This window comes from Paracoccus sp. KR1-242 (assembly GCF_049446195.1).
Classification (GTDB): domain Bacteria; phylum Pseudomonadota; class Alphaproteobacteria; order Rhodobacterales; family Rhodobacteraceae; genus Paracoccus; species Paracoccus broussonetiae.
This window is the reverse complement of the sequence record NZ_JBMSED010000013.1, coordinates 55,483-167,432: the sequence shown is the minus strand read 5'-3', so window position 1 is coordinate 167,432 and position 111,950 is coordinate 55,483. Positions and strand designations below refer to the sequence as shown.

The 111,950-nt window shown below is 63.8% G+C and carries 104 protein-coding genes, 4 tRNA genes and 1 other RNA gene (2 of these 109 only partly in view); 30 read left to right on the top strand and 79 right to left on the bottom strand.

Annotated features, from left to right (window positions below):
* Both ACO2Q4_RS19475 and ACO2Q4_RS19470 read left to right on the top strand, forming a co-directional pair.
* Positions 1-488 carry the final stretch of an aspartate aminotransferase family protein gene (locus tag ACO2Q4_RS19475; protein WP_423321317.1) on the top strand. The gene continues 883 nt to the left of window position 1, outside the view, so the window shows 488 of its 1,371 coding nt (coding positions 884-1,371); the start codon falls outside the window, past its left edge; it ends in the stop codon at positions 486-488.
* 4 nt (positions 489-492) lie between these two features.
* The gene (locus ACO2Q4_RS19470; protein ID WP_423321265.1) at positions 493-1,626 is read left to right on the top strand and encodes an alcohol dehydrogenase family protein; all 1,134 of its coding nucleotides are present in this window, start codon (positions 493-495) and stop codon (positions 1,624-1,626) included.
* Positions 1,627-1,643: 17 nt separating this feature from the next.
* Here the strand turns inward: ACO2Q4_RS19470 and ACO2Q4_RS19465 are convergent, their stop codons facing one another.
* Positions 1,644-2,771 carry an aminotransferase class V-fold PLP-dependent enzyme gene (locus ACO2Q4_RS19465; RefSeq protein WP_311761583.1) on the bottom strand — a complete coding sequence of 376 codons (1,128 nt, stop codon included), beginning with the start codon at positions 2,769-2,771 and terminating at the stop codon, positions 1,644-1,646.
* Positions 2,772-2,913: 142 nt separating this feature from the next.
* Between ACO2Q4_RS19465 and ACO2Q4_RS19460 the strand changes: the two genes are divergently transcribed.
* From ACO2Q4_RS19460 to ACO2Q4_RS19450, 3 genes are read left to right on the top strand one after another with little or no spacing between them, the layout of a single operon-like run.
* Positions 2,914-3,618: a type 1 glutamine amidotransferase gene (locus tag ACO2Q4_RS19460; RefSeq protein ID WP_423321263.1), complete on the top strand. Its 705-nt coding sequence runs from the start codon at positions 2,914-2,916 to the stop codon at positions 3,616-3,618.
* Complete coding sequence (locus ACO2Q4_RS19455; RefSeq protein ID WP_311761581.1) at positions 3,615-4,973, top strand: glutamine synthetase family protein; 1,359 nt, start codon at positions 3,615-3,617, stop codon at positions 4,971-4,973. The genes ACO2Q4_RS19460 and ACO2Q4_RS19455 overlap by 4 nt, the downstream gene beginning before the upstream one ends.
* Entirely contained in the window at positions 4,970-6,280 is a 1,311-nt protein-coding gene (locus ACO2Q4_RS19450; RefSeq protein ID WP_423321261.1) for an NAD(P)/FAD-dependent oxidoreductase, read from the top strand. Before ACO2Q4_RS19455 ends, ACO2Q4_RS19450 begins: the two co-directional genes overlap by 4 nt.
* 10 nt (positions 6,281-6,290) lie before the next feature.
* On the opposite strand, the gene ACO2Q4_RS19445 is transcribed toward ACO2Q4_RS19450, so the two are convergent.
* The 3 genes from ACO2Q4_RS19445 to folK form a co-directional block, all read right to left on the bottom strand.
* On the bottom strand, positions 6,291-8,408 hold the full coding sequence (locus ACO2Q4_RS19445; RefSeq protein ID WP_395135793.1) for a RelA/SpoT family protein: 2,118 nt from the start codon (positions 8,406-8,408) through the stop codon (positions 6,291-6,293).
* Between the two features lie 31 nt (positions 8,409-8,439).
* Complete coding sequence (gene rpoZ, locus ACO2Q4_RS19440) at positions 8,440-8,796, bottom strand: DNA-directed RNA polymerase subunit omega (RefSeq protein ID WP_311761578.1); 357 nt, start codon at positions 8,794-8,796, stop codon at positions 8,440-8,442.
* A gap of 68 nt (positions 8,797-8,864) precedes the next feature.
* Positions 8,865-9,458 carry a 2-amino-4-hydroxy-6-hydroxymethyldihydropteridine diphosphokinase gene (gene folK, locus ACO2Q4_RS19435; RefSeq protein WP_311761577.1) on the bottom strand — a complete coding sequence of 198 codons (594 nt, stop codon included), beginning with the start codon at positions 9,456-9,458 and terminating at the stop codon, positions 8,865-8,867.
* 12 nt (positions 9,459-9,470) lie between these two features.
* Here folK and ACO2Q4_RS19430 point away from each other — a divergent pair, with 12 nt between their 5' ends.
* Together ACO2Q4_RS19430 and ACO2Q4_RS19425 are read left to right on the top strand one after the other, a co-directional pair.
* Positions 9,471-10,022, top strand: coding sequence for an NYN domain-containing protein (locus tag ACO2Q4_RS19430; protein WP_311761576.1), 552 nt, complete (start codon positions 9,471-9,473; stop codon positions 10,020-10,022).
* Positions 10,023-10,109: 87 nt separating this feature from the next.
* Complete coding sequence (locus ACO2Q4_RS19425; RefSeq protein WP_423321257.1) at positions 10,110-11,081, top strand: glycosyltransferase family 8 protein; 972 nt, start codon at positions 10,110-10,112, stop codon at positions 11,079-11,081.
* Here ACO2Q4_RS19425 and ACO2Q4_RS19420 read toward each other — a convergent pair.
* From ACO2Q4_RS19420 to ACO2Q4_RS19410, 3 genes are all read right to left on the bottom strand, one after another.
* Positions 11,078-12,490: a peptidoglycan -binding protein gene (locus ACO2Q4_RS19420; RefSeq protein WP_423321255.1), complete on the bottom strand. Its 1,413-nt coding sequence runs from the start codon at positions 12,488-12,490 to the stop codon at positions 11,078-11,080. The two genes, ACO2Q4_RS19425 and ACO2Q4_RS19420, sit on opposite strands and share 4 nt — an antisense overlap.
* Entirely contained in the window at positions 12,480-14,141 is a 1,662-nt protein-coding gene (locus ACO2Q4_RS19415; RefSeq protein WP_423321254.1) for a hypothetical protein, read from the bottom strand. The genes ACO2Q4_RS19420 and ACO2Q4_RS19415 overlap by 11 nt, the downstream gene beginning before the upstream one ends.
* An 87-nt stretch (positions 14,142-14,228) precedes the next feature.
* A complete protein-coding gene (locus ACO2Q4_RS19410; protein ID WP_423321252.1) occupies positions 14,229-14,822 on the bottom strand; it encodes a gamma-glutamylcyclotransferase in 594 nt (197 codons plus the stop codon).
* Positions 14,823-14,912: 90 nt separating this feature from the next.
* Here ACO2Q4_RS19410 and ACO2Q4_RS19405 point away from each other — a divergent pair, with 90 nt between their 5' ends.
* Entirely contained in the window at positions 14,913-15,947 is a 1,035-nt protein-coding gene (locus tag ACO2Q4_RS19405) for a DUF2125 domain-containing protein (protein WP_423321250.1), read from the top strand.
* Here ACO2Q4_RS19405 and ACO2Q4_RS19400 read toward each other — a convergent pair.
* The 11 genes from ACO2Q4_RS19400 to yajC all read right to left on the bottom strand — a co-directional run bounded on the left by ACO2Q4_RS19400 (position 15,944) and on the right by yajC (position 24,205).
* Positions 15,944-16,882: a prephenate/arogenate dehydrogenase family protein gene (locus ACO2Q4_RS19400; protein ID WP_423321248.1), complete on the bottom strand. Its 939-nt coding sequence runs from the start codon at positions 16,880-16,882 to the stop codon at positions 15,944-15,946. The genes ACO2Q4_RS19405 and ACO2Q4_RS19400 overlap by 4 nt on opposite strands.
* Complete coding sequence (gene hisC, locus ACO2Q4_RS19395; protein WP_395135782.1) at positions 16,879-17,985, bottom strand: histidinol-phosphate transaminase; 1,107 nt, start codon at positions 17,983-17,985, stop codon at positions 16,879-16,881. Before hisC ends, ACO2Q4_RS19400 begins: the two co-directional genes overlap by 4 nt.
* 119 nt (positions 17,986-18,104) lie before the next feature.
* Positions 18,105-18,623, bottom strand: a complete 519-nt coding sequence (locus ACO2Q4_RS19390) for a DsbE family thiol:disulfide interchange protein (protein WP_423321315.1) — start codon at positions 18,621-18,623, stop codon at positions 18,105-18,107.
* A 13-nt stretch (positions 18,624-18,636) separates the two neighbouring features.
* The gene (gene ccmD, locus ACO2Q4_RS19385; RefSeq protein WP_311761569.1) at positions 18,637-18,780 is read right to left on the bottom strand and encodes a heme exporter protein CcmD; all 144 of its coding nucleotides are present in this window, start codon (positions 18,778-18,780) and stop codon (positions 18,637-18,639) included.
* The gene (locus ACO2Q4_RS19380) at positions 18,777-19,502 is read right to left on the bottom strand and encodes a heme ABC transporter permease (protein ID WP_423321246.1); all 726 of its coding nucleotides are present in this window, start codon (positions 19,500-19,502) and stop codon (positions 18,777-18,779) included. Before ACO2Q4_RS19380 ends, ccmD begins: the two co-directional genes overlap by 4 nt.
* Positions 19,503-19,557: 55 nt before the next feature.
* The gene (ccmB, locus tag ACO2Q4_RS19375; protein ID WP_311761567.1) at positions 19,558-20,214 is read right to left on the bottom strand and encodes a heme exporter protein CcmB; all 657 of its coding nucleotides are present in this window, start codon (positions 20,212-20,214) and stop codon (positions 19,558-19,560) included.
* The gene (ccmA, locus tag ACO2Q4_RS19370) at positions 20,211-20,843 is read right to left on the bottom strand and encodes a heme ABC exporter ATP-binding protein CcmA (RefSeq protein ID WP_423321244.1); all 633 of its coding nucleotides are present in this window, start codon (positions 20,841-20,843) and stop codon (positions 20,211-20,213) included. The genes ccmB and ccmA overlap by 4 nt, the downstream gene beginning before the upstream one ends.
* Complete coding sequence (locus ACO2Q4_RS19365; protein ID WP_311761565.1) at positions 20,840-21,196, bottom strand: Mth938-like domain-containing protein; 357 nt, start codon at positions 21,194-21,196, stop codon at positions 20,840-20,842. The genes ccmA and ACO2Q4_RS19365 overlap by 4 nt, the downstream gene beginning before the upstream one ends.
* Positions 21,196-22,182: a protein translocase subunit SecF gene (gene secF, locus ACO2Q4_RS19360; protein WP_311761564.1), complete on the bottom strand. Its 987-nt coding sequence runs from the start codon at positions 22,180-22,182 to the stop codon at positions 21,196-21,198. Before secF ends, ACO2Q4_RS19365 begins: the two co-directional genes overlap by 1 nt.
* Positions 22,183-22,194: 12 nt before the next feature.
* Positions 22,195-23,859 (bottom strand): protein translocase subunit SecD, encoded by a 1,665-nt coding sequence (secD, locus tag ACO2Q4_RS19355; RefSeq protein ID WP_311761563.1) that lies wholly within the window; start codon positions 23,857-23,859, stop codon positions 22,195-22,197.
* Positions 23,860-23,872: 13 nt separating this feature from the next.
* A complete protein-coding gene (yajC, locus tag ACO2Q4_RS19350; protein WP_423321241.1) occupies positions 23,873-24,205 on the bottom strand; it encodes a preprotein translocase subunit YajC in 333 nt (110 codons plus the stop codon).
* Between the two features lie 201 nt (positions 24,206-24,406).
* On the opposite strand from yajC, the gene mazG reads away from it, so the two are divergent.
* Complete coding sequence (mazG, locus tag ACO2Q4_RS19345; protein WP_395135775.1) at positions 24,407-25,246, top strand: nucleoside triphosphate pyrophosphohydrolase; 840 nt, start codon at positions 24,407-24,409, stop codon at positions 25,244-25,246.
* A gap of 13 nt (positions 25,247-25,259) precedes the next feature.
* Here mazG and dusA read toward each other — a convergent pair whose 3' ends face one another.
* The 5 genes from dusA to ACO2Q4_RS19320 all read right to left on the bottom strand — a co-directional run bounded on the left by dusA (position 25,260) and on the right by ACO2Q4_RS19320 (position 30,521).
* Positions 25,260-26,264: a tRNA dihydrouridine(20/20a) synthase DusA gene (gene dusA, locus ACO2Q4_RS19340; protein WP_423321239.1), complete on the bottom strand. Its 1,005-nt coding sequence runs from the start codon at positions 26,262-26,264 to the stop codon at positions 25,260-25,262.
* Between the two features lie 225 nt (positions 26,265-26,489).
* Positions 26,490-28,307, bottom strand: coding sequence for a glutamine--fructose-6-phosphate transaminase (isomerizing) (gene glmS / locus ACO2Q4_RS19335; protein WP_423317133.1), 1,818 nt, complete (start codon positions 28,305-28,307; stop codon positions 26,490-26,492).
* Between the two features lies 1 nt (position 28,308).
* Positions 28,309-29,121, bottom strand: coding sequence for a hypothetical protein (locus ACO2Q4_RS19330; RefSeq protein ID WP_423321238.1), 813 nt, complete (start codon positions 29,119-29,121; stop codon positions 28,309-28,311).
* Positions 29,122-29,182: 61 nt separating this feature from the next.
* Entirely contained in the window at positions 29,183-30,028 is an 846-nt protein-coding gene (locus ACO2Q4_RS19325; RefSeq protein WP_423321236.1) for a polysaccharide pyruvyl transferase family protein, read from the bottom strand.
* A gap of 187 nt (positions 30,029-30,215) precedes the next feature.
* On the bottom strand, positions 30,216-30,521 hold the full coding sequence (locus ACO2Q4_RS19320) for a hypothetical protein (protein ID WP_423321234.1): 306 nt from the start codon (positions 30,519-30,521) through the stop codon (positions 30,216-30,218).
* A gap of 24 nt (positions 30,522-30,545) precedes the next feature.
* Between ACO2Q4_RS19320 and ACO2Q4_RS19315 the strand changes: the two genes are divergently transcribed.
* Positions 30,546-31,805 carry a glycosyltransferase gene (locus ACO2Q4_RS19315; RefSeq protein ID WP_423321233.1) on the top strand — a complete coding sequence of 420 codons (1,260 nt, stop codon included), beginning with the start codon at positions 30,546-30,548 and terminating at the stop codon, positions 31,803-31,805.
* Between the two features lie 101 nt (positions 31,806-31,906).
* On the opposite strand, the gene ACO2Q4_RS19310 is transcribed toward ACO2Q4_RS19315, so the two are convergent.
* From ACO2Q4_RS19310 to ACO2Q4_RS19270, 9 genes are all read right to left on the bottom strand, one after another.
* Complete coding sequence (locus tag ACO2Q4_RS19310) at positions 31,907-32,287, bottom strand: low affinity iron permease family protein (protein ID WP_423321313.1); 381 nt, start codon at positions 32,285-32,287, stop codon at positions 31,907-31,909.
* A 506-nt stretch (positions 32,288-32,793) separates the two neighbouring features.
* Positions 32,794-32,868 (bottom strand) — tRNA-Val (locus tag ACO2Q4_RS19305).
* Positions 32,869-32,937: 69 nt separating this feature from the next.
* Positions 32,938-33,276: an HU family DNA-binding protein gene (locus ACO2Q4_RS19300; protein ID WP_311760860.1), complete on the bottom strand. Its 339-nt coding sequence runs from the start codon at positions 33,274-33,276 to the stop codon at positions 32,938-32,940.
* Positions 33,277-33,352: 76 nt separating this feature from the next.
* Complete coding sequence (gene lon, locus ACO2Q4_RS19295) at positions 33,353-35,770, bottom strand: endopeptidase La (protein ID WP_423321231.1); 2,418 nt, start codon at positions 35,768-35,770, stop codon at positions 33,353-33,355.
* Between the two features lie 206 nt (positions 35,771-35,976).
* Positions 35,977-36,177, bottom strand: a complete 201-nt coding sequence (locus ACO2Q4_RS19290) for a CsbD family protein (RefSeq protein WP_311760862.1) — start codon at positions 36,175-36,177, stop codon at positions 35,977-35,979.
* A 161-nt stretch (positions 36,178-36,338) separates the two neighbouring features.
* Positions 36,339-36,422, bottom strand: a tRNA-Leu gene (locus tag ACO2Q4_RS19285).
* Between the two features lie 48 nt (positions 36,423-36,470).
* Positions 36,471-37,406 carry a lipoyl synthase gene (gene lipA / locus ACO2Q4_RS19280; RefSeq protein ID WP_311760977.1) on the bottom strand — a complete coding sequence of 312 codons (936 nt, stop codon included), beginning with the start codon at positions 37,404-37,406 and terminating at the stop codon, positions 36,471-36,473.
* A 132-nt stretch (positions 37,407-37,538) separates the two neighbouring features.
* Positions 37,539-38,288 carry a TerC family protein gene (locus ACO2Q4_RS19275; protein WP_311760863.1) on the bottom strand — a complete coding sequence of 250 codons (750 nt, stop codon included), beginning with the start codon at positions 38,286-38,288 and terminating at the stop codon, positions 37,539-37,541.
* 66 nt (positions 38,289-38,354) lie between these two features.
* Entirely contained in the window at positions 38,355-39,548 is a 1,194-nt protein-coding gene (locus tag ACO2Q4_RS19270) for a DUF6456 domain-containing protein (RefSeq protein WP_423321229.1), read from the bottom strand.
* 211 nt (positions 39,549-39,759) lie between these two features.
* Here ACO2Q4_RS19270 and ACO2Q4_RS19265 point away from each other — a divergent pair, with 211 nt between their 5' ends.
* Complete coding sequence (locus ACO2Q4_RS19265) at positions 39,760-40,104, top strand: DUF6477 family protein (protein WP_423321227.1); 345 nt, start codon at positions 39,760-39,762, stop codon at positions 40,102-40,104.
* Here ACO2Q4_RS19265 and ACO2Q4_RS19260 read toward each other — a convergent pair.
* Positions 40,067-41,641, bottom strand: a complete 1,575-nt coding sequence (locus ACO2Q4_RS19260; protein WP_423321226.1) for a helicase HerA-like domain-containing protein — start codon at positions 41,639-41,641, stop codon at positions 40,067-40,069. The two genes, ACO2Q4_RS19265 and ACO2Q4_RS19260, sit on opposite strands and share 38 nt — an antisense overlap.
* A gap of 520 nt (positions 41,642-42,161) precedes the next feature.
* Between ACO2Q4_RS19260 and ACO2Q4_RS19255 the strand changes: the two genes are divergently transcribed.
* A complete protein-coding gene (locus ACO2Q4_RS19255; protein WP_423321224.1) occupies positions 42,162-42,935 on the top strand; it encodes an invasion associated locus B family protein in 774 nt (257 codons plus the stop codon).
* Between the two features lie 81 nt (positions 42,936-43,016).
* Here the strand turns inward: ACO2Q4_RS19255 and ACO2Q4_RS19250 are convergent, their stop codons facing one another.
* From ACO2Q4_RS19250 to ACO2Q4_RS19230, 5 genes are all read right to left on the bottom strand, one after another.
* On the bottom strand, positions 43,017-44,552 hold the full coding sequence (locus ACO2Q4_RS19250) for a DegQ family serine endoprotease (RefSeq protein ID WP_423321222.1): 1,536 nt from the start codon (positions 44,550-44,552) through the stop codon (positions 43,017-43,019).
* 924 nt (positions 44,553-45,476) lie between these two features.
* Positions 45,477-46,028 (bottom strand): 5-formyltetrahydrofolate cyclo-ligase, encoded by a 552-nt coding sequence (locus ACO2Q4_RS19245; protein ID WP_311760868.1) that lies wholly within the window; start codon positions 46,026-46,028, stop codon positions 45,477-45,479.
* Complete coding sequence (gene mgtE / locus ACO2Q4_RS19240; protein ID WP_311760869.1) at positions 46,013-47,398, bottom strand: magnesium transporter; 1,386 nt, start codon at positions 47,396-47,398, stop codon at positions 46,013-46,015. Before mgtE ends, ACO2Q4_RS19245 begins: the two co-directional genes overlap by 16 nt.
* A gap of 76 nt (positions 47,399-47,474) precedes the next feature.
* A complete protein-coding gene (gene hisN, locus ACO2Q4_RS19235; protein WP_423321219.1) occupies positions 47,475-48,311 on the bottom strand; it encodes a histidinol-phosphatase in 837 nt (278 codons plus the stop codon).
* A gap of 76 nt (positions 48,312-48,387) precedes the next feature.
* Positions 48,388-48,747, bottom strand: coding sequence for a helix-turn-helix domain-containing protein (locus tag ACO2Q4_RS19230; RefSeq protein WP_311760871.1), 360 nt, complete (start codon positions 48,745-48,747; stop codon positions 48,388-48,390).
* A 186-nt stretch (positions 48,748-48,933) separates the two neighbouring features.
* Between ACO2Q4_RS19230 and ACO2Q4_RS19225 the strand changes: the two genes are divergently transcribed.
* Positions 48,934-49,881, top strand: coding sequence for an NADPH:quinone oxidoreductase family protein (locus ACO2Q4_RS19225; RefSeq protein WP_423321217.1), 948 nt, complete (start codon positions 48,934-48,936; stop codon positions 49,879-49,881).
* A 122-nt stretch (positions 49,882-50,003) separates the two neighbouring features.
* Positions 50,004-50,774: a Bax inhibitor-1/YccA family protein gene (locus ACO2Q4_RS19220; RefSeq protein ID WP_311760873.1), complete on the top strand. Its 771-nt coding sequence runs from the start codon at positions 50,004-50,006 to the stop codon at positions 50,772-50,774.
* Positions 50,775-50,840: 66 nt separating this feature from the next.
* On the opposite strand, the gene ACO2Q4_RS19215 is transcribed toward ACO2Q4_RS19220, so the two are convergent.
* The 4 genes from ACO2Q4_RS19215 to ACO2Q4_RS19200 form a co-directional block, all read right to left on the bottom strand.
* Positions 50,841-51,527, bottom strand: coding sequence for a 5-formyltetrahydrofolate cyclo-ligase (locus ACO2Q4_RS19215; RefSeq protein ID WP_423321215.1), 687 nt, complete (start codon positions 51,525-51,527; stop codon positions 50,841-50,843).
* On the bottom strand, positions 51,524-52,540 hold the full coding sequence (locus ACO2Q4_RS19210) for an NAD(P)H-dependent flavin oxidoreductase (protein ID WP_423321213.1): 1,017 nt from the start codon (positions 52,538-52,540) through the stop codon (positions 51,524-51,526). The genes ACO2Q4_RS19215 and ACO2Q4_RS19210 overlap by 4 nt, the downstream gene beginning before the upstream one ends.
* A gap of 2 nt (positions 52,541-52,542) precedes the next feature.
* Positions 52,543-52,917, bottom strand: a complete 375-nt coding sequence (locus ACO2Q4_RS19205; RefSeq protein WP_423321211.1) for a DUF488 domain-containing protein — start codon at positions 52,915-52,917, stop codon at positions 52,543-52,545.
* Between the two features lie 85 nt (positions 52,918-53,002).
* On the bottom strand, positions 53,003-54,661 hold the full coding sequence (locus ACO2Q4_RS19200) for a Na/Pi cotransporter family protein (RefSeq protein WP_423321209.1): 1,659 nt from the start codon (positions 54,659-54,661) through the stop codon (positions 53,003-53,005).
* Between the two features lie 211 nt (positions 54,662-54,872).
* On the opposite strand from ACO2Q4_RS19200, the gene ACO2Q4_RS19195 reads away from it, so the two are divergent.
* On the top strand, positions 54,873-55,886 hold the full coding sequence (locus tag ACO2Q4_RS19195) for a substrate-binding domain-containing protein (protein WP_311760878.1): 1,014 nt from the start codon (positions 54,873-54,875) through the stop codon (positions 55,884-55,886).
* Between the two features lie 3 nt (positions 55,887-55,889).
* Here ACO2Q4_RS19195 and ACO2Q4_RS19190 read toward each other — a convergent pair whose 3' ends face one another.
* The 12 genes from ACO2Q4_RS19190 to ACO2Q4_RS19135 form a co-directional block, all read right to left on the bottom strand.
* Complete coding sequence (locus ACO2Q4_RS19190; protein WP_423321207.1) at positions 55,890-57,479, bottom strand: metallophosphoesterase family protein; 1,590 nt, start codon at positions 57,477-57,479, stop codon at positions 55,890-55,892.
* Positions 57,476-58,099 carry a dual specificity protein phosphatase family protein gene (locus ACO2Q4_RS19185; protein WP_423321205.1) on the bottom strand — a complete coding sequence of 208 codons (624 nt, stop codon included), beginning with the start codon at positions 58,097-58,099 and terminating at the stop codon, positions 57,476-57,478. The genes ACO2Q4_RS19190 and ACO2Q4_RS19185 overlap by 4 nt, the downstream gene beginning before the upstream one ends.
* Positions 58,096-58,941 carry an inositol monophosphatase family protein gene (locus ACO2Q4_RS19180; RefSeq protein WP_423321204.1) on the bottom strand — a complete coding sequence of 282 codons (846 nt, stop codon included), beginning with the start codon at positions 58,939-58,941 and terminating at the stop codon, positions 58,096-58,098. The genes ACO2Q4_RS19185 and ACO2Q4_RS19180 overlap by 4 nt, the downstream gene beginning before the upstream one ends.
* An 89-nt stretch (positions 58,942-59,030) precedes the next feature.
* Positions 59,031-59,870: an inositol monophosphatase family protein gene (locus ACO2Q4_RS19175; protein WP_423321202.1), complete on the bottom strand. Its 840-nt coding sequence runs from the start codon at positions 59,868-59,870 to the stop codon at positions 59,031-59,033.
* A 59-nt stretch (positions 59,871-59,929) separates the two neighbouring features.
* On the bottom strand, positions 59,930-61,027 hold the full coding sequence (locus tag ACO2Q4_RS19170; protein ID WP_423321200.1) for an ABC transporter substrate-binding protein: 1,098 nt from the start codon (positions 61,025-61,027) through the stop codon (positions 59,930-59,932).
* 11 nt (positions 61,028-61,038) lie between these two features.
* On the bottom strand, positions 61,039-62,145 hold the full coding sequence (locus ACO2Q4_RS19165) for an ABC transporter substrate-binding protein (RefSeq protein ID WP_423321198.1): 1,107 nt from the start codon (positions 62,143-62,145) through the stop codon (positions 61,039-61,041).
* A gap of 63 nt (positions 62,146-62,208) precedes the next feature.
* Positions 62,209-63,300: an ABC transporter substrate-binding protein gene (locus tag ACO2Q4_RS19160; RefSeq protein WP_423321196.1), complete on the bottom strand. Its 1,092-nt coding sequence runs from the start codon at positions 63,298-63,300 to the stop codon at positions 62,209-62,211.
* 20 nt (positions 63,301-63,320) lie between these two features.
* A complete protein-coding gene (locus ACO2Q4_RS19155; protein ID WP_423321194.1) occupies positions 63,321-64,469 on the bottom strand; it encodes an ABC transporter ATP-binding protein in 1,149 nt (382 codons plus the stop codon).
* The gene (locus tag ACO2Q4_RS19150; RefSeq protein ID WP_423321192.1) at positions 64,469-66,292 is read right to left on the bottom strand and encodes an ABC transporter permease; all 1,824 of its coding nucleotides are present in this window, start codon (positions 66,290-66,292) and stop codon (positions 64,469-64,471) included. The genes ACO2Q4_RS19155 and ACO2Q4_RS19150 overlap by 1 nt, the downstream gene beginning before the upstream one ends.
* Before the next feature lie 585 nt (positions 66,293-66,877).
* Entirely contained in the window at positions 66,878-67,240 is a 363-nt protein-coding gene (locus ACO2Q4_RS19145; RefSeq protein WP_423321190.1) for a hypothetical protein, read from the bottom strand.
* Between the two features lie 189 nt (positions 67,241-67,429).
* Positions 67,430-67,506, bottom strand: a tRNA-Arg gene (locus tag ACO2Q4_RS19140).
* A gap of 44 nt (positions 67,507-67,550) precedes the next feature.
* A complete protein-coding gene (locus tag ACO2Q4_RS19135; protein ID WP_423321188.1) occupies positions 67,551-68,048 on the bottom strand; it encodes a GNAT family N-acetyltransferase in 498 nt (165 codons plus the stop codon).
* A gap of 284 nt (positions 68,049-68,332) precedes the next feature.
* On the opposite strand from ACO2Q4_RS19135, the gene ACO2Q4_RS19130 reads away from it, so the two are divergent.
* The 6 genes from ACO2Q4_RS19130 to ACO2Q4_RS19105 all read left to right on the top strand — a co-directional run bounded on the left by ACO2Q4_RS19130 (position 68,333) and on the right by ACO2Q4_RS19105 (position 73,431).
* Positions 68,333-69,436: a sulfate/molybdate ABC transporter ATP-binding protein gene (locus ACO2Q4_RS19130; protein WP_423321186.1), complete on the top strand. Its 1,104-nt coding sequence runs from the start codon at positions 68,333-68,335 to the stop codon at positions 69,434-69,436.
* Positions 69,433-70,428, top strand: coding sequence for a sulfate ABC transporter substrate-binding protein (locus ACO2Q4_RS19125; protein ID WP_423321184.1), 996 nt, complete (start codon positions 69,433-69,435; stop codon positions 70,426-70,428). Before ACO2Q4_RS19130 ends, ACO2Q4_RS19125 begins: the two co-directional genes overlap by 4 nt.
* Positions 70,425-71,270, top strand: coding sequence for a sulfate ABC transporter permease subunit CysT (gene cysT / locus ACO2Q4_RS19120; RefSeq protein ID WP_311760892.1), 846 nt, complete (start codon positions 70,425-70,427; stop codon positions 71,268-71,270). The genes ACO2Q4_RS19125 and cysT overlap by 4 nt, the downstream gene beginning before the upstream one ends.
* Complete coding sequence (cysW, locus tag ACO2Q4_RS19115) at positions 71,267-72,091, top strand: sulfate ABC transporter permease subunit CysW (RefSeq protein WP_395135210.1); 825 nt, start codon at positions 71,267-71,269, stop codon at positions 72,089-72,091. The genes cysT and cysW overlap by 4 nt, the downstream gene beginning before the upstream one ends.
* A 61-nt stretch (positions 72,092-72,152) precedes the next feature.
* Entirely contained in the window at positions 72,153-72,878 is a 726-nt protein-coding gene (locus tag ACO2Q4_RS19110) for a TerB family tellurite resistance protein (protein WP_311760894.1), read from the top strand.
* A 52-nt stretch (positions 72,879-72,930) separates the two neighbouring features.
* The gene (locus ACO2Q4_RS19105; protein ID WP_311760895.1) at positions 72,931-73,431 is read left to right on the top strand and encodes a hypothetical protein; all 501 of its coding nucleotides are present in this window, start codon (positions 72,931-72,933) and stop codon (positions 73,429-73,431) included.
* On the opposite strand, the gene ACO2Q4_RS19100 is transcribed toward ACO2Q4_RS19105, so the two are convergent.
* The 6 genes from ACO2Q4_RS19100 to ACO2Q4_RS19075 all read right to left on the bottom strand — a co-directional run bounded on the left by ACO2Q4_RS19100 (position 73,428) and on the right by ACO2Q4_RS19075 (position 81,139).
* Positions 73,428-74,645: a glycosyltransferase gene (locus tag ACO2Q4_RS19100; RefSeq protein WP_423321183.1), complete on the bottom strand. Its 1,218-nt coding sequence runs from the start codon at positions 74,643-74,645 to the stop codon at positions 73,428-73,430. The two genes, ACO2Q4_RS19105 and ACO2Q4_RS19100, sit on opposite strands and share 4 nt — an antisense overlap.
* Positions 74,642-76,237 carry an ABC transporter ATP-binding protein gene (locus ACO2Q4_RS19095; RefSeq protein WP_395135214.1) on the bottom strand — a complete coding sequence of 532 codons (1,596 nt, stop codon included), beginning with the start codon at positions 76,235-76,237 and terminating at the stop codon, positions 74,642-74,644. Before ACO2Q4_RS19095 ends, ACO2Q4_RS19100 begins: the two co-directional genes overlap by 4 nt.
* The gene (locus ACO2Q4_RS19090) at positions 76,234-77,340 is read right to left on the bottom strand and encodes an ABC transporter permease (RefSeq protein ID WP_395135215.1); all 1,107 of its coding nucleotides are present in this window, start codon (positions 77,338-77,340) and stop codon (positions 76,234-76,236) included. The genes ACO2Q4_RS19095 and ACO2Q4_RS19090 overlap by 4 nt, the downstream gene beginning before the upstream one ends.
* Positions 77,340-78,485 carry a microcin C ABC transporter permease YejB gene (locus ACO2Q4_RS19085; RefSeq protein ID WP_395135216.1) on the bottom strand — a complete coding sequence of 382 codons (1,146 nt, stop codon included), beginning with the start codon at positions 78,483-78,485 and terminating at the stop codon, positions 77,340-77,342. The genes ACO2Q4_RS19090 and ACO2Q4_RS19085 overlap by 1 nt, the downstream gene beginning before the upstream one ends.
* Positions 78,486-78,520: 35 nt before the next feature.
* Positions 78,521-80,434: an extracellular solute-binding protein gene (locus tag ACO2Q4_RS19080; protein WP_395135217.1), complete on the bottom strand. Its 1,914-nt coding sequence runs from the start codon at positions 80,432-80,434 to the stop codon at positions 78,521-78,523.
* Positions 80,435-80,611: 177 nt separating this feature from the next.
* Positions 80,612-81,139: a c-type cytochrome gene (locus tag ACO2Q4_RS19075; protein ID WP_423321180.1), complete on the bottom strand. Its 528-nt coding sequence runs from the start codon at positions 81,137-81,139 to the stop codon at positions 80,612-80,614.
* Positions 81,140-81,285: 146 nt separating this feature from the next.
* Between ACO2Q4_RS19075 and ACO2Q4_RS19070 the strand changes: the two genes are divergently transcribed.
* Positions 81,286-82,158 carry a prephenate dehydratase gene (locus tag ACO2Q4_RS19070; protein WP_423321178.1) on the top strand — a complete coding sequence of 291 codons (873 nt, stop codon included), beginning with the start codon at positions 81,286-81,288 and terminating at the stop codon, positions 82,156-82,158.
* A gap of 21 nt (positions 82,159-82,179) precedes the next feature.
* On the opposite strand, the gene ACO2Q4_RS19065 is transcribed toward ACO2Q4_RS19070, so the two are convergent.
* Complete coding sequence (locus ACO2Q4_RS19065; protein WP_311760903.1) at positions 82,180-82,638, bottom strand: hypothetical protein; 459 nt, start codon at positions 82,636-82,638, stop codon at positions 82,180-82,182.
* A gap of 143 nt (positions 82,639-82,781) precedes the next feature.
* On the opposite strand from ACO2Q4_RS19065, the gene ACO2Q4_RS19060 reads away from it, so the two are divergent.
* The 4 genes from ACO2Q4_RS19060 to ACO2Q4_RS19045 all read left to right on the top strand — a co-directional run bounded on the left by ACO2Q4_RS19060 (position 82,782) and on the right by ACO2Q4_RS19045 (position 86,670).
* Positions 82,782-84,641 carry a bifunctional 2',3'-cyclic-nucleotide 2'-phosphodiesterase/3'-nucleotidase gene (locus ACO2Q4_RS19060; protein ID WP_423321176.1) on the top strand — a complete coding sequence of 620 codons (1,860 nt, stop codon included), beginning with the start codon at positions 82,782-82,784 and terminating at the stop codon, positions 84,639-84,641.
* A 49-nt stretch (positions 84,642-84,690) separates the two neighbouring features.
* An RNA gene (ffs, locus tag ACO2Q4_RS19055) (signal recognition particle sRNA small type) lies at positions 84,691-84,787 on the top strand.
* A gap of 63 nt (positions 84,788-84,850) precedes the next feature.
* Positions 84,851-85,762 (top strand): PfkB family carbohydrate kinase, encoded by a 912-nt coding sequence (locus tag ACO2Q4_RS19050; protein ID WP_423321174.1) that lies wholly within the window; start codon positions 84,851-84,853, stop codon positions 85,760-85,762.
* Positions 85,759-86,670, top strand: coding sequence for a pseudouridine-5'-phosphate glycosidase (locus tag ACO2Q4_RS19045; protein WP_423321172.1), 912 nt, complete (start codon positions 85,759-85,761; stop codon positions 86,668-86,670). The genes ACO2Q4_RS19050 and ACO2Q4_RS19045 overlap by 4 nt, the downstream gene beginning before the upstream one ends.
* Here ACO2Q4_RS19045 and ACO2Q4_RS19040 read toward each other — a convergent pair.
* Complete coding sequence (locus ACO2Q4_RS19040) at positions 86,667-87,716, bottom strand: patatin-like phospholipase family protein (RefSeq protein ID WP_395135222.1); 1,050 nt, start codon at positions 87,714-87,716, stop codon at positions 86,667-86,669. The genes ACO2Q4_RS19045 and ACO2Q4_RS19040 overlap by 4 nt on opposite strands.
* Before the next feature lie 115 nt (positions 87,717-87,831).
* Between ACO2Q4_RS19040 and ACO2Q4_RS19035 the strand changes: the two genes are divergently transcribed.
* The gene (locus tag ACO2Q4_RS19035; RefSeq protein WP_395135223.1) at positions 87,832-88,464 is read left to right on the top strand and encodes a LysE family translocator; all 633 of its coding nucleotides are present in this window, start codon (positions 87,832-87,834) and stop codon (positions 88,462-88,464) included.
* A gap of 67 nt (positions 88,465-88,531) precedes the next feature.
* On the opposite strand, the gene prfB is transcribed toward ACO2Q4_RS19035, so the two are convergent.
* The 4 genes from prfB to ACO2Q4_RS19015 form a co-directional block, all read right to left on the bottom strand.
* On the bottom strand, positions 88,532-89,659 hold the full coding sequence (gene prfB / locus ACO2Q4_RS19030) for a peptide chain release factor 2 (protein ID WP_311760909.1): 1,128 nt from the start codon (positions 89,657-89,659) through the stop codon (positions 88,532-88,534).
* Between the two features lie 93 nt (positions 89,660-89,752).
* Positions 89,753-92,290: a penicillin-binding protein 1A gene (locus tag ACO2Q4_RS19025; protein WP_423321311.1), complete on the bottom strand. Its 2,538-nt coding sequence runs from the start codon at positions 92,288-92,290 to the stop codon at positions 89,753-89,755.
* A 74-nt stretch (positions 92,291-92,364) separates the two neighbouring features.
* The gene (locus ACO2Q4_RS19020) at positions 92,365-93,594 is read right to left on the bottom strand and encodes an N-acetylmuramoyl-L-alanine amidase (protein ID WP_423321169.1); all 1,230 of its coding nucleotides are present in this window, start codon (positions 93,592-93,594) and stop codon (positions 92,365-92,367) included.
* Entirely contained in the window at positions 93,591-94,727 is a 1,137-nt protein-coding gene (locus ACO2Q4_RS19015) for a pyridoxal phosphate-dependent aminotransferase (protein ID WP_311760911.1), read from the bottom strand. The genes ACO2Q4_RS19020 and ACO2Q4_RS19015 overlap by 4 nt, the downstream gene beginning before the upstream one ends.
* A 181-nt stretch (positions 94,728-94,908) precedes the next feature.
* Here ACO2Q4_RS19015 and ACO2Q4_RS19010 point away from each other — a divergent pair, with 181 nt between their 5' ends.
* Positions 94,909-95,661: a DsbA family protein gene (locus ACO2Q4_RS19010; RefSeq protein ID WP_311760912.1), complete on the top strand. Its 753-nt coding sequence runs from the start codon at positions 94,909-94,911 to the stop codon at positions 95,659-95,661.
* Positions 95,662-95,707: 46 nt separating this feature from the next.
* Here the strand turns inward: ACO2Q4_RS19010 and ispG are convergent, their stop codons facing one another.
* The 3 genes from ispG to hemA form a co-directional block, all read right to left on the bottom strand.
* The gene (gene ispG, locus ACO2Q4_RS19005; RefSeq protein ID WP_311760913.1) at positions 95,708-96,832 is read right to left on the bottom strand and encodes a flavodoxin-dependent (E)-4-hydroxy-3-methylbut-2-enyl-diphosphate synthase; all 1,125 of its coding nucleotides are present in this window, start codon (positions 96,830-96,832) and stop codon (positions 95,708-95,710) included.
* 122 nt (positions 96,833-96,954) lie between these two features.
* Positions 96,955-98,190 carry a helix-turn-helix domain-containing protein gene (locus ACO2Q4_RS19000; RefSeq protein WP_311760914.1) on the bottom strand — a complete coding sequence of 412 codons (1,236 nt, stop codon included), beginning with the start codon at positions 98,188-98,190 and terminating at the stop codon, positions 96,955-96,957.
* A gap of 109 nt (positions 98,191-98,299) precedes the next feature.
* Positions 98,300-99,529, bottom strand: coding sequence for a 5-aminolevulinate synthase (hemA, locus tag ACO2Q4_RS18995; protein WP_311760915.1), 1,230 nt, complete (start codon positions 99,527-99,529; stop codon positions 98,300-98,302).
* Positions 99,530-99,696: 167 nt separating this feature from the next.
* Between hemA and ACO2Q4_RS18990 the strand changes: the two genes are divergently transcribed.
* Entirely contained in the window at positions 99,697-101,082 is a 1,386-nt protein-coding gene (locus ACO2Q4_RS18990; protein ID WP_311760916.1) for a dipeptidase, read from the top strand.
* A 97-nt stretch (positions 101,083-101,179) separates the two neighbouring features.
* On the opposite strand, the gene ACO2Q4_RS18985 is transcribed toward ACO2Q4_RS18990, so the two are convergent.
* The 10 genes from ACO2Q4_RS18985 to coaBC all read right to left on the bottom strand — a co-directional run bounded on the left by ACO2Q4_RS18985 (position 101,180) and on the right by coaBC (position 111,361).
* Complete coding sequence (locus ACO2Q4_RS18985) at positions 101,180-102,616, bottom strand: DUF1254 domain-containing protein (protein WP_423321165.1); 1,437 nt, start codon at positions 102,614-102,616, stop codon at positions 101,180-101,182.
* A gap of 238 nt (positions 102,617-102,854) precedes the next feature.
* Positions 102,855-102,931 (bottom strand) — tRNA-Arg (locus ACO2Q4_RS18980).
* 46 nt (positions 102,932-102,977) lie between these two features.
* Positions 102,978-104,189 (bottom strand): cysteine desulfurase, encoded by a 1,212-nt coding sequence (locus ACO2Q4_RS18975; RefSeq protein WP_423321163.1) that lies wholly within the window; start codon positions 104,187-104,189, stop codon positions 102,978-102,980.
* Positions 104,186-104,773, bottom strand: a complete 588-nt coding sequence (locus ACO2Q4_RS18970; RefSeq protein WP_311760919.1) for a YIP1 family protein — start codon at positions 104,771-104,773, stop codon at positions 104,186-104,188. The genes ACO2Q4_RS18975 and ACO2Q4_RS18970 overlap by 4 nt, the downstream gene beginning before the upstream one ends.
* Positions 104,770-105,258 carry a hypothetical protein gene (locus tag ACO2Q4_RS18965; protein WP_395135233.1) on the bottom strand — a complete coding sequence of 163 codons (489 nt, stop codon included), beginning with the start codon at positions 105,256-105,258 and terminating at the stop codon, positions 104,770-104,772. The genes ACO2Q4_RS18970 and ACO2Q4_RS18965 overlap by 4 nt, the downstream gene beginning before the upstream one ends.
* Before the next feature lie 8 nt (positions 105,259-105,266).
* Positions 105,267-106,601: a SufB/SufD family protein gene (locus ACO2Q4_RS18960; RefSeq protein ID WP_395135234.1), complete on the bottom strand. Its 1,335-nt coding sequence runs from the start codon at positions 106,599-106,601 to the stop codon at positions 105,267-105,269.
* Positions 106,601-107,356 (bottom strand): Fe-S cluster assembly ATPase SufC, encoded by a 756-nt coding sequence (sufC, locus tag ACO2Q4_RS18955; protein ID WP_395135235.1) that lies wholly within the window; start codon positions 107,354-107,356, stop codon positions 106,601-106,603. Before sufC ends, ACO2Q4_RS18960 begins: the two co-directional genes overlap by 1 nt.
* Before the next feature lie 132 nt (positions 107,357-107,488).
* Positions 107,489-109,015: a Fe-S cluster assembly protein SufB gene (sufB, locus tag ACO2Q4_RS18950; RefSeq protein ID WP_311760923.1), complete on the bottom strand. Its 1,527-nt coding sequence runs from the start codon at positions 109,013-109,015 to the stop codon at positions 107,489-107,491.
* A gap of 1 nt (position 109,016) precedes the next feature.
* Entirely contained in the window at positions 109,017-110,087 is a 1,071-nt protein-coding gene (locus tag ACO2Q4_RS18945) for a cysteine desulfurase family protein (protein WP_311760924.1), read from the bottom strand.
* Complete coding sequence (gene coaBC, locus ACO2Q4_RS18940; RefSeq protein ID WP_423321159.1) at positions 110,084-111,361, bottom strand: bifunctional phosphopantothenoylcysteine decarboxylase/phosphopantothenate--cysteine ligase CoaBC; 1,278 nt, start codon at positions 111,359-111,361, stop codon at positions 110,084-110,086. Before coaBC ends, ACO2Q4_RS18945 begins: the two co-directional genes overlap by 4 nt.
* A 133-nt stretch (positions 111,362-111,494) precedes the next feature.
* On the opposite strand from coaBC, the gene ACO2Q4_RS18935 reads away from it, so the two are divergent.
* A protein-coding gene (locus ACO2Q4_RS18935) for a YifB family Mg chelatase-like AAA ATPase (protein WP_423321157.1) crosses the window boundary here: on the top strand, positions 111,495-111,950 show its 5' portion. The gene runs 1,059 nt beyond the window's last position; only the first 456 of its 1,515 coding nucleotides appear in the window; its start codon is at positions 111,495-111,497; the stop codon falls past the right edge of the window.

The following is a 111,950-nucleotide window of genomic DNA, read 5'->3' as shown; positions in this document are numbered from 1 at the left end:
CCCCGCTGTCGGGCAGCATCGTCGGTGAGCGGGTCTGGGACGTGCTGATGCAGGGCAGCGACGAATTCGGCGTCTTCGGCCACGGCTGGACCTATTCCGCCCACCCGATCGGCGCGGCAGCGGGGATCGCGAATCTGAAGCTGATCGATGAACTGGGGCTGGTCGCGAATGCAGGCAGGACCGGGGCCTATCTGAACCAACGGATGCAAGCGGCGCTGGGCGGGCACGCCCATGTGGGCGAGATCCGGGGTGAAGGCATGCTTTGCGCCGTTGAACTGGTCCGCGACCGGGAAACGCGCGCCTTCTTCGACCCGTCCGAGGGCGTTGGCGGCAAGATCGTCGCAGCCATGCTACGGCGGGGCGTCATCGCGCGGGCCATGCCGCAAGGCGACATCATTGGTCTGGCCCCGCCGCTTTGCCTGACCGAGGCCGAGGCCGACGTGATCGTCGGGGCCACGGTGGAATCCGTCAGCGAAGTGTTGGGCTGAGGCGATGACCGACCTGCCGCGCAGCATGTCCGCCATGGTCCTGACGGGTCATGGCGGGTTGGACCGCCTGGAATGGCGCACGGATTGGCCCGTACCCCGCCCCGGTGCTGGCGAGGTTCTGGTCCGCATCACCGCCTGCGCCAAGAACAACACCGACCGCAAGGTTCGCGAAGGGCTGTATTCAACCGCCAATGACGGCGCGGTCACGTCATTCGCGATGGCCGGTCCCAGCCTTGGTTTTCCGCGCATCCAAGGCGCGGACACTGTCGGGCATGTCGTGGCCGTGGGCGCGGGCGTCGCGCCCAACCGGATCGGAGAGCGTGGCCTGCTGGACTTCAACATCTATCCCGACGGGCGCGGCGACCTGAACCTTGCCCCGGATTACTTCGGACATGGGGCCGATGGCGGGTTCGCGGAATATGGCGTCTTCCCCTCGGACCAGTTCCACGCGATCCCGAACCCGGAACTGAGTGATGCCGAACTGGCGACTCTGGGCATGTGTTCATGGCAGACGGGTTTTCACATGCTGACCTCAGCCGGGGTTCGGGCGGGCGAGCATGTGATCGTGACCGGCGCGTCGGGCGGGGTCGGCACCGCCCTGATCCAGCTTTGCCGGGTCATCGGGGCGATCCCCCATGCCATCGCCAGCGCCGGCAAGGCCGAGGCACTGCGGAGACTGGGGGCGGCATCGGTCATCGATCGCAGCGCGGTGTCGGACTGGGGGTCCGCGATCGACGCCGCCACGGGGGGCGTCATCATCGACGCGGTGATGGATCTTGTCGGGGGCGAGATGACCATCCCGCTGATCGAGGTGATGTGCCGGGACCTGCGCGCCCGCCGCACGGCCCCCCGGATCTCGATCGCGGGGGCCAGCGGTGGCAATGTGACCGCCCTGCCCTGGACCCTGATCTATCTGAACCAGGTGCAGATCTTCGGCGTCTCGCATGGCACGCGGGATGAGGCGCGGCAGTTGATCGACTGGATCCGCGAGGGGCGGTTGAAGCCGGTGCTGGCCGGCACCATGCCCCTGTCGCGCCTGCACGAGGCAGAGCGCGTCTTTGCCGAACGCAGCCGCGATTTCATCGGCAAGCTGGTCATCGTCCCGGACAAGGTGCTGGAACCGGCCGTCGCGTCCTGACGGCCGGTTCGCGCGGGTCAAAGCACTGCGTCGAAGGCCGGGACCAGACGCGCCAGCGTGCCGTCAACATCGTTCAGCTTGTCGAGCCCGAAAAGCCCGATGCGGAAGGTGCGGAAGCTTTCCCCCTCGCCCACCTGCAGGGGAACGCCCGCAGCGATCTGAAAGCCTTGCGCCAAGAATTTGCGGCCGGTCTGGATCTCGGCGTCATCGGTGTAGCAGACGACCACGCCGGGGGCGGCGAACCCCTCGGCCGCGACGGAACGCAGGCCACGCTTGGCCAGCTCCGCACGAACGGCATTGCCCAGTTTCCACTGCGCGTCCCGCGCCGTTTCGAACCCAAGCGCGCGCGTTTCTTCCATCGCCTCGCGCAGGCCCAGCAACGCGTCGGTCGGCATGGTGGCGTGATAGGCGTGCCCGCCATCCTCATAGGCCTTCATGATCGCGCGCCACTTCTTCAGGTCCAGCGCGAAGCTGTTCGAGGTCGTCGCTTCAAGCCGCTCGACGCCGCGCGCTGACAGCATGACCATCCCCGCCGAGGGAGAGGCCGACCACCCCTTTTGCGGGGCCGAGATCAGGACGTCGACGCCGGTCGCCTGCATGTCGACCCAGATTGCGCCCGAGGCGATGCAGTCCAGCACCATGATCGCCCCGACCTCATGCGCGGCATCGGCGATGGCACGGATGTAGTCATCGGGCAGGATCATCCCGGCGGCCGTCTCGACATGCGGGGCGAAGACGGCATCGGGCCGCGTCTCGCGGATCTTGGAGACAACCTCCTCGACCGGAGCGGGGGCAAAGGGCGCGCGCGGCTCATTCCCCGCCGGACGCGCCATCATCACCGTCGTTTCGCGGGCAAACCCGCCCATGTCGAATATCTGGCTCCACCGAAAGCTGAAGAAACCATTGCGCACGATCAGCGCGTGGGCGTCGCGGCCGAACTGGCGGGCCACCGCCTCCATCGCGCAGGTCCCGCCACCGGGGACAAGGGCCACGGCCTCGGCGTGATAGACTTCGCGCAGGGTCGCGGAAATATCGCGCATGACGCCCTGGTATTTCTGAGACATGTGGTTCAGCGACCGGTCGGTGAAGACGACCGAGAATTCCTGCAGGCCGTCTGGATCGACATCAGGGCGAAGACCGGGCATTGGATTTCCTTTCCTGCGAACGGGTTGGCCCGACCCTAGCGCGGCCGCCGCGACAGGGCCAGCCCCACCAAGGAGTGAGGGAGGGCCTTGCCGCGTTCCCCTGCGCCGACTACCTTTGCCGGGAACAATCAACAGGCCAATCATGCGCATCGGCATCCTGAAATGCGGCCAGTCGCCCGAACTTCTTCGCGGCGAACTGGGCGACTATGACACCATGTTCGAACAGCTTCTGGACGGACGGGGATTCGAATTCACCAGCTATCACGTCGAGAACATGCAGTTCCCAGCCAGCGTGCACGACGCTGACGGCTGGCTGCTGACCGGCTCGCGCCACGGCGCCTATGAGGATCATCCCTTCATCCGCCCGCTTGAGGCCTTTATCCGCGACGCATATGCGGCGCATGTCCCGATGGTCGGGATCTGCTTTGGCCACCAGATCATCGCTCAGGCACTTGGCGGCAAGGTCGAGAAATTCGGCGGAGGCTGGTCGGTCGGCGCGCAGGATTACGATTTCGGCGGCGAACCGGTGACGCTGAACGCCTGGCACCAGGATCAGGTCGTGACCCGCCCCGAGGGCGCGCAGGTCGCTGCGACCAACGGTTTTTGCGAGAACGCGGCGCTGGTCTATGATGACCGCGCCTTTACGGTCCAGGCCCATCCCGAATTCCCCGACGCCTTCATCCAGGGCCTGATCGAGACAAGGGCAAAGGGCGTCGTCCCCGAACCCCTGCTGGACCGCGCCCGCGCCCGGATGGGGGGGCCGCGCCAGTCCTCGGTCATGGCCGACCGGATCGAGACTTTCTTCAAGGCGCCCCGCGCCACCCAGCGCGAACAGGGTGCCGCATGAAGGCGCGCTGGATCGAAGAGACCCCGCAAGCCGCCCAGGATTTCGTCGCCGGCCGCCGGCTGGACGAGGTCGAATGCATCGTCGCCGACATCGCGGGCGTCGCCCGTGGCAAGGCCATGCCGGCATCGAAATTCGCGCATCAGGAACGGTTCTATTTGCCGAACTCGATCTTCCTGCAGACGATCACGGGGGACTGGGCCGACAACCCCTCGGGCGCGTTCACCGAGCCGGACATGATCCTGACGCCGGATTTCTCGACCGCGACGGCCGCGCCCTGGACGGCGGACGTGACCTTGCAGGTTATCCACGACGTCTCGACCCAGACCGGAGAGCCGGTGCCGACGGCGCCGCGCAACGTGCTGAAGCGCGTCGTCGACCTTTACCGGGAAAAGGGCTGGAAACCGATCGTCGCGCCCGAGATGGAGTTCTTTCTGGTCGCGCGCAACATCGACCCGAACCAGCCGATCATGCCGCCGATGGGCCGCTCTGGCCGCCGCGCCGCGGCCAAGCAGGCCTATTCGATGTCGGCCGTGGACGAATACGGCAAGGTCATCGACGACATCTATGATTTCGCCGAGGCGCAGGGCTTCGAGATCGACGGTATCCTGCAGGAAGGCGGCGCGGGTCAGGTCGAGATCAACCTGAACCACGGCGACCCGGTGCATCTGGCCGACCAGATCTTCTATTTCAAGCGCCTGATCCGCGAGGCGGCGCTGCGCCACGACTGTTTCGCGACCTTCATGGCCAAGCCGATCGAGGGCGAGCCGGGCAGCGCGATGCATATCCACCATTCGGTGGTCGGAATCGAAACGGGGCGGAACATCTTCTCGGACGAGAAGGGCCACGAGACCCCCGCCTTCATGCATTTCATCGCCGGCATGCAGAAGCACCTGCCCGCTGCGGTGGCGCTGTTGGCTCCATACGTCAACAGCTATCGCCGCTATGTCCCTGATTTTGCAGCACCTATCAACCTTGAATGGGGGCGTGACAACCGCACCACTGGGCTGCGTGTGCCGATCTCGGGGCCAGAGGCGCGGCGGATCGAAAACCGTCTGGCCGGAATGGACTGCAACCCCTATCTGGGGCTGGCCGCCAGCCTGGCCTGCGGCTATCTGGGATTGATTGAGCAGGAAAGTCCCCGCGCCGAATGCCTGGGCGACGCCTATATGTCGCAGGATGAACTGCCCTATAACCTGGGCGATGCGCTGGACCTGATGGACGAAAGCGCCCCGATGCGCGAGGTTCTGGGGGCCGAGTTCATTGCCGTCTATCAAGCGGTCAAGCGCAACGAATACAAAGAGTTCCTGCAAGTCATCAGCCCATGGGAGCGGGAGCACCTGCTGCTGAACGTATGAACCTGCTGCATTCGAATGATCGCGACGGGGAATATCCGCCCAGCCTTTACGCCGCGACACGGACGGAACTTCGCGCCTTTCCCCCTTTGCGGGCCAAGGCGCAGGCCGATGTCGTCGTCATCGGCGGCGGCTATACCGGCCTTTCCGCGGCGCTGCATCTGGCCGAGGCCGGGCGACGTGTCATCCTGCTTGAGGCGCATCGCGTGGGTTTCGGCGCGTCGGGGCGCAATGGTGGACAGCTTGGATCGGGGCAGCGGCTTGAGGTCGACGACCTGGAAAAGATGGCCGGTCGCGACGCCGCACGCAGGCTGTGGGATCTGGCCGAGGACGCAAAGCGCCTGACCCGCGACATTGCCGCCCGTGCCGGCGTTCCGGTCGCGGACGGGATCGCCCATGCATTCCGTACGCGAGCCGAATTCGATCACGCGACTGCGCTGATCGAACGACTTGCGCGCGACTATGACTATGACCGGATCGAGGCGCTGGATCGCGACGCCTTTCGCGCGATCCTGCCCTCGGACGCCTATGTCGCGGGAGAATTGGACCACGGCGCCGGACACCTGCACCCGCTGAACCTTGCCCTTGGCATGGCGCGGCTTGCCGATGCCGCGGGCGCGGTCATCCATGAACAATCGGAAGTGACGGGGATCGACCACGCCCGGCAGGCCGGGGGCAAGACCACTGTGACAACGGCAGATGGTCAGATCACTTGCGATCACCTGATCCTGGCCGCGAATGGCTATCTGGGCACACTTGAGCCCAAGGTCGCCGCGCGGGTCATGCCGATCAACAACTTCATCGTCGCGACCGAGACGTTGGGCGCGCGCGCGGCCGAAGTCCTGACTCGCAATATCGGCGTCCATGACACGAAATTCGTCGTCAATTACTGGCGGCTGGATTCCGACAGCCGGCTGATCTTCGGCGGGGGCGAGAATGTCAGTTACCGCTTCCCCGCAGACATAGCCGCCAAGGTTCGAAAACCATTGCTGGAAATCTATCCCGGCCTTGCGGACGTCAGGTTGGCTTATGCTTGGGGCGGGACGCTGGCGATCACCATGACGCGGATGCCCTGTTTCATCCGTCCGGCCCCGAACTGCCTGTCGGCCAGCGGCTATTCCGGTCACGGGCTGGCGCTGGCGACGCTGGCGGGCAAGCTGATGGCGCAGGCGGTTCAAGGCCAGTCGGAAGGTTTTGATACGATGTCGGCGTTGCCGGTCCATCCCTTCCCTGGAGGCACGCTGCTGCGTTGGCCCCTGCTCGTCGCGGGCATGTCCTGGTATTCGCTGCGGGACCGATTGGGCGTCTGACGGCCGGCGTTCAGTCGAGATGCGCCAGCGGGTCGCGGATCCGTGCAATCTGGGCCACGTCGCTTTCCGCCTCAAGTGCGGTCAGCAGGGCATGCAGATGCTCGCTGTCGCGCAACTCCACCTCAACCCGCAGGCGATAGAAATCCGGCTTGCGGTCAAGGAAGACCAGATCCGAGATATTCGCGCCCTGCCCGCCGATCAGCGTGCAGATCCGACCCAGCACCCCCGCGTCGTGGCGGATCGTCAGCGACAGGTTCGCCGAATAGGCGGCAGGATGCTGGCCTTCGCGCCAATGCAGGTCGACCCAGCGGTCGGGACTGTCTTCGAATTCGGCCAGGACGGGGCAGTCGATGGCATGGATCACCACGCCCTTGCCACGATAGGTGATGCCCACGATCCGTTCGCCCGGCAAAGGATTGCAGCACGGGGCGCGGGTGAATTCCTGATCGGCCTCAAGCCCGGCAACCGCGCGCTTCGCGTCAATCTCGCTGCGCTTGGCCGCAAGTTCGGGGTAAAGTGCGGACAAGACTTCATGCGCCGAGATTTCGGCACTGCCGATCCGGGCCAGAAGTTCATCCGTATCCGGCAGGGCCATGGTCCGCGCGGCGGTCCGCAGCGCCTTGTCGGTGACGCGGCGGCCCACATGCTCAAACGCGACGCGGATCAGTTCAGACCCCAGCCGGATGAAGCGCGAGCGGTCCTCTTGCCGCAGGCTTCGGCGGATCGCGGCCTTGGCCCGGCCGGTCACGACAATATCCAGCCATGTCGGCTGCGGCCTTTGCCCGGAGGCCGCGATGATCTCGACCGACTGCCCATTCTTCAACCGCGTCCACAGCGGCACACGAATGCCATCGACCTTGGCGCCGACACAGGAATTTCCCAGCCGGGTGTGGATCGCATAGGCGAAGTCGATCGGCGTCGCGCCCTTGGGCAGCGGGATCACGTCGCCCTTTGGCGAAAAGCAGAACACCTGATCGGAATACATCTCGAGCTTCACATGCTCGAGGAACTCATCGTGATCCTCTTCGCCGAAACGCTCGGTGAGGCTGGCGATCCATTCGCCCGGATCGACGGCAAACGGGTTCTCGGTCCGTGCGCCGTCACGATAGGCCCAATGCGCAGCCACGCCGGATTCCGCGACCTCGTGCATCTGACGGGTGCGGATCTGCACCTCGACCCGCTTGCCATCGCGCCCCGAAACCGTGGTGTGGATCGAGCGGTAGCCGTTGGCCTTGGGCTGGCTGATGTAATCCTTGAACCGACCGGGCACGGCGCGCCAGCGGTGATGGATCACGCCCAGCGTACGATAACAGTCGGCCTCACTGCGGGTGATGATGCGGAAGCCGTAGATGTCGGACAGGCGCGAAAAGGAAAGCTGCTTTTCCTGCATCTTGCGCCAGATGCTGAACGGCTTTTTCGCGCGGCCATAGACGTCGGCCTCGATCCCCTCGCGCTCCAGTTCCGAGCGGATGTCGGCGGTGATCTTGGGGATCACATCGCCGGATTCGCGCTGCAGGCTGACAAAGCGACGGATGATCGAGTTGCGCGCCTCGGGGTTGATGACCTTGAAGGCAAGATCCTCAAGCTCTTCGCGCATCCATTGCATGCCCATGCGCCCGGCGAGCGGCGCATAGATGTCCATGGTTTCGCGCGCCTTCTGGGCCTGCTTGTCGGGACGCATCGACTTGATCGTGCGCATATTGTGCAGGCGGTCGGCCAGCTTCACCAGAATCACGCGAAGATCGCGCGACATCGCCATGAAAAGCTTGCGGAAATTCTCGGCCTGCTTGGAATGTGCACCCGACAGCTGCAGGTTGGTCAGCTTGGTCACGCCATCGACAAGATCCGCGATCTCGCGCCCGAACATCTGCGCGACCTCGGCCCAGGTCGAGCGCGTGTCCTCGATCGTGTCGTGCAGCAATGCGGTGATGATGGTGGCGTCGTCCAGCCGCATCTCGGTCAGGATGGCGGCGACGGCGACCGGATGGGTGAAATAGGGCTCGCCTGAATGGCGGAACTGCCCTTCATGCATGCGACGCCCATATTCATAGGCGTCGCGAATCAGATCGGCATTGGTGCGCGGATTATAGTTTCGAACCAGCGCGATAAGGTCTTCGACGTCGATCATGTTCTGGCGAAGACCCCGTGTCAGCCCTGGCTTAGTTGCGGCCCTGGGCTTCCAGCATCATGCGAAGCATGCGCTCTTCCGATTCCTCGTCGGCGGGTTTCGGACGATCAACTTCGGCACCCAGCAACAGGGCCATCGCGTCCTCTTCCGGCTCGTCGACCTCGATCTGGGTCTGGGTCGCCTCGATCATGCGTTCGCGCAGTTCGTCAACCGGTTGGGTTTCGTCAGCGATTTCACGCAGGGCGACAACCGGGTTCTTGTCGTTGTCGCGGTCGATGGTCAGTTGGCTGCCGGCCGTGATCTCACGGGCGCGATGCGAGGCCAGCATCACGAGATCGAAACGGTTCGGAACCTTGTCGACGCAATCTTCGACTGTCACACGGGCCATCGGTCACCTTTGGCTTGAATACGGGATGCAGGGCGAAGCCGAATATTTGGCGCTTCGCCCGAGGAATGTCAAGTTGTCAGGGCTCGTATATCCGCCCGCGCATCTGCTGGCAAGGCGGCCAACATCTCGGCCACACTTCGCCCCAGGCGCGGGTGGCGCCAACCCGGCGCGACCTCGGCCAGCGGCACCAGGACAAAGCCCCGGTCCTGCATCCGGGCATGGGGCAGGATCAGCGTTTCGGGCGCGGTCTCGGCCTGGCGTTCGGGCGGCAATCCGCGCCAGGCGTCATGGGTCGCAAGATCGGGCAGGACAAGGTCGCCATAGGCGATCAAGTCCAGGTCGATCCCCCGCGCCTGCCAGCGCGCCCCCTCGCGCACCCGCCCCAGATCGTGTTCGATCCGGTGAAGCGCGGAAAGAAGCTCATCCGGAGAATTTACCGTTTGCAAGGAAAGCGCCGCATTCACATAATCAGGGCCAGATCCGGCAGGAAATGCCGGCGTTTTCCAGAACCTGCTTAATGACGACAGAACCACTCCCGGCAACTGTATGATTTGCTCAACCGCTGCGCGAATTGTGGCCTCGGGAGGACCTGCCAAACTAGGCAGGTTCCCGCCAATTGCGACCAGGGCTAGGTTCGCCGAAGGCAATCTATTCTGAGTCATATCGAGGTTATCGTGTTTTACAAAGACGATCGGCTAGCTTTGTTCATTGACGGTTCGAACCTTTACGCAGCGGCAAAGTCGTTGGGATTCGACATCGACTATAAGCTGCTCCGCCAGGAATTCGAACGCAGGGGAAAACTGATCCGCGCCTATTACTATACGGCGCTGCTCGAAAACGAGGATTACTCACCCATCCGGCCCCTGGTCGATTGGTTGCATTACAATGGCTTCTCGATGGTGACGAAGCCGGCACGGGAATACACTGACGCGCTTGGGCGCCGCAAGGTCAAGGGCAATATGGATGTCGAGCTTGTGGTGAACGCGATGGAACTGGCCCCGCGCCTGGACCATGCCGTCCTCTTCTCGGGCGATGGCGACTTTCGTCCGCTGGTCGAGGCGTTGCAACGCCAAGGCGTCCGCGTGTCGGTCGTGTCCACCATGCGCAGCCAGCCCCCGATGATCGCGGACGAACTGCGCCGGCAGGCCGACAACTTCATCGAACTCGACGCGCTTCGCGAGGTGATCGGCCGTCCCCCGCGCGAACCTGCGCCGCAAGAGACCTGATGCCATTGCGAAATCCCGGACGGCAGTCGTAATACTGGACTGAACCGTCTGGATCAAAGGACCAGCCATGACTTCTGCGGACCGCCCATGGCGCTGACGCCGATCTTCAGTCCCGGCTTCCAGCCACGCTCGGACCTTGCGGTCATCGTGGCCTGCGATGCGAATTATCTGCCCTATGCGGCGACACCTGCGTTGGCCCTTGCGGCGGCGGGGAATGCGCATGACGTGCTGATCGGCGGGCCCGAGCCGGTCGAGATGCCGCAGGCACTGATGCAGGCGGGGATCCACCACGTCGCCGCGCGCGACGACGCGCTGCTGGACGCCCTGCCCTTGGACGCGCGCCGCTCGCTTGCAACCTATATGGAGCTGTTTCTGGGCAATGCGCTGCGCGGGCATTACCGGCGCATCCTGGTGATCGACGCGGACATCCTTTACGAACGCGGCGACCCGGCGCAACTTCTTTCGGCCGACATGCTGGGGCGCGCCGTCGCCGCGGTGCGCGACAACCGGCAATGGCGCACGCCCGGCCGCAAGGTGTCCGAATTCAAGAAGCTGGGCGAACCGGCCCATCCCTATTTCAACGCTGGCGTGGTCATGATCGACACCGAGGCATTTGCGACACAGGATCTTCCCAATCGGGCTGCCGACTTCGCGCGCGAACATCTGGCCGGGCTGGGCCGCGACCAGGCGCTGATGAACGGGATCCTGAAAGGGGACTGGGCCGAGATCAGCCCGCTGTGGAACTGGCAGTTCACCTCGGCTTCAGCGCATCTGACCAGCATGGTCGATCCGTGCCTGGTCCATTTCATAGGCACCCGCAAACCGTGGCTCGACAGCTCGCAAGGGATCGTGCCCATGCGGATGCGCGATGCCTTCGGCCGGGTGCTGGCGCGGCACTTCCCGACGGCACCGCAGGTCAGCCGCTCGACTCGGCGGCACTGGCCCGAAGCCGGGGCGCTGCGCACCGCCCTGTTCCGCCAATGGCGGGCGGCAGGACCGATGATCCGCTACCTGAACCGCTTTCCCGACCAGTATACGCTGATCGATCCGCGGGTCTAACGCTCGGTCAGTTTCAGCTCGATCCGGCGGTTCTGGGCGTGCGCCTCGGGGCTGTCGCCGCTGGCGACCGGGCGGGTATCGGCAAAACCCGCGGGCAGCAGTCGGTTCGCGGGAAAACCCAGATCGTCGATCATGTAGCGCACGACTGACAGCGCACGTGCCTGGCTCAACTCCCAGTTGTCGCGATAGCGGCCCTGCCCCGACAGCGGCTGGCTGTCGGTATGGCCGTCGACGCGAATGATCCAGTCGATCTGCGAAGGGATCTCGCCTGAGATCTGCTTCAACTGCTCGGTCACGCGGGCGATCTGGGACATGCCCTCGGTCGAAAGGGTCGCCTCTCCGGTCGGAAACAGCACTTCCGAGGAAAAGACGAAGCGGTCCCCGACCACACGCACGCCTTCGCGCCCTTCAAGGATTTGCGACAGACGGCCGAAGAATTCCGAACGATAGCGGGCGAGGTCCTTGGCCTCGGCCTCGGCCTTGCTGCGCGCGTCTTCCTCAAGCGCGCGGCGCTTGCGCTCTTCATCCGCGGCGCGGATCAGCGCGACGTTCAACTGGCGACCCAGATCCTCGACCTTCAAGTCGGTTTCTTTCTGGTCCTGGTTCGCACCTTCAAGGACCGAGTGCAGATTGCCAAGCTGGTCGTTCAGTTGCGCGACCTGCTGGTTCAGCAGCGCGACGCGGCGCTGATCCTCGGTCGACAGGGCCTGCTGGTCGGCCAGCTTCTGCTGGGCCAGGGCCAGAAGGCCGGCCTGGCGCTCGGCTTCGGTCGCGTTGGTCTGGGCCTTGTCGCCCAATTCCTTCTTGGCGGCATCCGCGGCGGCCAGCAGGGTCAACGTCTCCTCGGCCTTCTTGCGAGCATCGTCCAGAGCAAGCGTGGTCGCCGTCAATTCGGCATCCGACTTGTCCAGCCGCTCTTGCAGGGCCTTGGCAGCGGCGGCGTCGGCGATCCGCGCGGCCTCGGCATCGGAAAGCTGCGCCTGGGTCTGGGTCAGCGAGGTGCCCGCCTGTTCGTTTCGTTGCCGCAAATCGGCGATCAGAGCATCCAGCGCTTCGCGCCGTGCCGCCGCCAGCCTCGCCGCCTCGGTCTGGGCATCGATCTCGGCCCTCGCAGAGGAAACCGCCTGCTCCGAGGCGCGCAACCGCGCCTGCTCCGCTGCAAGATCCCGCCCCAGTGAAACGCCCTGTTCCTGCGACGTCGACAGCGCCTCGCTGAGATTGGCCACACGGTCGCCCAGCTGCTCCAATTCGCTGTCCTGCGAGGTGATGCGTTCACGCAGCACGGATTGCAGCACCATGAAGATCGTCAGCGCAAAGATCAGGACCAACAGCAGCGTCGACATCGCATCGACGAAGCCCGGCCAGATATTGGCCGAGAACCGCTCGCGCCCGTGACGGCTAAGCCCCATCCCGGCCCTCCAGCGCACGGATGGCACGGGTCAGCGCGGCCATATCGTCGCGCAGTTCAGCGATCAGCCCGTCGCGTCCGCTTGCCGCTTCCTCGACCAGCCGCCCCAGTTGGACGTCGATGGACCGCAGGCGCATCCGCGCCTCGGGGTCGTCATGCTGAGCCGGTTTGGTTTCGGCCAGTTCGACCAGCCGCGCCTGCCCGTCCGTCAGCCGCGACAGTGCGCGGGTCAGCGCAGCGAGATGGGCACCGTCAAGGTCGCGATCGCCCGGCGGCTGCTGTTGTGTCATCAGCGAGGCGACCTGCTGCTGTCCCTCAGCCATGCGGGCAACGATATCATAGAATTCATCAGGCAGACGGGCATGGGTGCCGTTCCGCGCCAGCGCCACAAGCTGTTCCTGTCCATCAGCGAGTCGACCGAAGGCCCGGTCCAGCCCCACTGTCAGGTTCTCGACCCGCGTGCTCTCCGAGACAACGGCCGTGGTCGCATCGGTCAGCCGCTCCTGCCCGTCCGCAAGACGCTCAAGGATCTCGCTCAGGCGGCGATGGCTGTCCGCTTGCGCCCGTCGCTCGGCCGCAAGTTCGCTGCCAAGCGCATCGCGGTCCGACTGGATCAGCGCGGTCAGGCGTTCGACCCCTGCCGCCAGCGCCATCGACCGAGTATCGGCATCCGATGCCTCCTGATCGCGCAGAGTATCGCGTTCAAGGTAATATTCCTGCAGGTCGGTCACGCGCAGGCCCATCGCGCCCAGGAACTCTGCCAGCGCGGCTTGGTCCAAACCTTGTTCGCCACCCGCCATTCCGATGCGCGTGAACGAGGAAAGCCATTCCTCAAGTTCACGATAGAAGCGGTTCTGGCCATGGCTGGCAAACAGTTCCAGCAGGCCCACGACCAGGGATCCGGCAAGCCCCAACAGAGAGCTGGAGAACGCGGTCGCCATGCCGCCCAACTGGGTTTCCAGCCCGTGCATCAGCTTGTCGAAGACTTCGACCCCGGATTCGCCCTGTTCCGGGGCGAGGGTGCGGATGGTTTCGACAATGGCGGGCACTGTTGTCGCAAGACCGTAGAAAGTGCCCAGAAGACCTAGGAAAATAAGAAGATTTCCAAGATATCTCGTGATGTCGCGGGCTTCGTCGATACGGGTCGCGACCGAATCCTGGATCGAGCGTGCCGACTCGGTCGAGATCGTGGTCCCGATGGGACCGCGCGATCCCAGCAGCGCCGCCAGCGGGGCCAACAGGCGCGGGGCGGCATAGCCTTGCGTCTGGCCCTGATCCTGCCGGGCATATCCCAGCTTGCCTGCGGCAAAACTCTCGATCCAGCTGACCGAGTTGATCAGCTGGGCCACCTGCCAGAAGCAGGTCAGAACGCCAAGCGCAAAGACGAACAGGATTGCCCCGTTAAGCCACGGATTCGCGGCGAATACCGGCTTGATCTGGGCATAGGCGAACCACGCGCCCACCGTCACCAGCGCCAGCACGATCAGCATCAGCACGACCTGTCGCACGGGCTGCGAGAAATAGGGCTCGGCCGCGTTGCGCCCATCGCCGCGGGCCGCACGCGTGGCCGAAAGCCGGGTCGCGCGGTCCTTGCGCCCACCGCCCGGGGGCTCGGCGGCACTGTTCCTGTCTTCGGTCTCTGCCTGCGACAACGCCGCCCCCTTCTCGCTCATCCGCGGCCAAGTGTAAGGGCGGAGCGGCACGATGCAAGCGGTTCAGAAGCGTTTGCCCGTAAAGACTTAAGCAGGCGGTTCCGCGTCGTTTTCCGCGCCGTCCCCGGCATCTTCCCGCGGCCCGATCAGGCAGCGGACCTGCCGGGACAGCGCATCAAGATCGATATCCTCGACCCCCATCTGCGCCAGATGCAACGTGGTGTTGAACAGGTAATCCGCATTCGGCCCACGGCCGCCTCGCGCAACGGCGATGATGCGGGCCTGTTCCTCAAGCTTCAATGCGCCGGCATACTGGACGTGATCCGGCCGGGTGACATAGGCCACCGCCTCTACCTCGCGCCCATCCTGAAGCGTCACGGCCAGCAGGCGCTCCTCATAGGCGTTGGTCGTCAGCTCGCGGGCGCGCAGCCCCTGCAACGCCTCGGGCCAATCTGGAGCGGCCACGCGCAGCGCCAAGCCCTGACAGCTGGCCGCAATATCGGCGTCCAGCCCCAGCACCAGCCCCGGCGCCTCCTCGGTCCCGCGATAAACGACCGAGCGCAGGCAGAATCGGCGGGCAAAGCCCTCAAGCCGCGCGCCGACCGCCTCGGCGACGGGAAAACCCGGATCCCACATCAGCGACCCATAGGCAAAGACCCAGTATTCCTGCCGTTCCTTCACGCATCCGCCAGCTTGCGCCGCCTCTCTTTCTCTGACCAAGAACTTAGGGCAGGATGCCCGCCGATCCAAGCGGTCCGAATGGAAAGGCAAATGATGCGCAAATCCCTGATCTGGCTGGTCCTTGTCGTCGTGATGCTGGCGGGCGCTGGCGTGGTTGCCGAAAACCTGATCGTGGGCGAGCTGCGCAGGCTGGAGGCACAGGGACAGGCGTTTTCGGCCGAGCGCATCGACACGCTGCCCCAACCGCTGCGGATCGGCGCCCATGTCACCAGCCCCGTCGCCGCTATCTCCAATGGTGCGGTCAGGCTCGATTCGGCGGATTTGTGGATCGAGCCGCTATCCCCCTTTACCGCACGCATCGGTCTGCCCGGAAAGGCGACGATCGAGCAGCCGGATGGCATGCATGAACTGACCTTCGATCCCCCCAGCGTCACGGCCCGGTTCCAGCCGTTGGCGGGGCTGGCCCCCGGCGAGGTGAACGTCGCGACGTCGAACCTGGTGCTGGATGGCGCGCCGTTTGCCCAATCCGCGAATATTGCCGCGAATGCGGTTCCTGTTGACCCCAGCGCACCCGCAAGCAGCCAAGCCGGATATGACGTCAACTGGAAGCTGGAGGGGCTGGATCCAAAGGCGCTGCCCGTGCTGGCCAGCCTGACCGGAGCGCTGGAGCCCGAGGACCGGATCTCGTTCGAGGGGCAAGGCCGGTTCTGGCTGGACAAGGTGCCGACGCCACGTGCCATGGCCGCGCTGCCTTCCCCAATGATGACGGGACTGCGCTTTGACCGGGCCGAGCTGCATGTCGGCGCCCTGTCCGCGCGGGTCTTGGGCAGGTTGGACGCGGACGCTCAGGGCCGTGCCCAAGGGGCACTGGCCATCTATACCAGCGACGCCATCCCGATGCTTGATGCTGCGGCAGAAGCCGGGATGATCCCGAAGCGCGCGGTGCCGCTGGCGCAAGCCATGATGCGCCGGGTTTCGGCCATGCCGGTCGCACTGTCGGATCAAGCCGGAGCCGCCGTTCCCGATGCCGCAAAAGGCGAGCTGCGCCTGCCCCTGACCTTTGCCGAGGGCAGGATGAGCCTTGGCCCGATCCCGCTTGGCGCCGCTCCGCGCCTGCGCCCCTAGCCTTCGGCCTTCTGCTCGGCCGGGGTCTGGCTGCGGCCGAAATCGGGGGCCGAGGTATCCTGCCCGGCCTCGATGATACCGCGGCGGATCGCGCGTGTCCGGGTGAAATAGTCGAACAGATGGTCGCCGTCGCCCATGCGGATCGCGCGTTGCAGCACGAAAAGCTCTTCGGTGAACCGGCCGAGGATATCGAGAACGGCGTCCTTGTTCTGCAGGAACACATCGCGCCACATCGTAGGGTCCGAGGCCGCGATACGGGTAAAGTCGCGGAAGCCCGCCGCGGAATATTGCACGACCTCGCTTTCCGTGACGCGCTTCAGGTGATCGGCGACACCGACCATCGTGTAAGCGATCAGGTGCGGCGTGTGGCTGGTGACGGCCAGGACCAGATCGTGATGGGCGGCATCCATCCGCTCGGTCTTGGCACCCATCGCCTCGACCAGACCTTCAAGCCGCCGGATCGCGACTTCGTCGGCACCCGGCAAGGGCGCAAACAGCCACCAGCGGTTGCGGAAAAGCGTGGCAAAGCCTGAGCGCGGGCCGGAATGTTCGGTCCCGGCCAAGGGATGGCCGGGGATGAAATGGACCCCTTCGGGAATATGGGGGGCAACCGCGCTGACCACCGCTTGCTTGACAGAGCCGACATCGGTCACGGTCGCGCCGGGTTTCAGATGCGGGGCGATCTCTTCGGCCACGGCCGCCATCGCTCCGACCGGAACCGCCAGAACGATCAGGTCGGCGTCCGCAACCGCCTCGGCTGCGGTTTCGAAAACCCGATCGACCAGCCCGATTTCCAGCGCTACCTGGCGCGTTTCTGCGCTGCGGGCATGGCCGACGATCTCCCGCGCCAACCCTTGCTCGCGCATGGCAATGGCCATCGAGCCCGCGATCAGGCCCAGCCCGATCAGCGCGACGCGGTCATAGATTGGCGTCATGCGGGAACCCCGGCCCGCTCGGCCATGAACTTGCCGATGACATGGGCCACGCGCCGGCACGAGGCCTCGTCGCCGACGGTGATGCGCAGGCAATGAGGAAGGCCATAGCCTTCGACCGTGCGAACGATCAGCCCCTCGGCTTTCAAGGCGGCATCGCAGGCTTGCGCCGTCGCAGTATCCGCAAAGCGCGCAAGGATGAAGTTACCGCAGGAAGTATCTGAGGCAACACCTTTTTCCGCCAGAGCCTCGGCGAGCCACGCCCGCATCCTGGCGTTTTCGGCCTGACAGCGGGCGATGTGATCGCGGTCGCGCACGGCAGCCTCGGCCGCGTCAAGCGCCGCCGCCGACAGGTTGAACGGCCCGCGGACGCGGTTCAACACGTCGATGATTTCGCGCGGGCCATAGCCCCAGCCGATGCGCAGTCCGCCCAGCCCGTAAATCTTCGAGAAGGTGCGCGTCATCACGACATTGGGCAGCCGCGTCGCAAGATCGGCACCGCCGTCGTAATTCTCGACATATTCGGCATAGGCGGCATCGACGACCAGAATGGCGTGCGGCACGGCACGGGCCAAGCGCTCAAGTTCGGGCAGACCGATCATGGTGCCGGTCGGGTTGTTCGGGTTCGCGACAAAGATCAGCCGCGTGCGCTCGGTCGCGCCCGCGATCAGGGCATCGACATCGGTCACGCGGTCACGCTCGGCCACCTGGACCGGAGTTGCTCCGGCAACATTGGTGCTGATCCGATACATCAGGAAACCGTGTTCGGTGAACAGGACCTCATCCCCCGGCCCGGCATAGGCCTGGCACAGGAAGTGGATGATCTCGTCCGAGCCGACGCCGCAGATGATCCGGTCGGGGTCCAGACCGTGGACGTCGCCGATCGCGGCCCGCAGGCTGGCATGGTCGGTATTAGGATAGCGATGCAGCGAATGCGCCGCGCGCACGACCGCTTCACGCGCCTTGTCCGATGGCCCGAACGGATTTTCGTTCGAGGAAAGCTTGATGACGTTCTCGATCCCCGCCACATGGGCGGCTCCGCTTTGGTAAAGCGCGATCTCCATGATCCCGGGTTGCGGAGCGATGGTCGATTGGTTCTGCGACATGTCTGGCCTCTTGCAAGCCCCGACGTATTAGCCCCGGCAACGAAGCTTGGAAAGACAGAACGCGCGGCAGGGGCGGCTTGGCGCCCCCGCAACCGTCATTTCCCGGCCATTTCTGGCCGCTACTGCGCCGCGCGCGCCTTTTCCAGCTGGGGCAGGAAGCGGTTGGTGTAATCCTCGCGCACCAGCGGGCCGGCATGGCGGTAAAGGATCCGCCCCTCTCCATCGATGATGAAGGTTTCGGGCGGCGCGGTCACGCCCCAGTCGATGGCGATCCGACCTCGGGGATCGGTCGCCAGCGCATGAAAGGGGTCGCCATGCTCGGCCAGGAAGGTCGAGGCGTTCGCCTCGGGGTCCTTCAGGTCGATGCCATAGACGGGAATGTCCTTCGACAGCTCGGTCAAGGTCGGATGCTCGGCCCGGCAGGGCGGGCACCAGCTGGCCCAGAAATTCACCAGCTTCACGCCCGGCTGGCGCAGCATCTCATCCGTCAGTTGGGTCTTGCCCGGCAGGGTTTCCACGCCGACCGACGGCGCCTCTCGCCCGATCAGCGCCGAGGGAACCTCTTCGGGGTTGTCGCGGCCCATGCCCCACAGGAACATGCCTGCCAGCCCCGCAAAGACCAGCGGCGGAAGAACCATCAAGGGGGAGATCTTAGCCACGGCGCTCATGCTCCTCAAGTTCGCGGCGCGCGCGCGCATTGGCACGCAAGGTTTGCAGGATGATGCCCAGCAGCAGCACAAGGCTGATGCCATAGGCCGCAAGCACGGTGGCGGTATACTTACCAAAGTCGATCATGCCCGGTTCTCCCGTGCCAGAAGGGCCGCAAGACGGCGGCGGCGGATTTCGGTCCGGGTGCGGATCAGCAGCAGCGCCAGGAACAGCAGGAAAAATCCCAGCATCGAAAGGTAAAGCGGATAGCGATAGACAGCGGACATCCGTTCGCCCGGCGCGACGGACAGGGACGCGCCCTGATGCAGCCCCTGGTTCCAGAAGTTGACGGCATAGCGCGACAGCAGGGCAAAGACCGAGCCAACAAGGCAAAGCACGCCGGTCAGGTCTGCGGCGCTGTCAGGATCCTCGACCGCCTCCCAGAGCGCGATATAGCCAAGATAGAACAAGAACAGGATCAGGAACGAGGTCAGGCGCGGATCCCATTCCCACCATGTCCCCCACATCGGCTGGCCCCAGATCGCCCCGGTGATCAGCGCGATCAGGGTCATCACCGCGCCGACCGGCGCGGCGGCCTTGGCGGCCAAGGCGCTGACATGGTGGCGGCGCACGATCCAGATGATCGAGGCGACCAGCATCATCAGCCAGATATTGATCGCCATCAGCGCGGCCGGCACATGCAGGAAGACGATCTTCACGGTCGCGCCCTGCCGGTAATCCTGCGGCGTCAGGAAGCCCCAGACCAGACCGACGGTCGTGCAGATCGCCGCCCCCGCCACGACCCATGGCAGCAGCGCGGCAGAGCTTCGCATGAACTTGACGGGATTTGCGTATTCCCAGATCGACATGGCTGATTTCCTGCTTCCGGGGCGTCCCGCCCCCCTCTTCTGCTTTGCTTCGTGCCTAACGCAGGTTGACCCGCAGCGCCGCGGCAGCAGCAAAGGGTATCACGGCCAGCGTGGCAAGGGTGATCCCGGCCAGAAAGACCAGGGGTGTCACGGGATCCGCGCCGGTGGCACCACGTCGCACCGCCTCGGCCCCGAAGATCAGGGTGGGAATGTAAAGCGGAAGGACCAGCAGCGACAGCAACAGGCCGCCCCGGCGCAGCCCGACCGTCACCGCTGCGCCAAAAGCCCCCAGCATGGACAGCGCGGGTGTTCCCAGCAGCAGCGACAGCAGAAGCCAACCCTGCGCCGTTCCCGGCAAATGCAGCAAAACCCCCAGGACGGGTGCGAAGACCACCAGCGGCAGTCCCGTGGTCAGCCAATGGGCCAGCGCCTTGATCGCGACGACTCCCTCAAGCGGCAGGGGCGCGGTGGCCAGCAGGTCAAGGCTGCCATCTTCGTGATCCAGCGCAAAGATGCGGTCCAGCGACAGCAGGCAGGCAAGCAGTGCGCCGACCCACAAGATGCCGGGAGCGATCAGTGCAAGCGTCCCGCCCTGAGGACCGACGCCGAATGGGACCAGCGTGCAGACGATCAGGAAAAAGGCGACGCCCAGACCGAACCCGCCACCCGCGCGCATCGCAAGCCGCAGATCCCGCCACAGAAGCGCGTTCATGCGAAGGCCTCGTTGAAGCCCGCAGGCCGCGCGGCCCTGTGACCCGGATCCGCGCGAAAGCCGGACAGGTCCAGCACACGCGCCTCGGCAAGGCCCAGGTCGATATGCGTTGCGACCAGAGCCGCTCCTCCGTTGGCCAGATGCCCGCGAAGCATCGCCGCGAACAGCGCGACCGAGGCCGTGTCCAGCGACACCGTCGGTTCGTCCAGAAGCCAGATCGACCGGCCAGTGACCATCAGCCGGGCCAGCCCCAGCCGCCGTTTCTGCCCGGCGGACAGGCGATGCGCGGGCCGCGGGGCCAGTTCGGCAAGGTTCATTGCGGAAAGCGCCGGGCCAATCGCGGAACCGCCGAAAACCGCGCTCCAGAAGTTCAGGTTTTCCGCGACCGTCAGGGCGGGCTTCAACCCGTCCGAATGCCCGGCGTAGGCGATCTGCTCCGGCTCGCAGTCGATTTGACCCGAAAGCGGCGGCTGCAGGCCCGCCAAGGTGCGCAGCAACGTGGTCTTGCCCGCGCCGTTCGGGCCGCGCAGAACCAGCGCCTCACCCGTGGCAAGGGTGAAGTCCAGCCCCTCGATCACTGAGAGCCCGCCCCGCGCTATTGCAAGGTCACGGACTGCCAGCAGGCTCATACGGGAAGCAGCGCGCAGGCGACGCGCCGGCCCTCGGCCAGCGTGACGTTATAGCTGCGCGCAGCCGAAGGAGAGTTCATCGGCTCGGCCATGATCCCGACCGCGTCCAGCGCATCGCGCAGCGCGGCGGGCGGAAAGGCCACGTCCGTGCCCATTCCCATGAACAGGACATCGACCTTGCCGGCCAAAGCCAGAAGCGGTGCCGTATCCTCCAGCCCGGCCCAGGGCGTCACGCCCTCGGCCGTGACCAGGATCGCGCCGTGATGGACCACGCCACCGACCCGGAAGAATCCGGGGCCATAGCCGTCGACCGGCACGACCCCAAGAAATTCCGTGGGCGTCATCGCCGACATCAGGGCGCGTCCCGGAAGGCGGCCGGGATCTCGTCCTTGGCCTCCTTGCGGTCCGGCTTGGACCAGTCACGCTTGACGCCCAGCCACAGCACGATGTTCTTGGCGACATAGACCGTCGAATAGGCACCGACGAACACGCCCCACAGCATCGCGAAGACGAAGCCGCGGATCACGTCACCACCGAAGACATACATGGCCGTCAGGGCAAGCGCAGTCGTCACGGCGGTCATCACCGTGCGCGACAGCGTTTCGTTCACGGTCAGGTTCATGACGTCGATCAGCGGCATGGTCTTGAACTTGATCAGGTTCTCGCGCAGCCGGTCGAAGACGACGACCGTGTCGTTCACCGAATAACCCAGCGTCGTCAGCAAGGCCGCGATGGTCGTCAGGTCGAACTTCAGCTGCAGAAGCGAGAAGATGCCGACCGTCAGCAGCACGTCATGCAGGATCGAGACCACGGCGCCCAGTGCGAACTGCCATTCGAACCGCAGCCAGATATAGAACATGATCGCGATCGTGGCGGCACCCACCGCGTAGAACGCGGTCAGGATCAGTTCTCCCGAGACCTTGGGACCGACCGATTCCACGGCGGCGAAAGCGATCTGCGGATCGACGGTCTGCAGCGCGCTGTGGACCTCGTTCAGCTGCTCGGGCGTGACCGAGCCGGTCTGGTCCGTTGTCCCGATGCGGATCATCGCCACATGCTTGGTCGTGCCGAAGCTGGGGTCGAAGACCTCGGTGATCAGCACATCGCCAAGGTCAAGCTTCTCCAGCGCCTGCCGATAGTCGCCGACCTCGAACGCGGTCGGGCTTTCGGTCCGGATCGTGGTGCCGCCCTTGAAGTCGATGCCAAAGTTCAGGCCCATCACCAGCGTGATGATGACCGAGGCGACCATGGCCGCCGCCGACACGCCGAAAGTTAGCCATTGCCAGCGGAAGAAGTTGAAGTGGGTCTCGTCAGGGACCAGTTTCAGACGGAATGCCATATTTCTGCCCCCTTACAGAATGAGTTCTTTGGGTTTGCGCAGTTCAAGCCAGAACACGATCATCAGGCGCGTCAGGAAGATCGCGGTGAAGACCGAGGTGACAAGACCAATGGTCAGCGTGACAGCGAAGCCCTTGACCGGGCCAGAGCCCAGGAAGAACATTACCATGGCTGCGATGAAGGAGGTGACGTTCGCGTCGATGATCGCGCTCATCGCCTCGTTGAAGCCATCGTCGATCGCCTTCATCACGCGCTTGCCGCGGCGCAATTCCTCGCGGATGCGCTCATAGATGATGACGTTCGCGTCGACCGCGGTCCCGACCGTCAGCACGATCCCCGCGATGCCGGGCAATGTCAGCGTCGCCCCCATCATCGACATGACCGACAGGATCAGGATGACGTTGATTGTCACCGCGATCGAGGCGAAAACGCCGAACAGGCCGTAGCTTGCGATCATGTAGGCCACGACCGCGACCGTCGCGATGATGGACGAAAGCCGCCCGGCATCGATCGAATCCTGCCCCAGCTCCGGCCCGATGGTCCGTTCCTCAAGGAAGGTCATCTCGGCCGGCAGCGCACCCGCGCGCAGCAGGACCGCAAGGCGGGTCGATGCATCGACGTTCATCGAACCCGAGATCTGCCCGGAGCCGGTGGTGATCGCCTGCCGGATGACCGGGGCCGAAATCACCTGGTTGTCCAGGACGATGGCGAAGGGCTGGCCGATATTCGACGAGGTATAGGCCCCGAACCGCTTGGCGCCCGAGGGACCAAACCGGAAATCGACCGCGGGCTGGCCGTTCTGGTCGAAGCTGGGCCGCGCGTCGGTCAGATCCTCGCCGGTGACGACTGGGCTTTGTTCCAGCGTGTAATAGACACCCGGCTCATCCATCGACGGCAGGACCACCTGCCCCGCGGCGGTGCGGGCATTGGCATCGGTTCCACGTCCAACGACCGGGTTGAAGGTCAGTTTGGCGGTGGTGCCGATCAGCTGCTTCAGTTCCTCGGCCGAACCGATGCCGGGCACCTGGATCAGGATGCGGTCCTTGCCCTGGCGCATGATCGTCGGCTCGCGCGTCCCGACCTCGTCGATACGGCGGCGGATGATCTCAAGGCTTTGCTGGACCGTGCGGTCATCACTGGCGGCCTTTTCGGCATCTGACAGCTGGACGACCAGTCGGTTGCCGCTGCCCTTGACGTCAAGGTCGGTATGCCCTGCCCCGCTGATCGAGGTGACGGGCGTCGCCATCCCGCGCGCGATTTCGACCGCGCGCGCAATCTGGTCAGCATTGCCGATCTCGACCGTCAGCTGATCGGGCGCGCCCGCGACGCGGCGGATCGAGCCCAAGGTGTCGCGTTGCGCCGCAAGGGCGTCGCGCAGTTCCGGCCAAAGGCCATCCATCCGTGCCTTGTAGACATCGGCGACATGAACCTCGCCCAGAAGATGGGCGCCGCCGCGAAGGTCGAGGCCAAGGTTGACCAGCCCCGAGGGCAGCCAGCTTGGCCAGCCCGCGCGGGCGGCCAGGTCTTCGGGTGCCTCGACACCCGTGCGTTCCATGTTGGCGATGGCATCGTTATGCGATTCGACCCGCGAGTAGAACAGGTTCGGCATCGCATAAAGCAGACCCAGGGCAATCAGCCCCAGAATCAGCACGCGTTTCCAGGCAGGGATGTGAAGCATCGGGCAGTCGGCCTCAGCTGTTCGCGGCGGCGGGGGCGGTGCGGTTCACCACGCCGGTGATCGACGAACGGACGACGCGCGTCTTGACGCCGGGGGCGATCTCGACCTCAAGCTCGTTCTCGCGGACCGCGGTGACCTTGCCGATCAGGCCGCCCTGGGTGATGACTTCGTCGCCCTTCTTCACCGCCTCGACCATGGCACGATGCTCTTTCGCGCGCTTTTGCTGCGGGCGGATCATCAGGAAATACATGATCACGAAGATCAGGATCAGCGGCAGGAAAGAAGCAAGGCTGGCAGCGCCCGACGGAGCGGCAGCCGCTTGTGCATAGGCGGGGGTCACGAACATGGGTTGATCCCTTCTCTGATCATTCTCCGGGAGATCCCCCGGCGGAATTGGCGCGCACCGTAGCCATGTGCCGGTGGGTTGGCAAGAAACTGCGGGATAACGTGTGCGCCAGTTGCCGAAAGGTTTGTCACCGGTGTTTGCGTGGACAGCCCGCCGCCGTTGTGGCAGGTCAGGGCAAAGCGGACCAGAAAGGGATGAACCATGGCTCAGGATGCTGCGCTTGGCGCATTGGCACAGCGGATCGCGGCGGTCCCTGATACGGGAATTGCCGGGCTTCTGGCGATCATGGCGGCTTTGCGCGATCCCAAGACCGGCTGCCCCTGGGATGTCGAGCAGACATTCGCGACCATCGCCCCCTACACCATCGAGGAAGGGCACGAGGTCGCCGATGCCATTGCCCGCGAAGCATGGGACGAACTGCCCGGAGAGTTGGGCGACCTGCTGCTTCAGGTCGTCTTCCACGCCCAGATGGCCGATGAAGCCGGGATGTTCGACTTCACCGACGTGGTCGCAGCGGTGTCGGACAAGCTGATCTCGCGTCACCCGCATGTGTTCGGCGACGAATCCCGCGACAAGTCTGCCGAACAGCAGATCAAGGATTGGGAGGCGATCAAGGCCAAGGAACGCGCGGCGAAAGCCGAAAAAGGCGTGCTGGACGGCGTGGCGCTGGGACTACCCGCCCTGACTCGCGCGCTGAAGTTGCAGAACCGCGCCGCGCGGGTGGGCTTTGACTGGCCCGGCCCGGCCGAGGTTCTGGCAAAGATCCAGGAAGAGACTGCGGAACTGGTCGAGGCGCGGGACAGCGGCGATCACGCCCATCTGACCGAGGAATTCGGCGACCTGCTTTTCGTCATGGCGAATTTGGCCCGGCATCTGGACATCGACCCCGAAGAGGCGCTGCGCCTGGCGAATGCCAAGTTCACTCGCCGCTTCGGCTCGGTCGAGGCGGCCCTGGCTGCCAGCGGTCGTCGCCCCGAGGACAGTGACCTGACCGAGATGGACGCGCTGTGGAACGAAGCCAAGGCGGCCGAACGGGCCTGACGGCCCGGCAGTCTCAGCCCCGGACTTCGGCCAGCGCGGCGTCATAGACCGCCAGCGCCTCGGTTCGGTCGGTCGCACGTGACGCGCCCTCGGACAGAAGCCGCCGCCAGCCGCGTGCCCCGGGACGGCCGTGGAACAACCCCAGCATGTGACGGCCGAACTGGTGAAGGCGCCCCCCTTCGGCCAGATGGCGGTCGATCACCGGTCGCAAAGCCAAAGCTGCATCGAGGGGATCGGTGAAGGCGGGTTCCTCGTCCCACAGCGCATCCGCAGTGCCGAGAATGTCCCAAGGCTGGTGATAGGCCGCACGACCGACCATCGCGCCATCCATGACCTGCAGGTGCCCACGCACCTCGTCAAGCGAGGCGATGCCGCCATTGATGGAGAGGTGCAGGTCCGGAAACTCTGCCTTCATGCGATGGACCAGCGGATAGTCGAGCGGAGGAATCTCGCGGTTCTCGCGCGGGGACAATCCCTTCAGCCAGGCCTTGCGGGCATGGATCGCGATGCGCCGGACCCCGCTGTCGCGCATCAGCGCGACAAAGGCGGGCAGCACATCCTCGGGGATCTGGTCGTCGACACCGATACGGCATTTCACCGTGATCTCTGTCGTGGTCGCCCGCATCATCGCCTGCACGCAATCAGCCACGAGTTGCGGCATGGTCATCAGGACCGCCCCGAAACAGCCTGATTGCACGCGATCACTGGGACAGCCGACATTCAGGTTGATCTCGTCATAGCCCCAGTCGGACGCAATCCGAGTGGCTTCCGCGAGCAGCAGCGGTTCGGAACCGCCAAGCTGCAACGCCAGAGGATGCTCGGTCGCCGAGTAATCCAGAAGCCGGCCACGGTCCCCGTGGATCACGGCCTGCGCGGTCACCATCTCGGTATAAAGCAGGGCGCGCCGCGACAGGGTGCGATGAACGACCCGGCAATTCCTGTCGGTCCAGTCCATCATCGGGGCAACCGACAACCTGGCGCTGTCGTTCAGGGTCGGGAAGTTCACTGTATCGGCCATGTTGAGCACTGTTTTCGGCCTCTGACTTGGCCCTGTCCTTGCTGGTTGTCGTCGGATTCCATCGCCATCCCGCGACCTCCGAATCAAAGGAGAACCTGGGCATCGATCAATGGCGAACACCGCCCGGAAAGGGCGGCGCGCGGCGTCTATACAGCATGGCTTTGCGAAATGCGAGACGGCGGGAACCTCCGGAAAATGGGGTCCGCGTCCGCGGGTGCAAGGCGGCTACTCGACGGTAACGGATTTAGCGAGGTTTCGCGGCTGGTCGACGTCGGTGCCCTTTGCGACGGCGGTGTGATAGGCAAGGTATTGCATGGGCACGGCGTAAAGGATGGCCTGGAAGGCGCCGCCGCCGCTGGGCATGGCCAGGCTGGCATGGACGCCGTGGCCGCCTTTCTCGATGCCCTCGGCATCCGAGATCAGCAGCACCTGGCCGTGGCGGGCCATCACCTCCTGCATGTTCGAGACCGTCTTCTCGAAGAGCGCGTCGCGCGGCGCGACCACCACCACCGGCACGTTGCGGTCGATCAGCGCGATCGGGCCGTGCTTCAGCTCGCCCGAGGCATAGCCCTCGGCGTGGATATAGCTCAGCTCCTTCAGCTTCAGCGCCCCCTCCAGCGCCACCGGGTAAAGCGGGCCGCGGCCAAGATAAAGCACGTCCTGCGCCTCGGACAGCCAGCCCGCCAGGGCGCGGCATTCCTCGCTGGTCGCCAGCGTCCGGTTCAGCAGCCCCGGCAGGGTGCGCAGGTCCGCCAGATGGGCGCGCAGCCCGGCATCGTCCAGCCGGCCGCGGTCATGCGCCGCCTTCAGCGCCAGAACCGCTAGCACCGCAAGCTGGCAGGTGAAGGCCTTGGACGAGGCCACGCCGACCTCGATCCCCGCCAGCGTCGGCAGCGCGATGTCGGCGTCCCGCGCGATGGCCGAGGTCCCCACATTCACCACCCCCACCGTCCGGGCGACCTTGTCGCGGGCGTAATGCAGCGCCGCCAGCGTGTCGGCGGTCTCGCCTGACTGGCTGATGAACATGGCCCAGCTTTTCGGCGACAGCGGCGGCTCGCGATAGCGGAACTCGGACGCCACATCCAGGTCGCAGGGTAGCCCGGCCAGGCTTTCGAACCAGTAGCGCGCCACCGAGGCCGCATAGAAGGCGGTGCCGCAACCCACCAGCGTCAGCCGGTCGACATCGCGGAAATCGATCGCCTCGGGCAGGACGATCCGGTCCTCCTTGATGTAATGGCTGAGCGCATCGCCCAGCACCACCGGCTGCTCGGCGATCTCCTTGGCCATGAAATGGCGATAGCCGCCCTTGTCGATCTGGGTCGCGCCGACATCGATCTGCTGGAGTTCACGATTGGCGGGCGCCCCCGCGGCATTGAAGATTTCGGCGCCTTCGCGGGTGATGACCGCGTGGTCGCCATCTTCCAGATAGGTGATGCGGTCGGTGAAGGGCGCCAGCGCCACCGCGTCCGAGCCGATGAACATCTCGCCCTTGCCATGGCCCACCGCCAGCGGGCTGCCCTTGCGCGCGGCGATCATCAGGTCGCCCTCGCCCTCGAACAGGAAGGCCAGCGCGAAGGCGCCCCGCAGCCGCGCCAGCGTCGCCCGCGCGGCCTCGACCGGGGACTTGCCCTGGGACATGTGCCAGGCCGTCAGCAGCGCCACGATTTCCGTGTCGGTTTCGGATTCCGGGGTCAGGCCAAGCGCCACGACCTCGTCCCGAAGATCGCGGAAATTCTCGATGATGCCGTTATGGACGATCGCCACCGGACCGTGGCGATGGGGATGGGCATTCGCCTCGGTCGCCGCGCCATGCGTGGCCCAGCGGGTATGCCCGATCCCGGCATGGCCCGGCAAAGGCTCATGCACCAGACGATCCGACAGGTTCACCAGCTTGCCCACCGCCCGGCGCCGGTCAAGCCGACCCGACCCGTCCACCGTCGCCACGCCCGCACTGTCATAGCCCCGGTATTCAAGACGCTTCAACGCCTCGACCAGCTGCGGAGAAACCTCGTGACCCCCAAGAATGCCAATGATCCCGCACATGTCAGACCCCTACCCCATCAACCACATGAAGATCCGCGGCTTTTGTGGCCCCGGTCTGTTGGAACACGGCTTGCAAAGCATCGAAATGCGCCCGGTGAACGTGAATGGTCGGCGCAAGGTGGTGATCGAAGGCGATCGGTTGATGTGCCGTCGCAAGCCGCATGGGCTGGAGGATCACGCCACGGGGATTGCGCGCGGCCACCCGGTCATTGATGTCGAAATAACGCGCGCCGTGCTCGGCAGCCAATCCCGCGATGCGGGCATTGAAGGCCAGGTGAAATGCGTTCTGCGCGGGTTCGCCCAGCATCAGTCCAGTCAGTTTCGCCTCGGCCTCGGCCCTGGTGTCCGGAGATTTCTCGGTCAGGATGCGGCTGAGATAGCGCTTCGAAAACAGGCGCGTGGAAAGGACCGTCAGGTTGACGCCCTTCAGCGCGACCTGACACCCGGTCCCGCCGATCCCCTCCAGCAAACCCTTGTAGATATCGGCCAGAAACTCGACATAATCCGCCGGTTGCCACGTTTCGCCCTTGACCACCTGACGGTAGTAGAACCCCAGTTCCAGGTCGACCTGTCCAAGCGACACAACCATATGGGACGAGGTCTTGGCCTTCTCTTCGATGATCTCCTTGAGCCGCAGGGTCGAGGCGTATTTGCGCACCCCGGTCAACGAAGCACCGTTCACCTGCTGGACACGCGGCATGTAGCGGATCGCCCGGTTCACCCCGATGCGACGCAGGATCCGCAGATCGGACTTGAAGAACATGGTATGAGAGTCACCGACGATATCGACGACCTGTCTTAGGTTTTCAGCCATTCGACCCCAGCCACTGATCTGTGAAATTGAATGATGGACTTCCCGTTCCCCTGGCCCCAGGTCAGAACGGACATGCCTCTAGCAGGCGGTCGGCCATCCTGCCCATATCGACCGGAGGGAAGGACGCCGCATCCCGATAATCCTCGGGGCGGAAAGGAAACCTGATCGACACCCGGTCTGCTTCGGTCAGGTCAAGGCCGACGGACTGGAAGTAATCGGCGAACTTGGTTCCGTCTCCGGCCAGTGGCCGGGTGCAGGAATCCGCCCAGGCCGATGGAACGCCGTAGGCATGGGATATGATCACGCCATGCAGCGATGATGAGACGGTAAATTCACAGGCGGCAATATCGTCAATCGCGGCATCGAAGCGGCCATTCAGATAAATGACCTTGACCCCTTCCGGCAGAAACTTCTCGATGCTGCGCCAGAAAGGCGTGTCGACGACATGAGAAATGATGCCGATCCGGTATTTCTTCTCCGTCGTTTTCGGAGAATAGAATTTCGGCATGCAGATACCGGGATCGCCGAGAACGTCCGGAACATCATATTTCATCTGTTCAAGACGCTTTTGTGTCAAAGGTCCCCGAACAGCGTGAATTTCCTTCGGCCGGGCGAAGGATCTGGAAAAATCCATGATCCCTGATCCCCAGACGATGGCCACATCGGGGGATTGAATTTGCTGAAGAATACTCCCGCATGTGAAATGTACGACGCGCGGAGGTTTCACGACCGCAGCGGTTGCAAGGCGCGGTTTCACTCCAGTCTTTTTCAGATAGAGATAGGGACCGATCCAGTCGCCGAAATTCGTGCGAAACTTGCTCCAGGCCCAGTACATGTTGTGATCGTCAAGCCCACCCTGAGAGAGTAGGTTGTGCTCCTCGGCCGTCGGACGCTCGATCCCGAACATGTTGCCCCTTTCAGCTTGTGCAGCAGTTAGTTCGCAGCGAATCGAACGGACTGCAACCAGTAATTGGCGAGCCAAGCGGACCTCCGCGCGCAGTGGATGGACTGTTCGGCGCCGCTCTGTCGTCCCCGGCAGGGTTGGGAAAAAGAACTGCGATTGCGGGCCGGGGCCTTGTGGGCATCGTGCATGCCTACCCCACCGCGTGCACATCCTGAAATTGTGCATTCGACGCGCCTGACACAGGCGGATAACCGCCCGGCCCATCGTTGCACTCTGCTGTTCGGTTTGTATAAGTGTTAACGACCGTGGATTGCATGGGCCCGACACTGACCGACAGCGATATTGGAGCAGCACCTTGGCTAATGTTTACTGCATCTTCGAAAAGCTCGGCTTGGGCGGCGGCGGAAAAATCAAGGCCGTCTATCACCGTCTGAATGCCATTGCTGAAAACAATACGCACACACCGGTTCTCCTGAATATCAACCATGACGTTCATCAGCGTTCCGTATTCCGCGAGTTGGTGAAGCTGGGCAAAATAGCTAAGGGCGTTCACTATAAATCCGTTTTCGATGCCGCGGCAGAAATTCGTGAAACCCCCTATCCCGAAATCGCGGTTCCGGTTCCCGATCATGATTACAAGATCGTCGGAAAGGCGCGCACGGTCTATTACAGGGATGGTATCGTTTCCGGGCTTGATGACTTTCGAAAGGGCGAGACGAAAAGTATCTTCACCCGCACCCTGTATGACAAGGGAAGCCCCGTGCGTGCGATCCAGGTCGCGGAAGCGAAACCGGTATCCATCACAGTGACTTCGAACGGGAACGAGCAGCAGGTCGTCAACTGTGCGCAGGGGCGCCCCGTGTCCACCGCGCGCTATGTGGATGGGAAATTCCTGTCCGGACTGAACTTCATCACCGGAAAAAGTTTCGAGGCTGAGGACAAGTTCTTTTCCAGCTTCGTCCAGATCGTCACGCAGGGAAACAATGTCACCTTCATCGACGGCGTGACGATCCCCTATAGCCCCGACATGATCAAGGGGTCAAAAGTCCTCTTCCTGCACGCGGATCACAAGGCGCCGAACGGGAATTTCGTGATCCGCGCCAAGCATGCGGTCGAAAATTTCGACGGCGATGCGATCATCACCGCGACCAATGTACACAAGCTTGCGCTGGAAACGGACTTCGTTCCCAACAAGCCGATCGTCGTCCTGCCGCATTTCTGCGACCAGCAGCGTGCAATCACCACCCAGCGCAAGGACCTGATCACGGTGTCTCGCCTGGACCCGGTGGGCAAGCCCATCGCCGAATGCATCGAGGCTTTCGCCAAAATCGCCGATGAGTTCCCCGACTGCAACTACCTGATCTATGGCGAGGGGACGGGTCGCAAACCACTGGTCGGGCTGATCAAACAGTTGAAGATGGGTGGGCGGGTCAAGCTGATGGGCTATACCACTGACCCGATGTCGGTCTTCAGCAACGCGATCGCCTCACTTTATCCGACGCTGACCGAAGGGTTCGGGCTTGCGATCCTGGAATCGCTTTCACAGGATTGCCCGGTGCTCTCCTATGACGTCGATTACGGGCCCAAGGAAATGATCCGCAACGGCGTGAATGGCGAACTGGTCCAGCCCGGAAATATCAACCAGATCGCGCAGGCGATGCGGAAAATCCTGAAGAACCCCGAGAAGTATTCTGCCGGATGCAGCGACGGCCTGGATAACTACTCACGCAAGAAGTATGTCGAGAATTATGACGCGCTGGTTTCAAGCCTGACGCATTGAGGTCATGGCTGACGGCGGCCTCGGTCGCCATACCTGCCGCCCTGTTGGCAAGGATGCCCGGAACAGTCTTGATCATGCGAGCTGACCATCCGCCTGCATGATCAGTCCGTCTCATCACCTGCCAGATTATCGGCGCGTGCTGCCGCGCGTTCACAGGTCTTTCGAATTTCCTCGAGTTCGCTTTCGGTGAGGTGTTCGATGCCGATGAACTTGTTTCGCGCCTTGGAAACGCGAATCAGTTCGTCAATCTTGGCATGAAGGGCTGCACTATCGCGGTTTTGGGTGTTTTGGATCAGGAAGACCATCAAGAAGGTAATGATGGTCGTCGACGTATTGATGATCAGTTGCCAGGTATCTGAGAAGCCGAACACTGGACCGCTTGCCAGCCACAGCACGACAAATCCTACGCAGGCCACAAAAGCCAGAGGCGACCCTGCCCAGTAAGAAATTCGACCGGCGAGGCGTGTAAAAAACTTTTCCATGGCCAAGCGTGTCCCTGTGGGAAGACCGCTGGGTTAACCATCGGCAAGTGGATTCGGTTCGACTCCGACACCCAACACGACCCCGGAATTTCTTCTGATAGGGACGGTTACTCAGTCAATCAGAGAGGGCGCACCCACTCAGGACCTGACATGATAGCCCGGCGACTTCACAGACAAAGTGGGAGGCGCAATTCTCCAGTGGGGATGGCTCTGGAAGGAACGCCATGTCTATCGCGGGGTCGGGGCGGAAAGGACTGCCGCCTGTTCAGCACGGCATCCGTCCGGCTCGAGGGCCCGTGGCCCTGAGCGACGAATGGCATCGGCATAACAATGCCGCCATCCCCGTGGTCGGCCTATCGCGCTCGGGAGCGCCTGAATAGTGCCGGCGAAGTGTTGGATTTCGTGAGTTTCTCGCCAGAACCCAGCTCCAGGAACGGCGGGACATTCTGCATGAGAATGCAAAAAGCCTCCGCATCAGTTAAGATACGAAGGCCATTCACAAATAATGGTGGGCGATAACGGATTTGAACCGCTGACATCTTCGATGTGAACGAAGCGCTCTACCGCTGAGCTAATCGCCCGGTTCGCGCTGAATAACGGCTGTCGGAACTGCCGGCAAGGGGTTCAGGCAGAATTTTTCACGATGCGCCTTATTCTTCGTCCTGGGCCGATGACGCGATGTCGCCTTTGCGGCGGCGCAGGCGCAGGATGATGACCTCGGACCCGGAAACATCCTTTTGACGATTGATCCGGGCACGTCCAAGGGGCGGCAGCGCAAGGGTCTGGCCTGCGGCAATCGCGTCGCCCAGTTCGGCGAGCGTCGCCTCGACAATGTTGCGGATGTCTGCATTGCGTTGGCCGGTCCGTTGCGCAATGCGGTTCAGAAACTGGCGCTTTTGAAGAACCGTCGCATTCGCCGGTTCCGGAAGGGCATCCTCCCGCTGCCGCGATAGTCGATCATCTCCGTCGACACGGCTATGTCCTGACATGAAACCTCCTGCACGGAAAGATGCAGCTACTGGATAAAAGAAACCGCGCGGAGGGTATCCGCGCGGTTCAACCAAATCAATGGGCTACAGTGGCACCCCCGCCGCCTTGTTCACGCGCGGCGGCCAATCGGCTGGCCTCGGCCGCCTCTTCGGCGGCCTCGTCCCATTCGATCGCCTCGGGTTTCCTGACCAGCGCATGCTCAAGAACTTCACGCACATGGCTGACCGGGATGATCTTCAGCCCTTCCTTCACGTTGGCCGGAATCTCGGCCAGGTCCTTCTCGTTATCGACGGGGATCAGAACGGTCTTGATCCCGCCACGCAGCGCCGCGAGCAGCTTTTCCTTCAGCCCGCCGATAGCCATCGCATTGCCGCGCAGAGAAACCTCGCCCGTCATCGCAATGTCCTTGCGGACCGGGATCTGCGTCAGCACCGACACAATCGAGGTCACCATCGCCAGACCCGCCGAAGGGCCATCCTTGGGTGTCGCCCCGTCAGGCACGTGAACGTGGATATCCACGCTTTCGAACTTGGTCGGCTTCACCCCGATCTGCGGGCTGATCGAGCGGACAAAGGACGATGCGGCATCGATCGATTCCTTCATCACCTCGCCCAGCTTCCCGGTCGTCTTCATGCGGCCCTTGCCCGGTAGCTTCAGCGCTTCGATCTGCAACAGATCGCCGCCGACCTGCGTCCAGGCCAGGCCCGTCACCACGCCGACCTGATCGTCCTTTTCCGCCAGGCCGTAGCGATAGCGGCGGACGCCCAGGAATTCCTCGGCCTTGTCCGAGTCGACGTCGACCGACTTGACCTTGCCCTTCAGGATCTCGGTCACCGATTTCCGGGCCAGCTTGGCGATTTCGCGTTCCAGCGACCGCACGCCCGCCTCGCGGGTGTAATAGCGGATCACGTGGGTCAGCGCCTCGTCACTGACCGAGAACTCGCCTTTGCGAAGACCGTTCGCCTTGATCTGCTTCGGCAGCAGATGCTGGCGCGCAATTTCACGTTTCTCGTCCTCGGTATAGCCGGCCAGAGGGATGATCTCCATCCGGTCAAGCAGTGGGCCAGGCATGTTGTAGCTGTTGGCCGTGGTCACGAACATCACGTTCGACAGGTCGTATTCCACTTCAAGATAGTGGTCCACGAAAGTCGCGTTCTGTTCGGGATCCAGCACCTCCAGCATGGCCGAAGCCGGGTCGCCGCGGAAGTCCTGCCCCATCTTGTCGATCTCGTCGAGCAGGATCAGCGGGTTGGTCGTTTTGGCCTTTTTCAGCGCCTGGATGATCTTGCCGGGCATCGAACCGATATAGGTCCGACGGTGGCCACGGATCTCGGATTCGTCGCGCACGCCGCCAAGGCTGATGCGGATGAATTCACGCCCCGTCGCTTTCGCCACCGAACGCCCAAGGCTGGTCTTGCCGACGCCCGGAGGGCCGACGAGGCACAGGATCGGCCCCTTCAGCTTGGTCGAGCGGTTCTGCACGGCCAGGTATTCGACGATGCGTTCCTTGACCTTCTCCAGGCCAAAGTGGTCGGCATCGAGGACTTCCTCGGCCTTGCCCAGGTCCTTGCGGATCCGCGACTTCACGCCCCACGGCAGCGCCAGCAGCCAGTCCAGATAGTTGCGGCTGACCGTGGCCTCGGCCGACATCGGCGACATCGACTTCAGCTTTTTCAGCTCGGCATCGGCCTTTTCGCGGGCCTCCTTGCTGAACTTGGTGTTCGCGATCTTCTCTTCCAGCTCGGTCAACTCATTCGAGCCATCCTCACCGTCGCCCAGCTCCTTCTGAATGGCCTTCATCTGCTCATTCAGATAGTACTCGCGCTGGGTCTTCTCCATCTGCGTCTTGACGCGGGACTTGATCTTCTTCTCGACTTGCAGCACCGACATCTCGCCCTGCATCAGGCCATAGACCTTTTCCAGGCGCTCAGCCGTGTTCAGGGTTTCCAGAAGATCCTGTTTCTTGTCGAGCGCGATGCCCAGATGGCCGCTGACCAGGTCGGCAAGTCGCGCAGGTTCGCGCGCCTCGGCCACGGCAGAAACGACTTCCTCGGGGATGTTCTTGCGCACCTTGACGTAGCGTTCAAACTCTTCGGCAACCGCGCGGGTCAGCGCGGTGCGGGTATCTTCGTCGCCTTCGATTTCGGCAAGCGGCACGGCCGTCGCCTCGAAATAATTCTCGTTCGCGATGAAGTCGTTGATCTGCACACGTTCGCGGCCTTCGACCAGCACCTTGACGGTGCCGTCCGGCAGCTTCAGCAATTGCAGGACATTCGCAAGCACGCCGGTGCGGAAGATTCCGTCAGCGGCGGGTTCATCAACCGCGGCGTCCTTTTGTGCAGCCAACAGGATCGGGCGATCCTGCTCCATCACGGCTTCCAGTGCCCGCACGGATTTCTCGCGCCCCACGAAAAGCGGTACGACCATGTGGGGAAACACCACGATGTCCCGCAGAGGCAGGACAGGATGAGTGGTCTGGGCGAATTCGTTCATGGAATCAGTCCTTTCTCGCCAAGAGGCGTGGCCCCGAGATAGGCAGCGCATGCCTCCTGCTTCTGGACAAGATAGGAAGGCTGCGCGCTGGGTTCAATGGCTCATTGGTTCGCCCTCTGTTCCAGCCGATCAGAGAGGAAAATGGATGTGGAAAGGGCCCCCGCCAACGCAGGGGCCCTTTCATTCACAATCCGGAAAAGCCGGAATCAGACCTTTTCGCGGAAGAAGTCCGTGACCTGGCGGTCCGCCTCTTCCTTGGTCCAGCCGTATTTCTCCTGCAGCTTCCCGGTCAGCTGGTCCTTGCGGCCCTCGATCTCGGTCAGATCGTCGTCGGTCAGGTCGCCCCATTTCTCTTTCACCGAGCCCTTAACCTGGTTCCATTTGCCTTGGATGATATCCCAGTTCATGGCGTCTTCCTCCGTTTCGGACTGCGTTATCGTCTTGAGACAGGGGAACGGATCCACGCCGGGTGAGGTTGCGCCCCCACACGCAGTCGTGAGCCGCAGTGATCGTGGGCGACCAAGAAGATGGCCTGCCGGGATTCTGGAGTTTGATTGGGAGAACAGGCTGGTACCCGAGGTCGGACTCGAACCGACATGACTTGCGTCGGCGGATTTTGAATCCGCTGCGTCTACCATTCCGCCACTCGGGCCTGCACCCCCCGACTAAGGGGCATTCGAAGCTTTTGCAAGAGCCGCGATTAAGCGCGGCCCAGCTTCTTCATTCGCGCCTCGCGCAGGCGGGCGAAATCATCCCCAGCGTGATACGAGGACCGCGTCAGCGGTGTCGCCGAAACCATCAGGAAGCCCTTGCCAAAGGCGGCCTTCTCATAGCCCGCGAACTCTTCGGGTGTCACGAAACGGTCCACGCGGTGGTGCTTGGGCGTCGGCTGCAGATACTGACCGATGGTCATGAAGTCGATGTCGGCGGCGCGCATATCATCCATGACCTGCAACACTGACGAGCGATCCTCGCCCAGGCCGACCATGATGCCCGACTTGGTGAACATCCCGGGGTCAAGTTCCTTGACCTTCTGCAAAAGCCGCAGCGAGTGGAAATAGCGGGCGCCGGGCCGCACCGTCGGATAAAGGGCGGGAACGGTTTCGAGGTTGTGATTGAAGACGTCGGGCCGTGCCTCGACTACCATCTCAAGCGCCGAGGAGTCCGACTTCAGGAAGTCCGGCGTCAACACCTCGATCGTGGATGAGGGCGAGCGGTGGCGGATCGCGCGGATGGTCTGGGCGAAATGCTCGGCCCCGCCGTCCAGAAGATCATCGCGGTCGACCGAGGTGATGACGACATGCTTCAGTCCCAGTTTCTGGACCGCATGGGCCACCCTGCCCGGCTCGAACACGTCGAGCGCGTTGGGCTTGCCGGTCGCGACGTTGCAGAAGGTGCAACCGCGCGTGCAGATCTCGCCCATGATCATCATGGTCGCGTGCCCCTGGCTCCAGCATTCGCCGACGTTGGGACAACCCGCCTCTTCGCAGACGGTCGAAAGCCGGTTCTCGCGCATGATGTCGCGGGTCTGCTTGTAGCCCTCGGAGGTGGGGGCCTTCACGCGGATCCACGAAGGTTTCTTTGGCTGAGCCTGATCGGGCCGGTGGGCTTTTTCAGGGTGTCGCTGGTCGGGCATCCGAAGATCGCGCAAGATCTGGTCCTTTCGGTCGCGGTTGCCGCAGAGATAACCCCTTGCCCGGGCGAACGCAACGCCACCCCGGCAAGGGAACGGGCGCAGCCATGCCGCGCCCGTGGAAAGCTTGCCCGATCAGCGTTTCTCGGCCAGACGCCTGCGCTTGCGGCCGTTGCGCGCCCACATGTTCAGCATCTCGACCAATGCCGAGAAAGCCATCGCCGCATAGATGTAGCCCTTGGGAACATAAACGCCCAGGCCTTCGGCGATCAGCGTCGTCCCGATCAGCAGCAAGAACGACAGCGCCAGCATGATGATGGTTGGGTTGCGTTCGATGAAGTTCGCCAGCGGAGTCGCGGCCAGCAGCATCACCGTGACGGCAAACACGACCGCAATCACCATGATCTGGATATGGGGCGTCATGCCGACCGCCGTGATGATGCTGTCGATCGAGAAGACGAGGTCGAGGATCAGGATCTGCACGATGACACCGCCGAAGGTCGCAACGGCTGCGCCGATCAGAGTATCCTCGGGGTCGCCGGGATCGACATGGTGGTGAATTTCCTTGGTGGCCTTCCAGACCAGGAACAGACCACCAACGATCAGGATAATGTCCTTCCAGGAAAGCTCATTGCCCAGGATCGTGATGACCGGCTCGGTCAGGCGCACGATCCAGGCGACGGTGGCAAGCAGTCCAAGGCGCATGATCAGCGCGAGTCCGATGCCGATCTTGCGGGCACGCTCGCGCTGATGTTCCGGCAACTTGTTGGTCAGGATCGAAATGAAGATCAGGTTGTCGATGCCCAGAACCACCTCCATCACCACCAGTGTGGCAAGGGCAACCCAAGCTGCCGGGTTCTGAACAAGGGCGAATATGGTTTCCATAGGTCCTTCCGGAAAACTGTGTCCGCAGGCCTAGTTGTGTATTGTCACCCTGTCCTGCAACCGGGCTCAGCCAATCAAGGGCGAACCCGAACCATAAGACTCGCGATAGTGGCGTTCCAGCCGCATCAGGGCCAGGCGCAGGACGATCTTGCCCGAACGCGCAGACCAGCCAAGCCGACGCTCGGTCATTTCGATCCCCTCGAGAAAGCAGCAGACGCGCAGGCAAAGATCGCCCATTCCCGGCCCCAACTCGCGCAGGGCGGCGGCGACGCGGCCGCGGGCGCTGTCCGATCCCCCGTCATAGCCGGCCCCGCCGCGCGAGACGTCGATCCCGGCAGTCAGGAAGCGGTCCCAGTTCTGTGCAAGCCGCGGCCCCATTTGCGTCAGCTCATAATCCTCGCGCAGGCGCTCTTCCGCAGCGACCATATCCGGCGACAGGAAGGGCTGGCCATCGGCCTCTCGGCGCCGCGCCAGCATCAGCAGCGGGCTTTCCGCGATGTTCACACGCGTCCGGCGACGGCGCCCATCTTCGGGGTCTTGGATCTCGCGCTCCTCCCAGATCCGGTGGCTGTCGGCATGAGAGAACGGCGCTGCCTCCTCGGCAAGCCCCGGTGCAGGGTCGGAAGTCACCGGCTCGGCCAGCGCAAAATCGGGTCGTTGGGGCAAGACGGCCGAGGGACCGGCAGCGATCAGTCCACGCAACGCATCGCGCCCTTGCGACGAAATGACATAGCGGCTGACCCTGCCCTGCCCGACCATCTGGACCCATTGCCGCAGGGCCATATGCTCTGCCAGTTCGCGATCAAGGATGGCGGTGCGGATATCGTTACGTACGACGATGGCCTTTTCCATGCCCTGGGCGACAACCAGCTGCGCGGTCGGCTCGGCAAGCCGTCGCAGGATGCGAGCGACCTGCCTGATCCCTTGCCGTCCGATGGTGCGCGAGCCCGCCCCCTGTGGCTTCGGCGGCAAGGGATCGGCCGCGACACGTTCGATGGCCTGATCAACCAAAGGATCATCGCGCCGCGCCTCGAAGCGGCGGATGCGGCGCAGGATGGTCGAGGCGTGGCAGCCCAGTTCTCGGGCAATCGCCCGGATGCTTTCGCCACCCTCGACATGGCGCAGATAAAGCCCAAGATCACCCGCATCCGAAGCGGCAAGCACCGTCAGGGACGGCGTGACAGCGGGCGCAGCGGGTTCGCCCCCGGAAGTGCCGGCCAGCATCGCATCCAGGTTCAGGTCACCCGTCTGAAACGTCATGATTATTCCCTTGTTCTTGTGAGGGCGAGCGGCGCAGGTGCTCGGCCAAGCGTTGACTGATCATCACCGGATGAGCTGGGGCCGCCGGGATGAGTGATTAATTGCTAACAACTCCTAAAGAATTCTTGCCGTGGCGCGCGCTGGTCAGGCTTGGGGCGCAACACACGCATAGGTTGCAGAACATTCCCGCATCAGACCAGCGAGGTGCGACATGACGATGATATGCAACGTGATCCAATTCCGCCCGGCAGCCGCGCCCGGCAACCTGCGGCGACCCCGGCTGCTGGCGCAGGCGGCCCGCGCCGGCCTGGGCGCCTATCAGCGGCGGCGGGATCTGCCCCGCATCCTGAAATGCGAAGTTCTGCCGGATGACCGCGTCATCCTTCAGCGACTGAGATCAGAAGAGGCCGAGTTGAACGCCGCGCGGATCGAAGCGCAGGCCGATTACGACCTGCAGCGCCATATCCTGATCCTGATCGCCATCCTGGCCGAGTTTCGGATGGCAGCGCCCATGCCGGTCACTTGCCCCGGAACAGCGATCCAAGCACACCCCTGACCAGCGCCTGCCCGGTCTTGGTGCCAAGCTGCCGGGCAAGGCTCTTGCCGAAGGCCGAGGCGATGGTATCGCGGTTAGACGCTTTCGCTCGCGGTTTAGGCTCTGCCGGGATCTGGATCGAAGGATCATAGCGGCGACCGCGGCTGTGTTCCGGCTCCATCTTCCACAAGTCGTCGTCGCCGTTCACGGTCTGGGTCTTGCCCGCTTCCTGCGCGGCGCCCTCGGCCCGTTTCTTCAGCAATTCGGCGGCGGATTCCCGGTCCACTGTCTTGCCGTACTTCGCCGCCATGTCAGATGCCTGGTTCAACGCAGCGCGATCCGCATCGGGGATCGGACCAAGCAGTGTCAACGGCGGGCGGATCAGCGTCCGCTGGACCATGCCCGGAACGCCCTTGGCCTCCAGCAAAGAGGTTACGGCCTCGCCGGTACCGACGGACTGGATCGCCTCGGCCGTTTCAAATGCGGGGTTAGGGCGGTAATTCTCGGCCGCCAGCCGCAGGGCCTTCTGGTCCTTCGCGGTAAAGGCGCGCAGCGCGTGTTGGACCCGGTTTCCAAGCTGGCCCAGCACATCTTCGGGCAGGTCTGCCGGGTTCTGGCTAATGAACCACAAGCTGACGCCCTTGGAGCGGATCAGCCGCGCCACCTGCTCGATCTTTGCGACCAGCGCGGGCGGAGCATTGTCGAAAAGCAGGTGCGCCTCGTCGAAGAAAAAGGCGATGCAGGGCTTCTCGGGATCGCCAACCTCAGGAAGCTGCTCGAACAGTTCCGACATCAACCAAAGAAGGAATGTCGCGTAAAGCCGGGGCGAGTTCATCAGCTTTTCGGCCGACAGGATGTTGACCATCCCCTTGCCCGAGGCATCGCACCGCATCATGTCTGCAAGCGCCAGCGCCGGTTCACCGAAAAGCAGCTTGCCCCCCTCATTCTCCAGCACCATCAGCGCGCGCTGGATCGCCCCGACCGAAGCGGTCGAGACATTGCCGTATTTCAGGCTCAGATCCTTCGCATTCTGTCCGACCCAGACCAGCATCGCCTGAAGGTCGGCCAGGTCAAGAAGGGCCAGCCCCTCTTCATCGGCGATCCGGAAGGCGATGTTGAGCACGCCTTCCTGCGCGTCGGACAGGTCCATCAGCCGCGCCAGCAGCAGCGGCCCCATCTCGGCCGGGGTGGTGCGGACCGGATGACCGCGTTCACCCCAGATATCCCAGAACGTCACCGGCATGGCCTGATAATCCAGCGTGATTCCGATCTGGGTCGCACGCTTCTGGAAGGCGTCGTTCAGAGCCGACTCGGTATTGCCGGATTTCGAAATCCCGGCAAGATCGCCCTTCACATCCGCCATGAAGACCGGAACGCCAGCCAGCGAGAACGACTCGGCCAGTGTCTGCAACGTGACCGTCTTGCCGGTCCCAGTCGCACCAGCGATCAGCCCATGCCGGTTGGCAAATTTCAACAGCAGGTTCTGCGCCGCCGCATGGCCCTCACCGCCTCCTCCGACAAAGACGGTTCCAGCATCCGGATCGACGATTTGTGCCATGTTTTCCTCGCCTGGACAAAAATGCGCGGGCCTGCAGAAAAGCAGAATACAAGCGAAACCTTTTTGTGCCAGTGTAGTTATGCCGGGAGCCGGGATTGTTTCCCTCCCCCGGCTTTCCTCCCTGTTGGACTGCCGCGCCTTCGGGCGCGGTTCTTTTTTCGATGGGGCACGATCCCCCCTACGCCATGTTCGAGGATGGCCCGCGATACGTCACAAAGCTGTCGAATAGGACAGTTGACCGTGCAGTCGGGGTCCACTAGCTTTCCGCACAATGAAGACCGGCCAGTCCGGCAGGGAAGGGAAGCGCTGGAACCCGGAGCATCGCGAAGTGCTTCGGGTTTCTTCAATTTTATCTTTAGATAACAGGTCTGAACACAACCTGAACGGGGTGTCGGAATGACTTGGCCAGCCCAGTGGCGGGGATACGCAAAGTTGACGCCGGGTCCGGTGAAGCCGACTGACAAGGCTTTGGCCGCGTGATAGGACCAAGCGCGACAACTTGGACCAAAGGAAGAGAACCATGGCCAACAGGACGTCCGCGGCGCTGCTTGCCGCCATCTTTGCCATTGCCGGCACGGCCGGGGGTGCGATGGCGCAGACCGCCGAATCGCCCGCGCCCGCAACGGCGCCCGCAGCCGAGGCCACCGCCCCCGCAGCCGCCCCTGCCGAAGCCCCTGCGGCTGCGGCCCCGGCAGCCGCCCCGGCAACCGGCCCCGGTGGCACCGTCCCCGAAGGCACCACACCGCAGGTCGGCCAGACCTATGCCAAGTCGACCCACGGTGACTGGCTGCTGCGCTGCATGAAAACCGAAAGCGGCCAGGATCCGTGCGAGCTTTACCAGCTGCTCAAGGACGAACACGGCTCGGCCGTTGCCGAGGCGTCGATCCTGCCGATGTCCGGCGAGGTGCAGGCCGTCGTGACCTTCGTCGCACCGCTGGAAACCGACCTTCAGGCGGGCCTTGGCCTCCAGATCGATTCGGGCAAGGCCGCGCGCTATCCGTTCATGCTGTGCGCTCCCGTGGGCTGTATCTCGCGGATCGGCATGACCGATGCCGAGCTTGCACCGATGAAGCGCGGCAGCTCCGCCACGGTGTCGCTGCTGCCTTTCGGCGCCAAAAAGGACCAACTGGTCAAACTGTCGCTCTCGCTCAAGGGCTTCACCTCGGGCTTCGACGCGCTGGTCGCGGCGAACAAGGACGTTCCCGGCGGGATCCCCGCTCCTAATGGCGCGCCGACGCCGGTCCCTGCCCCCGCCGATCCGGCCGCGGCCCCTGCGCCGGCCCCCAAACCTTGATATGGAAAAGGGCGCCCGTTCAGGGCGCCCGTCCGGTCAGCAAGATCAAGAAGGGCCGGGATATTCCCGGCCCTTTTTGTATCACTCGATCGACAGTGCGACGAAGCGCGGCTCGCCTTCGCGACGAACCATCAGCAGAAGCGACTTGCGCCCCGCATCCTTGGCTTCGCTGATCCGCGCTTTCAGGTCATCCAGGGAAGTCACGGGGCGCTGCCCGGCCTCGGTGATGATATCGCCACGGCTCAGCCCCTTGTCGGCGGCAGCACCCTCGGGTTCGACCGACTGGACCACCAACCCCTTCGAATCCGAGGCCACGCCCAATTCTCCGGCCAGGCTGGGGGTCAGCGGCACAACCGACATGCCCATGATGTCCGACGGATTCTCGCTTTGCTTCTTCGAATCCGTGCTGTCGCCGCCTTCCGCGATTTCGCGGCGGCCCAGCGTGATCTGCAGGTCGACGGGCTTGCCATCGCGCTGCACGGTCACGTCCACCGCCTTGCCGACCGGCGCATCGGCCACGCGGCGCACCAGATCGCGCGGATCCTTGATGTTGCTGCCGCCAAAGCTGGTGATCACGTCGCCCGCCTTCATGCCCGCATCCAGCGCAGGACCGGTCGGCACGTCGGTGACCATCGCACCCTTGGCTTCCGCCAGACCCAGCGATTCGGCGATATCCTCGGTCACCGGCTGGATCTTGACGCCCAGCCAGCCACGCCTTGTTTCACCGAATTCCTCAAGCTGGTCGACGACCTTGCTGACCACGTTCGACGCCATCGAGAAGCCGATACCGATCGAGCCGCCATTGGGCGACAGGATCGCGGTGTTCACGCCAATGACTTCGCCATCCATGTTGAACAGCGGCCCGCCCGAGTTCCCGCGGTTGATCGCGGCGTCGGTCTGGATGAAGTCGTCATAGGTGCCCGACAGGGCGCGGTTCCGGGCCGAGACGATCCCCGTCGATGCCGAGAAGCCTTGCCCCAGCGGGTTCCCAAGCGCCAGCACCCAGTCGCCCACGCGAGCCTTGTCGCTATCGCCGAACTTGACGAAGGGCAGCGGCTTGTCGCTTTCGACCTTCAGCACGGCGATGTCGGTCTTGTCATCCTTGCCGATGACCTTGGCGGGCAGGGTCTTGCCCGAGAAGAATTCGATCTCGATCTCGTCGGCACCGTCGATGACGTGGTTGTTGGTAACGATCAGCCCCTCGGCCGAGACCACGAAGCCCGAACCAAGCGCGTTCGAGCGCTGTTCCTCACTGGGGCCCTGCCCCTCGGGACCGCCCTGAGGGAAGCCCGGGAAACCGAATTCGCGGAACAGATCACTGAACGGGCTACCCTCGGGCAGCTGCGGGCCACCGGCCAGCGGCGTCGAGACGGTCGCGGTGGTGGTGATGTTCACGACTGCCGGGCTGACCTGATCCACGAGATCCGCAAAGGTCTCGGGCATCACCTGTTCCTTGCGGGCGTTGCTTTCGGGCGCCGCCAGAGGTTTGTTGTCATTCGCCGCCGCCTGCGCCTCGTCCGCGGGCGCCACGGCCTGCTGCGCGATCGCCGGGGACAGCGCCACCAACAACGCCAGACCCGAAGCAGTCAGGAAATGACGGGGAGAAAGGTTCTTCATCTGAGTGGTCTCCTTGGATACCGTGCGGCCCCTCGGTCGCCCCGGCAATATGCTCACTTTCAAGGGGATTTTCAGGCCCGTTGCAAATGAACCACGCTCGCAAAGAATGAACTGATCGTGACTTGTGAAAGTCGGATTCGTCAATGGTTACAGCAAGAAAACAGAGCAAGGCCTTCGCGTTTGGGGAAAATCGCGAAGCAACAAAGATCACGCGATCAAAGCCTAGAGGATCCGCGCGGATATGTCGCGTTTCTCGGCACGAGCGCGCCTGCAATGCACTGGAATGTGACAAGGCCGCGGGCCGGACCGAAACCGGCTGTGCCGGCGCCTTCGGTCCCGTCCGCGGCGATGCCCCTCGTTCAATGTCGTGCCAGTCCTGCCGCGTCTGCGGCAGTGCGGACGGCCTTCATTCCCGAACCCGCTCGATGTCGGGGCGACCCGTTCGCCGGATCGTCCGTTTTGCCAAGCGTCGGGTCGTTTCGCCCGATCTGATCGCTTGCCTGCGCGGTCTGATGTCCCCCCGGAACTTGTCCCGGATATCCGCCGCCCGACAGTTTCCCGCCCTTTCCCCAACGGGGAGGCGAAATTTGACCATGCACCCACCGCCATACAGCGGCGCAAACCCGTGTCTATCCGCGAAACCTGCCAGCATTGACAAGATCTGGTGGTTTCCGCAGCAACTGCCACAAACTGCACCCTGCCTCGGTCATATTCAACGGATTTATTTGCGCGGGTGGAAAGATTGGAAATTGACAGGAAGGCCTGCGTTTCACCGCGCGGATTCGCCCTACCCTTGGATTAACCGGACTTAACAGCCAGCGGGTCCAGAAAAATGCAGGCTGCGTCGCAGCTTCCAACAGCACGCCCAGACCTTTTCCACAAGCACCCCGCGAGAATTGTTCGGGCTTGGTTCCCCGAACCGCCTCAGCGCGCGGGCTGCGGAAAAGTCAGGATTTCGCGGTCGGTGACGATAAGGTCCAGCGGCTCATCAGTCGATTCAGCGGGAATCGGGTCGACTTGCTGAACGGCGAAGGCGAATCCGATGGCCGCGACCTTCCTTGTCGCGCGCAACATATGCAGTGTCCGGTCATAGAACCCACCGCCATATCCCAGCCGATGCCCGTTCCCGTCGAAACCCGCCAGCGGCACGATCAGCACGTCGGGAAGGACCTCGGGGCAATCCTCGGGCGGATGGCTGGTGCCGAACCCGCCGCCTTCCAGCCGACCGTCATACAGACGGAACAGCAGCGGCAGGTCGGGGCCAAGCACCACCGGCAGGCAGACGGGTCCGTCATGGGCCGCCATGGCGGGGCGCGGATCGGCCTCGGTTCGCATGGGCCAATAGCCCGCCAGGACGCGCCCGCGGAAGGGAAGAAGCGCGTCCGACAGGTTGCGGGTCAAGGCCGCGGGGTCGCCACCCTCTGCGCGCGCCACAAGCGCCTGCCGGCGCAGCGCGGCCTTCAGACCAGTATCCATGACGCCAGCCCCAGAAATGCGAAGAACCCCATCATGTCGGTCATCGTGGTCACGAAGGTGCCCGAGGCAAGCGCCGGGTCCAGCCCCAGCTTTCCAAGGCCCAGCGGCACCAGCACCCCCCCCATCGCGGCGACGATCTGGTTTGCGATCATCGCCATGCCCAGCACCAGACCGATCTGGATGTCGCCAAGAATGAACGTCCCCGCAAGCGTCAGGATCAGCGCAAGCCCCAACCCGTTCAGCAGCCCGGCCAGCAACTCGCGCAGGATCACCCGCCGCGCGTTCGAACTGGTCAGTTCACGCGTTGCCAGCGCCCGGACGGCAACCGCCAGCGATTGCGTTCCCGCAATCCCCCCGGTCGAGGCCACGATGGGCATCAGCGCCGCCAGGATGACAAGCTGCGCCAGTGTCTGTTCAAAGCGCGAGATGACCAGCGCCGACAACGAGGCGGTGAAAAGGTTGATGATCAGCCAGGGCAAGCGCTGCTTTGCGGTTTCCAGCGGCCCGTCCGAAACGTGGCTGTCGTCGGACACGCGCGCCATGCGCAGGAAGTCTTCCTCGTGCTCCTCGTCCAGAACCGACATGGCGTCGTCGATGGTGATGACGCCGACAAGCCGGTCGTGGTCGTCAACCACCGGCGCCGAGATCAGGTGATACTTGTTGAAGGCATAGGCGACATCACCTTCGTCCTCGCGCGCCGAGATGGTGCGGAAACTGTCCTCGGTGATCTCGCGCAGCGGGATGTGTCGGCGAGAGGCCAGCAACTTGCCAAGCGTGACATAGCCGATCGGATGCTGCCGGGGATCGACCAGGATGACGTGATAGAACTGGTCAGGCAGCCAATCCTCTTGTCGCAGGAAGTCGATGGCCTCGCCCACCGTCCAGTGTTCTGGCGCAGTCACTGTCTCGGACTGCATCAGGCGTCCGGCCGAATATTCGGGATAGGTCAGCGACTGTTCGACCGCGGCACGGTCGGGTTCGTCGAGCGCCTCAAGAATGACCTGACGTTCCGGCGCCTCAAGATCCTCGATCAGGTCGACGACGTCGTCGCTGTCCATCTCGCGCACGGCTTCGGCAAGCACTTCGCGCGGCAGCTGCTCGACCACCTCTTCGCGGATGGATTCGTCGATCTCGGACAGGATCTCGCCGTCGATCTCGCCGGAATACAGATCCAGGAACTTTCGCCGCCGCTGCGGAGCCAACTGTTCGATCAGGTCGGCGATGTCGGCGGCGTGGACGTCGTCCAGCAGCTTGTCCAGCATGGTGCGGTCGCCATCGTCGATGGCGCGGCCGATTGCCTCCAGCTCACTTTGACTCAGCTGGAATTCGTCCTCGTGGACCTCCGGCTCGGCTTCACGCTGCTCGATCATGGCTGGCTCCTCTTGGACGGGGCATTCACATTCGCCGCACCATAGTCGCGGCTGATGGCGGCCTCAATCGGGCGCGTCAACCGGCAAGAAGTTCAAGCGCCTGCGCATGCAACTCGGGCGATCCGGCTGCGATGATGCGGCCACCGTGATGGGCGTCGCCGCCGGTCCAGTCGGTAATGACGCCACCTGCGGCCTGAACCACGGCGATGGGCGCAACCACGTCATAGGACTGCAACCCCGCCTCGATCACCAGATCGACATGACCCGCAGCCAGCAGCGCATAGGCATAGCAATCAAGACCATAGCGGGTCAGCCGCGCCCGATCGGCCACGCGACGGAATGCCGCGTGCTCATGGGCGCTGCCGACCTCTGGATAGGTGCTCATCAGGGTCGCTTCGGACAGGTCCACGCCCCGCCGCGCGCGCAGGGGCGTCGTGCCATCGCGTCCCGTCAGCACCGCCCGACCAAACCCACCCTCGAATCTTTCGCCCAGATGAGGCTGGTCCACGATGCCATAGATCGGCCCACGGTCGTCGGTGACACCGATCAGCACGCCCCAACTGGGTGCGCCCGCCATAAAGGCACGAGTGCCGTCGATCGGGTCCAGCACCCAGGTAAGCCCGCTTTGCCCCGCACGCGCGCCGAATTCCTCGCCCAAAATCGCGTCCTCGGGCCGTTCAGCATCAAGGATCGCCCGCATCGCCCGCTCGCTGGCGCGATCGGCGTCCGTCACCGGATCGAACCCGGCTTGGGCCTTGTTCTGCGGGTGAAGGTCCGGACTGCGGAACCAGCGCAAGGTTTCCTGCCGCGCGACGTCCGCCAGCCGGTGGGCCGTCGCGGTGATCTTATCGGCAATCTCTGGCGAAATACCGGCCGCGATCCTGTCCGACCGCGTGTCCTGATCCTGTCCCATGGGCTGTCCCTGTCTAGATCCTGCTTACCGCAGGATTAGCCGGGACCGGGTAAAGAGAAAACCCGTCATGCCGCCTTCAGGCAGCGTCGGACAGAACCCGCGCAAGTTCGAAGATCTGGCGGCGCTGCGCTTCTGGCATCGCGTAATAGGCGCGGACCAGCTGAAGCGCCTCTTTGTCGGCCAGGATGTCCCCCTCGACGGTGCTTTGCAGCTTGGCGTCCTCGATCCCCTCGAAGAAGAAGCTGACGGGCACGTCAACGGCCTGTGCTATGTCCCAAAGCCGCGAAGCAGAGACCCGGTTCATCCCGGTTTCATATTTCTGGATCTGCTGAAACTTGATGCCCACTTTTTCGGCCAGTTGCTGCTGGGTCATTCCGATCATCCAGCGGCGATGACGGATTCGCTTTCCAACATGGACATCGACATTATGCTTCATGGTAACACCTCACTCAATCTACACGGGCGCTACAATATGATACCGCAACTTACGAGTAGCAAAGACCTGAAGTGACCAGAAGTTTAACTTTCCCCGGCCTGCAGGCTGATACCCGAGATTTTGCGGCTCAAAGCGGCACCTTAGCGATATATGACAGGGAGCTTCATGCCTGAATACTGGAAAGTGATGAGGTTGTCTGAAAAGGCAAGTCCGCCCTCATGGGGCGAGTTGCCGCATCGTCATCCGGGCCCCGGCGAGGTGGTGGTGCGGATGCATGCCGCCGCCCTGAACTTTGCCGATCTGCTGATGCAGACCGGGGCATATCAGGACACGCCTCCCCTGCCTTTCATCCCCGGAATCGAGGGCGCGGGCGAGGTTGTAGAGGCCGGACCGGATTGCGATTTGCGTCCCGGAACTCGGGTCGCCGTGCTGGGTCAGGGCACCATGGCGCAAGCGAATATCTTTCCCGCTGCGTGGTGCCATCCGATACCGGACTCGATGAGCTATGCGCAGGCGGCGGGCTTTCTGGTCGCCTATGGCACCAGCCACCTTGCCCTGACCCGCCGCGCCCTGCTGACACCCGGCGAAACGCTGGCGGTGCTGGGCGCGGCTGGCGGCGTCGGACTGACTGCGGTCGAAATCGGCGCCGCCCTGGGCGCGCGCGTGATCGCCGTAGCGCGGGGGGCGGACAAGCTGGCCGTCCTGCGCAAGGCAGGCGCGCATCATGTCCTTGACAGCGACGATATTCCCGACCTGCGCGCCGCCCTGCGCGAGGCTGGTGGGGTCGACGTGGTCTATGACCCGGTCGGGGCCGATCCGGGGCGGCAGGCCTTTGGCGCGCTGCGTCCGGGCGGGCGTTTCCTGCTGATCGGCTTTGCCGCCGGAACACCGCCCGACCTGCCACTGAACCACGCGTTGGTGAAGAACATCGCAATCCACGGCTTTTATTGGGGCGCCTATCGCCAACTGAACCCCGCGATGATGCGCAGCAGCATCGAGGAGCTGATGCGCCTTTTCCAGGATGGGCGGATCAATCCGCATGTTGGAACGACCCTGCCCTTGGCGGATCTGCCCGCAGCCTATGAGCTGCTGCGCGACCGCCGCGCCATTGGAAAGATCGTCATCACGATCTGAAATCCATGTCAAAAACTCGGGAAACCCTGTCAGAAACATTGAAAAACCGGCAGGGTTTGCCAATATCGAAGCAGATGGTGGGCCTGACGGGCCGCACCGCGTTTTTCGACCGGGGAGAACCTATGCAAGACTACAATTCGATCCGCACGGCCGGGACCGCGACGCGCTCGGCTGCCGTGGATGAGGGCCTTCGTGCCTACATGAACAAGGTCTACAGCCTGATGGCTGTGGGTATGCTCGTGACCGCTGGCGCCGCGTGGGGCATGGCGGGTCTTGCGCTGTCGGATGTCCAGACGCCCTACTCGCTTGGCAATGGCCAATTCCTGACTGAGTTCGGCAAGGTGCTTTACCTTTCGCCCCTGAAATGGGTGGTGATGTTCGCGCCGCTTCTGATGGTCTTTGCCTTTGGCGCCGCGCTGAACCGTCTGTCCGTGCAGGGTGCGACCACGCTGTTCTATGCCTTCGCCGCGATGATGGGCGTGTCGATCAGCTGGATCTTCGCCGTCTACACCTCGGTGTCGATCGTGCAGACTTTCCTGGTGACGGCCATCGCCTTTGCGGGTCTCTCGCTTTACGGCTATACGACCAAGCGTGACCTGTCGGGTCTTGGCACCTTCCTGATGATGGGCGTGATCGGCCTGATCGTGGCCTCGATCATCAACATCTTCCTGAAATCGGGTGCGATGCAATTCGCCATCTCGGTCATTGGGGTGCTGATCTTCGCCGGCCTGACCGCCTTTGACACGCAGAACATCAAGAACACCTATCTGCAACTGGCGAATTCGGATCGGGATTTCCTGGGCAAGGCCGCCATCATGGGCGCGCTGCAGCTTTACCTGGACTTCCTGAACATGTTCATGTTCCTGCTGCAATTCCTGGGCAACCGCGACTGATCGCACTGCCACGGAAGAATAGGAAAGGCCGGGCAATCGCCCGGCCTTTTTCGTCGCGACAGACCGCTAGGCCCCGCGAAGGTAGTCGATGCCACCATCGGTGACGATGGCGCCAAGCCCGACGTCATGCGGCTGGGGATAGATCGAGGCAAGCCTGCCCGCAGACAATCCGACGCCGATCGCAAAAGGTCGGATGCTGGCAAGGGTGCGGTCGAAATAGCCGCCGCCATAGCCCAGCCGGTACCCGCCCGCATCCCAGCCCACCAACGGGGCCAGGACGATATCCGGCGTCAGGGTCTCGGTCGTATCGGGAACCGGTATATTCCAATGCCCTCGCCGCATTGCGGCGCCTGGACGCCACGGACGAAAGACCAGCGGGCGGTTGGTTTCCGCCACCTCTGGCAGGGCAAGCGACGCCCCCAGCGCAAGGCAGCGCGCCATCCAGCCGCGCAGGTCCGGCTCGGACTTGATCGGCCAGTATCCCGATATCACCTTCCCCGAAAGATCGGGAAAGCGATCCTCAAGCAGGCGGTCCAGATGATCCCCGATCCGCACCGCCGCGCTCTGGCGATCCGCGATGCTCAGTGCCGCGCGGGCCAGAAGCAACTCGCCCCGGCGTGCCTTGCGCCAGCGCGCAACATCTGCGGCCTGCCGCGCATCGACGCCCAGAGGGTCAAAGTAATCCGGCGCGATTTCTGCCGCGAGACAGGGGGGCGAGCCTGCGTCGCCCGTCGGCTTCGGCCCCCGTGTCATGCCCTCGCCCGAAATCCGTTCAGGATCGCCTCGGCCTCGGCGACGATGCGATGCAGGCGTTCGGCGGCCGGGGGGATGTCGTTGATTGCGTCGACGCCCTGACCCGCGAACAGGGCCATCGCCTCAAGATCTCCGGTGGTGATGCGCAGCGGCGAGTCCGTGCTGTAGCGCAGGATCGGGCGACCACCTTCGTCGGCGATCACCTCTCGGGGCAGCGCGTCCGGGTCATGGCCCATCAGATGAAATCCCAGCGGCTGCGTCACGCTGTTCCCGATGACCCGCACCGCCGCATGGGCGGGCCAGTTCAGGACGAAGATATCGGTTCGCAGCGTATCCTGCGCGCGCGCACCGGTGACGCGGGTCTTGTGATAGTCATGCGCAAAGGATTCCGTGGTCGCCAGAAAGGCAGTGCCGCATTGGACGCCCTGCGCCCCCGCCGCAAGCGCGGCAACCAGTCCCGCGCCGCTGGCAATCCCGCCCGAGGCGACAACGGGAACCGACGCCGCCCGGACCACGGTTTCGACCAGTTGCAGCATCCCGGTTTCACCGTGGATATGTCCGCCTGCCTCGACCCCTTGCGCGATCAGGGCATCCGCACCGGCATCCTCGGCCATGCGGGCGGCGTCGGGCGTCCCGACCTGATGGATCACCTGCGCCCCAGCCGCCTTGGCCCGCCGCACCACCTCGGGCACCACATCCCAGAAGAACGAAAACGTCCCGACGCCAAGGTCAAGGCAAGTACCGATCTGGCGGTCCAGCAACCCGGGCTCGGTTGCCGAGGGGATGACATTCACCGCAAAAGGCCGGTCCGTCGCCGCCTGCAAGGCCCTGACCTCGGTCGCGATCAGGGCGGGATCCTCGCGCACCATGCCAAGCTGCGCGAACCCGCCCGCATTCGCGACGGCAGCAGCAAGTTCCCAACGCGCGACGCCGCCCATACCCGCCAGCAGGATCGGCACCTCGCACCCCAGCAAGGCGCAAAGCGGCGTGGAAAGGGGCGAGGTTCGGGCCATAGTCAGGCCTCCTTCTGCAGCAAATGGATCAGGTAATCCCGAAGCACGACCGCATGGTTGTGGTCGCGGTCATGGCTGGCCGTCAGCAGCGTCACCGGCCCCTTGCGGCACAGATCCACAACCGGATCCAGGGCGTCCGGGGACCGGGCAAGCTCGGCGCGGTAACGCTCGCCGAACTCGGACCAGCGTGAGGGGTCGGCGTGAAACCATTTGCGCAGCTCGGTCGAAGGGGTTGCGTCCTTCGGCCAATCGTCCAGCCGCAGGCTTGCCCTAGCGACGCCCCGCGGCCACAGCCTGTCCACCAGGATCGTCGCGCCGATCCGCGCTTCGGGCGGATCATAGACACGGGCGACATGGATCGGGAACAGAGTGCTCATCAGGGGCCAGACGGGACATCGCGTCCGACAAGTGTTTCAGGAATTTCCGCCCCCGTCACCAGTTTCCGACGCGGCGATTGCGCAATCAGCGGGCGGCGACCAGATCGCCCTTCAGCCGGCTTTCTTCCAGCATCCCCAGCTCTTCCAGGATGGGATAGGCGACCGAGGCGATATGCGCGTTGACCCGCTTCAGATCGCGCAGAATGTCCAGGTGGATCGTGCTCGTCTCCAGCGTTTCGGCGAGCCCGATCCGCATGCGGGCCATGTGGCAATCGGCCGATTGCGCCTCGATCCGCCGGCTTTCGACCTTGCGGGCCACCAGCCTTCGCGCCAGCGCCGCATCGCGCGACAGAAAAATCGCCTGGGCCATACGCAGGTTTTCCTGAGTATGCAGAAAGAAGGCCGAAATCTCTGCCTGTCCCTCGGCGGAAAAGGTCAGCTTCTTGCGAAGCTTCTTGGTCGCGATCTCGGCGATCCCGCCCTCGACGATGTCGCCGACATGCTCAAGGTTGATGGCATAGGAGACAATCTCGGTCGCCCGCCGCGCCTCTGCCTCGTCCAGCTCGCCCCGGCTCAGCCGCGCAACATACAGCTTGACCGACTCGGTCAGGCGGTCGACCTGCTCCTCAAGCCGGGACACCTCGGCAATCGGCGCCTCGTCCGCATCCCGCAACGAAGCGACGGTGCGGCCCAACATCTCGTCGACAAGATCGCCAAGCCGCAGTGTTTCCCGCGCGGCGACGGCCAGCGCCATCTCGGGCATGGGCAGCAAGGCATCGTCCAGATGAGTTTTTGCCTCGGGGCTGTCAACGGGGTCGGGGACCAGCTGCGCCGCCAGATGCGCAACGGGGGAAAGGCAGGGCAGGAAAAGCAGCAGCAAAGCAAGGTTGAAGGCCACATGCGCCCCGACCACGAAACTGGCGGGCTCGGGAAGCAGCTGCCCCAAGCCATCGGATATCGGCCCCGCAAGGATCAGCACCACAAGCGCGCCGAACGCCCGCACCATCAGGTTCGCCAGCGTCAGCCGCTCGGCAGCCGCACCCTCGGCCCGGACGGCAAGCCAAGGTGGAACCGCGCCGCCCAGATTGGCCCCCGCCACCAGCCACAGCGCCAGTTCCGGACCGACGACACCCGCCCCCGCTAGCAGCATGACCAGCACCACCACCGCCAGGCTGGATGATCCAAGGATGGCCAGACCGGCGGCAAGCAGCAGCGCAAAGACCGGCGCGTCGCCCAGCCCCGACAGGATCGCCGCAACCGTCGGAGAGTCGCGCAACGGTTCGGTCACATGTCCCAGAAGCTGCAGCGCCAACAGCATGAAGCCAAGGCCCAGCACGGCCCGACCCAGGTTCCGGCTGCGGTTCCCCCGCGACAGATTGTGGGTCAGCACGCCCAGAAAGATCGCCGCGCTGCCGATCCAATGGACGTCCGCCGACAGCACCAGCGTGACGATCGCCGTGCCCAGATTGGCCCCCAGCATCATCGCCTGCCCCATTCGCGGCTGCACGATGCCCCGTCCCGCGAATGACCCGATGATGACCGCTGTCGCCGTGCTGGATTGCAGGCCCAGCGTCGCGACAAACCCCCAGAAGGCCGCGGCGACACGGTTTCCGGCGCCCCGAGCAAGCCATTGTCGCAGCACCGCGCCATAGGCGCGCAGGACGCCCGTCTTGATCATGCGCAACCCCCACAGCAGCAGCGCTGCGGCACCCAGAAGGTCAATCAGCTGAATGGTCGAATTCACGGGCCGCTCCCTTGTCCGGCGGTAGCCTCTGCATCACAGATTGACAGTTGTTGCACAGCAGTGCAAGTTTGTCGCAAGAAAGTGCAACAGGATTTTGCAGGCCATTGCCTCGGCTTGCTTTTCCGCTGCATGTCCTGAATGAACGTCGTAGGATCCGGCGACAGATCGCACGCAGGCAAGGCGCTCCGCAGGACCGCGATATGAGGTGACCGTGGCGAAAGCAAAGCTCAGACCCAAGAAGTCCTCGGTCAGCGCCAGCAAGGTGGCCGAGGTCGCGGGCGTGTCTCGTTCGGCCGTGTCGCGCACCTTCACTGACGGCGCCAGCGTCTCGCCCGAGACACGGGCCAAGGTGCTGGCTGCGGCCGAAAAGCTGGGCTACCACGTCAACCATCTTGCGCGCGGCCTGATCCACCACCGCTCGGGCATCGTCTGCCTGATCGTGGCCGAGATGCAGACCCCCTTTCAGGCAAGCTTTGTCGAGGCCGCGACCCGCAGCCTGCAGGACAAGGGCAAGGTGGTCATGGTCCTGAACACGGCCGGCAAGCCTGCGAATGTCGAGGCCGCCCTGCGCCAGACGCTGAATTATCGCGCCGAAGCGACCGTTGTCGTTTCGGGCGCGCCGCCGCGATCCCTTGTCGAAACCTGTATCGAGAATGGCCAGCGCGTCATCCTGATCAACCGCAACGATGCGATCGAAGGCCCGCAATTCGTCATGATCGAGAACGAGGCCGCGGCGACCGAGGCCTGTTTCATCCTGCGCCGCGCCGGTTGCACGCGGCTGGCGGTGGTCAGCTCGACCGCGGGCACGCCCAGCATCGTCGCGCGAGAGACCGCCTTCGTCGACGCGGCGCAGGCCGCGGGAATCGAGGTTCTGGTAAACCGCGCCGGGCCGACCGGCTATGCCTCGGGGGCGGAAAGCGCGCGCCAGCTGCTTGCAGGCGCGAACCGGCCGGACGGGGTCTTTTGCGTGACCGACCTGCTGGCACTTGGCTTTCTTGACGCCGCCCGGATCGAATTCCGCCTGCGCATCCCCGAGGATCTGTGCGTCATGGGCTTTGACGACATCGCTGCGGCAGGCTGGCTTGGCTATGACCTAACCACCTTCCGCCAACCCATCGCCGAGATCGCGGACCACATCGCCGGAATGCTTGAAGACGAAGACGGCGGCCCCGCGCAAATGCATTTCCCGGCGCGCGTCGTCTGGCGCAGGACCGTGCGCCCCTGACCTTCAATTCCCGCTGATCGAAAGATCGCGCAAATCCAGCGTGAAATCTCCATTCGGAAGCCGACCCAGATAACCGCGCATGATCCGCAGAAAGGCGACCAGCCGCCCTGAAAGGCCGTCATCTGCAAACTCGGGCAGATTGGCGCAAAGATGGCGATAGAACTCCAACCGGTCCGGCGCGACATAGGCCATGCCCAGCGTGCCGCCCTTGCGCAGGCGATACCAGTCCTCGACCAGATGGCGCAGGCTGAAATCCGGCACCTGCCCCAATGAAAGCCCCAGCAGCGTCATAAGGTCGGGGATGCGGCGGTTCGACACGAACTCTGCCATGTCCGTCTTCCATTCGCGCGGCAGATAGCGGCCGTGGACCAGTTCGACCAGATGGCGGTCAAGAAAGCTGCCGTGATCGGGTGCGCAGGATGCGGGCGGTGCCGGATGCCCGGCCAGTCCCGCCTCGGCCCGATAGGCGGCAAAGGCCAGGTCATGACCCGGCACCTCGACCAAAGGCAAACTGCGGATCCTGACCTGCGCGCCGTCAAGATCTGCAATCTTCATCGCCGGGCAGAACCCGACCGGACTGGGCACGGAGATGTTGAAGAACCCCTGCCCCTGCCCGATATGGCGCGCGGTGTCGTTGACATGCAGGTGTCCCGAGAAATGCAGCGGCACGCCGGTCGAGGCGAAGCTGATGGCAACTTCGGGCGGTGGCACGCGGCGGGCCAGTCCGGTCGGGCCAAAGGCCCGCATCTCGTCCTCTCCGGTGCCGGCCAAAACGTCCAGCACCGGGTAATGCGAAAACGCGACCAATTGCTTGCCGAGCCGTGCCGCCCGCGCGGCGACATCGCGCATCCAGGGCAGCAGATGCGCGCGATGGCGCAGGACAGCGGGCCAGCCCGCTCCGGTCGGATCGCGGAAACTGGCCGCGTCGGCCATGTCGGTCACCCCATTCCGCGGCGCGCAGACATTGCTGTCGATCGACAGGACCCAAAGCCCCTCGACCGGCTCAATCAGGTAAGAGGCGTCGATCATCCGCACAGTCACGCGGCCATCCGGACTGGAGACAGGATATTCCCGCGCCTGCCAGGAAGGATCGGTGCCAAATGGACATTCCCAGTGCAGGTCCGCGGGTTCGGGGCGATAGCCCAAGCCCTGCATAAGACCCAGTGCGTCATGGGTGCCTAGCGTCGCGGCCTCGGGGCAATCCGCGCTACGCAACAGCACGGGCGCTCCGTCCACCGCCAAAAAGGTCTTGTCCTGCGGGCGTCCACTGATCGCGAAAAGATCGTGGTTTCCAGGGGTCGCCAGCACGCGAAGCCCGTGGTGCTGCCTGAATCCCCCGATCAGCGACAGCGCCGCCGCGATGTTCGGCGCCTGCCCGTCATCGGTCAGGTCGCCCACCAGCAGGACAAGCCCTGCCCCCTCGGCCACCGCGCGTTCCAGCGCGGCGCGAAAGGCGGGCAGGCTTTCGTTGAAGACACGGGTCGAGGCTGCGGTGTCGCCAAAGCTGCGAATGGCGCCGCCAAGCCGTGTTCCGGATGGGGCCCAGCCACAATCGTGCACATGCGGGTCGGCAATGACCGCGATACGGATCACGCCGGGATCTCTTCCTTGGCGCGCGCGGCCTCGACCAGTCCTACCCAGTGGGCGGTGCGTTCGGCCGCCGCAATCAGCATCGGCTTGGGCGTCTCGTGCCACTCGTCAGGATGCAGATCCCGCCTGACGCGGACATGGTCGATCGCGGCGGCAAGGGTCGGAAACTCGGCCGGCAGATGCAGGTGCAGGAACAGCGCCGCCAGGACGACCGAGCGCGAGCGCCCCGCCCGGCAGTTCACCAGAACGTTGCCGCGTTCGCGCAACGGGTAGCTGGCCTTTTCGGGCATCACCTGCTCCAGCGCACCGCGCAACTGGTAATAGCCCGCCAGCATCATCGTATCGGGATTGCCCGGCCCGTCCACAATCCCCAGCTTATAATAGCGGATCAGCGCCGGGCCGTATCCGACGCGGCTGTCATGCGACACCTCGTCGGGGGTCGCGACATAGTTGAAGTCCAGGTTGACCGCGCAATTCAGCACTGTGCTGATGCCGTTCGCGCGCAGAAGTGGTACGTCCGAGGCCCCTTCGCGCCCGCCAACATAAAGATCGACACCATAGCCCGGCAGGTTCTCATAAACCGGGCTGATCGGCGGGCGGTCATAGCGTGCAGTGGGTTTCATGCGGTCCTCAGCAGTTTGTCATCGCCTTGCGCCAGCAGATCGGGCCCTGCCAGCAGGGGAATGCCCGTCGCATGGGACAGGATGCCGCCGACATGGGGATTGGCGGCAAGTACTGGCGCCCCTTGCGTCAGCCCACCCAAGGACAGGAACGGGCCGGTGACGCCGCCCGCTTCGCGCACAAGCAGCAGTCCGGCAAGGCAATCCCATGAATTCATGTGCAATTCAGCATAGCCCTCGCTGCGGCCATCGGCGACATAGGCCAGTCCCAGCGCCCCGCAGGCCGCACGGCGCACATTGCTGCCCGCATCGAACAGCGCCGACACCGCCGCAATATAGTCCGAGGTCGGACGTCTGTTCGACCAGCCCATCTCGAAGGATGTGCCCGTGATGTCGGCCGTTGCGGAAACGCGGATCGGCTTGCCGTTCATCTGCGCCCCGCCCCCAAGGCGCGCGAAATAGACCTCGCCCAGCACCGGGTTCGCGATCGCCCCCAATTGCACCTGGTCATTTGCGACGAAGGCGATCGAGATGCAGAAATGCGGGATGACGCGGGCGAAATTCGCTGTCCCGTCGATCGGGTCCACGACCCAGGCCTGACTGCCGGGCTTGCCGCCCGTTTCCTCGCCCAAAAAGCCATCCTCGGGAAAGGCTTCGGCGATCCGACCGCGGATATGCGCCTCGACCCGACCATCGGTCTCGGTCAGGTAGTCCTGCGGCCCCTTCATCCCGATGGGCCGCCCGGATTGCTGCGAGAACCCCTCTTGCGCCAGCGCCCCCGCGGTTCGGACAAGGTCCATCAGGAACGCCTCGCGGCGGTCGATTGCTTCGGTGTCAAGTGTCATGCGTACATCCTTCGCTGACATCGTCATGTCCAGTTTTGCACAGCAGTGCAATCAAAATCGGAATGCTGGCGCGGCGCGGGTTCATACCCTTAGGCTTGCCGCGCCACCGCCTCATCTTCCCGCTGCCGCGAGATCTCCCGCGCGATCCCCTGCAGCGTCGGATAATCCGCCCCGCCCCGCAGCGCGAGATACCCGGGATGGTGATGGGCGGGTGCGCCGGCCGGGCATTTGCCCAGGGCATAGGGCAGGTATCGCCCGCCCGCCTGCTCGACGATCAGCATTCCAGCGGTGACGTCCCAGGGATTTGCTCCGAACCCCATGGCGACATCAACCCAGCCCGCCGCGACATGGGCCAATGACAGCGCAGCACTGCCGGGCCTGCGCAAGGTCGCCACGGTCTCGACCATGCGGCCAAAGCGTTGCAGGGACAGATCCTTTCCATCCAGCCTGAAATCCCGCGTCACAGGATAGCCGCAGACCAGTGTCGCGTTTTCTTCAGCGGCAGCCCCGGCAGAGCGCAGCGGCTTGCCATTTAGCCACGCCCCTTCGGCCGAGGCGCAGAACAGGTTGTCGGCCACCGGGTCAAAGATCGCCCCGGCAACCACCTTGCCGCCAACCACCGCACCAACCGAGACGCACCAGAACGCGATGCCGCTGGCGAAGTTCGAGGTACCGTCGATCGGATCAACGAACCACCCAACCCTGCCCGTCCCGGTCGAGCCGCCTTCCTCACCGATGAACGTGGAATCGGGCACCTCGCGAAAGATCAGATCGCGGATCATCACCTCGGCGCGGCGGTCATGCTCCGTCACCAGGTCGTGGCGGTCGCGTTTGAAATCGACACGCATGTCGCCGCGAAAGGCGGCCAGAAGGTCCGGCCCTGGCAGGCGCGCGGCGGCAATGGCGGTGCGAAGGATCTGGTCGGTCATCTTGCATCCTGTCGAGAGTAAGGCGGGCCGCTTGCGCGCCCCGAGCTGCGCATAAGGGGTCAGCGCGTGTAATGGACGCGCCAGAAATCCTGCCAGTCCTGTCGCCGGTCCCAATCGTCCAGCCCCGAACTGGCGTCATAGGCGAAAAGCGCCTCGGCATGATCTGCCAGGCCGGAAGGCTCGTCCTCGGGCAGCTTGATCGCGGTGCTGGTCGGCATCTTGCCGTCCCGCATCTGCGGCAGGATGCCTTCTTCGGTCAGGATATAATGGATGAACAACCGGGCCGCGTTCGGGCTGTCTGTGCCCGACGCGATCAGGCCCAGCTTAGTATAGGTCCAGCCCGGCCAGGGATCCATGCCCGCGCAAAGCCCAAGCTGATAGCCCTTGTCCGCGTTGTCGCGGAACTTGGCGGAACTCAGCAGGCCCATGAAAGGCGCCTCCTGCCCCGCGGCACCCACCGCTTCCGATATCCGGTCGTCGCCATCGGCCATCAGCGGCGCGTTCGCCCCCATTGCCGCCAGCCACGCCGCCGCGGCCGAGGGTTGGTCGCTTTCCAGCGGCTTGCCATATTGCGCCTGATAGGCGGCGCGCAGCGGCTCGTCCCCATAGGTCGCCATCTGGTTGAACCAGTCCGTATAGGTCCCCTTGGTCAGCGGATCGATCAGGGCGACCTTGCCCTTCCATTCCGGCTCGGTCAGTTGCCAGATGTTGGTGACAGGGCATTCCGGGTATTTCCCGGTATTATACGCCCAGACATTGGCATTGGTCGAAATCGCAAGAGGATTGCGATAGCGCGCGGGGATAGTCTCCTCAAGATCGGGCGGCACCCAGCTTTCCAGCACCCCGGTCGGCAGAAGCTGCGCGATGGCAGCGGGCGTATCGGTCAGAAGCGCGACATCGCCCTGCACATTTCCAGCCTGCGCCTCTCGGATCAGCATCTCAAGCTGGCTGTTGGCGCTGACCTTCTGCCCGGTGGCCTGCACCCCGTATTTCGCGGTGAAGGCCTCTGCCATGTCGACGATCTTGCCGGTGCTGTCATAGATGGTGATCGGCGGTTCGGCCTTGGCCGCCTTGATCAGCGCATCAAGGTTGAACTCCTGCCCCAGCACGGGCGTCGCCAGCAGGGCCGCGACAATCGAAATCCGAATTATCGTCATATTCTATCCCCTTACCGTTTATAGTTCAGGCGCCACAGGTCTTGCCAATCCTGCCGCGTGTCCCAATCCTCGACCCCGGTCGAGGGGTCATAGGGCAGCACCTCGTCCAGATGCGCGCCCACGCCAGAGGGCTCATCGGCAGGCAGTCCCACGGTCTTGTTCGAGGAAAGCTTGCCATCCTCGGCCTGCGGGGCGATCCCCTCGGCCGTCATGGCGTAATGGACGAACAGCTTCGCAGCATTCGGGCTGTCGGTGCCCTTGACGATCAGCCCCACCGTCGCATTGGAAAAGCCGATGATCGGGTCCACGCCGTCGCACAGGCCCAGCGTAAAGCCCGCCCCGTCATTGTCGCGGAACTTCGCAGCCGAGACGAGCCCGACAAACGGCTGGGTCTGCCCCGGCGCAGCGACGGCCTCGGCCGCGGCGCTGTCGGAATCGGTCAGCAGCGGCCCGTTCGCGGCCAGCGCGGCAACAAAGGCTTCGGTCGCGCTGGCGGCTGCGGCGTCCAGCTTTTTACCGTATTTCGCCTCATAGGCGGCGGCGATCCGGTCGTCGGCATGGCTGCGCATCTGGTTGAACCAATCCGTATAGGACGGCTTCCCCAGCGGATCCTGCATCGAGACCTTGCCCTTCCACTCCGGTTCGGTCAGTTGCCAGATGTTGGTGATCGGGCATTTGTCGAACAGCTTCGTATTATAGGTCAGGACGTTCGGGCTGGACACGATCAGCAGCGGGTTCTGCGCCTCGGGCGAGATGTCGGCGGCCAGATCGGGCGGCAGCCAGCTTTCCGCGAAATCGCCCGGCAAAAGCTGCCCCATCGCGGCGGGCACGTCCGAGATGAACGACACGTCCGTCTGGACATTGCCCGACTGCACCTCGCGGATGATGGTTTCCAGTTGTGCAGTCGCCTTGGTCTTGGTTCCCGTGGCTTGCAGCCCGTATTTCGCCGCAAAAGCGTCGGCCATCTCGGTGATCTTGCCGGTGCTGTCATAGACGGTCAGCGGCGGTTCGGCCTTGGCCGCCTCGATCAAGGCGTTCAGATCGAAATCGGCCGCCCTGCCGGGTCCGACGCCCAGACCCGCTGTCAGGGCCAGAGCGGAAATCAGGAATGTCTTCACCTCTTGTCCTCCCTCTTTATCGTCGGCGGGACCCCTGCCCTCCCCGGCCGGGGGCCGCCGCGTTCAACGCTTCAACTCGGTCATCCAGAGATCCTGCCAGTCTTGCCGCCGGTCCAGGTCCGAGGCCGAACTGGCCGTGTCCCAGATCATCAGCTCGTCCAGGTGCCCGCCAACGCCCGAAGCCTCTGCCGCAGGCAGGCCGATGCGGGGATCGGCGGGAACCTTGCCATCCACGCTTTGGGCCGCAATTCCTTCACCGGTCAGCAGGTAATGCACAAAAAGCCGGGCAGTGTTCGGCGCGGGGGTGTTCTTGGCGATGACGCCAAGGCCCGGATAGAGCCAACCGGTGAACGGCTGTATTCCCGCGCAGATCGCAAGCTTGTACCCCTTGTCCTTGTTGTCCCGAAATTTCGCGGTCGAGAGCATACCGAAGAAGGGTTTCTCCTGCCCCGGCGCGCCGATCGCATCCGCCACGCCCGAACTGTCCGAAACCAGCGGGCCGTTGGCGGCGAAGGCCGTGACCCAGGCCTTGGCCGCGCTTTCGCCCTGGAACGGCTTGCCGAAATGCGCCTGATAGGCCGCGGCCATCTCGGCTTCGTGGTGTTCGGCCAACTGGTTGAACCAATCGGCATAGAAGGGCTTCTCCAACGGATCCATGATGGCGACCCGCCGGCTCCATTCCGGCTCGGTCAGTTCCCAGACGTTCTGGACCGGGCAGGTCTCGCCCGCTTCGGCGTTATAGGCCCATACATGCGGATCACTGACCACAACCAGCGGATCGCGCGCCGAGTCCGTCAGGTTCGGGGCAATATCCGGCGGCACCCAGCTTTCGACCACTCCGCGCGACATCAGGTCCGAGGCGATCACCGCCACATCCGACGCAAGCGAGACTGACCCAGTCACCGCCCCGGCCTGATGTTCACGGATCAGCAGGTCCACCTGACCGGCCTCGTTCACCTTCTTGCCGGTGACGTTCAGCCCGTATTTCGCGTTGAATGCAGCGACGGTGTCGACGATCTTGCCGGTCACGGCATAGACCGTGGTCGGCGGCTCTGACCTTGCCGCGGTGACCAAAGCCTGCAGATCGAAATCCTGCGCTTGGGCCGCACCCGCTGCCAATGCGATCATCAGCGCAAGCGCGCCCTGCTGTCTCATCCCGGCTTTCCTTGATCTCGTCATGCCTTGCGCACCACCTGGACCCCGCCTTCGGCACGGGACAGCGCTTCATCCGCGGCTCCCATCCGTTGCCCATCCTTGTCGAACACGTGCAGCGCCGTCGGCCGGGCATAAAGCCAGACCGTTTCGCCCCCGGTCAGCGTGGGGCAGGCGGTAGTCGTCAGGAAGATCACCCGACCCTCGACCTTCAGCTCGATGATCCAGCTGCCGCCGGTGGGCAGTATGCCCGTCACCTCGGCCATGTGGGCGAAGCTGCCTTGCGGCACGGCACCTTCCGACGAGGCAAGCATCAGCGCCTCGGGGCGCAGGCCGACCGATCCGACCTGCCCGGCATCACCCAGGCGCGGGCGCAGCCAATCCTGCGCGGCGCGGTCCAGCGCGTGGCCGCCGCCCATCTCGATGATGTTGATGGGCGGGCCGCCGACGAATTCCGCGACAAAGCGGTTCGCCGGGCGGTCATAGATATCATGGGGCTTGCCAAGTTGCTGCAAGGTGCCCTCGTTCATGACCCCGATCGAGGTCGCCAGCGTCATCGCCTCCCACTGGTCATGGGTCACGAAGACGATGGTGGTGTGAAATTCCGCATGGATCCGCTTCAGCTCGGCCCGCATTTCAAGTCGCAGCCGCGCATCCAGGTTGGACAGCGGCTCGTCCAGCAGCAGGACTTGCGGATTCACCGCCAGCATCCGCGCCAGTGCCACGCGCTGCTGTTGGCCGCCCGACAATTGGCTGGGATAGCGGTCGCGGTATTTCTCGATATCCAGCGCCTTCATGACCTTGGCCACGCGCTCTTCACGCTCGGCCCGCGGCACCTTCCGCAGGCGCAGGCCGAAATCCGTGTTCCGCTCGATCGTCAGGTGCGGCCATAATGCATAGGACTGAAACACCAGCCCCATGCCGCGCTTTTCAGGGCCAACGAACTTGCCCTGCGCAGGGCTGTCGATCACCTGCTCGCCGATGCGGATGTCGCCGCCGGTCAGGTGCTCCAAGCCCGCAATCATACGCAAGGTCGTCGTCTTGCCGCAGCCCGATGGACCAAGCAGGCACATGAATTCGCCGTCGCCGATATGCAGGTTCAGGTCGCTGACCGCCTTCGGTCCGCTGCCACCATATGATTTCTGCACATTGCTGAGAATGATGTCGGGCATCAGTTTCCAAGTCCTTCGGCAAGATTGGTGCGGGTCAACTTCTGCGCCAGCAGTGTTCCGCCATAGGCGAGCCCCGCGATGATCAGCACGACCGCATTCGCCGCCTGGGTATAGTTGTAATCGACCAGCCGCAGCGAGAAGGTGGTCAGCACGTCGGTCGCGGGCACCGCAAGGATGACGAACAGCGACAGCCCCTTGATCCCCGAGATGAAGGGCAGCAGCACCCCCGTGACCAAAGACCCCTTCTGGATCGGGATCACGACCCAGATCATGCGCCGGAACCAGCCCGCGCCCACAACCTGGGCCGCCTCCTCGGGGTCCTTGCCCAGTTGCATCATCGCCGAGATCCCGGCGCGCGACGCATAGGGCATCTGGTCGGCCATCAGCGCGAGGATCAGGATGATCGAGGTGCCGTAAAGCGCCGGAACCGGGCCGCGTGCCACCGCGAACAGCGACAGATAGGCCGCAGCAAACGCGATCCCCGGCACCAGATAAGGCATGAACGTCACCTGTCGCAGAAAGATCGCAAGCGGGCGGAAGGTGGTGCGGACCACGACATAGCCCGTCAGGATCCCCAGCACACCCGAGCAGACCGAGGCAGTGCCAACGATCCAGATCGTGTTCCATGCCGCCTGCCACAGGTCGGGACTGAACAGGATGCCGGTGCGCATGGCGACAGTCGGCAGATCCTGCCCGATCCAGAAATCCAGCGTGAAGTTTGACCAGGCGAAGTTGCCGGGTTGGCGCATGACCGTGGACAGCGCCAGCGTCAGCAGCGGCAGGCAGACCGAGACCATGAAGATCGCCCCCGCAAAGCCCGTGGCAGGCAGGCGCCACCCCCGAAGTTGCGAGACACGGTTCATCGAACCCTTCGAGCCGACGGTGACGAAGCGCCGCGCCTCTCGCGCAAGATAGGCGTCGACCAGGATCGCGATCATCCCGATCAGCATAATCGCCCCCGCCAGAACCCCGGCGACCCCGGTCTGACGCGACCCGATCGAGCGATAGAGCGACGTCGCCAGCACGTCGAACTTGACCGGCAGGCCAAGGACATAGGGCACACCGAACTCGCCAAGGCATTTCGCAAAGATCAGGACGATGGCCGACATCAGCGCGGGCCGCATCAGCGGCAGGATCACCTGCCAGGCCACGGTTCGCCCCGACGCGCCCAGGATCCGCGCCGAATCCTCAAGCTGGCTGTCGAAGCGCTTCAGGGCCGAGCCGAACAGCAGGATCACGAAAGGCGTGTAATGCAGTGCCAGGATGATCGTGATCGGAACCTGTCCATAGGCCAGCCAGTCCGGCGGCGAAAAGCCCATGCTTTCCAGCCAGCCCGGCTGGCCGCCGATGGTGCGGTTCTTGAACAGCGTGGTCCAGGCCAGCGCAAAGGTCCAGGCGGGCAGCATATAGGGAACGATCAACGCAGTCGCGAACCAGCGCCGCCCCAGCAGGTCGGTGCGCGCAATCAGCCAGGCCAGGATGCCCCCGACCGTCACGGAAACAAGGATCGCCCCGAAGCCGACCTTCAGCGTATTCATCAGCGGTCGCCAGAACAGGTCATGCGCCACCGGCGATGCAAACGCGCGATGAAGGTAGTACAGCGTAAAGCTGCCCATCTCGCCCTTGACCCGGCGTTCATCGCCAAACTGTACGGTGGCCGCGTCCGACAGGATCGACAGGATCGGCACGACGATCAGATACAGAAACAGCGCCGCCATCAGGATACCGATCAATGTGGTCGGATCCCGCAGCGCGAGCTTCAGCCGATAGCGGAGCTGGCGGCCGCTACGTGACGCGGCGACTTCGGAATCAGCCGGATACATGCGCGTGTCCCGGCATTGTCCTGACATGGACAACTGCGCTCGCAATTCCCTGCAAGTCGATCCCCCCTTAATCAATCCTCCAGGCCGTCCCCACGGCCCGCGCCCCGACATGCAGTGATGTCCGCGGCGCTCCTTGCATTCAGGATTGCGGCGGGATCGCGCGCTGTCAACAAATTATTGCACTCGTGTGCATCAATTCGCTCAAATCGCAAGGAACCATAAAGCAGCCATCGCCCGGTGGTGGCGAATGATCATTGCCGGCAGGCAGGCCACATAAGGATTTTCAAATGCGGGTTTCGGGATTACTCAGCGGGAATCGCATGGATTCGCTTTGATCCGGGTCACGGATGCGTTCAAGAAAGACTGTCTTCGCAAGCGGATGATGCGGCCGCCGCGACTGCACAGGATTGCATAAATTCTTTGAACGAGCAGATCACTGGGCCCCTTTGCGGGGCGAACGCCTCGGCCGTCATTGGCGCGGGCGACCCATCGCCGTGAGGAAGGACAGTGTGCAGCGGAATCGCTTCAAGCCAAACGCAAAGGAGCGCCATTGCAGCGCTCCTCGCAAGTCTTGCATGTCACTTGTCAGAACGAGATCGAGCCTTTCGCGCCGCTCTCAAGCTGATAGGCGATTTGCGTCTGGCCAGGGGTGAATACCTCCTGGCGATAGTTGGCGTTGCTGTAGATCGCGGTTCCCCGATCGCCATTGTCGCAGGTGACGGGAAGCTCCATGCTTGGCTGTTTGGACGCGGCATAGGCCTTCTGGTCGAAAAGGGCCGTACAGGTAAAGCCCTTGCGCGAAGTCATGGTGATCTGGTGGCCACCATCCCCAGGTGCGACAACCATACGCGCCGTCATCGGCGTTCCGTCCTCGTTGGTGGCAGTGCTGGTATCGCTGCAGGCTCCCGCAAGCAGGGCCAGTGCAACGACTCCAATAATCCGCTTCATTCCGACCTCCTGATTAACCCCCCTATTTCGTTGCAGATTTCAGGGATTCGGGCAAGCTTTCCGAACGAGCGTCACATACCGTCCAATTTGCGTCGGACAGATTTGCCACTTGCCCGATTGCCATAATCAAGACTGACGACACGCAACAACGCGCCAAAGCCAAAAATGAATATAACCGATTGAATTTATTGGCGGACCCGGAAGGGCTCGAACCCTCAACCTTGGACTTAGAAGGTCCCTGCTCTATCCAGTTGAGCTACGGGTCCGCACGGGGCGCTTCATGGCAAAGCCCGGCGCCTTAATCAACACTTCATTCGCCCGATGACAGGGTCAGGGTCATGTAGACGCTGTTCGGGTCCAGCCGATAGTCGCCGAAGGGTCCGCATTCCACAAAACCGGCACGCTCATAAAGCTTGCGCGCGGGCAGGAAACTGGCCTGCGTCCCGGTCTCAAGGCTAAGCCGCGTCAATCCGGCGGATCTCGCATGGCCGATCAACTCGTCCAGCAAAAGCCGGGCCAGGCCGCGACCACGCACCTCATCCAGAACATGCATGGACTTGATTTCGCCATGATCCACGTTCATCCGCTTGACCGCGCCCATGCCGATGGCGCGGCCCGCTTCGCGCAGGACGAAGAAGTCGATTTCCGGATGCACCAGCGCCTCGCGCGGCATCATGTGGATTGATTCCGGCGGCGTGTCGGCATGCATGTCGCGCGTATGGCGCTGGAACAGCAGCTCCAGATCCTCGGTCAGCGGGCTTTCCCGCCGAAGACACATGGTCTGGTCGCGATCGCTTGTCTGACTCATCCTGACGGACTCCCATTGTTGAATCGGGCTTATCAAAGCCGGATCGCGGGCAGAAGGGGCCAGTTGCAGCACCACCCAAAGATATCGAAAAAATAAGGACATCCGCGGCCCACCCCGGCAACCGGACGAAAGAACTTCCGCGCCCCGCGCTTGGCCAAGGAACAGCAATCCGCCAAGACGCGCAGACCGGAACTTCCTTCGCCCCCCGACACCGGTCGGGCACGGCGCACCGCTTGCCGCATTGAAAGGGCAAAGCTACCTCTGGGCGGAATTTCGGAGGCGCCATGTCGATCGTCATAGAAAACATGACCAAAAGCTTCGGCGGAACATCCGTTCTGCGCGGGATCGACCTGACAGTCGACTCGGGCGAGCTTGTCGCCCTGCTGGGACCTTCCGGATCGGGCAAGACCACGCTTCTGAAAATCATCGCCGGGCTGGAATGGCCCAATGCAGGCGGGCTGGTGGTCAATGGCAGCGATTGGCTGGGCCTTGCCGCGCAGGACCGCCGCATCGGTTTTGTCTTCCAGCATTACGCTCTGTTTCCCCATATGAGCGTGCGCGACAACATCGCGTTCGGCCTGACCGTCCGCCCGCGGGCGGAACGCCCGGGCAAGGCGGTCATTGCGGCAAGGGTCGACGAGTTGCTGCAATTCCTGCAGATCGCGCATCTTGCCGACCGATTTCCGGGCCAGCTATCGGGCGGTCAAAGGCAGCGGGTCGCCTTGGGTCGCGCACTGGCGATCGAACCCACGGTGCTGCTTCTGGATGAGCCCTTCGGCGCGCTTGACGCGGCCGTGCGCCGCGATCTGCGCGCATGGCTGCGGCGCGTCCATGAGGAAACGGGGTCGACGACGATCTTCGTCACCCATGACCAGGAAGAGGCATTCGAACTGGCCGACCGTGTCGTCGTGATGGGCGATGGGCGGATCGAACAGATCGGCGATGCCGACCAGATCCACGACCATCCCGCCACGCCTTTCGTCGCCCGCTTCATGGGCGCGACGATCGAATTGTCCGTGCAGATGCATTCCGGCCGGGCCGAGGCATTGGGGCTGGATACCAGCCGCCTGCCCCGCCGCGCCCTGCCCGACGGTCCGGCAACGCTGTTCTTGCGTCCGACCGAAATCGTCCCGGTGGCCGATCCCGGCGGGCGCTGGCAGGTGGTCCGCTGCGCCAGCAATGGCGCAGTCCTGCGTATCGAGTTGAGCGACGATGCCGCGACCCTTCACGTCGACCTGCCTCGCCGCGCGCCCGAGGCGCAGGGGCTGGCGGTCGGAACCCGCGCCAACCTGCGCCCCGAGGCGGGCGCGATCTTTTCCGACCGGCGCGCGCCGGTCCCGGTGCAAAGCCGGCAACAAGAATTCCCCCGCAAGGAGAAGTCCCTATGATCCCGAAACTTCGCATCGCCGCGCTGGCCCTGCTTCTGGGCACAACCCCCGCCCTCGCGCAGGACAAGATCCTGAACGTCAGCTATGACGTCGCGCGCGAGCTGTTCGAGGCGCTGAACCCCGAATTCCAGGCGCATTGGAAGGAAAAAAGCGGTCGCGACGTCACCATCGACCAAAGCCATGCCGGTTCCTCGAAACAGGCCCGCGCCATTCTTGAAGGGCTTCCGGCCGACGTGGTGACCTTCAACCAGGAAACCGACATCGATGCGCTGGCCAAAGGTGGCATGGTCGCTGAAAACTGGCGCGATGCATTCCCGAACGGCGCCTCGCCCTATTACTCGCTGCCGTCCTTCCTGGTGCGCAAGGGCAACCCCAAGGGAATCAAGGATTGGTCGGACCTGGCGCGCGAGGACGTGAAGCCGGTGTTCCCGAACCCCAAGACCAGCGGCAACGGTCGCTACACCTATCTTGCGGCCTATGCCTATGCGCTGGCGCAGGATGGCGGCGACGATGCAAAGGCACAGGAATTCGTCGGCAAGATCTTCGCCAACGTCCCGGTCTTCGACACCGGTGGGCGCGCCGCGACCCAGACCTTTGCCGAGCGCGAGATCGGCGACGTTCTGGTCACCTTCGAGGCCGAGACCAAAGGCATCGCCAAGCAATATGCAGATCAGGGTTATGAGGTCGTCACTCCCTCGCTCAGCCTGTTCGCCGCCTTCCCGATCGCGCTTGTCACCGAGAATGCGGAAAAGAACGGCTCGCTTGAGGTCTCGACCGAATATCTGAACTGGCTCTACACCCCCGAAGCGCAGGAGACTCTGGCCGAGAACAGCTATCGCGTCACCGACAAGGACGTATTTGCCAAGCACGCCGGCGAATTCGACGACGTGAAGCTGGTGACGGTGGACGAGGTCTTCGGCGGCTGGGACAAGGTCCAGGCCGAGCATCTGGCCGATGGCGGCATCCTGGACAAGGTCTTCGTCAACAGATGAGCCAGCGCGCGCCCATCCGTGCGAAACGTGTCCTGCCGGGGTTCTCGCTGAGCCTCGGCACGACGCTGCTTTATGTCGCGCTTGTCATCATGCTGCCCGTGGTCGCGTTGGTCCTGAAGGGGGCCGAGATCGGACCCGCGCAGTTCTGGTCCATCGTCACCGCCCCGCGCACGCTGGCCGCGCTACGCGTCACCGTGACCGCCGCGGCGGTGGCGACGCTGTTCAACGCACTTTACGGGCTGCTGATGGCATGGGTGCTGACGCGCTATGACTTTCCCGGCAAACGTATCCTTGACGCTCTGATGGACGTGCCCTTTGCCCTTCCCACCGCCGTCGCGGGCATCTCTCTGACCGCGCTTTATTCCGCCAATGGCTGGTTCGGAGGCACCCTGCATTCAGCAGGGATCGAGGTCGTCTATACGCTGGGCGGTGTGATGCTGGCGATGGCCTTCACCTCGACGCCTTTTGTCGTCCGCGCGATCCAACCGGTGCTGGAGGATCTTGACCCGGCGCTGGAACAAGCCGCGATGACGCTGGGGGCAAGACCCTTCGCGATCTTCCGCCGGGTGATCCTGCCCGCGATCCTGCCCGCCTGGCTGGCCGGATCGACGGTCGCCTTCGCCCGGTCCTTGGGCGAGTTCGGCGCGGTGGTCTTTATCGCTGGAAACCTGCCCTTCAAGACCGAGATCGCGGCCTTGCTGGCCTTCATCCGGCTTGAGGAATACGACTATCAGGGTGCGGCTGCGATCGCGCTTGTGCTGCTGGCATTGGCCCTGCTGCTGCTTGTCGTGTCGAATCTGCTGCAGTTCCGCGCGGCCCGCCATCTGGAGGTCGGGTCATGACCACCCGGACGCTGACCATGCCCGCAAGCCAAAGCCGCACCGCACCGCGCCTGCTGATCGCGCTGGCCTTCGTCTTGACCGCGATCTTCGTGGTGGCGCCGCTGGCCTTCATCTTCTGGCGCGCCTTTGCCGAGGGCTGGGCAACCTATATCGCGAATATCCGCGATCCGTTGACGCTTCATGCCATCGGGCTAACGGCGCTGGTCGCGGTGATCGTGGTTCCGGTCAATATCGCCTTCGGCATGGCCGCCGCCTGGCTGATCGCCCGCTTCCGGTTTCCGGGGCGGCGGCTGCTGCTGACATTGATCGAAATCCCGTTCTCAATCTCTCCGATCATCGCGGGGATCTGCTACCTGCTGCTTTACGGGCGGCAGGGACTGCTTGGCCCCTGGCTGGCCGCGCATGACCTGAAGGTCATGTTCGCCCTGCCCGGCATCCTGCTGGTCACCATGTTCGTCACCGCCCCTTTCGTCGCGCGCGAGGTTCTGCCGCTGATGCAGGCGCAGGGGTCCGAACAGGAACAGGCGGCGGTCACCTTGGGCGCTCGCGGCTGGCAGGTGTTTTCCCGCGTCACCCTGCCCAACATCCGTTGGGCGTTGCTTTACGGCGCAGTTCTGTGCACGGCGCGCGCGGTGGGCGAATTCGGCGGAGTCTCGGTGGTGTCGGGCTCCATCCGGGGCCAGACCAATACCCTGCCGCTGCAGATCGAGCTTATGTTCAACGACCTGAACACGACCGGAGCCTTTGCCGCAGCGTCGACGCTGACGGTCATCGCGCTGGTCGTCCTTGTCACCAAAGCTGCGCTGGAAAGCCGCAGGTGAAGCACCGCAAGTTGCAGTATTGTCAGTGGACTTGATCCCGGACCCCGCCTAGGCTGATGCCATGGACGCCGCATTGAAAGACAAACCCAGCAGCTGCCCCGAATTGCCGAAGCCCCGCAGCTTCTGGCAACGGATCGCAGATCGCCTTGCGGCGATCGTCGGGGCGCGCCGTCCGGCATCTCCCCCGGAAAGGTCGGTGGCATTCACCATCGCCGTGATCGCGCTTGGCGCAAAGCTGGCCAAGGCAGACGGCGCCGTCGCCCGGTCCGAGGTCGCGGCATTCCGCCGTGTTTTCATCATCCCTCGGGCCGAGGAAAAGAATGCTGCCCGCGTCTTTGATCTGGCACGGCAGGACGTCGCCGGCTTCGATTCCTGGGCGCGGCGTATTGCCGCAATGTTTGGCCCGGGTGATCCTGTGCTTGCCGACGTGATCGAGGGGCTGTTCATCATCGCGGTCGCCGATGGCGACCTGCATGAAGCCGAAATCATCTTCATCGACGAGGTCGCGCGGATCTTCGGCCTCGCGCCCGCGCAAGTCGCCGCCATCCGCGTGCGCTATGACCGTCGCCGGGGCTGCCCCTCGTGCGAGGTACTGGGCATCGCCCCCGACACCCCATTGCCCGAGGCGCGCAAGCGCTGGCGGGATCTTGTGCGTGAATCCCATCCCGACCGCGCCATCGCCCGCGGCCTGCCGCCCGAGGCGATCCGCCTGGCCGAGGCAAGGACGCGCGCCCTGAACGAGGCTTGGGACGCCTTCCGCAACATGCAGGAATTGCGTCCGGCCTGACAGGCGGTCACCGGCCGCAAGGCCGCTGATCCTTCGATCAAGGAGAAAACCGATGCAACGTCTTGCTGCAGTCTTGCTCGTCTCGGGTCTGGCCATCGGTCCGGTCGCCGCCCAGTCGACCTTTGAGCCGCCGCCGGCCGACGAAAACCATCAGGGCGACGTGGAAAGCCAGATCGAGGATGGCCTGAACGGCTTCATGGACAAGCTGCTGGACAAGGTCCAGCCGCATCTGGACCAGCTTGGCCGCGACCTGAACGACACCGTAAACAGCTTCGGACCGGTCTTTGACGAACTGGGCGATCTGATGGATGACGTCGGAAACTATCAAACGCCCGAGCGTCTGGAGAATGGCGACATCCTGATCCGACGCCGCGCGGACGCCCCGCCGCCTCCGCCGATCGGGGACACGCTACGCGATTTTCTGAACCCAAATTCCCCGTCCAGCGACGGGCAGGCACAGCCCCGACAGCCGGAAGCTGCGCCAAGCGAGCCGCCTCCCTCGGATATCCCGGAACCCCTGCCCGACCAGAACGGCACCGAGATCGAGCTTTAGGGCGCGAAGCTTTCGATCCAATCGACCAGTCGCGGCAGGCTTTGCGTTTGCAGGTCATAGCCTTCGGCGATTGTCCGGCGCGCTGCAGCTCGAAGCCGGGCGGCTTCGGGATCACCCGCCAGTCCACGGACCAACGCCGACACCAGTGCCTCTTGGTCGAAAAAGGGAACCAGCCGCCCATTTTCTCCGTCCGTGACCAGTTCACGCACGGGTTCGGTGTCGGAAGCGACGATATAGCACCCGGCCGCCATCGCTTCGGTCAGTGACCAGCTTAGCACGAAGGGATAGGTCAGATAGCAATGCACCCGACTTATCCGCAGCAAGGAAAGATATTGCTGGTAAGGCACGCGTCCCAGGAAATGGATGCGGTCAAGGTCCAGCCGACCGTCCAGTTCGGCCAGCATCTTGTCCTTCCAACTGGCGGCATCGCGCGGCTGGCTGCCATAGCTGACACCATCGCCCCCGACCAGCACGACCTGTGCCTGCGGCCGCGCGGCCAACACGTCAGGTAGCGCGCGCATCAGCCGGTGAAAGCCGCGATACGGCTCAAGCGAGCGGGAAACATAGCTCAGCACTTCATCCGCCGCGGTCAGCACCCGGCCGTCGGGCAATTCCAGTCGGGCCTCGGGATCGGGGCGGACCTTTTCGCAATCAATGCCGTCATGGATCACGGTCAGCTTCTGGCGCAGTTCGGGCGGAAACGAGTTGGCCTGATAGGCGGTCGGCGCCAAGCCCCCATCGGCCTGCACCAATCCCTGGATCAGGTGAGCCGAGCGGGTGATCGCGAATGCGCGCGCATCGTCGGTATCCGGGTTGATTTCGGGGTCGAAACCGACATCGTGCCCGCGCGTGCGATACAGAAGCTCGGCATAGACCAGCAGCCTCGCCTGCGGCCAGATTTCGCGCAGGAACAGCGTCTCACCCCAGCCGCTATGCCCAAAGATCAGATCGGGCGTATAGCCGTGACGATCGCGCAAAGCGCGGCAGCCCCGCGCCGCCAACCACCCCCGCCCGGCATGTTCCGCATAGGCGCGTGCCAATCCGCTTGGCGGCTTTTCCGCCGGCGGGGCCTTGTAACGGACGGTGCGCACCGGCGAGGGCCGCTTGTTCTGTTCGTCCGTCAACGCCAGGACCTCATGCCCGCGCGCGACCAGCGCAGGGGCCAGATGCAGGAACTGGCCGGGGAAATTCTGGTGGACGAGCAGAATTTTCATCTGCGCTGGTCAAGGAATGCCGCGTCGATCAGCCGCCGGGTATAGTCACTTTCCGGGGCTTCGAACACGGCATCGGTCGATCCATGTTCAACCACCTCGCCCGCGCGCATTACCATGATCTGGTGGGACATCGCGCGAACGACGCGCAGATCGTGGCTGATGAACAGAAAGGCCAGCCCATGGCGCCGCTGTAGCCTGCGCAAAAGCTCGACGATCTGGACCTGGACAGTCATGTCCAGCGCGCTGGTCGGTTCGTCCAGCACCACCAGCTTGGGGTTCAGGATCATGGCACGCGCGATTGCGATCCGCTGTCGCTGTCCGCCGCTGAACTCATGCGGATAGCGATGCATGGTCGCGGGGTCCAACCCCACCTCTCGCATGATCTCGTCCACCATGTCGCGGCGGTTCCGGCCCGGCTCGACCCCGTGAACGCCCAGACCTTCCGAGATGATCTGCTCGACCGTCATGCGCGGAGACAGGCTGCCAAAGGGATCCTGGAACACGATCTGCATGTCCCGGCGCAGCGCCCGCAGCGGCCGCCCCGACAGATGCGAGATGTCACGCCCCAGATAGGCGATACTGCCCTCGCTTTCGATCAGCCGCATGATCGCCAGTGCAAGCGTCGTCTTGCCCGAACCGGATTCGCCGACGATGCCCAGCGTTTCCCCCGCCCGGACCGCAAGCGTTGCCCCGTTCACTGCCTTCACATGGCCAATGGTGCGGCGCAGAAACCCGCGCTGGATCGGGAACCAGATCTTCAGATCCTGGGTCGAGACCACCTCTGGCGCGTCAGAGGGAACAGGATCCGCACGACCCTGCGGTTCTGCGGCCAACAGCATGCGGGTGTATTCGTGCTGCGGATCGGCAAAAATCGCCTCGACCGGGCCTTGCTCGACAATTTCGCCGCCCTTCATCACGCAGACGCGGTCGGCAATGCGGCGCACCAACCCCAGATCATGGCTGATGAACAGCATCGACAGCCCTTCGGCTGCCTTCAACTCGGCCAGAAGATCCATGATCTGTGCCTGAATGGTCACGTCCAGTGCGGTGGTCGGCTCATCCGCGATCAGAAGTTCGGGGCCGTTGGCCAGCGCCATCGCGATCATCACGCGCTGCCGCTGCCCGCCCGACAACTGGTGCGGATAGTCCGCCAGCCGCGTTTCAGGATCACGGATGCCGACGCGGGTCAGAAGTTCAACAATACGCGCCCGCGCCGCATCCCCATGCAAGCCCTGATGCAGCGCCAAGCTTTCGGCAAGCTGGCGTTCCAGCGTGTGAAGCGGGTTCAGCGAAGTCATCGGCTCTTGAAAAATGAAGCTGATGTCATTGCCCCGCACGCGGCGAAGATCGGCCTCGGACGCGCCGACAAGTTCTTTGCCAAGGTAATGGACCGAGCCGGAAAGCTGCGCGGCATCGCCCAGCAGGCCGACGGTCGACAGCGCCGTGACCGACTTGCCCGAGCCAGATTCCCCGACCAGCGCCACCGTCTCTCCCTTGCCCACGGTGAAGCTGACGCCGCGAACGGCGGGGACTAGCTTGCCATCCTGCCGAAACCCGATCCGCAGGTCCGAGACTTCAAGAACCGGCGTCATCGAAAGGTCTTCCTTGGATCGAAGGCGTCGCGGATGCCTTCGAAGATGAAGACCAGCAGCGACAGCATGATGGCAAACGAGAAGAAGGCGGTGAAGCCCAGCCAGGGTGCTTGCAGGTTCTGCTTGGCCTGCAATGCCAGCTCACCCAGCGAGGGGGCCGAGGTTGGCAGCCCATAACCCAGGTAGTCCAGTGCGGCGAGCGACGAGATCGTGCCGGTCACCACAAAGGGCAGCATCGTCAGGGTCGCCACCATCGCGTTGGGCAGGATGTGGCGGAACATGATCTTGCGGTCACTGACGCCAAGGGCGCGGGCCGCGCGGACATATTCGAAATTCCGCGCCCTCAGGAACTCGGCCCGGACGACGCCGACCAGCGCCGGCCAGCCAAACAGGATCGAGACGAAGACCAGCAGCCAGAAGCTGCGCCCCAGAATAGCGAACAGGATGATAATGACGTAAAGAGAAGGGGTTGATCCCCATATCTCAAGCAATCTCTGAAGGACCAGATCGGTGCGCCCGCCGAAATAGCCCTGGACCGCGCCGGCGGCGATGCCGATCGCGGAACCGACGATGGTGACGATCAGCGTGAAGAGGATCGACAGGCGGAAACCATAGATGACCCGCGCCAGCACATCGCGCGAGGTGTCATCCGTGCCCAGCAGGTGCTGGCTGTCGGGTGCGCTGGGGGCAGTGCCCACGTTGTTGATGGTGCGATAGTGGTAGGGGATCGGCGGCCATAGCATCCAGCCCTGCTGCACCTTTTCGCCAGCGACCATACCGGTCTCGGCCGCTTCCTTCTGGACCGCATCGGGATCGTCCCAGCACTCCTCTCGTCCGCCGGTACGGATCAGGCATTGCACACCGGGGTCGGTGTAGATCGCCTCGGTCCCGAAATCACCGCCAAAGGCCGTCTCGGGGTAGAAGCGATAGGCAGGGAAATACCAGCCGCCCTTGAAGTTGACGACGATCGGACGATCATTGGCGATCAGTTCCGCAAACAACGACGCCACGAACAGGATGGTGAAGACCACCAGCGACCAGAAGGCGCGCTTGTTGCGGCGGAAATTCCGCAGACGGCGCCGGTTAAGTTCGGTCATGGCCATCAGCCGGCCCTTTTCTCGAAGTCGATGCGGGGGTCGACCAGCACATACATCAGATCCGACAGGATCCCGACCAGAAGCCCCAGCAGGCCAAAGACATAAAGCGTGCCGAAAATGACCGGGTAATCGCGCTGAACCGCCGCCTCGAAGCCAAGCCGCCCCAGCCCGTCAAGCGAGAAGATCGTCTCGATCAGTATGCTGGAACCGAAAAACACACCCAGGAACATCGCCGGAAAGCCCGCGATCACGATCAGCATGGCGTTGCGGAAGACATGGCCGTAAAGCACCTTGCGCTCGGTCAGGCCCTTGGCCCGGGCGGTCATCACGTATTGCTTGTTGATCTCGTCAAGGAAGCTGTTCTTGGTCAGCAAGGTCAGGGTGGCAAAGCTGGAAATCGTCGTCGCGATCACTGGCAGCGTGATGTGCCACAGATAGTCCTTGGCCTTCCCAAACAGGCTCAGCTCGGAAAAATTGTCGCTGGTCAAACCTCTTAGCGGAAAGATCTGCCAATAGCTTCCCCCAGCGAAGACGACCATCAGCAGGACCGCGAACAGGAAGGCTGGGATCGCATAGCCGATGATGATCGCACCGCTGGTCCAGGTATCGAAGGGCGTGCCGTTCCTGACGGCCTTGCGGATACCAAGCGGGATCGAGATGCAATAGGCGATCAACGTCGACCACAGGCCCAGCGTGATCGAGACAGGCATCTTTTCCAGAACCAGGTCGATGACCGAGATCGAACGGAAGAAGCTGACCCCGAAATCGAAGCGCAGGTAATTGCCCAGCATGATCATGAAGCGCTTCGCCGCGCCGATCTTTTCCTTGTGGCAATCGGGCGATTTCAGGTCCGGGTCACCTTGGTGATCGGCCGTGCAGGTGATCCGGGCGAAGCCCATCTGCACTTCAAGCTGGTCCAGCAGCTCGGGCGGGATACCCCGGGCGCCCGCATATTCACTGGACTGGGCCTGCTGCGTATCGCCGCCCGCGCCCGCAATATTGCGGAACGCGTCGCCCTCGCCCTGGACGCGGGCGATCACCTGTTCGATCGGACCACCGGGAACGAACTGCGTCAAAGTGAAGTTGACCAGCATGATGCCGATCAGCGTTGGAATGATCAGCAGCAACCGCCGCAGAATATAGGCTGCCATCCTGCCCCGTCTCTAGTCTTGCCCGCTTGGCAGGCTCAGCGCAAAGCGCCGGATTGTTTCAGCTTTTCAGCCTTATCCGCGTCATACCACCAGAAATCAAGCTCACCCAGCGCATAGGGCGGGATCTTCTCGGGGTGGCCGAAGATATCGAAATAGGCCAGCGTGTAATCGGCCTTGTACCATTGCGGCACCCAGAAGCGCAGGCTGCGAAGGGCGCGGTCCAGTGCGTGGATGGTGGTGTCCATCTCTTCCTGCGAGGTCGCCTCGATCCCCTTCTTGATAAGCGCATCGATGGCGGGATTGGCCAAGCCCATCGGGTTGAAGACATCGGCAGTATTTTCGGAACCGAAGACCTGCTCGGTCCCGCCGCTGATGTAGAAGCTTTGGCCCAGACTGTCTGTGACCATGTCGAAGTCATGGCTGCGGGTGCGGTTCGTCATCTCGGCATCATCGACGCGGGCATTGACCGCATCCACGCCAAGTGCGCGCAAGTTCTGGACATAGGGGTTGATGATGCGATCGAAGCTTTGGTTGTCGTTCAGAATTTCAAGCTTCAGGATCTCGCCCTTGGAGTTGCGGCGCAGCCCGTCGGGGCCGACCGCCCAGCCGGCCTCGTCCAGCAATTTCGACGCTTTGCGCAGATTGCTGCGATCAAGCTGGTTCTTGCCCGACACCGGCTGCACGACCGCGTCTTCGGTCAGGACGCTGGGCGGAAGATCCTTGGCCAAAGGCTGAAGCAGGGCCAGTTCGCCCTCGGACGGCTTGCCGCTGGCGGCCAGGTCGCTGTTATCCCAGAAGGAATTGACCCGCGTGTTCAGTCCATAGAACAGGGTCTCGTTCGACCATTCGAAGTTGAACACCAACCCCATGGCTTCACGCACGCGGATGTCCTGGAACTGCGGACGGCGCAGGTTGAAGACCCATGCCTGACCCGAGGCAATGTCGCCGCGCGGCACCACCTCCTGCTTGACGGTACCATTCTTCAGCGCCGGAAAATCATAGCGCGTCGCCCAATGGATCGACGATACCTCGTTGCGGAAGGTATAGACGCCTGCCTTGAAAGCCTCGAACGCACTGTCGTAATCGCCGAAATATTCCAGCCGGATACGGTCGAAATTGTGACGCCCGACATTGATCGGCAGATCCTTGCCCCAGTAATCGGGATTGCGCTTCACCGTCATCGAACGGCCCATCTCGGCCGTGTCAAAGACATAGGGCCCCGACCCCAGGAAAGGCTTGTCCGAGCTTTGTTCGATATCCCGCTTGTTTTTCAGGAAATCTTCGCGCGAAAAGACGATCTGGCTGCCGACCTGCTGGATCACGTCGCGGCGCGGATAGCCGGGCTGGAAGATGAACTTGATGCTGTGGTCGTCGATCACTTCGGCCTTGGCGACCATCTTGGCGATACCGGTGCGATAGGAAGACAGGCCCTTGTCGCGCAAAAGCTCGAACGAGAACAAAACGTCATGCGCCGTCAGCGGCGTCCCGTCCGAGAACTTTGCCTCGGGCCGCAAATGGAAGATCACCCAGTCCCGGCTTTCGGGATACTCGATTGTCTCGCAGACAAGGCAATAGGATGAACCGCGCTCGTCCAGCGCATCTTCCATCAGCCGTTCAAGCATGATGACCGAAAGCGGTCCTGCGCGCCCGCGATGGGTGAAGGGGTTATAGCTGTCAAAGCCTCCCATCGCCCATTCCGAGATTTCACCCCCCTTGGGTGCGTCCGGGTTGACATAGGGCAGGTGCTTGTAATCGGCCGGCAGCGCCGGGGCGCCAAATGTGGCAATGCCATGCGAGGTGATGGTCTTGCCGTTGGCTTGCGGCGCGGTTGCGGCAGGCGGGGTGGTGCCGGGATCGGGCACAGGCTGCGGTGTCTGCGCGGCGGCCAGGCCGGGAACCAATGCCAGGAACGCAAACATCGGGGCATGTCGCAGCATCTGCATCGTCATGGGGTCTTGTTGATCCTCTTGCTCGTTTGGTCCGGCGCATCCCAGCCCTTGCCCGACACGCTAGCAGCAGGGCCGCCCGGTTCAACAAGCAATTGCGTGATCCGCTGTCCCGCTCCTGCAATGACAAAGGGCGCCCGCTTCGGGGCGCCCTGCAATCGCTGGCCTTCCGGCGACGGTTTACTGGCTTTGCAGATAGGCGATCAGGTTTGCGCGATCCTCGACCTTGGGCAGACCCGCGAAGGTCATCTTGGTGCCCTTGACCACCGATTTCGGGTTGGTCAGGAATTCCTGCAGCGCCTCGGGCGTCCAGTCGCCGCCATGGGCCTTCATGCCGTCGGAATAGCCGAAGCCTTCCACCGTGGCGACCGGGCGGCCGACCACGCCATCAAGATGCGGCCCGGTGCTGTTCGCGCCGTCAAGCTTGTGGCAGGCCTTGCACTTGCTGAAGACCTTTTCGCCCGCTGCGGCATCGGCCGAAGCAAGCACGGTTGCGAAGTCGGGGCCGGCATCCTTGCCTTCGTCCCCTGCCGAGGCACTTTCCGCAACGGGAATGGTATAGGCTTGGGCATGTTCTTCGCCCTCGCCGCCGTGACCGGATGTGCCGACGTGGAAAATGCCCGACGCGGCCCAATTCATCAGCAAAAGAAACAGGAGCGCGCCGATAAATGCTCCGGCTGCCTTGGTGACGGTCATCGTGTCGAACATATCTGCGGATCCCTTGTGCGGTCTGTCCGTGGAACAGGCGTATCTAGGCGCTTTTGTTCTGTTGGATCAAGGTATAGTTGTGCCTTCGCATGGAACAGGCTGCGGCGGTGTGCGTCACCTGCCACGGCCGGATTTGAGGCTTCGACATGACCAAGAACGTGATCGCATTCCAGGGTGAACCGGGCGCTTACAGCCACCAGGCCTGCCGATTTTACCGGCCGGGCATGGAAGTCCTGCCCTGCCGCACGTTTGAGGACACGATCGACGCCGTCCGCCAGGGCCGCGCTGAACTGGCCATGCTGCCGGTCGAAAACTCGACCTATGGCCGGGTCGCCGACATTCACCACCTGTTGCCGGAAAGCGGCCTTCACATCATTGACGAGGGATTCGTTCGGGTCAGAATCGCCCTTCTTGGCGTTCCCGGAGCAAAGATTTCGGACGTGACCGACGCCATGAGCCACCCGGTCCTGCTGGGCCAGTGCCGCGGCTTCATGCGCGAGCACGGGATTCGCGGCATCGTCGGCGCGGATACTGCCGGATCGGCGCTTGAGGTGGCCAAACGCGCCGAACCGGCGCTGGCGGCGCTGGCCTCTCCGCTCGCCGGAGAGATCTACGGCCTCGACGTCCTCGCCTCGGGGATCGAGGATCGCCAGAACAACACGACGCGTTTCCTGATCATGTCGCGCGAGCCCGATTTCAGCCGCCGCGCGAATGCGCAGGGCGGCCAGACTATGATGACGACCTTCGTCTTCCGCGTCCGCAACATCCCGGCCGCGCTTTACAAGGCGCTTGGCGGATTCGCCACGAACGGCATCAACATGACCAAGCTGGAAAGCTACATGGTCGACGGCATCTTCACCGCGACCCAGTTCTATGCCGATATCGAGGGCCATCCCGAGGATCCCTCGGTCGCCCTGGCTTTGGCCGAGCTGGGCTATTTCACGGAAAGCCTGGAAATCCTGGGCGTCTATCCCGCCGATCCGCTGCGGGCGGAACAACGCGGCGGCCAGACGGCCTGAAATCCGTTCCCGGATCGCGGATCAGCCGGGCTGGCCGACCGCGATCTGGTTGACGAATTCCTCGATCCGGTGCGCGAATTTCCGGTCGAGTTGTCCCTTGGCCAGTTTTGCCGTCTGGATCATCAGCCGCGCCTTCATTCCGCGCGGGGCCACGTCGATTTCGCACAGCATCCGGGATTTCGTCCGGGTCAGCGCGACGACGGTTATCTTGATCTCGACGTTGAAATGCGACGACTGCCCCTCGAAGACCATCTGCTCGGGCGGCTGATAGGTGGCAAGCGTCAGCGCAAGCTCTCGCGGTCGGCCACGCCAGTCGAAATCGATCTGCCACGAGGTGCCGGCCCTGACCGGACCGGCATCCTTGCGCCGCACCTCTGCGCCGCGGCGCAGCAACAATCTTTCCAGCCTGTCGAAATCGCTGACCGCCCCGAACAGCACCTCGGCGGGCAGATCGGTATCCTGGCGCGTGGAAAATTTCATCGTTCACCGAGCAGCTTTAAAAGGAATGGCCCTCTTAAACGAAATCGGTCCGGCCATTGCAAGGCCGCCACGCTCAGCTAGGAATGTTTTTGCTGATACAATCACAGGTTGCAATTGTCAGCTCAAAAAAGCATCCAACCCTGATGTCCGCCCCGCGAGACCCCAGCCCGCCCGCATCTGAACCGGTGATGATGGATCTGAAGATCCTCGCCACGACGGATCTGCACATGCACATCCTCGATCACGATTACCTTGCGGACCGGCCCAGCCAGCGCTTTGGCCTGTCCCGCACGGCAACAGTGATCGCGGCCGAACGGGCAAGCGCCGCGAACAGCCTGCTTCTTGACAATGGCGACAGCCTTCAGGGCGGGCCGATGGGGGATTTCCTTGCCGATGCCGGGTGGCGCGGCAGGTCTGGCCACCCGGCCATCGCAGCAATGAACACACTGCGCTATGATGCGGCGACGCTGGGAAACCACGATTTCAGTCACGGGCTGCGCTATCTGAACAATGCCCTGCGCGATGCGGATTTCCCGATCGTCTCGACCAATCTTCTCAGCCGTCGCGGCCTGCCGGTCCACGCGTGCGTGATGCTGCAACGGATGATGCGGGATCGCCGGGGCGGAGCCTGGCCGCTGCGGATTGGGATACTGGGATTCCTGCCCCCGCAGACCGTCGACTGGGAACCAGAGTTGCGGCAGGCGACCCGGATCGGGGATATTCTCGAACACGCGCAAGCCGGGATTGTCGCATTGCGGACGGGGGGCGCGGACCTGGTGATTGCCCTGTCCCACAGCGGGATCGCGGACCTGCAACCTGTTCCCATGATGGAAAACGCGGCAACGGCGCTGGCGGCGCTGCCCGGAATCGATGCGGTTATTGCAGGGCACACGCATCGGGTCTTTCCCTCGGACCAGCATCCTGCGGGTCCGGGAATCGATCCGCAGCGCGGGACACTCGCGGGCAAGCCATGCGTGATGCCGGGCTTCTGGGGATCGCATCTTGGCGTGATCGAACTTGCGCTGCAAAGATCCTCCGCAGGGAAGTGGTCCGTGGCCAATTTTCGCTGCCGGGCAGAACCCGCGCGCGCCCTGCCCCCGCATCAGCCCGTCATCCGGACGGCCCAGCCCGCGCATCGTGCCACGCTGCATCATTTCCGGCGCAGAATCGGGCGCAGCGACGTGGCGCTGACCAGCTTCTTCACCATGCTCGGACATGATCCCGGCCTGCGGCTTGTCTGCATGGCGCAGCGCTGGCACGCCCGCCGACTTCTGGCGGCCGGGCCTTGGCGTGACCTGCCCATCCTTTCGGCCGCAGCCCCCTTTCGCGCGGGCGGGCGCGGCGGGCCGGATCACTATACCGATGTTCCGGCAGGTCCGTTGACCCTGCGCAGCCTGGCCGACCTGTACCTGTTTCCCAACCGGTTATGCGCAATCCTGGTCTCGGGCGCGGATGTTGCCTGCTGGCTGGAGCGTTCGGCCAGCATCTTCCTGCGCATCGCGCCGGGAGCGCAGGATCAGCCGCTGATCGACCCCGAATTTCCCGGCTATAATTTCGACCTGATCGACGGGGTCGGCTGGCAACTGGACCTGTCCCAACCGCCGCGCCATGCCGCGGACGGGCGTTTGCTTGATCCCGATGCAAGGCGCGTCACGAACCTTCGCCACCGGGGGCGGCCGGTCACACCCGACCAGCGCTTCGTGCTGGTGACCAACAGCTATCGGTTGTCGGACAGCGGCGTCTTTTCTGCCATCGCCGCGCGGCGCAGGGTTGTTCTGCAAGGGGGCGCCCGGACGCGCGATGTTCTGCGCCGATATGTCGCCACCCAACGCATGGTTGCGCCAACCGGCCCCTTGGGATGGAACTTTCTTTCCATGCCGGGAACCACGGTCCGTTATGCCACCGGACCCGGTGCCGCGCGTCATCTGGAACTTCTGGGCTTCCGCTATGATCAGATCGGCCAGACCCCGGACGGCTTTCTTGACCTCCGTCTTTATCTTTGACTGTCAGGAACGGGTTGCATCCCGCGCGTGACCCGCCTATCTAGGCCGGGAGAGGTTGGCGCGGGCGAGCGCCTCGCCAACCCGGTCAGGTCCGGAAGGAAGCAGCCGTAACGAGCCCCGCTTGGGTCGTTGTCCAGCCTCTCACCCGCGGAACGCCGACTTGCGGCGATTCGGCCGCACCCTTACCGCCCCTCACGACGAGCCGCCTCATGTCGCAAACGCCCCGGATCATTTGCCTTGGCGCGATGCTTTGGGATGTCATCGGCCACAGTCCGGTCATCCTGCGCATCGGAGATGATGTCGCGGGACGCATTCATCAGCGGCCGGGCGGAGTCGCGCTGAATGTCGCCGTCGCGCTGGCTCGGCACGGGCTTGCCCCCTCGATCATCTCTGCCGTCGGCCGGGATTCGCCCGGAGAGGCCCTGATCGCCGAGACGCGGGCCCTGGGCGTCGCGACCGACTGGTTGTGGCGCGATGGCCCCCTTCCGACCGATCTTTACATGGCGATCGAGGCTCCGGGTGGGCTGGTCGCCGCCATTGCCGATGCGCACGGGCTGGAAGCAGCGGGCCCGGCGATCCTAGCCCCTCTGCAGGATGGTAGGCTGGGCGACGCCACCCGGCCCTGGGACGGAACGCTGGTCGTCGATGGAAACCTGACGCTTGAGACGCTGGCCCTGATCGCCCGTGATCCCTGCTTTGCCCGCGCTTCGCTGCGCATCGTTCCGGCCAGCCCGGACAAGGCGGAACGGTTGGCCCCGCTGCTGGGTCATGACAACGCCATCTTCCACATCAACCGTGCCGAAGCCGAGGCGCTGGCCGGGCGCACGCTTGCCGATTCGATCGAGGCGGCCGAGGCCATTCGCGCGATGGGCGCCGCCCGCGTCATCGTGACCGATGGTCCCCGCCCTGCCGCCGAAGCGGCGCGCAATGCCGCCACCATCTGCCAGACCCCACCCACCGTCGCCGCCCGGCACGTGACCGGCGCGGGCGACAGCTTCCTTGCCGCGCATCTTGCGGCCGAACTTTCGGGCGCTCTGCCCGCGCAGGCGCTGGATCAGGCGATCCGTGCCGCAGCAAGCCACATCACGGCCAGTCCCGTTCCAGGAAAGGATATCGCATGAAGGACCTGCTGGTCTTTGCCCCCGAAGTCAAAGACGCCCTGGCGGCAAAGCGCCCCATTGTCGCGCTTGAATCGACCATCATCACCCACGGGATGCCCTATCCCCAGAACCTCGAAGTCGCCCGCAAGGTCGAAGCGACGGTGCGCGAGGCGGGTGCCGTGCCCGCCACCATCGCCATCATCAAGGGCCTGATCCATATCGGCCTGGACGACGCCACGCTTGAGGCGCTGGCCTCGACGCCGGGAACCGAAGTGATGAAGCTGTCGCGCGCTGACCTCGCCGCCTGCCTTTCCCTTGGCCGCACCGGCGCGACCACGGTTGCTGCGACCATGATCTGCGCGAACCTGGCCGGTATCCATGTCTTTGCCACCGGTGGCATCGGCGGCGTCCACCGTGGCGCGGAATCCAGCTTCGATGTCTCGGCCGACCTGCAGGAGCTGGCACGGACGCCGGTCACGGTCGTCGCAGCCGGTGCCAAGGCGATCCTTGATCTGCCGAAAACCCTGGAAGTGCTGGAGACTCTGGGCGTCCCGGTCATTGCGGTGGGCCAGGATCAGCTTCCGGCCTTCTGGTCGCGCGAATCGGGTCTTGCCGCGCCGCTGCGCATGGACGATCCCGCCCAGATCGCCGCTGCCGCGAAAACGCGCGCCGCGCTGGGTCTGATCGGCGGCCAGTTGGTCGTGAACCCGATTCCCGAAGCAGCCGAGATCCCGCGTTCGGTCATGATCCCGGTGGTGGAACAGGCGCTGGCCGAGGCCGCTGCACAAGGCATCGCCGCGAAGTCCGTGACCCCCTTCCTGCTGCAGCGCATCTTCGAACTGACCGAGGGCCGCTCGCTCGACGCCAATATCGCACTGGTTCTGAACAATGCGCGTGTGGCCGCCGGCATCGCTGCCGCGATGGTCTAGGAAAACAGCGCCGACAGGTTCACTGAATCGCGCTCGCCCAGATTGGCCGCGTGATACTGCATGAACCTGTCGGCCGCCGCGGCACCGGCCTCTCGCAGTTCGTCAAGAAGTCCCGGCGCAGGCACAATCTTGGTCCCCGCGCCAAGTGAAGTCATGGTGAAATCGTCCATGATCATGTGGATCAGCACGTTCTTCATCGGTCGCCCGGTGAGCCGGTTTTCCCGGTGCAGCGTCTTCACGAAATTGATTGCGCGCAATTCCCGCAGCAGCGATGCGTTGAAGCTGATCTCGTTCACCCGGTCCTGGATTTCTCCGGGTGTGTGCGGGACGGTATCGCGCAGCATCGGGTTGATGTTCACGATCACCACGTCGCGCGGCAGATCCGGAGTGAACAGCGGAAACAGCGCCGGATTCCCCGAATAACCGCCATCCCAATAGGCTTCCCGCCGCCCGGTCGAAGGATCGTCGATCTCGACCGCACGGAACAGCGCCGGAAGGCAGGCAGATGCCATCACCGCATCAACCGTGACCTCGGCCCCGCCAAAAACCCGGATGCGCCCGGTGCGCACATTTGTGGCCGAGACGAAAAGCCGTGGCCCCCGGTCCTGCCCCGTCAGCGGATGGGGCATCTCGCGCAGGATCGCGCCCAGCGGATTGGTATAGAAGGGGCCTGAATCATAGGGGCTGAAGATCCGGGTCAACCCCTCCATCCAGGCGATCGGTGACATCAACTCGGTCAGGCGCTGCAAGCCGCGCGGCACCGGGAACATCGAGTGGATCCAGCGCACCACGCGGTTGTCGCTGATCTGACTGACCTGCGACCAGATATAGTCCAGGTTCTCCAATGCGGCGTCCCTGCCCCGGCGCCCCGGTCCGCAAGCCAGTCCGGCCGCCAAGGCCGCGCCATTCAGCGCCCCGGCCGAGGTGCCGCTGATACCCGCGATCTCGATCTCGTCGTCCTGCAGAAGCCGTTCGATCGCGCCCCAGGCGAAGGCTCCATGCGCCCCGCCACCCTGAAGGGCCAGGTTGATGCGTTTCACAGCCATGCGAGCCTCGATCCATTGTGCACTTGCAGCATACATTGCCGCGATGCAGCACAACACCCTTGCCGGAAATCGCTCGCGCGATAATGATGTCGCGAATTGGGACAAGAGGACGAAGATGCCCGAATTGACCGCGATGGCTGGCTTTGCGGCACTGGCACTTGGCATGGTGCTGACACCGGGGCCGAACATGATCTACCTGGTCTCGCGCTCGATCTGCCAGGGCAGCCGCGCGGGGCTGATGTCGCTTTCGGGGGTGGCGCTGGGTTTCGTCTTCTACATGCTTTGCGCGGCCTTCGGCATCACCGCCATCGTGATGGCCGTGCCCTATGCATATGACGCGCTGCGGATCGCGGGCGCGATCTATCTGGGCTGGCTGGCATGGCAGGCGCTGAAGCCCGGCGGACGCTCGGCCTTTCAGGTCCGCGACCTGCCGCCGGACAGCCCGCGGAAGCTGTTCCTGATGGGGCTATTCACCAACCTTTTGAACCCCAAGGCGGCGGTGCTGTATCTTTCGCTGCTGCCCCAATTCATCAACCCCGCTCAGGGCGGTGTTCTGGCGCAGGCGCTGACGCTGGGCTTCACCCAGATCGCCATCAGCCTGTCGGTCAATGCGCTGATCGTGCTGGGCGCTGGACAAGTCGCCCTGTTTCTTGCGCGCCGGCCCGGCTGGGCAAGGGCGCAGCGCTTGCTGATGGGAACGGTGCTGGCAGGGCTGGCGATCCACCTTGCCCGACAGGTCCGTAGATAGATTCTGCCGCGATTTTCACCGTTTTTCAAATACCCCTGCGACGGCGCAGTCACCGCGCCCGCGGGGATCAGTCCTCGGCCTGAGCCTCGGCGCGCGACTTGCCGGCCACGTCCAGCGCCAGCGTCGCCGCCATGAAGGCGTCGAGATCGCCGTCCAGCACGCCCTGCGTGTCCGAGGTTTCGTGCGAGGTGCGCAGATCCTTCACCATCTGGTAGGGATGCAGCACATACGACCGGATCTGGTTGCCCCAGCCGGCATCGCCCTTTGCCTCGTGCTGGGCGTTGATCGCGGCGTTACGCTTGTCCAATTCCATCTGATACAGGCGCGATTTCAGCGCGGCCATTGCGTTGGCGCGGTTCTGGTGCTGTGACTTTTCGGACGAGGTCACGACGATCCCCGACGGAAGGTGGGTGATCCGCACGGCCGAATCGGTGGTGTTGACGTGCTGACCGCCCGCACCGGACGAACGATAGGTGTCGATGCGGATGTCCTTGTCGGGGATGTCGATCTCGATATTGTCGTCGACCACCGGATAGACCCACACGGACGAGAACGACGTATGCCGCCGCGCCGCCGAATCATAAGGCGAGATGCGCACCAGCCGGTGCACGCCCGATTCCGATTTCAGCCAACCATAGGCATTGGGCCCCGAGATCTTGTAGGCCGCAGAACGGATCCCGGCCTCTTCGCCCGGTGTTTCTGACTGCAGCTCGACGTTATAGCCCTTCTTCTCGGCCCAGCGGACATACATGCGTGCCAGCATCGACGCCCAGTCGGCGCTTTCCGTGCCGCCAGCACCCGCATTGATCTCAAGGAAGGTGTCATTGCCGTCGGCCTCGCCGTTCAGCAGCGCCTCCAGCTCTTTCTGGGCGGCCGTCTCGGCCAGGGACTTCAAGGATGCTTCGGCATCCGCAACGATCTCGGCATCGCCCTCGGCCTCTCCCAGCTCGATCAGGTCGGCATTGTCGGACAGCTCGGTTTCGATGCGGCGATAGGTCTCGACCGCGTCGCTCAGCATCTGGCGGTCGCGCATCAGCTTCTGGGCGCGGGCGGGATCGGACCAGATGTCCCCGACCTCGATCATTGCGTTCAGCTCTTCCAGCCGATGGGGCGCGGTCTCCCAGTCCATGCGCTGACCGAGCAGTTTCAGCGATTTGCGGATCGCTTCGATGGTGGCTTGAGTCTCGGCACGCATGGGTTTCTCTTTCGGGCAACGGATTGCGGATCAGGGCAAGACAAATAGCGCGAGGGCGGGCCGCTCGCAAGCGCCCCGCCGGAAAAGCTGCGCTCAGTAAAGTCCGCCCGAGGACAGTGTCCCGAAGTCCGCCTTCTTCGGAATGACCTTCTTGCGACCGGTCGAAGTGGTGACCGCGCTGCCCTGATCGCCACCTTGGCTGTAAAGCGGCAGAACCGCGGGATCGACCCGTTCGAAGCCGCCATCGACAAGGCCCAGCCCGCTCAGGTCCTGACCATCGCGGAAATATTCGGCGATGACGTTGTCACCCTTGGCGTCCGGACCCAGGATGGCGCCACTGAAGCGGTCGATGTTGACGAAATGGCCGCCCGGCGGAACGCGGAACTGGGTCCCGCCATATTCCTTGATCGCTTCCTTCATGAACTCGTTGAAGACCGGCACGCACAGCGTCCCGCCATAGGCATCCTCGCCCATGGTGCGCGGCTGGTCGTAACCCAGATAGCAGCCCGCCACGATGTCCGAGGTAAAGCCGATGAACCACACGTCCTTGGCATCGTTGGTCGTCCCGGTCTTGCCCGCGACCGGCACCGGCAGGTTCACGCCCCTGCCCGATCCGCGCTTTACCACGCCTTCCATCATCGAGGTCAACTGATAGGCGGTGATGGCGTCCATCACCCTTTCTCGGTTCGTCTCGACCGAGGGCGCAGCGCCCATCGGCAGCGTGGCTTGCCCGCAGTTCAGGCAGGTCCGCTGGTCATGGCGATAGATGGTGCGCCCGCGCCGGTCCTGCACGCGGTCGACCAGCGTGGGTTCCACCCGTTCGCCGCCATTGGCGAACATCGCATAGGCGGCGACCATCTTGAACAGCGTCGTTTCCTGCGAGCCAAGGCTGTTGGCCAGGTAGTGCGAGAGATGGTCATAGACCCCGAACTTCTCGGCATACTGGGCCACGGTATCCATGCCGATATCCTGCGCGATACGGATCGTCATCAGGTTCCGGGATTGTTCGATGCCGGTGCGCATGGGCGTCGGACCATAATACTTGCCCGTGCTGTTCTTGGGCGTCCACAGACCCTCGGGCGTGTTCACGACGATGGGCTCGTCAACCACGATGGTGGCGGGGGTAAAGCCACTGTCCAGCGCGGCGGCATAGACAAAGGGCTTGAAGCTGGAGCCGGGCTGCCGCTGCGCCTGCGTCGCACGGTTGAAGACCGAGCTTTGGTACGAGAACCCGCCCTGCATTGCCATGACGCGGCCGGTATTCACGTCCATCGCCATGAAACCGCCCTCGATCTCGGGCACCTGTCGCAGGGTCCAGCGGACAAAGGCGCCGCTGGCATCGTCGGTCATGCGCCGCACCAGCACGACATCGCCGACGTCCAGCAGGTCCGATGCGACCTTGGCCTTGGGACCAAGCTTGCCGGTCGCAAGGCGCTTGCGCGCCCATTGCACGTCCTTGGCGGGAATGGTCGCAGTGCCCTCTTCCTCCTCGATCCCGATCGTGGCGTCGGTTTCGCCAAGTGACAGCACCACCGCCGGATACCAGTCGTGGATGTCGCGCGGCACCTGCGCGGCGTCCAGCGCGGCGCGCCATTCCTGTTCCGTGGCCAGCTTTTCCGCGGGGATGCTGACGCGGGTGCCGCGCCAGATGCCACGGCTGCGGTCGAATTTCTCAAGCGCGCGCTGAAGGGCGGTCGCCGCGATCTGCTGCAAATCCGGCTCGATCGTCGCGCGGATCGCAAGGCCACCGCCGAAGAACTCATCCTCGCCGAATTCAGCGGACAGCTGGCGGCGGATCTCGTCGGTGAAATAGTCGCGCGGCGGCAATTGCTTCTGGAACGCCGGGAAGTCGCCATTCTGGACCGAGCGCAGCGGTAGCTTGGATTCCGCCTCATAGGTCGGCTGGTCGATATAGCCGTTCTGCCACATCTCGCGCAGGACATAGTTGCGCCGCTCGGTCACGCGCTCCTTGGCGCGGACGGGGTGATAGCGGCCGGGGGCCTGTGGCATGGCAGCCAGGGTCGCCGCCTCGTGCGGGGCAAGATCGGTCAGGGGCTTGTTGAAGTAGGTCTGCGAGGCGGCGGCCACCCCGAAGCTGTTCTGACCCAGGAAGATCTCGTTCAGGTAAAGTTCAAGAATCTGGTCCTTGGTCAGGGATTGCTCCAGCCGGGTCGCCAGGATCAGTTCCTTGATCTTGCGCTCGATGCTGCGGTCCGAGGACAAAAGGAAGTTCTTCATCACCTGCTGGGTGATGGTCGACGCCCCGCGCACGCTTTCCCCGCGCGACGCCACCGCCTGCACCATCGCGCCGATCATCCCCCGCGGGTCGAAGCCGTGGTGATAATAGAAGTTCTTGTCCTCGGCGCTGATGAAGGCTTCCTTCACCAAAGGCGGAATTTCGTCGATCGGGACGAAGATGCGGCGTTCCTGCGCGAACTCATCGATCAGGCGGCCCTCGCCGGAATAGACCCGGCTGATGGTCTTGGGCGAATACTGGGCCAGCTGCTCATGGCTGGGCAAATCGCGCGAATACATCCACAGCACCGCGCCAAGCGTCAGCGCGACAAAGAAAATTCCGGTCACGATCCAGGCAAAGATCGCTCCGAGGAACGAAAGGACGAAGCGTAGCAATGTGGACATGCCTCAGGGGATTTCCTGCGTATCTATAGTCCGCAGGGGGGCTTGCGTCAAAGCAACCTTGCCCGTCACTTGCGCGAAAGACCGGCCCGGATTGCATCGTCCTGCGCCCAGGCCGCGACCGCCCCCGCAATCGCCTGCGAGGTGCTGCGCCGCCATTCGGGATTGAACAGGTTCGCGCGGTCCCCGGCATCGGTCAGAAATCCCAGTTCGATCAGGACCGAGGGGATGTCCGGCGACTTCAGGACCGAGAACCCCGCCCCCTGCACGGGACGCCGATGCATCGCGACATGGCTGCGGTTCAGTTCGGACACAAGGAACTTGGCGAAGGCTTCGGAACGGGGCTGGGTCTCCATCCGGGCAAGGTCCATCAGGGCGCGCGCCACCTGATCATCCGTGCCCTGAAGGTCCAGCCCGGAAACCAGATCCGCACGGTCGTGGCGCATCGCAAGCTCGCGTGTCGCGCGGTCGTCGGAATCCGGGTTCCAGACATAGATCGACAGACCAGCCGCCTCGCCGGCGATCAGGGCGTCGGCGTGAAGCGAGATGAACAGGTCCGCCCGCGCCTCTCGCGCCAAAGTCATGCGCCCTTCAAGCGGAATGAAGCTGTCATCGGTGCGGGTCGGGACAACTTCGAAACCCTGACGGGTCAGCACGTCGGTCAGTTCGCGTGCAAAGCCCAGCAGCACCGCCGCCTCGCTGATCGCGCCGACCTGCGCGCCGGGATCGTGACCGCCATGCCCCGGATCGATCGCGATCCGCAGGGGCCTGTCCCCCCGGACCGCAGCTTTGGGATCAACGACCAGCGACGGCTGCGGCAGGTCGCGCAGTGCCGAAAGGGCATTGCCACGGGTCACGAAATCCTCGGGATCGACAGGTTCCAGCCGCAGCGAGACCAGCGCTCCCCCGGCCCCCGACAACGCCGGTTTCTGCACCGCCTGGCGCAGCGCATAGGGTCCGGGCAGGTCCATCACCAGCCGCGACCATCCGGGAACCGCTTTGCCCCAGCGCAGACCTGGCACGAGCCCCCGTCCCGGCAGCGCTGCAGGATCGGTGCCGGAAAAGTCGATTTCACGGAAATCGACCACCAGCCGGGGCGGTCCATCGAGGAAATAGACGCGATAGGGCACCGGCTGGCTCAGCACCAGTTCCAACTCAAGCGGACGGGGCTTGCCCCTATCCTTGCCCTCGGCCCGAAGCGAGGACTGGGCCAGGTCTATCCGGGCAAGCGCAGAACGATCCTGCGCGGCAAGCGGTGCCGCCAGGATGACCAGTAACAGCGCCCAAAGCCATTTCATCGGCTGGCCATGAAGGCCGCCAGCCGATCCAGCCCCTCGGCAATCTCGGCGGCCGAGCGGGCATAGCTGAAACGCAGGGTCTGCGCCCCGCGACGCGGATCGAAATCAAGACCCGGCGTCACGGCAACGCCCGCCTTCTGCAGGATCTCGGCCGCGAAGCCCAGGCTGTCCGTGGTCAGATCCGAGACGTCGGCATAGATATAGAAGGCCCCTTCGGGCGGGGCGATGCGGGTGAAGCCGATCTGCGGCAGCCGCTCCAGCATCAGGCGCCGGTTCTCCGCGTAAACGCGCAGGTTGGCCTCGGCTTCGTCGATGCAGTCCAGCGCCGCAAGCGCGGCGACCTGGCTGGCATGGGGCGGGCAGATAAACATGTTCTGCGCAATACGCTCGACGGTCCGGACCAGATCCTCGGGGACCACCATCCAGCCGACGCGCCAGCCGGTCATGCTGAAATACTTCGAGAAGCTGTTGATGACGATGACGTCGTCCGTCACCTCAAGCGCCGAATGGAAGCCCGCGCCGTAATCAAGCCCGTGATAGATCTCGTCCGATATGACCGAGATGCCAAGTTCCGACGCGCGCGCGGTCAGGCCATGAAGTTCGTCCCGCCGCAGGACCGTCCCCGATGGGTTGCCGGGCGAGGCAAGTATAAGCCCCTGCACGTCCGCGGGCAGATCCTGCGGGCGCGGCTGATAGCGATCCTCAGGCCGGGTCTGGATCCCCACCGGCTCAAGCGACATGGCGCGGAGGATCTGGCGATAGCTGGGATAGCCCGGCTCACCCAGCGCGACGCGGTCGCCGGCATCGAACAGGGCCGAAAACGCAAGGATGAAAGCGCCGCTGGACCCCGGTGTCACCACGATCCGCGCGGGGTCCAGATCAAGCCCGTACCAGCGCTTGTAAAGCTGCGCGATGCCGCGTCGCAATTCCGGCAGGCCAAGCGCGACTGTATATCCCAGCGGACTTTCCAGTTCCGCGGTCAGCGCGCGGCGCGCGCCCGCAGGCGCCGGGGTCGAGGGCTGGCCAACCTCCATGTGAATGATGTGGCGCCCCGCAGCCTCGGCCTGTCGCGCCGCTTCCATGACATCCATGACGATGAAGGGATCGACCTGCCCACGACGCGACTGTTTCATCTGTGACCCGATGTTTTTGCGATGCTTTTCGCGGGTATCACAACTTGCGCCTGCGTGGTCAAGCGCCGGGCGGACATGCACGGCGGTCAAGCCCGCGTGAACCCCGACCATGCGCACACCTCGCCGCTTGCAAGCGGCACCGGCAGGGGTCAATCTTTGCCGCAACAGGAAAGGACCAAAAATGAAAGCCATTTTGACCGCCGCGGTGCTTGCGGTAAGCGCCATGCCAGCCCTGGCATTCGACCCGGCCAACATGAGCGCAGACGAAAAGGCCGCCTTCGGCGATGCCATCCGCGACTATCTGATGGCCAATCCCGATGTGCTGGTCGAGTCGATCAACGTGCTGGAAGAGCGGCGTGTCGCAGACGAGGCCAAGAACGACAAGCTGCTGGTCGCGAACAACAAGGACGCGATCTTCAACGACGGCTACAGCTGGATCGGCGGCAACCCCAAGGGAGACATCACCCTTGTCGAGTTCGTCGACTATCGGTGCAGCGTCTGCAAGCGCGTCCATCCCGATCTTGAGAAGATGATTTCAGCCGATGGCAATATCCGCTGGATCCTCAAGGAATTCCCGATCCTGACGCAGGAAAGCGACATGGCCGCCCGCTTTACCGTCGCGGTCCAGCAGGAAGCCGGCCCCGACGCCTACAAAAAGGCGCATGACGCGCTGATGGAATCGCGCGGCCCCGTCAACCTTGATACGCTGAGCAAGCTGGCGACCGAACTGGGCGCGGACAGCACCAAGGTCCTGAACCGCATGAACACCGAGGAAGTCTCGACCGTGCTGCGTCAGAACCACCAGTTGGCCGAACAGATGCGGATCATGGGCACACCCACCTTCATCATCGAGGGCGAGATGCTGCGCGGCGTCCCCGCCGAAGGGCTGGAAGGCGTGATCGAGCGCCTGCGGACCGAAAAGAAAGAGGGCTGAGGCCCGACCGGAAGAATTGCGAAGGGGCGCCGAAGCGCCCCTTTTTTCATTCCGCGGCCTGCGCCTCGGCGGCCTCAAGTTCAGCGGCGCGCTTTTCGACCAGTTCGACGATATGGTCGACCATCTGGGCATTGGTCATCTTGTGGTCCTGCTTGCCCGCCAGATAGACCATCCCCGCGCCCGCACCGCCGCCGGTAAAGCCGATATCGGTCATCAGCGCCTCGCCCGGACCATTCACGACGCATCCGATGATCGACAGGCTCATCGGGGTCTTGATGTGCTCAAGCCGCTTTTCCAGCACCTCGACAGTGCGGATCACGTCAAAGCCCTGACGCGCGCAGCTGGGACAGGAGATGATCTGGACGCCGCGGGTGCGCAGGCCCAGCGACTTGAGGATCTCGAACCCGACCTTGACCTCTTCCACCGGATCGGCGGACAGGCTGACGCGGATCGTGTCGCCGATCCCCATCCACAGCAGGTTGCCCAGCCCGATGGCCGATTTCACCGTGCCCGAGGTCAGCCCCCCCGCCTCGGTGATGCCAAGGTGAATGGGCGCGTCGGTGGCATCGGCCAGCTGCTGATAGGCCGCTGCCGCCAGAAACACATCCGAAGCCTTCACGCTGATCTTGAATTCGTGGAAATCGTTGTCCTGCAGGATCTTGATGTGATCCAGGCCGGATTCCACCATCGCGTCGGGGCAAGGCTCGCCATATTTCTCCAGCAGGTGCTTTTCCAGGCTGCCCGCGTTCACGCCGATGCGGATCGAACAGCCGTGGTCCTTGGCGGCCTTGATAACCTCGCGCACGCGGGCGGCATCGCCGATATTGCCGGGGTTGATGCGCAGGCAAGCGGCGCCCGCCTCGGCCGCCTCGATCGCGCGCTTATAGTGGAAATGGATGTCCGCGACGATCGGCACCGGGCTTTCGCGGCAGATCTCGCGCAGGGCACGGGTCGACGATTCATCCGGGGTCGAAACCCGGACGATATCCGCCCCGGCATCGGCGGCGCGCAGGATCTGGTCAAGCGTCGCGCGCACGTCGCTGCTGTCGGTATTGGTCATGGTCTGGACGCTGATCGGGGCATCGCCGCCGACCGGCACGCGCCCGACCATGATCTGGCGCGACTTGCGGCGTTCGATGTTGCGCCAGGGGCGGATCGGATTCAGCGACATGTCAGGGACCTTTTGCGGCGCGAAACGTGATGCGACAGAAATAGGCCGATGGGCCGAAACCGGCAACCCGTCCCCGCATGCACGGAAACGGGATGTCGCAGCTGTGAGCGGGTGCCCCGCCCCTATTCCTGGGACGAAGCCGTCGGCGCGGCCGAGGCCAGCGCCACCATCGAGGCCAGTTCGGGATCCTTGGCCAGATCTGCAAAGGCGAACTTCGCCGTCAACGCCTCGGGCGAAAGCTCGACATTCTTGACGACCTTCGGACCGGGAGCGACGGGGCCATAGGTCTGGCCGCTGACCGCGAAATAGATCGCGCCCGAATTGCCGGTGCGCAGGATCGGCGGCGCCTCAAGCTTGGGCAGCGCAAAGCGTTCGCCCGCGTCCATCGTCTTTTCCAGCAGAACCGTGCCATCGGCCGAGGTCACGCGCACCCAGGCCGGACGTGCGGCAAGGATCTCGACGACCGAGGCATCGGGTGCGATGGTGCGAACGGCAGCGATCTGCGCGGGCATTTCCGGCCCGTAAGACTGCGCGGCCTGGACGGGGCGCGCCGGATCGGCGACGGCAGCGGCAGTGCCCTGGGCGAGCGCGATTTCGGGCTGGATGCCCGGCGCGTTCAACGCGGGATCAATCGCCGAGATCGGCCCATCGCGCGCGACAAGGACCGGCACCTCCAGCGCCTGCGGGCGATAGGTGCGATCGATGCCTTCGGGATGGGGCAGGTTCACCTGCGCGGAATCCACGGTCTCGGGCGTCGAGGCAGCCTGGACCGGGTCAAGCGAGGCGATGATCCCCGGCGCCTGGTCGCCCGGCGTCAGGTTGACCTTCTGTACCTCTTGCAGGACCGACCACGCGCCATAGCCCAGCCCGCAAGCCAGAAACGCCATGACGAGGACCGAGCCGATCGCCCGTGGCTCGATCGAGGACCACATGCTTTCGGGCTTGGGCAGGAAAATCGGATGGGGGTTGGCCAGCGCCTCGGCAGGGTCCGAGGGGCGGCGCTGCGGTTTCGGGCCCGAAGCGGCGGGCGCCATGCCATGCGTGGGCTGGAACCCGGATTCCTGGCAGAAGCGGCGGAAGGTCCAGTCGGAATCCATCCCCAGGTAGCGTGCATAGGAACGCACATACCCGGCGATAAAGCTCGGCGTGTCGAACGCAGAGATATCGCAATTCTCGATTGCGGCAACATAGGAGGCGCGGATTCTCAATTCACGCTGCACGTCCAGCAGCGATTTGCCCAATGTGGCGCGTTCACCCCTCATCAGGTCACCGAGGCGAGTATCCGGATCCTCCAATCCCGGCGGATGAACCGCCTGCTCATCATGCTGCATTGGGGAATTCCCCCTCAGCCCGATCATTGAAACCCTGCCCCATTCTTGTCTGTTCCGCCCTCTCCGAATCGGAAAGGTGCCACAGCTTCATTACTGCAAGGTTATCACGGACGCGAGAGCATAACAGCCCCCCCGCTCACGCGACATTCGCCGAGCGGTTGAGCTTGCACTGTGACCACAGGGCGTCCATCGCGCGAACCAGCGCGTCGATATCCTTGGGCTCGTGAACGGGTGACGGGGTGAAACGCAGCCGCTCGGTCCCGCGGGGAACGGTCGGAAAATTGATCGGCTGCACATAGATTCCGAATTGCGCCAGCAGCATGTCCGAAAGCGCCTTGCAGTGGACAGGATGACCGACATGAACCGGAACGATATGGCTGCCGTGGTCCATGATCGGCATTCCCAGGCCGCGCAAGCGCATCTTCAGGATGCGCGCATGCAGCTGCTGCTTGTCCCGCAGCTCCTGCCCCTCGGGCGTCTTGAGGAAGGCAATTGACGCTGCGGCACCTGCCGCAATCGCCGGCGGGATCGAGGTCGTGAAGATGAAGCCCGGCGCATAGGACCGGATCGCGTCCACCATCTTGGCCGAGGCGGCGATATAACCGCCGAACACGCCATAGGCCTTGCCCAGCGTGCCATTGAAGATGTCGATGCGGCCCGCCAACCCGTCACGCTCGGCCACGCCGCCACCGCGGCGGCCATACATGCCGACGGCATGGACCTCATCCAGATAGGTCAGGGCGTTGAATTCCTGCGCGAGATCGCAGATGGCCTCGATCGGGCCGAAATCACCGTCCATCGAATAGATCGATTCAAAGGCGATCAGCTTTGGTGCGTCCGGATCGTCGGCAGCCAGCAGTTCGCGCAGATGCGCCACGTCATTGTGGCGGAAGATGCGTTTTGCGCCGTCGAAGCGCTTGATCCCCTCGATCATCGAGGCATGGTTCAGCGCGTCGGAATAGATGATGAGACCGGGAAACAGCTTGCGCAGCGTCGAAAGCGTCGCGTCGTTGGCAATATAGGCGCTGGAAAAGACCAGTGCCGCTTCCTTGCCGTGCAGATCAGCGATCTCGGCTTCCAGGCGGCGGTGATAGACCGTGGTCCCCGAAATGTTGCGCGTCCCGCCCGATCCTGCTCCGGTGGCGTCCAGCGCCTCATGCATAGCGTCCAATACGACCGGATGCTGGCCCATGCCAAGATAGTCGTTACCGCACCAGACGACGATTTCGGACTCGCTGCCGTCGGGCCGGGTCCAGACCGCGCGAGGGAAGGCACCGTTGCGCCGCTCGATATCGATGAAGGTCCTGTAGCGGCCTTCTTCATGCAATTTACCAATGGCCTGATCGAGGGCGGCGGAGTAGTCCATCTAAGTCCCTTGCCTTGCTTACTTGATCGCTTGGAGGATCCTTAGCTCGATCCCGTGGGTCCCAACTTGATACGTGTCAAGTTAGCAGAAATATAGGGACAAAATGTCGCATTACGACAATGGGACCATCGCAAGTCCCCGAGAAATTCGATCATGAAAGGTGCAAGATGCAGGACAAATCGAAAATCGGCGAAATACTTTCAACGCTGGACAAGGACCTGCCGCAGGCACTGGACCGGTTGATGGAGTTTCTTCGCATCCCCTCGGTCTCGACCGATCCGGCGCACAAGGATGATGTTCGGCAGGCCGCGGAATGGCTGACTGCCGAACTGACGGCGATGGGATTTGACGCCTCAGTTCGCGATACGCCCGGTCATCCGATGGTGGTGGCGCATTCGCCCAAGGGAACGCGGCGGCCCCTGCTGTTCTATGGCCATTATGACGTGCAACCGGTCGATCCGCTGAACCTGTGGCAACGTCCACCCTTTGAGCCCGAGATCCAGGATCTGCCCGAAGGCAAGGTCATCCGCGGCCGCGGCGCGGCCGATGACAAGGGCCAGCTCATGACCTTTGTCGAGGCCTTCCGCGCGTGGAAGACCGTTCACGGAGAATTGCCGACCGATCTGGTCCTGCTGTTTGAGGGAGAGGAGGAATCCGGCTCGCCCAGCCTGCGTCCCTTCCTGCGCGACAATGCCGATGAGCTGCGCGCCGGCATCGCAATGATCTGCGACACCAGCATGTATTCGGACGGGCGTCCCGCGATCACCACGCAGCTTCGTGGCCTTTATGGCGAGGAAATCATCCTGCGCGCCGCGGATCGCGACCTGCATTCGGGCAGTTTCGGTGGCCTGGCCGCGAACCCGATCCAGGTGCTGGTGAACGCGCTGTCGACCGTCAAGGATGCGGATGGCCGGATCACCCTGCCCGGATTTTATGACGGGGTCGAGGAACTGTCGAACGAGCTGCGCTCGGACTGGGAAGATCTGGGGTTCGATGCCGGCGATTTCCTGTCCCGTGTGGGGCTGAAGCACCCGATCGGGGAAAAGGGCCGCACCGGGCTGGAAATGGTCTGGAACCGCCCGACATTCGAGATCAACGGCATCAGCGGCGGCTATACCGGCGAGGGTTTCAAGACTGTCCTGCCGGCCGAGGCGCGCGCCAAGGTCAGCTTCCGCCTGACCGGCACGCAGGATCCCGATGCGATCCGCGACGCGTTCCGCGCCCATGTGCGCGACGCACTGCCCGAGGATTGCAGCGTCGAGTTCCATCCCCACGGCGGCAGCCCCGGCAGCCGGATGGACATCTCGGACCCTGCCTTCGCCGCGGCCAAGACCGCACTGTCCGAGGAATGGAACCGCGAGGCAGCCTATATCGGCGCTGGCGGCTCGATCCCCATTGCCGGGGATTTCAAAGAGATCCTTGGCATGGATTCGATGCTGATCGGCTTTGGCCGCGATGACGACCGGATCCATTCTCCGAACGAGAAATACGATCTGGAAAGCTTTGCCCGTGGCGCGCGCAGCTGGGCGCGCATCCTTGCGGCTTTGGCCTGAGCCGTAAGTATCAGGCGGGACGCGATCACAGCGTCCCACCCTGACGCGAACTGGGATTGAGACGGGGCCGCGCTGTGGCGGCCCCGCATGCCACGCATCAGGGTTTCACCTCCTCGAAGTCCCCGGGCCTCCAGCTGCCGTCAAAAGCCGGGGTCTCTGGGCCATAGATCCGGAAATAGGCGAACCAGCCCCGGCCCGGCGTGGTCTTGATCCAGCGGCTTTCGGCCCCTTCGGGTTGCTCGGGACCAAAGAACAGGTCGACCGAGGTCTGATCCCCCACATCCTTCAACTCGAACATGGATCGCAGCGCGGCCTTGTCCTGGTCGGTCTGAACCTGGCTGCGCGTCTGCGCGTCATAAAGGGTGACGGACCAGAACAGCTTGTCGGGCACGGGCATCGGAACGGTCAGCTTGTAGGTCTTGCCGCCGTCAAGCCACGCGCCCCCCGCGTCCCGCGACCCCAGCCAGTAAAGCGATCCCGCCCCCGCATCGCGCCGGAACATGGCCGGAGATGTCACGATGGCCTGCGCAAACCAGCGGTCCCGCGCCTCCAGATCGACGCCATAGGGGGTCTCGAACTGCGCGCTGCCAGGAACAAGCCCGACCCATTCCCATTTCCGGTCCGTCCAGGCGGTGCGATCGGCCCGGTCACTGTCGAAGGCCGAAACCAGCATCTGGTCGCGTCCTTCCTTTGCGGCGCGTTCAAGGATGGCATGCATCCGGGCATCTGGCGCAAAGGGCTGGCCCTTCTCGATCCCAAGCTCGGCCAGAAGGCCATACATCGGCAGGAAATTCGGATTGAGCGGCTCGGCATCGATCACCGCCGCCAGTTGCTCCCAGAAGCCGAAATTGTCCTCCCACCGCAGGGACGAGCTGTCCAGCGCCTTGTCACTGGTGTCGACCGCCTCCAGCAGTTTCGCGTCGTCACCAAGAGGGTGGATCTTCACGCTGCGCAGCGCGTCCAGCGCCTTTTGCAAATCGCCACCCTGCGGCAATGCGCGAATGGCGAGAAGGTTCTTCATCGTGGTCGAACGCCCGACGTGATAGCCTTCGGGCACTTCGCCCGTATATCCGGGCGGCAGGACCAGGTGCTTGCCCCCCTTGCCAGCGTCGGGGCCGGGCAGGCCCATATCCTGCACCCAGCCTTGATGATGATCGTCCACCAGGCCAATGAACGCCCCCGGGGGCAGATCGATCACCATCGGCCCATTCGACAGGTCCAGCGTCGCAGAACCATAGGGGGTATCTGAGTTCAGTGTCAGACCGACCTGCTTCGGCCCGGTGGCCGCGATCCCCCAAGCCTTGCCGTCCTCGATCCCGGCATTGCGGTTGCCCTGAAAGATGCCTTCCATCGACACCGTGGGATACCAGAAGCGATAGGCCACCATCGCGCGCTGGAAGTCCGCATCATCGCGGGCCTTTGCGCTGGCCTCTGGTGTCGGGTAACCGGCAGTGAACGGATAGGGCGTGGCCGTTTGGGCAAGCCCCTGCCCCGCGGACAAGGCAATGGCAGCAACTGTAATCAACCTCAGCATCAGGCTTCCTCATTTTTCGGGAACAAGTCTGGAATCGCTCAAGCCTGGCCGCCCTGGGTCTGCAAGAAAGGTGATTCTGAAATCGGTCGGGACGGCCGCACCGACAGTCAAGCGCAGGTCCGATGCGCGGGCAAGTGTCGCGTCATGCACGGCGGGCCGGTTGGCCCGGAAGCTGATATCGGCGCGTGCCAAGGCACTGCCAGAAACAGCCACAGAACCAGTAACCTATTGAGGAAAATGGTGCACCCGACACGATTCGAACGTGTGGCCTCTGCCTTCGGAGGGCAGCGCTCTATCCAGCTGAGCTACGGGTGCAGCGCCATCGCTGCTTAGCCGCATTCGTGCGGCTCTGCAATGGGGTTCAGGCGAAAAGCTCGCGGCAGAAGGACAGGCCGTCGACCAGCGCGTCGACCTCAGCGCGGGTATTGTACATCGCAAAGCTGGCGCGGGCCGAGGCAGTCAGGCCGTAGAACTCCATCAGGGGCATGGCGCAATGCGTCCCGGCCCGGACTGCGATGCCGCGCTTGTCCAGGATGGTCGAGATGTCATGGGCATGCGCGCCCTCCATCGTCATCGAGAAGATGGCACCCTTGTCGGCGGCATCGCCCTGCACGTTCAGCCAGTTCAGGCTGCGCAGGCGTTCGCGCGCATAGTCACGCAGCTCGCGTTCATGCGCGGCGACATTCTCCATCCCAAGTTCCATCAGGTATTCCAGCGCAGCGCCCAGACCGATCTGGTTGACGATTCCGGGGGTACCCGCCTCGAACCGCAGGGGTGGGTCGGCATAATCGATCCCCTCCCGCGTCACGGTGCGGATCATGTCGCCGCCGCCCATGAAGGGGCGCATCTCGGCCTGGCGTTCACGCTTGATCCAGATCGCGCCCGATCCCGAGGGCCCGTAAAGCTTGTGCCCGGTGATGCAGTAGAAATCGACGCCAAGCGCGGCGACATCGACCGGCATATGGACCGAGGCCTGGCTGCCGTCGACCAGAACCGGCACGTCCGTCCCACGCGCGATCGCCGCGACATCGACGACGGTGCCCGTCACATTAGACATCTGCGTCACTGCAACCAGCCGCGTCCGCGGCCCGATGGCGGCGAGCACCTTCTCAGGCGGCAATGAGCCGTCCGCCTCTGGCTCGACCCACTTCAGGACGACACCCTGACGTTCACGCAGGAAATGCCAGGGCACGATATTTGCGTGATGCTCCAGCACCGACAGCACGATCTCGTCCCCCGCCTGCAGGCGGGGCGCGGCCCAGCCATAGGAGACGAGGTTGATCCCCTCGGTCGAGCCGGAGGTGAAGATAACCTCATCCTCATGCGGGGCATTCAGGAAACGGGCAATGATGCTGCGGACCCGTTCATAATTTTCGGTAGCCAGGTTCGACAGGAAATGCAGCCCGCGATGGACATTCGCGTATTCCGCCTCATAGGCGCGGGTGACTGCCTCGACCACCTGGCGCGGTTTCTGCGCGCTTGCACCGCTGTCCAGATAGACAAGCGGCCGACCGTTCACATGCCGCGACAGGATCGGGAAATCGGCGCGGACCTTTTCGACATCGAAGCTCATGGCGAGACCTCCGGTAGAATTCCAAATGCGGCGGCAAGGATCGACAGCATCGTTGCCACCAGAAACACGCCTCCGATGAAACCAAGGGCGACCTTGGGCGTGCTGGCAAAGCCGTGCAGTTCCTTCGTCATGGCGATCGTCAGATAGATCGAGACGCCAAACGCGATCAACGAGGTCAGCGTCCCCGTCTGGGGAAACACCACCATCAGGACAAGCTGAAGCGCCTGCAACCCGACCAGGATCAGCTCGATCCAGGCAACAAGCAGCAGGGCGTCTGCAAAGACGCCCGTGCCGCGAAAGGCGCGCCCGATCACAGTTACCGCAGCCGCAGAAATCACCATCGCGCCCAGCTGCAACCCAGCCAGCGCCATCGGGTTGGCAAGCAGCGCCGAGATCGGGTCGTTGGTGGGCGCGGAGAACATCAAGCGGGCGATGCCTGCCAGCACGGTCGACAGCGACACCGCCAGGATCACGATCATCCAGCGCTCTCCCGGCGCCAGATCCAGGCCACGCAGCACCTGCACGGCCTGGGCCGGTTTTCGCAGGGTCAGCACAACAAGATCGCCCAGATCGCTGATATTCATGTCTTCCTCGTCAAGGTCCGCAATCCGGCGGCCCATATCATGACAAAGCCCAGACCTGCCAGCGCCCGTGTCAGCGTCAGGGCCGGGCCGGGTCCGATCAGTCCCGCGACCAGCCCTGCCAACAGGACGGCAGGCGATGCGGCCAGCAATGCCCAGAACAGAGCAAGCCGCGATTCCACCGCTCCGATGGGACGCGACGTTGCACGGGACAGGGCCGAAACCAGCGCCGCCAGCGCATAGGCCAGAAGCGGCATGATGAACATGACCCCCAGCAGCGCGCCACCCATGCGGGCCTGCAATGGGATCGAGGGGTCAAGCTCGGCCGCGCGCGCATGTTCGGGTGCCTGCGCGACCAGATACATCAGCATGGCCGACATCAGGATCACGATCAGCGCCCGGTCAGGCAGCCCGCGCAGGGTGTCGACCACCCTGCCCGGCGCCCACCAGCTTACGATGATCCGCGGGACGATTCCGGCGCGGGTCATCGTCGTTCTCAGGCCGCCGCGCGGCTGGTCAGCCACTCATCCAGGCGGCCCAGAATGTCGCCACGCAGGCGGTCATCCTCGATCTCTTCCAGCGCGTCGGCCAGGAAGGACAGGACAAGCAGCACGACCGCCTGTTCCTTCGGCACCCCGCGCGAGCGCAGGTAGAACATCGCGGTCTCATCCAGCGCGCCGGTGGTCGATCCATGCGAACATTTCACGTCATCGGCATAGATTTCCAGCTCGGGCTTGGCCAGGAACTGGCTGCCCTCGTCCAGAAGCAGGCCTTGGCTGATCTGGTAACCGTCGGTCTTCTGCGCGCCGGGCTTCACTAGGATCTTGCCCTGGAAGATGCCATGAGCGCCGTTCTTCAGCACCTTCTTGTACACCTGGCGGCTTTCGCAACGCTCGGCGGCATGGGTGATGAAGACGGTGTCGTCGTGGTGGAAACGGCCTTCGCTGCCATCGCCCAGCACGGCCGCGGCGATATGGGCCACGGCGTCATTGCCAGCGATCTCGATCACGCCTTCGTTGCGCATCATGCTGCCGTTGACTGCCAGCGTGAAGGATTTGAACAGCGCGCCTTCGCCCACGCGGGCAAAGACATGGCCAATGCCGACCTTGGCGTCATCCGCACGCTTGCTGGCAATGTGGTGGAACCGGGCCTCACGGCCGACCTCGACTTCCATCGCGACGTTCGAGCGCGCACCGATTCCGCCGGTCTCCAGCAGGGTCAGCTCAGCGCCTTCCTCCAGCCGGACGACGTGGTGAACGGTCACATCCGCATCCTGCGCATCGCGACGGTAAAGGATGTGCACGGGCCGCGAGACCTTGCCCGTCACACGGATCAGCGCACCATCGGTGGCCGCCAGGGTGTTCAGGACGGCAAAAGGCCGCTTCACGGGCTTCTGGCCGGCAGCTTCCAGCTTGCCGTAAAGATCCGCTGCCCAGTGATCGCCTGCGGCATCCGCGGCGGCAAGCGTCTGGATCTCGATCCCCTCACCCGCCAGCTCATCCGAGGCTGCCGCGTCAAAACGCCCGTCGACGAAGACCAGCTTCAACCGGTCGATTTCCCCGAAAAGCGAGGATTCGCGCGCAGTATAGGCCAAAGCCTCGGGAACCGCCGCGTTGAAGGGTGTCGGGTCCGTATAGCGCCAGTATTCATCCCGCGCGCCAGGCAGGCCCATTGCCTCAATCCGGGCAGCAGCGTCGGCGCGGGCGGCAGCGCTGAAACCACCCCGCGGCAGATCCAGCGCGTCCAGGCGCGCGACCAGCGCCGCGTCGCCGGGCCGGGACTTGCCCCCGACCGCCGGCGCCGTGCTGGCAAGAACAGCCGTATCCGCCATCAGCCAACCTCCGCCAGAAGATCGCCATAGCCGTTCTTCTCGACTTCCAGCGCCAGTTCCGGCCCACCAGTCTTGATGATGCGGCCGTTCGACATGATGTGGACAACGTCCGGTTTGATATGGTCCAGCAGGCGCTGGTAGTGGGTGATGACCAGGAAACTGCGCTCGGGCGAACGCAGCGCGTTCACGCCTTCGGCCACCAGCCGCATCGCATCGACATCCAGACCCGAATCCGTTTCGTCCAGGATGCACATCCGCGGCTCAAGCATGGCCATCTGCAGGATCTCGTTGCGCTTCTTCTCGCCCCCCGAAAAGCCGACGTTCACCGGGCGCTTCAGCATCTCACTGTCGATCTGCAGCGCCTTGGCTTTTTCGCGCACGATCTTCAGGAACTCGCCCGAGGAAAGCTCCTCCTCGCCGCGCGCCTTGCGCTGTGCATTCACGGCAGTGCGCAGGAAGGTCAGGTTGCCGACACCGGGGATCTCGACCGGATACTGGAACGCAAGGAACAGGCCCGCCGCGGCGCGCTCTTCCGGTTCCATGTCCAGAAGGTCGTGTTCGTCAAGGCTGGCATCGCCATCGGTGACTTCGTAACCGTCGCGGCCGGACAGGACATAGGACAGGGTCGACTTGCCCGAGCCGTTCGGACCCATGATCGCGTGGACCTCGCCCGCCGGGATGGTCAAATCCACGCCCTTGAGGATCTGTTTGTCCTCGTCCTCAAGTTTGACGTGCAGGTTCTTGATGTTCAGCATTATTCTTACCTCAGTCGATGGTGTGGCGGTGTCGGGGGCCGACACCATCAGAGTGGATTTCACGGCGGACATGCCACCTTGCGAAACGGCGGCCGCGCCCGCTGGCCCGATCGGCCCGGGACGCGGCGGGGATCATCCGACCGACCCTTCCAGCGAGATCGCGACCAGCGATTGCGCCTCCATGGCGAATTCCATCGGAAGCGCCTGCAGGACCTCACGGCAGAAGCCGTTCACGACCAGCGCCACGGCCTCCTCCTCGTCCATGCCGCGGGCGCGGCAATAGAACAGCTGGTCGTCATCGACCTTGCTGGTGGTGGCTTCGTGCTCGACCCGCGACGAGGTGTTCTTCACCTCGATATAGGGCACGGTATGGGCTCCGCACTTGTCCCCGATCAGCAGGCTGTCGCATTGGGTGTAATTGCGGCTGTTCGTGGCCTTGGGGTGCATGGTCACAAGGCCGCGATAGGTGTTCTGCGCCTTACCTGCGGAAATACCTTTGGAAACAATGCGCGAACGGGTGTTCTTGCCAAGATGGATCATCTTGGTCCCGGTATCGGCCTGCTGCATGTTGTTCGCGATGGCGATCGAGTAGAACTCGCCCTGGCTTTCATTTCCACGCAGGATGCAGGACGGGTATTTCCAGGTGATCGCCGAGCCGGTCTCGACCTGCGTCCACATGACCTTCGCCCGCGCCTCGCGGCAATCCGCGCGCTTGGTGACGAAGTTGTAGATGCCGCCCTTGCCTTCCTCGTCGCCGGGGAACCAGTTCTGGACGGTCGAGTATTTCACCTCGGCGTCTTCCAGAATGACGATCTCGACGACGGCGGCGTGCAGCTGGGCCACGTCGCGCTTGGGCGCGGTGCAGCCTTCAAGATAGCTGACATAGGAACCCTTGTCGGCGATGATCAGCGTGCGCTCGAACTGGCCGGTGTTTTCCGCGTTGATGCGGAAATAGGTCGACAGCTCCATCGGGCAGCGGGTGCCCGGCGGAATGTAGACGAAGGAGCCGTCCGAGAAGACCGCCGAGTTCAGCGTGGCGAAATAGTTGTCCGACTGCGGCACGACCGAGCCAAGGTACTTCTTCACCAGTTCCGGATGCTCGCGGATGGCTTCCGAGATCGAGCAGAAGATGACGCCGGCCTTGGCCAGTTCATCCTTGAACGTGGTGCCGACCGAAACCGAGTCGAAGACCGCGTCCACGGCAACCTTGCGGGCCTCGGCCGGGGTCTCGCCCGCGCCTTCGATCCCGGCAAGGATCATCTGCTCTTTCAGCGGAATGCCCAGCTTTTCATAGGTGGCCAGAAGCTTGGGGTCGACCTCGTCCAGAGACTTCGGCTTCACTTCCATGCTTTTGGGGCGCGCATAGTAATACTGATCCTGATAATCGATTTCAGGATAGTTCAGCATCGCCCATTTGGGTTCCGTCATGGTCTGCCAGCGGCGGAACGCCTGCAACCGCCATTCCGTCATCCATTCCGGTTCTTCGTTCTTCTTCGAGATCAGGCGGACAATATCCTCGTTCACGCCTTTCGGCGCGTATTCCATCTCGATCTCGGTGTCCCAGCCGTATTTGTAGGACCCCATGTTCTGGACGGTCTCGACGGTTTCGCGGTCCACGCCTTCGCGCACCTCGATCGCCTCGCTGATCTCAACAGCCATCTCAAACCCTTCCTGCGGTCGCCCGCGATTCATTCCGTTGCCGCCAGCGCGCATAGGCCGCCAGCCAGGCCTCTGCAAAACGCATGACGTCCCGATGATCCGTCGTCGGACCAATCGAGACGCGGATTGCATCGCCCGCCCATTCCGTCGCAATCCCCATGGCCGTCAGCACCGAACTGGGCCGCACCTTGCCCGAGGAGCAGGCCGAGCCCGCCGAAACGGCAAAGCCTGCCAGGTCCATCTGCATCACTTGCGTCTCTCCGCGCCAACCAGGCGTCAGGATCGACAATGTATTCGGCAAGCGGCGGGATTCGCGTCCCGGGAATGTAACCATTTCCGCGCCGGATTCCAGAGCGGCCATCAGCGAATCGCGGGTATCCGAGACTTTTTCTGCGATACCTTGATCCAGATCATTCTGGGCCGCCTTGGCCGCCGCCGCGAATCCCATGATGCCGATCAGGTTCTCGGTTCCCGCGCGGCGTCCCTGCTCCTGCCCGCCGCCTTTCAGGCGCGCCTCGACTTCGGTGCCGCGCTTGACCACCAGCGCGCCAATCCCGCGCGGGCCGCCCAGCTTGTGCGCGCTGACGAACCCGGCCTCGACCCCCAGCCAGTTGAAGGCGAAGGGGATCTTCCCGAAGGCCTGGGTCAGGTCTGTGACAGCCAACCCTTCGGGCAGATCCTGGATCACGCCAGTCTCGGGATTGGCAAGTTGCAGCGTCGATTGCCGGGGATCGGCCACGTCGACACGGCCATTGCGGTGCACGCCAAGCGAGGGCCGGCACCAGGCCACGACCGCCGCATGTTCGACCTCGGCGCAGGCCAGGTCGCGTCCCTGCAGGACAAGCGCCGCGGATTCCGTCGCTCCCGAGGTAAAAATCACATCCGCGCCTTCCGCGCCAAGCGCCGTGGCCACGTCTTCGCGCGCGCGTTCCAGCGCCGATTTCGCCGCCCGGCCCTCGGCATGGACCGAGGAAGGGTTGCCGACGATCTCGGTCGCTGCCAGCATCGCCTGGCGCGCCTCGGGTCGCATCGGCGCCGTCGCATTCCAATCCAGATAGACCCTTTGCGTCATGCTCCCACCTCGGTTTCAGACGGCAAAAATTCGGCAAGCGTATCCGCGATCCGCGAGGCCAACTGCCGCGCGACCTCGGATTTATCCATCCGCGGCCATTCCTCGACCCCCGCGCCAGTGATCAGGGTCACGGCATTCTCGGCCCCGCCCATGATGCCGGTTTCGGGGCGGACGTCATTGGCGACAATCCAGTCGGCACCCTTTTTCAGGCGCTTGGCGGTGGCATGGGCGACGACGTCATCGGTCTCGGCCGCGAAACCCACGACAAGATCGGGGCGCCCCTCGTCCAGTCCGCCGATCCAGCGCAGGATGTCCGGATTTTCCGCGAATTCCAGCACCGGCAGGCGACCCGAACCGTCCTTCTTGATCTTGCTGTCGCGCGCGTTCACCACCTGCCAGTCGGCGACCGCAGCGGCCATGACGGCGGCATCGGCGGGCAAGGCAGCCTCGACCGCTTCGCGCATCTCGCGCGCCGTCTGAACGCGGATCACCTCGACCCCGGAGGGTGGCGGCACCTCGGCGGGACCGGTCACAAAGCTGACCCGCGCGCCAAGATCGCGCAGTGCGGCGGCGATTGCCGTGCCCTGCGCCCCGCTGGAACGGTTCGCGATATAGCGCACCGGATCGATGGGCTCATGCGTCGGCCCCGAAGTCACGATGACATGCCTGCCTGCCAGTGGCAGCTCATGCGCCCGCGGAACCACGGCTTCCAACGGCAGACGCAGGGGCCTGTCGCGGCCCAGCATCCCCTGGATCGCCGTCAGGATCTCGGTAGGTTCGGACATGCGGCCGGGGCCGTACTCGCCGCATGCCATGTCGCCTTCGGCCGGACCGACAAAACGGATACCATCCTCTTCCAACAGGTCGCGGTTGCGCTGGGTCGCCGGGTGCTGCCACATGCGCACATTCATCGCCGGAGCGATCAGCACCGGCTTGTCAGTCGCCAGCAACAGGGTGGAGGCGAGGTCGTTCGCAAGCCCTGCCGCCATCCGCGCCATCAGATCGGCGGTTGCCGGGGCCACCACGACAAGGTCGGCATTCCGCGACAACTGGATATGACCCATTTCGGATTCCCGGGTGAGGTCAAACAATTCGGTATGACAGGCTTCCTCGGCCAGCGCAGAAAGCGTCAAGGGGGTCACGAACTCGGCCCCCGCCGCGGTCAGGACCGGGACCACGCTGATGCCGTCGCGCCGCATCACCCGGATCAGCTCCGGTATCTTGAAGGCGGCGATGCCTCCTCCGACGATCAGCAAGACGCGGCTGCCCAGCATGGTTGCCCTCCGGTTTCGATGCTGCCCTGCACATAGGCCTGATCGCGTCCAGCGGCAAGGAATCTGGACCGTTAACCTTGCATTAAGGCCCTTCCGCTACCGCTTGCCCGAAGGTGGGCGGCGGGGATGGGACATGGTTGCAATTGCGCATACCGTTGCGTTCGAGGGGGTCGAGGCGCGGTTGGTCGAGGTGCAATGCTCGATCTCGCCGGGATTGCCGGGTTTCGGCATTGTGGGACTGCCCGACAAATCCGTCAGCGAAGCGCGCGAAAGGGTGCGCGCGGCCTTTGCAGCGCTGTCGATCGCCCTGCCCTCGCGCCGTATCACGGTGAACATGTCCCCCGCCGACCTGCCCAAGGAAGGATCCCATTTCGATCTGCCGATCGCCCTGTCCGTTCTGGCCGCGCTGGAAATCCTGCCGGCCGAAGCGCTGGCGCAAGTGCTTTCACTGGGAGAGCTGGCGCTGGATGGGCGATTGTCGCCGGTGGCGGGCGCGCTTCCCGCAGCGATGGCCGCGGCCGAACAGGGGTTCGACCTTCTGGTTCCCGCCGCTTGCGCAGCCGAAGGGGCATGGGTCGGCGCAGCCTCG

Coding starts and splice junctions, on each gene's coding strand:
- ACO2Q4_RS19470 (WP_423321265.1), top strand. CDS start 493: ATGACCGACCTGCCGCGCAGCATGTCCGCCATGGTCCTGACGGGTCAT.
- ACO2Q4_RS19465 (WP_311761583.1), bottom strand. CDS start 2,771: ATGCCCGGTCTTCGCCCTGATGTCGATCCAGACGGCCTGCAGGAATTC.
- ACO2Q4_RS19460 (WP_423321263.1), top strand. CDS start 2,914: ATGCGCATCGGCATCCTGAAATGCGGCCAGTCGCCCGAACTTCTTCGC.
- ACO2Q4_RS19455 (WP_311761581.1), top strand. CDS start 3,615: ATGAAGGCGCGCTGGATCGAAGAGACCCCGCAAGCCGCCCAGGATTTC.
- ACO2Q4_RS19450 (WP_423321261.1), top strand. CDS start 4,970: ATGAACCTGCTGCATTCGAATGATCGCGACGGGGAATATCCGCCCAGC.
- ACO2Q4_RS19445 (WP_395135793.1), bottom strand. CDS start 8,408: ATGATCGACGTCGAAGACCTTATCGCGCTGGTTCGAAACTATAATCCG.
- rpoZ (WP_311761578.1), bottom strand. CDS start 8,796: ATGGCCCGTGTGACAGTCGAAGATTGCGTCGACAAGGTTCCGAACCGT.
- folK (WP_311761577.1), bottom strand. CDS start 9,458: ATGACTCAGAATAGATTGCCTTCGGCGAACCTAGCCCTGGTCGCAATT.
- ACO2Q4_RS19425 (WP_423321257.1), top strand. CDS start 10,110: ATGGCGCTGACGCCGATCTTCAGTCCCGGCTTCCAGCCACGCTCGGAC.
- ACO2Q4_RS19420 (WP_423321255.1), bottom strand. CDS start 12,490: ATGGGGCTTAGCCGTCACGGGCGCGAGCGGTTCTCGGCCAATATCTGG.
- ACO2Q4_RS19405 (WP_423321250.1), top strand. CDS start 14,913: ATGATGCGCAAATCCCTGATCTGGCTGGTCCTTGTCGTCGTGATGCTG.
- ACO2Q4_RS19400 (WP_423321248.1), bottom strand. CDS start 16,882: ATGACGCCAATCTATGACCGCGTCGCGCTGATCGGGCTGGGCCTGATC.
- hisC (WP_395135782.1), bottom strand. CDS start 17,985: ATGTCGCAGAACCAATCGACCATCGCTCCGCAACCCGGGATCATGGAG.
- ACO2Q4_RS19390 (WP_423321315.1), bottom strand. CDS start 18,623: ATGGTTCTTCCGCCGCTGGTCTTTGCGGGGCTGGCAGGCATGTTCCTG.
- ccmD (WP_311761569.1), bottom strand. CDS start 18,780: ATGATCGACTTTGGTAAGTATACCGCCACCGTGCTTGCGGCCTATGGC.
- ACO2Q4_RS19380 (WP_423321246.1), bottom strand. CDS start 19,502: ATGTCGATCTGGGAATACGCAAATCCCGTCAAGTTCATGCGAAGCTCT.
- ccmB (WP_311761567.1), bottom strand. CDS start 20,214: ATGAACGCGCTTCTGTGGCGGGATCTGCGGCTTGCGATGCGCGCGGGT.
- ccmA (WP_423321244.1), bottom strand. CDS start 20,843: ATGAGCCTGCTGGCAGTCCGTGACCTTGCAATAGCGCGGGGCGGGCTC.
- ACO2Q4_RS19365 (WP_311761565.1), bottom strand. CDS start 21,196: ATGTCGGCGATGACGCCCACGGAATTTCTTGGGGTCGTGCCGGTCGAC.
- secF (WP_311761564.1), bottom strand. CDS start 22,182: ATGGCATTCCGTCTGAAACTGGTCCCTGACGAGACCCACTTCAACTTC.
- secD (WP_311761563.1), bottom strand. CDS start 23,859: ATGCTTCACATCCCTGCCTGGAAACGCGTGCTGATTCTGGGGCTGATT.
- yajC (WP_423321241.1), bottom strand. CDS start 24,205: ATGTTCGTGACCCCCGCCTATGCACAAGCGGCTGCCGCTCCGTCGGGC.
- mazG (WP_395135775.1), top strand. CDS start 24,407: ATGGCTCAGGATGCTGCGCTTGGCGCATTGGCACAGCGGATCGCGGCG.
- dusA (WP_423321239.1), bottom strand. CDS start 26,264: ATGGCCGATACAGTGAACTTCCCGACCCTGAACGACAGCGCCAGGTTG.
- glmS (WP_423317133.1), bottom strand. CDS start 28,307: ATGTGCGGGATCATTGGCATTCTTGGGGGTCACGAGGTTTCTCCGCAG.
- ACO2Q4_RS19330 (WP_423321238.1), bottom strand. CDS start 29,121: ATGGCTGAAAACCTAAGACAGGTCGTCGATATCGTCGGTGACTCTCAT.
- ACO2Q4_RS19325 (WP_423321236.1), bottom strand. CDS start 30,028: ATGTTCGGGATCGAGCGTCCGACGGCCGAGGAGCACAACCTACTCTCT.
- ACO2Q4_RS19320 (WP_423321234.1), bottom strand. CDS start 30,521: ATGAACGTCATGGTTGATATTCAGGAGAACCGGTGTGTGCGTATTGTT.
- ACO2Q4_RS19310 (WP_423321313.1), bottom strand. CDS start 32,287: ATGGAAAAGTTTTTTACACGCCTCGCCGGTCGAATTTCTTACTGGGCA.
- ACO2Q4_RS19300 (WP_311760860.1), bottom strand. CDS start 33,276: ATGTCAGGACATAGCCGTGTCGACGGAGATGATCGACTATCGCGGCAG.
- lon (WP_423321231.1), bottom strand. CDS start 35,770: ATGAACGAATTCGCCCAGACCACTCATCCTGTCCTGCCTCTGCGGGAC.
- ACO2Q4_RS19290 (WP_311760862.1), bottom strand. CDS start 36,177: ATGAACTGGGATATCATCCAAGGCAAATGGAACCAGGTTAAGGGCTCG.
- lipA (WP_311760977.1), bottom strand. CDS start 37,406: ATGCCCGACCAGCGACACCCTGAAAAAGCCCACCGGCCCGATCAGGCT.
- ACO2Q4_RS19275 (WP_311760863.1), bottom strand. CDS start 38,288: ATGGAAACCATATTCGCCCTTGTTCAGAACCCGGCAGCTTGGGTTGCC.
- ACO2Q4_RS19270 (WP_423321229.1), bottom strand. CDS start 39,548: ATGACGTTTCAGACGGGTGACCTGAACCTGGATGCGATGCTGGCCGGC.
- ACO2Q4_RS19265 (WP_423321227.1), top strand. CDS start 39,760: ATGACGATGATATGCAACGTGATCCAATTCCGCCCGGCAGCCGCGCCC.
- ACO2Q4_RS19260 (WP_423321226.1), bottom strand. CDS start 41,641: ATGGCACAAATCGTCGATCCGGATGCTGGAACCGTCTTTGTCGGAGGA.
- ACO2Q4_RS19255 (WP_423321224.1), top strand. CDS start 42,162: ATGGCCAACAGGACGTCCGCGGCGCTGCTTGCCGCCATCTTTGCCATT.
- ACO2Q4_RS19250 (WP_423321222.1), bottom strand. CDS start 44,552: ATGAAGAACCTTTCTCCCCGTCATTTCCTGACTGCTTCGGGTCTGGCG.
- ACO2Q4_RS19245 (WP_311760868.1), bottom strand. CDS start 46,028: ATGGATACTGGTCTGAAGGCCGCGCTGCGCCGGCAGGCGCTTGTGGCG.
- mgtE (WP_311760869.1), bottom strand. CDS start 47,398: ATGATCGAGCAGCGTGAAGCCGAGCCGGAGGTCCACGAGGACGAATTC.
- hisN (WP_423321219.1), bottom strand. CDS start 48,311: ATGGGACAGGATCAGGACACGCGGTCGGACAGGATCGCGGCCGGTATT.
- ACO2Q4_RS19230 (WP_311760871.1), bottom strand. CDS start 48,747: ATGAAGCATAATGTCGATGTCCATGTTGGAAAGCGAATCCGTCATCGC.
- ACO2Q4_RS19225 (WP_423321217.1), top strand. CDS start 48,934: ATGAGGTTGTCTGAAAAGGCAAGTCCGCCCTCATGGGGCGAGTTGCCG.
- ACO2Q4_RS19220 (WP_311760873.1), top strand. CDS start 50,004: ATGCAAGACTACAATTCGATCCGCACGGCCGGGACCGCGACGCGCTCG.
- ACO2Q4_RS19215 (WP_423321215.1), bottom strand. CDS start 51,527: ATGACACGGGGGCCGAAGCCGACGGGCGACGCAGGCTCGCCCCCCTGT.
- ACO2Q4_RS19210 (WP_423321213.1), bottom strand. CDS start 52,540: ATGGCCCGAACCTCGCCCCTTTCCACGCCGCTTTGCGCCTTGCTGGGG.
- ACO2Q4_RS19205 (WP_423321211.1), bottom strand. CDS start 52,917: ATGAGCACTCTGTTCCCGATCCATGTCGCCCGTGTCTATGATCCGCCC.
- ACO2Q4_RS19185 (WP_423321205.1), bottom strand. CDS start 58,099: ATGAAACCCACTGCACGCTATGACCGCCCGCCGATCAGCCCGGTTTAT.
- ACO2Q4_RS19180 (WP_423321204.1), bottom strand. CDS start 58,941: ATGACACTTGACACCGAAGCAATCGACCGCCGCGAGGCGTTCCTGATG.
- ACO2Q4_RS19175 (WP_423321202.1), bottom strand. CDS start 59,870: ATGACCGACCAGATCCTTCGCACCGCCATTGCCGCCGCGCGCCTGCCA.
- ACO2Q4_RS19170 (WP_423321200.1), bottom strand. CDS start 61,027: ATGACGATAATTCGGATTTCGATTGTCGCGGCCCTGCTGGCGACGCCC.
- ACO2Q4_RS19160 (WP_423321196.1), bottom strand. CDS start 63,300: ATGAGACAGCAGGGCGCGCTTGCGCTGATGATCGCATTGGCAGCGGGT.
- ACO2Q4_RS19155 (WP_423321194.1), bottom strand. CDS start 64,469: ATGCCCGACATCATTCTCAGCAATGTGCAGAAATCATATGGTGGCAGC.
- ACO2Q4_RS19150 (WP_423321192.1), bottom strand. CDS start 66,292: ATGTATCCGGCTGATTCCGAAGTCGCCGCGTCACGTAGCGGCCGCCAG.
- ACO2Q4_RS19145 (WP_423321190.1), bottom strand. CDS start 67,240: ATGAAGCGGATTATTGGAGTCGTTGCACTGGCCCTGCTTGCGGGAGCC.
- ACO2Q4_RS19135 (WP_423321188.1), bottom strand. CDS start 68,048: ATGAGTCAGACAAGCGATCGCGACCAGACCATGTGTCTTCGGCGGGAA.
- ACO2Q4_RS19130 (WP_423321186.1), top strand. CDS start 68,333: ATGTCGATCGTCATAGAAAACATGACCAAAAGCTTCGGCGGAACATCC.
- ACO2Q4_RS19125 (WP_423321184.1), top strand. CDS start 69,433: ATGATCCCGAAACTTCGCATCGCCGCGCTGGCCCTGCTTCTGGGCACA.
- cysT (WP_311760892.1), top strand. CDS start 70,425: ATGAGCCAGCGCGCGCCCATCCGTGCGAAACGTGTCCTGCCGGGGTTC.
- cysW (WP_395135210.1), top strand. CDS start 71,267: ATGACCACCCGGACGCTGACCATGCCCGCAAGCCAAAGCCGCACCGCA.
- ACO2Q4_RS19110 (WP_311760894.1), top strand. CDS start 72,153: ATGGACGCCGCATTGAAAGACAAACCCAGCAGCTGCCCCGAATTGCCG.
- ACO2Q4_RS19105 (WP_311760895.1), top strand. CDS start 72,931: ATGCAACGTCTTGCTGCAGTCTTGCTCGTCTCGGGTCTGGCCATCGGT.
- ACO2Q4_RS19100 (WP_423321183.1), bottom strand. CDS start 74,645: ATGAAAATTCTGCTCGTCCACCAGAATTTCCCCGGCCAGTTCCTGCAT.
- ACO2Q4_RS19095 (WP_395135214.1), bottom strand. CDS start 76,237: ATGACGCCGGTTCTTGAAGTCTCGGACCTGCGGATCGGGTTTCGGCAG.
- ACO2Q4_RS19090 (WP_395135215.1), bottom strand. CDS start 77,340: ATGGCCATGACCGAACTTAACCGGCGCCGTCTGCGGAATTTCCGCCGC.
- ACO2Q4_RS19085 (WP_395135216.1), bottom strand. CDS start 78,485: ATGGCAGCCTATATTCTGCGGCGGTTGCTGCTGATCATTCCAACGCTG.
- ACO2Q4_RS19080 (WP_395135217.1), bottom strand. CDS start 80,434: ATGACGATGCAGATGCTGCGACATGCCCCGATGTTTGCGTTCCTGGCA.
- ACO2Q4_RS19075 (WP_423321180.1), bottom strand. CDS start 81,139: ATGTTCGACACGATGACCGTCACCAAGGCAGCCGGAGCATTTATCGGC.
- ACO2Q4_RS19070 (WP_423321178.1), top strand. CDS start 81,286: ATGACCAAGAACGTGATCGCATTCCAGGGTGAACCGGGCGCTTACAGC.
- ACO2Q4_RS19065 (WP_311760903.1), bottom strand. CDS start 82,638: ATGAAATTTTCCACGCGCCAGGATACCGATCTGCCCGCCGAGGTGCTG.
- ACO2Q4_RS19060 (WP_423321176.1), top strand. CDS start 82,782: ATGTCCGCCCCGCGAGACCCCAGCCCGCCCGCATCTGAACCGGTGATG.
- ACO2Q4_RS19050 (WP_423321174.1), top strand. CDS start 84,851: ATGTCGCAAACGCCCCGGATCATTTGCCTTGGCGCGATGCTTTGGGAT.
- ACO2Q4_RS19045 (WP_423321172.1), top strand. CDS start 85,759: ATGAAGGACCTGCTGGTCTTTGCCCCCGAAGTCAAAGACGCCCTGGCG.
- ACO2Q4_RS19040 (WP_395135222.1), bottom strand. CDS start 87,716: ATGGCTGTGAAACGCATCAACCTGGCCCTTCAGGGTGGCGGGGCGCAT.
- ACO2Q4_RS19035 (WP_395135223.1), top strand. CDS start 87,832: ATGCCCGAATTGACCGCGATGGCTGGCTTTGCGGCACTGGCACTTGGC.
- prfB (WP_311760909.1), bottom strand. CDS start 89,659: ATGCGTGCCGAGACTCAAGCCACCATCGAAGCGATCCGCAAATCGCTG.
- ACO2Q4_RS19020 (WP_423321169.1), bottom strand. CDS start 93,594: ATGAAATGGCTTTGGGCGCTGTTACTGGTCATCCTGGCGGCACCGCTT.
- ACO2Q4_RS19015 (WP_311760911.1), bottom strand. CDS start 94,727: ATGAAACAGTCGCGTCGTGGGCAGGTCGATCCCTTCATCGTCATGGAT.
- ACO2Q4_RS19010 (WP_311760912.1), top strand. CDS start 94,909: ATGAAAGCCATTTTGACCGCCGCGGTGCTTGCGGTAAGCGCCATGCCA.
- ispG (WP_311760913.1), bottom strand. CDS start 96,832: ATGTCGCTGAATCCGATCCGCCCCTGGCGCAACATCGAACGCCGCAAG.
- ACO2Q4_RS19000 (WP_311760914.1), bottom strand. CDS start 98,190: ATGATCGGGCTGAGGGGGAATTCCCCAATGCAGCATGATGAGCAGGCG.
- hemA (WP_311760915.1), bottom strand. CDS start 99,529: ATGGACTACTCCGCCGCCCTCGATCAGGCCATTGGTAAATTGCATGAA.
- ACO2Q4_RS18990 (WP_311760916.1), top strand. CDS start 99,697: ATGCAGGACAAATCGAAAATCGGCGAAATACTTTCAACGCTGGACAAG.
- ACO2Q4_RS18985 (WP_423321165.1), bottom strand. CDS start 102,616: ATGCTGAGGTTGATTACAGTTGCTGCCATTGCCTTGTCCGCGGGGCAG.
- ACO2Q4_RS18975 (WP_423321163.1), bottom strand. CDS start 104,189: ATGAGCTTCGATGTCGAAAAGGTCCGCGCCGATTTCCCGATCCTGTCG.
- ACO2Q4_RS18970 (WP_311760919.1), bottom strand. CDS start 104,773: ATGAATATCAGCGATCTGGGCGATCTTGTTGTGCTGACCCTGCGAAAA.
- ACO2Q4_RS18965 (WP_395135233.1), bottom strand. CDS start 105,258: ATGACCCGCGCCGGAATCGTCCCGCGGATCATCGTAAGCTGGTGGGCG.
- ACO2Q4_RS18960 (WP_395135234.1), bottom strand. CDS start 106,601: ATGGCGGATACGGCTGTTCTTGCCAGCACGGCGCCGGCGGTCGGGGGC.
- sufC (WP_395135235.1), bottom strand. CDS start 107,356: ATGCTGAACATCAAGAACCTGCACGTCAAACTTGAGGACGAGGACAAA.
- sufB (WP_311760923.1), bottom strand. CDS start 109,015: ATGGCTGTTGAGATCAGCGAGGCGATCGAGGTGCGCGAAGGCGTGGAC.
- ACO2Q4_RS18945 (WP_311760924.1), bottom strand. CDS start 110,087: ATGACGCAAAGGGTCTATCTGGATTGGAATGCGACGGCGCCGATGCGA.
- coaBC (WP_423321159.1), bottom strand. CDS start 111,361: ATGCTGGGCAGCCGCGTCTTGCTGATCGTCGGAGGAGGCATCGCCGCC.